Origin of the sequence: Microbacterium psychrotolerans, assembly GCF_031085295.1 — a bacterium.
In the GTDB taxonomy this organism is placed as follows: domain Bacteria; phylum Actinomycetota; class Actinomycetes; order Actinomycetales; family Microbacteriaceae; genus Microbacterium; species Microbacterium psychrotolerans.
The window spans coordinates 113,401-228,743 of the sequence record NZ_JAVFWO010000003.1 but is presented as its reverse complement, the minus strand read 5'-3'; the positions used below and the strand labels follow the sequence as shown (position 1 = coordinate 228,743).

Below are 115,343 nucleotides of genomic sequence, written 5' to 3'. Positions count from 1 at the left end.
ATGCCGTCATCGCCGAGGTGTGCGCTGCCGACAGCGCCTGCGTCTCGGACGGCGGCGCCGTCTTCGCCTATGAGTTCTCGCCCGCCGAGATCTCGTCCATCGACCACTTCCACCCCTCGGTGGCGGGCCAGCAGGTGATCGCCGAGATCGCCTGGAACACCCTCGTGGAGGCCGCATCATGACCACGCTCCTCGTCGCGATCTCAGGCGGCCACCTCACGCAGCTGACCATGCTCGCCCCCCGCGTCGCCGACGGTGACGACGTCGTCTGGCTCACCGACGACACCGCGCAGAGCCGGTCGCTGCTGGAGGGCCAGACGGTCTACCACGTGCCCACCCGGCCGCCGCGCGACTACTCCGGTGTCATGCGCGACACCGGGATCGCGCTGCAGGCGATGCGGGATCATCGCGTCGACCGCGTCATCAGCACAGGCGCCCAGATCGCGCTGTCGGCGCTCGTGCCCGCGTCGGCGCGGCGCGTGCCGTTCACCTACATCGAGAGTGCGACGCGCGTCACCGGGATCTCGGCGACCGGCAAGGTGATGGAGCGGGTGCCGTGGGTCGACCGCTACGTGCAGTACCCGCACGCGGTGAACGCCCGGTGGCGGTACGCGCTGTCGGTGTTCGACGGCTTCCACGTCGAACCCGTCGACGACCCCGCGCCGATCCGCCGCGCCGTGGTCACCGTCGGCGGGAACGGCGACTTCGGCTACCGACGGCTCGTGGACGGCGCCCGCGCCGCTCTCAGCGACCTCGACGGCGACGTCGAGGTGCTGTGGCAGGTCGGCGCCACGGACGTGTCGGACCTTCCGATCACGGCGGTCTCGTCGCTGCCCTCGAGTGAGCTCGGCGCGGCGCTGCGGCGCTCCGACGTGATCATCGGGCACGCCGGCACCGGCACCGCCCTGGCCGCGCTCTCCGCCGGCAAGGTGCCGGTGCTCGCGCCGCGCTCGGTCGAGCACGGCGAGCATGTCGACGCGCACCAGCAGGAGCTCGCGCGGTTCCTGGGCGACCGCGGGCTCGCCATCGTGTGCGAGCCCACCTCGCTGCGTGCTTCCACCCTCGACACCGCGCGGCGCTGGCGCGCCGTGAGCTCGCAAGACCTCGCCCCCGTGCCGCTCTGAGCACCGGCATCCGCCGCGACAGCCGTTTGGAGAACCGCCCGTGCAGACCCCGGCCACCGACGTCACCGTCGTCATCGTGAACTACGAGACCCGCGACGACACGGTCGCGTGCGTCGGCTCGGTGCTCTCGTACCTCGGCGGTGTCGACGCGCAGGTGGTCGTGGTCGACAACGGATCGCGGGACGGCAGTGCGGCCGCGCTGCGGGCGGCGCACCCGGGCATCGATGTGATCGAGGCCGGCGAGAATCTCGGCTTCGCCCGCGCGGTCAACCGTGGAGCCGCCCTCGCCCGCGGCGAGTTCGTCCTGCTGCTCAATCCCGACGCGCTCATGCTCGAGCACTCGCTCCCCCGGCTGATCCGCTTCGCCCGCGAGAATCCGCAGTACCGCATCGTCGGCGGGCGCACGCTGCGCGCCGACCTCACGCTCGAGCCCTCGTCGTGCTGGGGCGCGCCGACGCTCTGGTCGCTCAGCATGTACGCGACGATGCTGTCGACCGTCTTCCGGCGCTCCCGCCTGTTCGACCCCGAGTCGCTGGGCACGTGGTCGCGCGACACGATCCGCGAGGTCCCGATCATCACCGGGTGCCTGCTGCTCATCCGCCGCGACGACTTCATCGCACTGGGTGGCATGGACGAGGACTTCTTCCTCTACGGCGAGGACGCCGAGTTCAGCATGCGGGCGGCCGCACGGGGCATGGCGCGGGTCGTCTATCCGCCGGCGGCGATCATCCACACCGTTGGCGGGTCGTCGGCAGGCAGCTCGAAGGGCTCGATGGTGCTCGCAGGCAAGGTCACGTACCTCGAGAAGACCTGGTCGCCGCGACGAGCTGCCGTCGGCGTGCTGCTGCTCAAGACCGGTGTCGCCGTGCGCGCCACCCTCGAGACCGTGACACGCCGGGCGAACCGGCCGTGGACGACCGTCTGGCGGCGTCGCGCCGACTGGGCGTCGGGCTACCCGCACGCCGAGGCGGCGCTGTTCGGCCGGCCCCTCCCCGAGCCTGCCGCCGCCTGACCCGACCCGGCGCGCTAAGCCGACGCCCGCATCGCGGCGGATCCCATGGACGCCGAACCCGTCCGCGGCCCGGAGGCTGCGGCATCCGTCGCGCCCTCGCCCAGCACCCACGTCCGCACCTCGGCGACGAAGCGCGAGATGTCGAACTCCGCGGCGCGTTCCCGCGCGGCGGCCGGGTCGATGCGGTCCAGGCCCGCCACCGCCGCGGCGAGCTCGACCGGGTCGTCCGGATCGACCGTGAAGCCGGTCACGCCGTCGATCACCGACTCGGCGGCGCCGCCCACGCGATTCACGATGACGGGGCATCCTGCCGCCATCGCTTCGACGGGGATGATGCCGAAGTCCTCGACCGGCGGGAACACGAAGGCGAGCGCGCGCTGGAACAGCGCCCGCATGAGAGCGTCCGACACGAACCCCAGCATGTGCACGGGCACCGACGCCGACGCGGCGAGCACCTTCAGGTGGTCGCGTGCGGGCCCGGTGCCCGCCACGACCACCGGCACGCCCAGCCGATCGCCCATCCGGATCACCGCGTCGTGGCGCTTGTACGGCACCAGTCGCGACGCCGCCATGAGGTAGCCGCGCTCGGGGAGCGCCTCGAGCACCGCCTGCTCCTCGCCGGTGAGCGCGTCGGCCCAGTCCCCGCCCTCGATGATCTCGCGGGCCTTCACCGGCGGGTGGATCACCCGCGCGTCGCGCTCCCACGCGCGGAGGATCCGTCGGCGCACGAACTCGCTGTTCGCCGCCAGATCGCCGGCGCGCGCCGCCGCTGCGCGGTCCACGCGCTTGAGCACGCTCCGCGCGGCGGCGAGCGCCGCGGAGCTTCCGCGCCCGTCGAGCTCGGGCTCCCACAGATAGCGCGCGGGCGAGTGCACGTATGAGAACTTGGGCACACCGTCGCGCCGCGTGCCGAAGTCGCAGTGGTGGGCGAAGACGTAACTGCTCGTGAGCACCCAGTCCGGCAGCGAGCCCACCGTCGCCGCCCGCCACGTCGCCGGCATGAGGGGCAGCCCCATCGCCTTGTGGCGGCGCAGCGGCGTGCGGGCCATCCACGACTCGTGCACCGTGCTGCGGGGGAACCGCTCGCCGTCATCGCTCCACAGCGCGAACATCCGTGAGTCGGGCAACGCCAGCCGGAAGGCGTCCAGCACCTGTTCGGCGCCGCCCGAGCGTTCTATCCACTCCTGGACGATGAGACCTGACATGATTCCTACGACCTCTCGGGTGGTTCAGTAGGCGCCGTCGCGGTGAAGGACGGCTTTGGCGGTCTTCGCGAGGACGACGATGTCGCCGGTGATCGACCAGTTCTCGACGTAGTACAGATCCAGCCGCACGCTGTCCTCCCACGAGAGGTTCGACCGGCCGTTGACCTGCCAGAGTCCGGTGATCCCCGGGCGGGTGAGAAGTCGGCGGCTCACGGGGCCCTCGTACTGCTCCACCTCGCTCGGCAGCGGCGGACGCGGGCCGACCAGGCTCATGTCGCCACGCAGGACGTTCCACAGCTGCGGCAGCTCGTCGAGCGAGTAGGCACGCAGGAATCGGCCGGCGCGGGTGACCCTCGGGTCGTCCTTCAGCTTGAACAGCACGCCGTTGCCCTCGTCGAGCGCGCGCAGCTGCGCCAGACGCGCCTCAGCGTCGACCACCATCGAGCGGAACTTGAGCATTGTGAACCGCGCGCCGTGGGCGCCGACCCGCTCCTGCCGGAAGATCACAGGACCCGGGCTGCCGAGGCGGACGGCCACAGCGATGGCGGCGAACACCGGCGAGAACAGCACGAGCGCGACCGTGACGACCGACACGTCGAACAGCCGTTTGACCGCGTGGCTGTACCCCGAGTACCGCGGCAGGTCGACATGCACCATGGGAAGGCCGTTGATGGGCCGCATATGGATGCGTGGGCCGGCGACGTCGGTGAGCCGCGACATGAGGATCAGCTCGACCTGCGAGTTCTCGAGCTCCCATCCGAGCCGCCGGATCGCATCGTTGCCGCCGGGCAGGCTCCCCGCCACGATGACCGCACGCGCCCGTCGGCTCTTCGAGACCCGTGCGACCTCGTCGAGCGGCACGAACGGCAGCACCTCAGTCGCTTCCTCGACCGGGCCCGCGTGCGGCGAGCCCGGCGTGCTCACGGCGATCGCGCGGTAGCCGATGCGGTAGTGGCTGCGCAGCTGCGACACGACGCGCAGCACGTCGTCCTGCTCGCCGACGACGATGGCGCCCGTCATGCACCGTCCCGCGCGCCGCAGCGCGTGCAGATACGTGCGCCACACGCCGCGCCCCACGATCAGCAGCATGAGCCCCAAGGGCAGCGCGATCGCCAGGTAGCCGCGCGCCGGCTGCAGCTGGAACAGGTAGGCGACGACAGCGAAGGCGCCGAAGGTGAGCAGCGTCGACTGCAGCACGCGCTGGTACTCCACCATGCCGGTGCCCGTGTTGCGCAGCAGCCTGCTGCGTGTCGCGGCGAGCGCGACCAGCCAGACCACGATGAGCGCGATGCTGATGAGCCCGTACGCGACGTCCGCCGTCGAGACGGCACCGGCGCGAACCGGGTCGCCGAACCTCAGGAGCTGCGCGGTGAACACGGCGATCGCGATGGCCGCGGCATCCGTCGCGATCATGCCCCAGGCGAGACGGCGACGCCAGCCCAGCCTGCGCGGCTGCGGAGCGATCTCGGCGACCGTCGAGAACAGCTCGACGGGAGACGCCGGTCGAGCCGTCGAACGAAGATCGAGAAAAGCAGATGACACGGGCGCACCCCCAAAGAACGCAACCGACACGCATAACGAGGCCATCGGCCCCAGTGCCCGTCGATGCGATCCCCGCTCGCGAAGGCCACGCTAGCGGCGCCGCCACGGCGATACCAGCGAGGTCACCACCTGTTTACACAGCCTTCGGGCGCGCGTGACACGCGCGAAACACCGGGGGCGTCAGCAGCCGCGGGCGAGGGCGATGATCCGCTCGTGGCGCGCGGTCCACGAGTTCGCCTCGACGAAGGCGACCCGCGCCGCCTCGTCTGCCGGTCCCGCCTGCAGGGCGTCGTCCACCACGTCGACGAAGTCCGAGACGGCAGGCGTCAGCCATACGCGGTCGCTGATGTCGCGCACGGGCGGCAGATCGATCGACAGCACGGGCAGACCAGCGGCAAGGTACTCATACAGCTTCAGCGGGCTCATCGCCTCGGTCAGCGGCGTCCGCCGGTGCGCGACAAGGGCCAGATCGCAGTTGCGCAGCGTCGCGATCAGCTCCCGGCGGCCGACGCTGCCGTGCACATGCACGTTGGCCAGCGCCCGCAGCGGCGCGATGTACGCCGCGTCGGGCAGCGGACCGAGCAGGACGGTGTGCACGTCAGGCCGGGCACGCGCGAAATCGGCGATCCCCTCCACGTCGAGCCGGCTGTCGAGCGTGCCGACGTACACGGCCCGCGATCGCGGCACGCGGGCGAGCCACTCGGGCTCCGGCGGCGGCACCTGCAGCCATTCCGCGGGCTCGACGCCGTTGGGGACCACCTCGTGGGGCCCGGTCGGCTCGATGCGCTCGAGGATCTGCGCCGAGACGGCGACCACGCCGCGACCCGACGCCGAGATACGACGGTAGGCCTCCCGGAAGGCCGGCCAGTACTCGCTGCGACCCGGCGAGCTCAGCCAGTCGTCGCGCGCGAAGAACGTGGTCTGACGAGTCCACTCGAAGGGCGAGAAGCCGGCGACGAGCGGATTGCAGGTCAGCGCCACCGGTTCGCTGAGCCCGCGCCGCTCCGCCTCGCGACGCAGCGACGCGTCATACTCCGCGTACTCGGCGGCGACCTCCGTCGGATCGAGACGGTCGGCGCGCCGCCGGCGGGCGGGTGAGTGGAGCCAGATCCGATCGGATGCCGGAAACCGGGCGTCCCGGTCGAGCACCGGCGACATCGTCACCCGGGGCAGCCAGCGGAACGGGTTCGCCACCACCATGCGGCCGACGTTCGAGCTGCGCATGAGGCTGGAGACGATGCGATCCGGCGGTCGCATCATGCCGCGACGCACGGCGTCGGCGTAGGTCTCGAAGGAGAAGGTGAAGACGAAGTCGTCGGTGCCTTCGGCTGTGCTTCGGGCGGCCGTGCGGTGGATGCGCGAGTCCGCTTCCGTCACCCGGGCACCAGCTCTCGCACCACGCGTGCCGGCGCGCCGACGGCGACCGTTCGCGGCGGGATGTCGCGGGTGACGACCGCGTTCGCGCCGACGACCACCCCCTCCCCGATCGTGACGCCGGGCATCACCACGACGTTCTGGCCGAGCCACGCGCCGCGGCAGATCCGCACCGGGCGCGCTTCGGTCAGGGGCTGGTCGCGGATCGGCACGTCCACGAGGTCGAAGCCGTGGCTGTGGTCGGAGATGTAGACCCCCGCCGCGATGCCCACGGCCTCCTCGATGACGACGCTGCGCACCGCCGAGATCGATGTTCCCCGCATACGCACCCGGTCGTGGAGCTCGATCACAGGCCCGGGCTCGTCGCGCGAGGGGACCATCAGCCATGAGCCCGCGCCGATGAGCACGCCGGCGCCGACGGAGATCCGGTCGGGGTTCGCGATGCGCGCGGGCAGCATGATGCGCGAGCCCGCACCGAACGACTGGAAGCCGCCTGCGACGAGCCGGCTGTACGCCGAGTCCCGCAGCCGCTGCGCCCCCAGCAGCACCCCATACCCATTGATCCGCCCCACGCCGCTCAGATTAGCCGCCGCGATCGGCACCACGAGGACGGTGCCGGAGAGTTAACGCGCGTGTAACAGCGGCGTCGCCTGCATCGGTCAGTCTGTACCACGAGGGTGCCGCAGTGTCGCCGCTGGATCCGTCGGCTGGTATGGCTGTGGGGAGTGGACGGAACTCGCGGGGTGCGAAGGCGTCAGGACCGAGGGGAGTCCGCGATGACCGAGAGTGAAGTGCACGTGCCACGGGGCGTGGCGCCCGCGAGGGAGGGCGGCGCGGCAGAGATCGGGACCGAGTTCGTGCGCAGGCTGCGCCGGTCGTCGATGGATGCCGCGGGCCGCGGCATCCGCTTCTATCGCTCCCCCGTCGACGTCGCCGAGGTGTCGTACGTCGACCTCGACGCCGATGCGCGGGCCCGCGCCGTCGAGCTCGTCCGAGCCGGACTCGTGCCCGGCGACGTCGTGATCCTCGCATTCGAGCCGGGCCTTCCGTTCGTGCGTGCGCTGCTCGCATGCCTCTACGCGGGCGTCGCGGCAGCCCCGGTGCCGATCACCGCGATGCGGAATGCGGATGCCGTGCACCAGCGCCTGCTCGCGATCCTCGAGGACGCCGGGGCGAAGGCCGTGCTCACCGAGACAGGGGCCCTGGACGGACTCGGCCTCCGCGGCGAGACGTCGATCGCCGACGCCGCCGTGATCGCCGTCGACGGACCTGCCGCAGCCTCTCCGGAGGACTGGAGCATGCCCGACATCGACGAGTCGGCGCTCGCGATCCTGCAGTACACGTCAGGATCGACCGGTCTGCCCAAGGGCGTCATGGTGTCGCACGCGAACCTGTACGCGAACCAGCAGGCGATCGGCGACATCGTCGGCCTGACGGCGGAATCCGTCACCGTCGGCTGGCTGCCGCACTACCACGACATGGGCCTCATCGGACAGATCCTGCAACCCATCTTCGCCGGCGGCACGCTGCACATGACGTCGCCGTCGCAGTTCCTGCGCCGGCCGGTGCTGTGGCTGCGCCTGATCAGCGAGCACAAGGCGACCCACACCGTCGGGCCGGACTTCGCCTTCGCCCTGTGCAGCCGCCTCGTGACGGACGATCAGCTCGCCGAACTCGATCTGTCATCGCTGCAGACGGTGATCACCGGCGCGGAGCCGGTCCGGATGGACACGCTCGACGCGTTCACCGCGCGGTTCGCCCCGGCCGGGTTCCGCGGCGAGGCGTTCGTGCCGGCATTCGGCATGGCCGAGACGACGCTGCTCATCACCGCGCATCGCGACACCGTGCCGCCACGGGCGATCGTCGTCAGCGCCGATGCGCTCGAGCGCGACGAGATCGCGCCGGCGAGCCCCGGCGAGCGCACCGCCGAGCTGGTGCCGTGCGGCCGGCCCGGTGCGGGCATGGACATCGCGATCGTCGATCCCGCCGCGGCGGCGGAGCTCCGCGACGGAAGGATCGGCGAGATCTGGGTGCGCGGCACGAGTGTGACGCAGGGCTACTGGCGCCGGCCAGACGAGACGGCGGCGGAATTCGGCGCGACCCTCGCCGGCGTCGCCGACGAGGTGTACCTGCGTACCGGCGACCTCGGCGCGATGGTCGACGGCGAGCTCGTCATCACCGGCCGCCTCAAAGACCTCATCATCGTCCGCGGGCGCAACATCTATCCCCAGGACCTCGAGCACAGCGCGGCGGAGCTGCTGGGCGCGGGATGCCTCAGCGCGGCGTTCGAACGCCCCGGCGCGGCGCCCGAGGTGGGCATCGTCGCGGAGGTGGATCCCTCGGCGACCGCCGAAGACCTCGATGCGCTCGCTACGGCGCTGCGCGCCCGGGTCGCGACGGAGTTCACGCTGCCCGCCCTGGGCGTGGCGTTGATCCGCAAGGGCACGCTGCCGCGGACCACCAGCGGCAAGGTGCAGCGCGCACTCACGCGCCGGCTTCTCCACCAGCAAAGACTGCAGCTCGTCCACCTCGACGGGTTCGAAACGGTTCCGGCATGACCGCGGTCGCGGTCGGCGCGGACGCCGGCACGCTCGCCCCCGTGCGCGCGTTCGACGCGTTCCTCGGGGACCCCGCCGACGACGAGGCAGTCGTCTCGACGAGACGATCGGTGCTGCTCGACGAGAGGTCGGCTTTTCCGGAGGACGAGATCGCGGCCGTCACCGCGTTCGGGCTGCAGCAGTGGTACGTGCCCGCGGCTCACGGCGGGATGCTCGGCGACGCACTCGTGCCGCTGCTCATGATCCGCCACCTCGCCCGGCGCGACTTCACCGTCGCCGCCGTGCACGGCAAGACGTTCCTCGGGGCGATCAGCGCGTGGGTCGCGGGCGGCGAGATCGCGACCCGCATGGCGGGCCTCGTCGACACCGGGCAGCCGGTGTCGTGGGGGCTCACCGAACGCGGCCGGGGCTCGGACCTCTCGCGATCGGCCACGTCCGTGCGGATCGGCCCCGGAAGCGTACGCGTCGACGGCGGGAAGTGGCCGATCAACAACGCTGTCCGCTGCCGGGCGATGACCGTGCTCGCCCGCTCCGACGAACGGCCCGGGCCGCGCTCGCTGTCGCTCGTGCTGGTCGACAAGGACGAGGCCGACCCTGCCACGATCGGGTACGAAGCCAAGGTCGCCTCGCACGGCCTGCGCGGCGCGAACCTCGCCGGCATCCGGTTCGATGGGTCCGTGGTCGGTGCGGACGCCCTCGTCGGGCCCGCCGGGCACGGACTCGAGATCGTGCTGAAGAGCCTGCAGCTGACCCGCCCGTTCACGACGGGCCTGTCGATGGGAGCCGTCGATCGCGCGCTGCATACGGCGCTGGACGCCGCCGCGCTGCCGGACGGCGCCCGCGGCCGCCTGCTCGACTCGCCCGCGTCCCGGCGTGCGCTGGGCATCGCCGTCGCCGACGCCCTCCTGGTCGAGTGCCTGATGCTGGTCGGCGTGCGTTCGGCGCACGCCGTCCCCGCAGAGATGGCGCTCGTGAGCGCGCTGGTGAAGTTCCTCGGCCCCGACACCGCCGACCTGCTCTTCCGCGACCTCACCCGTCTGCTGGGGCCGAGAGCCATCGTCGTCGGCTCGGAGGGTTCGGACGGCCTGCATCCGTCCGCCTTCGGCGCATTCCAGAAGGCCGCGCGCGACAGCCGCGTCGTCGGGATCTTCGACGGCAACTCGGTGGTCAACCTCAACATGATCATCAACGAGCTGCCCAACCAGCTGCGTCCGGCAACACCGCCGCCGCTGGCGGAGGTGCTCGCGCCGCTCCGCACGGACGTGCCCCACGGCGCGCTCGACACGGCGTCGCTGCGCCTGGTCACCCGGCACGGCTCACGTCTGCTGCGTTCGCTGCCGGCGCTCGTCGACGCGGTGGACGACGGTCGCACCTCCCGTGCCGTGGTGGACGCGGCGCGCTGGATCCGCGACGAATACACCGCGCTGCTCGACGAGGCCCGCGACCTACCCCGGCAGTCGCAGCCCGATCCGCTCGCCTTCCACCTCGCCGAACGATTCGCGCTCGGCTTCGGGGCCGCGTGCGCCTTGGCCGTCCATCTCGCACGGGCGGGCGCGATCCCGGGTCCGCTGGGGGAGAGCGACGCGTGGCTCGCGGCCGTGCTGCAGCGCGTGGCGTACCGGCTCGGGGCGGATCCCGTCGACACCGCGGTCGCGGACGCCCTCCTCGACGCCGCGCTGCGCGCGCATGCCGGCGGAAGCGGCGCGGTCACGCTGCTGCCCGCGTGGACGGAGCGAACGTGAGCATCGCCGAGAGTGTGGAGCACGCGCGTCCCGCCTTCCAGCGCGACGTCTCGGCCGGACTCGACGCGCTCGAGCCGCTCACAGGACGCCTCGCCGTCGGGCATCCCATCTCCGACGGCGACCACGTGGTGACGAGCGCGCTCCGGAACTATCGGTTCGACGCGCCGCACGCCCCGGCATCCGACATCCTCCCGATGGATGGTGTCGCCCGAACCCTGGCCATCCGGGCCGCCGTGCCGGCGGCTGCGCTCGGGGCGCTCGACGCCGCGCTGCGCGAGTCCGTGCACTACGCCCGCAGCCGTCAGCTCTACGGCGGGACCGTACTCGACATCCCGCATGCCCGCTCGCTGCTGGCGGCGGCTCTGGCGGACGCCCTCACCGCCGACGCGCTCAGCAGCGCCGCCGTGTGCCTGGCGGACGCGCACGCGCCGGGCGCCCCCGTCGCGGTCGCGTTGAGCGCGCACCTGTCGTGCCTGCTGCTGACCGAGGCGGCACAGCAGGTGTCGGTGCTTGCCGGCTCGACGTTCTACGCGCGGATCGCCCCGTTCGAGCTCATCGAGCAGCATGTGCGCGACCTCGCCGCACTGCCCACCCTCGTAGCCGAGCTCGCCGACGCGCTGCCGTCGGCATCCGCCGGAGTGGAGGCCTGGGGCGACGACACGGGCGCCACGGCGCCGCGCGCGCTCCTTCGTCCGGATGTTGCCGCAGCGATCGCTTCCGACTTCCCCGGCGCCGCCGAGGTGCACGCCGCGCTGGCAGCCCTGGCGGTCGAGACGCTCACCCGGCCGGCAGCGGGCGGCCGCGCGGGGGCAGACCCGCACCAGACGCTCGAGCTGGCGCATCGAGTCGCGCTGCTCACCGCGGCCGCAGCCGTCATCGACGGCTGGAGGCAGGCGCGCGGCTCAGACGCGATCGCGGCCGACCCCCTCGCGATGGAGGCGTGTCTCCGACGCATCCGGGGACGTGTGGTGCGACGACAGCCTCCGCTTCCCACCGACCTCGTGGCGCGGCTCGTCGCCCACGCCGAAGCCTGCGCCGCACGCGGCGAGGAGATGGCGATCGGTCCCGCACGCGCGACCGTGACGCCCCTGTGACCAGCGAAAGGACGACGCCATGCCCGCACAGCTGACCGCCACCGAGATCGAGCAGTGGCTCGCGGGACGCGTCGTCGCCTATGGCAAGATGCAGGCAGACGACTTCACCGTCGACACGCCGCTCGCCGAACTCGGGCTCGACTCGGTCTACGCCCTCACGCTCTGCGGAGACATCGAGGATGAATTCGAGCTCGAGGTCGACCCGACGATCGTCTGGGATCACCCCACCATCCGCGAACTCGCCGAGGGAATCCGCCAGCGTGTCGACGAGTGACCCCGCGAGCGGTGCACGCCGAAGTCTCGTCTCGGCGCGGGGGGTGCACGTCGTGGTGGGCCGCGTCCCCTCGCGCGACGACCTCGAGCACGACCCCGAGGACGCCGCCCACCTCCTCGGGGCGGATGCCGCAACCCTCGGTTCGCTCGACGAGTCACGAGTCGCCTCCTACCTGACCGCGAGGAGGTGGGTGCGCGACATCGTCACCGGGCGACTGGGGCGCGCCTGGCGCGGGTTCGAGGCGACTCCGCGCGGCGTCAAGCCACGACTCGAGGGCTCGACGCTGGACGTCAGCATCGCCCACGCCGGTGACCGGCTCGTGGTCGGCGTCGTCGAGCACGGCCGCATCGGCGTGGACGTCGAGCTCGTCGCACCGGTATTCGACCAGCCCGCGCTGGTGCGTCGCCTCTGCACGCCGACGGAACGCCGGCACGCCGACGGCCTGGAGTCCACAGGCCGGAGGGCCTGGCTCACCCAGCTGTGGGCGGTGAAGGAGTCCTACGCCAAGGCGGTCGGCGCGGGTCTCGCACTGGATTTCCGGGAGCTCGCGGTCGCCGATCTGCGTCACAACCACGCCGTTCGCGGTGTGCTGACTCCCGCATCGGGCGTCACTCATGCGAGGATCGCTGTCAGCTGGGTCACCGCCGCCCCTTCCCGTTTCCCGTCGTCCGTCCGGACGACGGCCTAGTCCCATCCCTGGAAGGGCACTCCCATGCGTCTGTCTGTCATCGGTTGCGGGTACCTCGGCGCTGTCCACGCGGCGGCAATGGCCTCGATCGGCCACGACGTCGTCGGCATCGACGTCGACCGGCGGAAGGTCGACGCCCTCTCGCGCGGCGAAGCACCCTTCTTCGAGCCAGACCTGCAGGAACTGCTCACCGCCGGAGTCGAGTCGGGCCGCCTGAAGTTCACGACCGACATGGCCGAGGCAGCCGGCGCGAAAGTGCACTTCATCGGCGTCGGCACACCGCAGCAGAAGGACGGCTACGCCGCCGACCTCACCTACGTGAACGCGGCCGTCGACGGCCTGCTCCCCTACCTGTCGCCCGGCGACGTCGTCGCGGGCAAGTCGACGGTGCCCGTCGGCACGGCCGCAGACCTCGCACCGCGCATCGAAGCGACCGGGGCGACGCTGGTCTGGAACCCCGAGTTCCTGCGCGAGGGCTACGCCGTCAAGGACACCATCGATCCCGACCGGCTCGTGGTCGGCGTCGATTCAGGCGATGACGGCCACGCCGCCGCCGACATCCTGCGCGAGGTCTACCACCCGGCCGTCGCCAAGGAGACGCCCTTCATCGTCACAGACCGCGCCACCGCCGAGCTCGTCAAGGTCGCCGCCAACGCGTTCCTCGCGACGAAGATCTCGTTCATCAACGCGATGGCCGAGATCGCCGAGGTCACCGGAGCCGACGTCACACAGCTCGCCGACGCGATCGGACACGACGTGCGCATCGGCCGCCGCTTCCTCGGCGCCGGGATCGGCTTCGGCGGCGGCTGCCTCCCCAAAGACATCCGCGCGTTCTCCGCCCGCGCCGAAGAGCTCGGGCGTGGCGAATCCGTCGCCTTCCTCCGCGAAGTCGACGCGATCAACCTCCGCCGCCGCGACCGCGCCGTCGATCTCGTCATCAACGCGTTCGGCGGCTCGGTGTTCAAGAAGAACGTCACCCTGCTCGGCGCCGCCTTCAAGCCCTACAGCGACGACATCCGCGACTCCCCCGCCCTCGACGTCGCCATCCGCCTGCACGGTCTCGGCGCCTGGGTCACGATCACCGACCCCGCCGCCATCGAGAACGCACAGCGCCTGCACCCGCAGCTGAATTACGTCGCCGATCGCGACGAAGCGCTCCGTGAAGCCGACGCCATCGTGCTCGTCACCGAGTGGGACGAATACCGCCGCGACCTCACCCCCGAACACGCCGCGACTCTCACCAACGGCCGCGTCGTCATCGACGGCCGCAACGGATGGGACGCCGCCGCCTGGCGCGCCGCCGGATGGACCTACTACGGCATGGGCCGCCCGTAGCGCTCAACCCGCGTCGCGATCGCCGTCGAAGCTGACACCTCGGCGGCGGTCGTCGTCGAGAGCGCCTGACGAGAGGCCTATTTTCCTCGGGCGGACTGCGGTATCGTCGCACTGTTCTCGACGGTGTGACAGCTCCCGACAGGTTCACCGAGCCTGGCTGCCGGCGTCGCGGATTCCGTGACTTGTGCGGAGACTGCCGTACGGCCTCCGCGAGTCGCTGGGGGACGGAGTACGACGTGAAGCGTGCACTCATCACCGGTATCACCGGTCAGGACGGCTCTTATCTCGCCGAGCTGCTGCTCGGAAAGGGGTACGAGGTCCACGGTCTCATACGCCGTGCGTCGACCTTCAACACGCATCGCATCGACCATCTCTACGTCGATCCACACGACCCGAGCGCGAGACTGTTCCTTCACTATGGGGATCTCAGCGACGGGGCGGGCCTGGTGACTCTGCTCATGAAGATCCATCCGGACGAGGTCTACAACCTCGCGGCTCAGTCGCACGTGAGGGTGTCGTTCGACGAGCCTGTGCATACCGCCGACACGACGGGCATCGGCACGATCCGACTGCTCGAGGCGGTACGCCTTTCGGGCATCGACACGAAGTTCTACCAGGCCTCTACGTCGGAGCTCTACGGAGCAACGCCTCCACCCCAGAACGAGCAGTCGCCGTTCTATCCGCGCTCTCCCTATGCCGCAGCCAAGCTCTACAGCTTCTGGATCACGAAGAACTACCGCGAGGCGTACGACATGTTCGCGGTGAACGGCATCCTCTTCAATCACGAGTCACCCCGCCGTGGAGAGACCTTCGTCACGCGCAAGATCACCCGCGCGGTCGCCCGGATCAAGGCCGGTGAGCAGAAGGACCTCTATCTCGGCAATCTCGACTCCATCAGAGACTGGGGGTACGCGGCCGAGTACGTCGAAGGGATGTGGCGGATGCTGCAGGTCGAAGAGCCGGAGGACTTCGTGCTCGCCACCGGCATCGGCTACACGATCCGAGACTTCCTCGAGGCGGCATTCGGGCACGTCGGCCTGGACTGGCAGGAGTTCGTCAAGTTCGACGAGCGGTATCTGCGTCCGACAGAGGTGGACGCACTCATCGGCGACCCCACGAAAGCCCACGAGAAGCTCGGCTGGAAGACCACACTCGACGGGACGGCGGTCGCCGAGCTGATGGTCGACGCAGATGTGGAGGCGCTGGACAAGCGTCCGGAGTGGATCGACGCCGTCAACCTGGTCTCCTGGACGTCCGAACCATCACTGGTCGCCAGGTGACGGCCGCGACCGACACCGTGCAGTACGCCCCGGCGCAGCTCGACCGGGACGCCACCTTCTACGTGGCAGGCCATCGCGGGCTCGTGGGATCGGCCATCGTTCGAAAGCTGAAGACCGAGGGCTTCACCGATGTCGTCGGCAAGACCTCCGCAGAGCTGGACCTGAAGGACCGTGAGGCGGTCTTCGCCTACATGTCCGACATCAAGCCGCGGTACCTCGTGCTCGCCGCCGCGAAGGTCGGCGGCATCCTCGCGAACAGCACCTACCCGGTCGACTTCCTCAGCGACAACCTCCGCATCCAGTCGAACGTGCTCGACGCCGCACTCGCAAACGACGTGGAACGAGTCGCCTTCCTCGGGTCGTCGTGCATCTATCCGAAGTTCGCCGAGCAGCCCATCCGCGAGGACTCGTTGCTCACCGGCCATCTCGAACCGACCAACGACGCGTACGCGATCGCGAAGATCGCCGGCATCCTGAACATCCAGGCCGTGCGTCGCCAGTACGGGCTCCCCTGGATCTCGGCGATGCCGACGAACCTGTACGGGCCGAACGACAACTTCTCCCCGAACGGCTCGCACGTGCTGCCCGCGCTGATCCGCCGCTACGACGAGGCGGCGAAGTCCGGCGCGGCGTCGGTGACGAACTGGGGCACCGGAACGCCGCGGCGCGAATTCCTGCACGCGGATGACATGGCGGATGCCGTGCTGCACCTCCTGGAGCACTACGACGGGCCGGAGCAGGTCAACGTCGGCACCGGCTCGGACGTCACCATCCGCGAGATCGCCGAGACGATCGCCGGCGTGGTCGGGTTCGACGGCGAGACGCAGTGGGACACCACCAAGCCCGACGGAACCCCGCAGAAGCTGCTCGACGTCTCGAAACTCGCACACGCCGGCTGGACATCGAAGATCTCGCTCGCAGACGGGCTTGACCGCACCGTCGCCTGGTACCGCGACCACATCGACAGCATCCGAGGGTAGCCGGGGCGGCCTACCGCCACGTCGTCCTCTTGCGGTCCCCGCTGACACGGGGGCGGCCGGATCCGGCACAAGGGCGTCGTTTGGCACGCGCCCAGGCTGTGTCGGCCCGAAGCGGGGCGGCCGCCGCAATGTCGGAGGCCCCCGCCATGATGGATCTAGCGAAGGACACCGGCATCCGGTTCTTCCGCCGAGATCTGACCGCGTTGTGCCCCGCGGTCCGGTCGAATCATCCCGTTCGGGAACGGTCGCGCATGGCGCGGCGGAAGGGCACATCGTGGACGACGCGGAACGCGACGAGGTCGAGGCGCAGCGCGCCGGAGACTTCGCTGCGGAGCTGCCCGCATTCACGCCGAAGAGGCTGCTCTCCACGCCCGCAAGCTGCGTCTCCTGGCCGACGCGTTCGCCCTGGCTGAGACGCAGCAGGCGCGCATCTCGTCGACACGCTCGAAGGAGCGCGACATGCCCCTCCGCGCGCTGGCGGCCGAGCTCGGACTCGCCGTGAAGGTCAACGACCGCACGATGCAGTCGCACATGTGGGACGCTCATCGACTCACGACGTCGTTCGAGGCCACCGTGGCCGCCCTCGAAGACGGGCGCATCTCGCGGGGCCACGTCAGCGCGATCCTCGACTGCGGCGGCGCCATCGACGAGCCGGCGGCACGGGCGGAGTTCGAACAGGCGGTTCTGGAGTATGCCGAGACGACCACGGCCGCACGCACCCGTGCCTACGCCCGGCAGCAGGCAGACATCCGCAACCCGCTCACCCTTCAAGAGCGCCACGATCTCGCGGTGCAGGGCCGCCGCATCTGGGTGACCGACCTCGACGACGGGATGTCGCTCCTGAACCAGCTGCTGCCGACAGCGCTGGCCCACGGCATCATCGACCGCACCACGCAGCAGGCCAAGCTCATCAAACGGGTCGACGCCGCCCGGCGCCACGAGGTGCGAACGACGGGCGAGGCGACGGATGCTGCGACCTCAGGTGCGCCCGGCAGCAGCTGTGAGAGCGAGCCCGACGAAGAAGAAGAAGAAGAAGAAGAAGAAGAGGTCTGGTACGACCAGCGGACGATGGACCAGATCCGCGCCGACCTCGTCGCCGACATGCTCCTCACCGGCGCTCCGGTGATCGACCCGACCCTGGACGCCGCGCCCGGCGGACTCGGGGCGATCCGCGCGACCGTGCAGATCACGGTGCCCGTCACGACGCTGACCGGCGTCACGAGCGGCGGCGCCGAACTCGACGGCATCGCGCCTGTCGACCCCGCCACCGCACGACGCCTCGCCGGCGACGCGCCGGGCTGGGACCGCGTGATGACCGAACCGGTGACCGGCATGGTCCTCGCGGTCGACCGCTACCAACCCTCGGCGGCGCAGCAGCGGTACCTCAGAGCCCGGGATCCGCACTGCCGCTTCCCCGGATGCCGAAGGCCGGCGCGACTGTGCGATGACGATCACACGCACGACCACGCTCGAGGCGGGCCGACCGACATCCGCAACCTCGCCTGCCTGTGTAAACGACATCACACGTTGAAGCACGCGACCGACTGGACGGTGCGCCAGTTGCCCGGCGGCACGCTGGAATGGACCAGTCCGGCCGGCCGGCCTTATCTCGACCATCCTCCGCAGCGCGTCGTCTTCGTGCCGGGCGACGAAACCGTCGCACCATTCTGAACGCAGCAGGCCTCAGCGCGAGCGCGAGTCCGAGTAGGACCCCGAGCGCGAGCGCGCGAGTCCGAGCCCGAGCCCGAGCGCGCGCGCGAGCGCGAGCGCGAGCACGAGCACGAGCACGAGCACGAGACGGAGCGACTCAGCGTGAAACGCGTGCACGACGGCAGACGACCGCTACGTTGGAGCCGTCCGCAGAATTCTGTCTCGCCACGGAGGACTCACCCATGACTCAGCGCCCGCTCGGCGTCACGCTCGTCGCCATCATCGCCTGGATCTCCGGCTTCCTGCAGATCGTCGGGTCGATCTTCGTGATCATCGCCGGTCTCTTCATCACCTGGCCGGCGATCCTCGGCTGGATCAGCCTCATCATCGGCGCCATCACCCTCGCCGTCGGCGTCGGCCTCTGGCGCGGCAACCCCACCGCCCGCACGATCGCGATGATCGTCTTCGCCATCACCATCGTGTTGCAGGTGCTGGGCATCTTCTCCGGCGCCAGCCTGTGGTCCGTGATCGGCGGCTCGCTGCTGTCGCTGATCGGGCTGATCCTCTTGAGCACGCGCGACGCCCGCAGCTACTTCGGCCGCTGACGCCACGCCCCGGCGGGGTGGTGACGGCTGACACGGGGGAGAGAGCTACTCGGTGAGGTGCCCGAGCAGCCGCTTCACGAGCACGACCATCGACTCTTCCTCGGCCTTCTTCTCAGGGGCCGGGTCCGCCTTCTTCGCTGTCATGCCCGCGGGTACCAGAACGGTGCCGCGCACCACCGTCATCTCCGGGTCGACGGGGAACCACTCGCGCAGGCCCTCGCTCAGCGCGGCGACAGGCAGCAGTTCGTTGATCGACTTGGCAAGCGGATCGCCTTTCACCTGGTCCCGCAGCAGCGCGTCGAAGTCCCCGAGCGCGGCCAGGATTCCGTTGTAGGCGGTCGCGACCTCGCGGAGCTTCTCGTCCGTGAGCGCGAAGCCGGCGACCGCGGTCGGAAGCCCGGCTGCGGCATCCCGCACGGCGGCGGCGGTTGACGGCAGTGTCGGATCCGGAACGGGCGTCTGATTCGTGCCGGTGGGGGCTGTCATGGGGTCCTCCCTTGCATGCGGTCCTTCCACAGCTGCGCGCGGTAGCAGGCGACGGAGTATGCGACTCCGGGGTCGTGTGAGTAGTCGCCGCTCGCACTGAGCGCGGCGTCCTCGCACTCGATGAGAACCTCCTCGACGGATGCGCCACTTCCGCTGCGCCTCGCGACCGCGCGCCATGCCCGCAGCTCGTCGCGGAACGCCGGGTGATGGAGCACGTCCGGAGGCTCGAGCGTCACGGGATGCGTCGGCTGATACCGGAACTCGTCGAGAAGCAGCAGCTGGCGTCGACGGATCGCCGTCTTCGGCGGTTCACGCCACGACAGCGGGCCACCGAAGGTGTCGCGGCGCAGCCGCATGTACTCGCGATCGGATACATCCTGCGCAGCTCCGTCGGCGATACCGGCGCCCGCCGCCTTGGCGTTGACCCCGGCGACCACCCGCGTCTGCAGCAGACGAATCAGCAGGCCGTTGTTGCGCATGCGGGAGATCCGTACACGGCGGCGTGCACGCTCGAGCTTCGAGAGATCGCCGTCGCCGTGGCGTCGAATCGCTCGACCCTCGCTGATGCTTTCGTAGACGACGTCCCACGCGTTGCGGCAGCGCGCCAGCTCGTCGAGGATCGCTCTGTCGAGGAACTCGCGGTACTCGACATGCGGACGAGGGTTGTCAGGGCGGTGGATCGTCGGGTCGCGGTACGCGAAGTTCGCGAGTGTCGTCCATGCGGCGCGATTATGCGGATCCAGCTCGACCGCACGCGCGAGGATGGTGATGCCGCGGCCCCGCGCCTCGCGGCTGGCGGTGAGCGCGTTACTGGCGATGTAGTGGAGCGCGATCGACTCGCCGTCGGTCGCCCCCGACAGGTTGGCATCGAACTCCGAACGGTACTTGGATCGCAACGTCGCGATCAGCTCGCCGGCGATGCGCGCCGCGAGCATCTCTGCAGACGTGAGCTCGGTGACGCCCGCGAGGTCGTCGCCGACCTTGATCCGCTTGGCCTTCATCAGAGCGCCGTTCCGGGAGATCGTGACCGACGCTGCCTTCTCCGTTTCGTTCTCGACGGTGACGCGCCACGGCGTCGATCCGAGGATGGCGCTGACACCGACCTGCAACGTCGCGACGAACTTGTTGTCGGAGAGCTCGGTCACGGCGCTGGCCGCGGTGGTGAGATCGGTACCGACCGGGAACTCGAGCCCGCGATTGGTACGCCCCGCCATCCCGTCCATCGCCGCCATCACGTGGGCGGTGTCGAGACTCTTGCCGTCGTCCTTGCCCTCGAGCTTGATGGTGACGCCCTGACGCGTAGCGAACGCGAACGTCAGGGTCGCCACCGTCAACACCAACAGCAGCAGCAGCAGCCACCACGCGCCCGACCGCCACAGCACAGCGTGGATGAACTGCCCGTACGTGAATCCGTCGGCGTCGACGTCCCTTCGACCCGCTGGACCGCCCTGCGCCATCACCCACATGCCACGCAGCGCGATGAGCGCGGGGACGATCACAGCCAGCGAGAGCCCCGCGATCCACGCGAAGATCCGCCAGCCACGCGATGATCGCGGGTTCCGCAGACCCGGTACGAGTGCCAGCAGGCGCCCCAGCGCCAGCAGCACCAGAGCGAACACCCCGACGAAGGCGGCGATCGGCAGGAGCACTTCGACGTTCTCAGTGAACGCCTCCCAGAGGTCTCCGAGACTGATCTCGGTGTACTGCGGCGACGGCGACTTCGCCGGCGCCAGACACGTCGCGATCTGGGCAGCGCTCCACCCCTGGTTCTCGAGCAGTTCAGCGGCGACGCGCAGTGCGTCGTCGCCGCCCCCTTCCGCGAGGGCGACAGCGGCGTCACAGGTGCGGTCGACCGCGGACGCTGCCGTCGTCGGGACGAGCACCACCGAAGCGGCGCCGCCGCCCACGGCGCCCGCAGCCGTCGCAACACGTCCCCGACCAGGCATCACGGCCCCCCACCGATCCCCGGAAAACCCCCGATTAGCGCATATCGTGGCCCTGCCGGACGGGCTCGTCAAGGCCCCTCGTCAACAGCGGTCCCGCGGCATCCGTCATCGCGGAGTCTTGCGCCGTTCGATCAGCATCGCGATCACGAGACCGATGGCCGCGCCGATCACGTTCGCGACGACGTCACGCAGACTCAGCGTGCGTTCGGCGAGGAACAGCGCCTGCCCCGACTCGATCACCAGGGTCGTGGCGAGCGCCAGCGGCACCACCAGTCCACGCTGGAGAGGAAGCGCGAGCGCCAGCAGCACTCCGAACGGCACGAACAGCAGGACGTTCGCGGTCGTCTCGATCACGTCATAGGTCAACCAGGGCACGGCGGTGGAGATCGAACGCAGGAAGCCTGATGCACCCCGATCTACGGGGACGGGCCAGAACGCGATCAGCATCAGCACGACGGCATAAGCGACGAGCAGGCGGATGCCGCGTCTCTGGCCTCGTCTGACATCCACGGCCGCGACGGCCGCGGTCGTCGGGGCCGCGGGCGCGAGCGTAGGCGCATCGGTCATCAGCCGACCACCGCCCACAGCACTCCGACGGCCACGAGGAATGCCGCCGCCAGGCAGATGACCCACATCGGCGCGCCACCGTACTCGCGCAGCAGCCACGGCTCGTGTCCGATGTCGTACCGCCGCCGTCGTCTCGACCGTGCCATCGCGCCCCCTTTCCCCGGCCCCACCATACGCTCGGCATGTTGCCGGCGGTCGACTGGGACGTTTCGCAACGGGTCTCACGCTCAGGATCGCCGCGCGCCGCATCGTATGGTGGATCGGTGACCGACTCGCCTCTGCCCCGCTCCGCGCGCATCGGTGGCACCGTCTTCGCCGTCATCCTCGGCGTGGTGCTGCTGGTCGCGATCCTCGGCGCCGCGTGGGTCGGCATCCGTGGTGCACTCGCGTACAGCCACCTGCGCGACGCTCAGCAGACGGCCGTCGCCGTCCGCGACAGCCTCGCCGACCCCGCGACCGCGAGCGACGCGATCGCCTCGCTCGCCGCCGACACCGGCGCAGCCCACGCCCTCACCTCCGACCCGGTGTGGAGCCTCGCCGAAGGCCTCCCGTGGGTCGGCCCCCAGCTCGCGGCCGTCGCCACCGTCGCCGAATCCCTCGACGGCGTGGCGAGCACCGCGCTGCGACCGCTCTCCGAGGTCGCCGCATCGTTCCAGGTCGACGCCCTTCGCCCGCAGGGCGGGCGCCTCGATCTCGCTCCGCTGCAGCAGATCAGCGGCGCGGCGAAGACCGCGACCGACGGGGTCGGAGCGGCCGCGGCATCCATCTCGGCGATCGACCGCACCGCACTGGTCGCCCCCGTCCGCACCGCCGTCGACGAGGTCGACGGGCTCCTGACCGAGGCAGGGACCGCCACCGACGCGCTCGCTCGGGCCACACAGCTCATCCCGTCGATGCTGGGCGCCGACGGACCCCGCAACTACCTCGTGCTCTTCCAGAACAACGCAGAATGGCGCTCGCTGGCGGGCATCCCCGGCGCCATGGCGCTCATCCACACCGAGGGCGGCACGCTGAGTCTCGCCGCACAGGAATCGTCGAGCGACTACCAGCGCTACGACGACGCCGTGCTGCCGCTCGACGAGGAGATCACCGCCATCTATGGCGATCGCCCCGCGCGATTCATCCAGAACGTGACCCAGGTGCCCGACTTCACGGTGAGCGCCACCCTCGCGCGCGAGATGTGGGCGCGCGAGCACGGCGGACAGCAGGTCGACGGCGTTATGGCGATCGACCCCGTCGCGCTGTCGTACCTACTTCAAGCCACCGGACCGATCACCCTGCCCACCGGCGACGTGCTGTCGCCCGACACCGCCGTGCCGCTGCTGCTCAACGAGGTGTACGCGCGCTACCCGCGACCGGCCGACCAGGACGCCTTCTTCGCCGTCGCCGCCGCGTCGGTGTTCGCGAAGCTGTCGGGCGGCGACGTCGACCCCGCCGCACTCGTGGCCGCGCTCACCCGGGCCGGTGACGAGGACCGCCTGCTGCTGTGGAGCGCGCACGAGGAGGAGCAGAGCATCCTGGCCGGCACCACACTCGCCGGCGGCCTGCCCGAATCGGACGACGAGGCAGCGCGCTTCGGCGTCTACGTCAACGACGGCACCGGCTCGAAGATGGACTTCTACCAGAACGCCTCCGCGACCCTCGCCTGGGACGGCTGCACCCTCGACGCCGCAGGCCGGGCGACGGGCGACGCCGTGCTCACCGTCACAATCGGCAACACCGCGCCGGCCGACGCCGCCAATCTTCCGGCCTACGTCACCGGCAACGGCGCCTTCGGCGTACCCGCCGGGATCACCCGCACGATCGGCTACCTGTACCTGCCCGAGGGCTTCGAGCTGATCGACGCGACGATGTCCGATGGCTCGGGATTCGGCGGCGGAACGCACGACGGACGCCGCGTCCTGAGCTTCGCGATCGACCTCCCGCCCGGCCAGACGGCGACCGCCACGGTCGTCGCGCGGGCCGCCGCACCGGTCGCCTCGACCCTCGAAGCCGCCATGACCCCGACGCTCGCACCGCCCGCCGCGGTTGCCGCAGTGTGCGGAGGTTCGTAGACTGCTCTCGATGCCCCACATCGCCAGTACACCTATGCCCCGGTTCCTCCCCCGAGCTGCCCTCGTCGCGACGCTCGCACTCGGAGCCGTGATCGCGGCGCCCGTGGCGGCGAGCGCGTCGACGATCTATCCGCCGTCGGGCTCGTGCACGACCACCCCGGCGACGGCGCAGGCGGGCGGCACCATCGTCTTCGCATGTGCGTCCGAGACGTTCTCGTCCGATGAGACGGTGACCATCACCGTCACCGGTGAGAACGGCGCCGAAGCGAGCATCGGCATGGTGCGCTTCGCCATCAGCACGGCCAGCGACACGACGACCTCGGCCGAGGACGGCTCGCTCGCCCCCATCGACATCACCCTCCCGTCCAACGCGACGGGAACGTACAACATCGCAGCGGTGTCGGCGACTTCCGCGGGCGGCACCGCGGCCGTCACCATCACCGGCGCCGACGGCCTGCCCTCCACCGGTCTCGACCAGGGCCAGACCATCGGCCTCTGGATCGGCGGCGGCGCGCTCCTGCTCGCCGGCGCCGCGCTCGCGGTCGTCGCGGCCGTGCGCCGCTCACGCGACTCGCGCTGACCTGCGGCTCGCGCTCTCCCGCCGTGTCGACCTCGCTCGAGCGCACCTACCGGTACCTGCGGATCGGCATCGCCGGCACTGTCGTCGCGATCTTCGTCGCGATCGCGCAGGCGGCGACCACCTACGGGTGGCTCACGTCGGTGAGCGACTACTTCTACACGCCCGCCCGCGACGTGTTCGTCGGAGCGCTGATCGCGGTATCCCTCGCGCTCTTCGCACTGTCCGGTCGCGGCGCCGAGCGTGCGCTCCTCGACGCCGCCGCGCTGTTCGCACCCCTCATCGCCCTCGTGCCGACGACCGTGTCACCGGATGCCGTGCCCGGCGTCGTCGTCGACTGCACGCAGCGGTGCTTTCCGCCGCAGTATGAAGCGGATGCCGCGAACGGAGTCTCCGTGTACCTGGTGCTGGGCGCCCTCGTGCTCCTGGTCGCCCTCGTGCTCGCCGCCCTGGGTCAGGTCTCGCTGACCGCCGTGTGGCCTTCGCTGCTGGTCGCCGTGATCGTCCTCGCCGTCACGGGACTCACGTGGGCGTTCGCACGCAGCGCGTTCCTGCAGCAGGCGCACTTCGTCGCGACGACGGCCTTCTTCGCGCTGTTCGCGGCGGTCGCGGTGCGCAACGCCTTCCCCCGCCGGGGTCCGCAGCCGACTCCGGTGTTCCGCGTGCTCTATACGGTCATCGCCGTGGGACTCGTGCTCACGCTGATCGCGTACGTCATCCTGCTGCCGCAGGCCGACGGCTCCGGCATCCCGATCGTCCTCATCGTCGAGGGGATCGCCCTCGCGCTGTTCTTCTCGTTCTGGGTGGTGCAGGGCGTCGAGAAGTGGGACGACCCGGATCCGACGCTCCTCTGACCGACCCGGGCGGTCACCCGGCGGCGGGGAAGAGCCCGGCGCAGCTCGGGTCGATCGTGACGGGCGTCGCGGTAGCCGTGGGGCTGTAGCGCAGTCGCAGCGGACCGAGGTCTCCGGACGGCAGGGCGACCGTGAAGGAGGTGGTCACGGTCTGTCCCTTGCCGACGAACACCGTCTTGCTCACTGCGGAGTTGCCCTTCTCGACGCCGCTGCGCTCCCACCGCGCGACGTCCCCCTTCGCCGGGACGGTGTGCGTGATCTGCCCACCGGGAGGCGCGAAGAACAGCACGTCGAGGATCATCGTGGTGCGCGGCAGGCCGAACTGCCAGTTACGGAGCCCGAGCGTGTACGGGCTTCGGATGTCGTCGCCGATGCCGTTGGCCAGCGTCATCGTGGTCGTGATCGTCCGCGCCGCGGCGTCGCACGTCGCGATGATCGACGTCGTCAGGTGGTACTCGAGCTTGCTGACGGAGGAGTCGTTCAGGTAGATCCCCACCTGCGTCTGCGTCGTGGTGTCGCCTGCCAGCGCGCCGTCCACACCGAGTTCGACTGCGAGCGCCTGCGCCGCAGGGTCGACGAAAGCCAGGTTGACCCGCTGCTCTGCGGCACCCCTCTTCAGCGCTTCGAGCATCTGCAGCGGGTCCCAGGCCGAGGTGGTCAGGTGCACGAACACCTGCTTGGCGGCATCCGCGAAGAAACGGTCGGAGTCGCGGCTCTCGGGATAGCGCTCGTACGCGTCACGCAGCAGCACCGAGACCGCGTTGTCGGCGGTGAGTTGGTCTCCCGTGCCGAGCGTCACGGGTCCGGCGACGGCGAGCATGTAGGAGAGCACGACGGGGTCGATCGAAACCACGCCGTCGAACGTCGCGCCGGTCGTGTGTATCCACAGGGCTTGGAAAAGCTGCGCCGTCGTCGGGAAGTCGGGCGTGAAGGTGTAGTCCTGCGAGTGCTTCGCCAACGTGGGCAGATACAGTCCGGTGGTCTCGGCGGGCAGCGCCACGTACACGTCGTCCTGCGTTCCGGCGTCGTAGAACGTCTGCGAACTCGCCTGATCCACGTACCCGAGCTTGCCGTCCGTGAGCGTCACGATCATGCTCGCCGCGGGGTTGCCGCCCGTGGCCCGGATCTCGGCGTTGTTCTGGAAGATCAGGAGGTAGGTCCTGGTCCCGCCCGACCCCGCCATGTCCAGAAGCGTCGGCAGGTACTTCTCGGCCACCCCGAGCGCCGGAGTCGCAAGGTCGATGAAGGTGAGGATGTCGGAGATCGACTCGCTCACCTCGGGAAGCAGCGTCGCCGTGTCGATCGGCGCGACGATGGCCTGCGCGTCCGCGAAGGCGGCGGCGATCTCGGGGATCGAGCTCTGCACCTGCCGGAACGGCTCGAGGTCGATCCCGCCGCCGTCGAGTGCGAGCTCGTCGAAGTCGGTGACCGACAGGAACTGCAGTCCCGGCGTCAGGGCGCGCTCGACGAGGACGTCGACCGCATGCGTCACGCGCCGCACCGCATCGACGTTCTGCCCGATGAACGGCACGCGAGAGGCGAGGTCCCACAACGGGCCGTCCACCGTCCGGACGGCGAGCGTGACGTTCGCCTGGATCGCGTCGGTCGCCGCGAGGAGCTGCGCCTCATCGGCCGTCTCCAGGCTGCCGCGGAGTTCTGCGATGCCGGATGCCGCTCGCCCGACGGCGGCGCGGGCCCGCTGCGCTTCCGACCAGAACTGCATCGTGAGCGCGCCGGCGACCACCGCGGTCGCGAGCAGCAGGGCGAGGACTCCGAACAGGATCCAGGGCCACACCCGCCGGCGGCGCGCCGGAACAGGCATTGCCCCGGCATCGTAAGCAACCCCAGTTCGCACACCCTCGGATACGGCGTGCGTGACGGTCCCCCTCGCCACGCTCCCCATGGTACGCGCGGCCTGTCAGGAAAACAGGGGGCTCCTGAAACGGCGGGGTGGGACTGCGACTCAGGCGGCGCCGGTCTCGGCGTCGAGCACTTCCACGACACGTCGCACGCCCGCCGCGGCGTGCGCGGTCACGAGGATGGGCAGGTGATCGCTGAGCCCCTGGGGAAGGGTGCGCACCCGGTCGATCTCGAACCCGACCGACGTCGCGAAGTCGTAGTGACCGCGGAAGAACCGATACCGGGTGTACGTGCGCGAGTCCGACAGGTTGAGCTCGTAGCCCTGCTCTCGGATGTGCTGCCCCAGCCGTTCCTTGAACACGGGGTAGTTGTAGTCGCCGACCATGAGCGCCGGCAGCCCGTCGCCCAGCTGCTGCAGCTCGCCCAGCGCAGTGCGGATCTGGTGGCGCCGCAGCGAGTTCAGCGCGGTGAGCGGGGCAGCGTGGAACGAGGCGACGATGATGTCGATGTTCTCGTCGATGTCGTGCAGCCTGACACCCAGCATCCGCTCCTCCGCCGGCTTCAGCACCCGGTCGTGGAGCGACTTCTTGAGCGCGAGCGCCCGCACGTCGACGGCGCGATAGGTGTTCTCGCGGTAGTACAGCGCGAGGCCCAGCCGGTTGCGCTGCGTCGAGTCGGCCAGCCGCAGACCTGAGATCTCATCGGGGATGTCGGTGGTGTCCGCCTCCTGCAGGCAGAGCACGTCCGCACCGTATCGCTCCACCAGGTGGGCGAGTTCGCCCGCCGCCCGGTGCTTGCGCAGGTTGTACGAGATGACCTTCATGTCGGAGCCAGCCTATGCCGCCGGGGTTGCGTGCGCGTGACCTTGACAAGTCCACATCACGACCTCACAGGGACCGTGGATCCTCCGATGTACGAAAACCGGATGCCGCCCCTCTGGAGTGGTGTGCCGACAACCCGGGAGGACCCCATGGCCGCAGCATCCACATCCGCCGTCCGCGCCGAACTCGCCGACGCCCTCACCGCGAGCCGCGCCGCCCGCGAGCAGGCCGAGCGCGAGCTGCACCGCAGCGTCGCCCTCCGCGCCCGCGCCGGAGAGGCGCTGGAGCGGACTGCACGACGCCCCGGCCTCGACGAGACCGAGCGCGCGCGCCTGCGCGCCGAGTACGCCGCCGCCGACCGCGTGGTCGCCCAGCGGCGCACGGCGCTCGACGAGGCGAAGAAGTTCGAGCATGCCGCATCCGTCATCGCGGGCGCGTACGAAGCCGAAGCCGCTTCGGCGAGCCCCCTCGCCGCGGCCCTCCTCCAGCTCGTCGGACCGCAGCGCGGCGGCACCGCCCGCCGCGGCGCACGAGCGTCGTCGGCACGCACGGCACCGGCCGCACGCGTGCGCAGCCCGCGCGCCCGAACCGCCTGAAGCGACACGCCGGGGTCCGCGCGGCCCGGCGTGATTCTCGTAGGCTCGCCTTCGTGCCCACGTCGCGACGGACCGTCTCCATCTTCGCGGTCACGGGCGCCGTCGCCGTCGTCGCGGTCGTCACCGCGGTCGTCCTCCTGGGAGGGCGGCCTCCCGAGCCTCCCGGGCGCGACACGAAGATCGTCGCCTCCGCCTCTTCGAAGGCTGCGGATGCCGCCTCGCGCGCCCCCGCGGGAAGCGCCGAGCACGACGCCGCGCACTATCTGAGCGATCAGCCCACGGCTGTCTGGCTCACCCCCGAGGCCGATCCCGTCGACGTCGTCGGCGAGCGCATCGCCCAGCTGGCGACTGAGGCGCGCGCGCAGTCGGCGCGGATAGCAGTCGTCGTCTACGGTCTGCCGGAGCGCGACTGCGGCGGACAGTCCGCCGGCGGGCTCGACGCCGACGCGTACGTCGAGTGGACGCAGGCCATCGGGCAGGCGCTGCGCGACGCCACCGACACGTCGCCCATCGTGATCCTCGAGCCCGACAGCCTCGCGCTGGCGCCGGAGTGCGGCAACGTGCCGGAGCGCGTCGCGCAGCTCGGCGCGGCGGTCGACGCGATCGGCGCCGAGAGCACGTGGATCTACGTCGACGGCGGCCACTCCGACTGGCTCCCCGCCGACGAGATGGCCGACCTCATCGAGCAGGTCGACCGGGCGGCCCACTACGGCCGCGGCATCCGCGGGTTCGCGACGAACGTGTCGAACTTCATGCCGACCTCGGACGAGGTCGCTTACGCCCACGACGTCGCCGCGCGGCTCGACGGGCTGCACGCCGTCATCGACACCTCGCGCAACGGCGCCGGCTCGAACGGCGAGTGGTGCAACCCGCCCGGCCGCCTCGTCGGCGAGCCCGGCGGCACGATCGGCGACAGCGTCGTCGACACCAACCTGTGGATCAAACCGCCCGGCGAGAGCGACGGCGAGTGCAACGGCGGCCCGGCGGCCGGTCGATGGTGGGACGAAGCGGCGATCGAGCTCACGCAGGACGTGGTCGTCTCGGATTGAGGCCGGACCAGGCATTACCCGGGGTTGTGTAGCATCGGGGGTACTGTGCACGCGTCGGGGGCCGCGGCTGGGGTCGGTCATCGGCGCAGGTTGGACCAACCGTCCGAGAGAGGACGACGCTGCATGAGCACCCCTTCCGACGAGCTGAAGACCGCCGTCATCATCGAGGACGACGCCGAGATCCGACACGTCCTGGCCGAGGTGCTCGAGTCGTCGGGCTTCTCGACGGTCTCGGTCGGAAACGGCATCGACGGGGTGCGCGCGGTGCTGACCTACAAACCGGTGCTCACCACCATCGACGTCCACATGCCGGGTATCGACGGCATCGAGGCGGCCAAGCGCATCCGCGCGCAGTCCGACACCTTCATCATCATGCTGACCGGCCTGACCGACGAGGCCGACGTGATCGCCGGGCTCGGTGCCGGCGCCGACGACTACCTCGTCAAGCCGTTCCGCCCCCGCGAGCTGCGGGCGCGCGTCGAGGCTCTGATGCGCCGTGCACGCGCGAGCGCCGAGGGGAACGCAGCGCCGGCGGCGCTGCCGTCGCAGGGCAGCGTGGGTCCGTCGTTCCCGAACGCCCGTCCGGCGACCACGTCCATCCCTACCAACACCCCGGCCGTCGAGGAGCCCAGCGCCATCACCGCGGTGCCTGCCGTGGCGGCATCCGTTCCCGCCCTCGTCGGCGACGGCGAATGGCTCGTGCACCGTGACCTCCGCCTGCACCCCGAGAACCGCATCGTGCTGATCGGCGACGAGGAGCTCGACCTCACGCGCACCGAGTTCGACCTGCTCGCGACGCTGCTCGAGTCGAAGCGGCGCGTCCGCAGCAAGGCCGATCTGACGCTGGTGCTGCGCGGCGAGTCCTACGTCACGAGCTACTTCGTGGGGGATGCCGACAAGCGCGCCGTCGAGGCGCACATGACGAATCTGCGACGCAAGCTCGGCGACAGCGCCGCGAACCCCAGCTACATCGAGACGGTGCGCGGCGTGGGCTACCGGCTCACCTCCGAAGCGGTCTGATCCGGCGAACGCCGAAGCGGAGGCATCCGCTGCGCCCCAGACGAGCAGATGCCTCCGCAGGCTTCGGAGAGGGCGCCCGCCTCTCCCCCCAGGCGGGCTCCCTCACCTCCTCCCCCGCGCCGTGCTCCCCAGCCGCGGCGCTTTCCCCAGTTCCGACCCGTTTCGGGTACGGGTCAGACCTTGTATCCGTGCTGACGACGGATGAGCTTGAAGAACATCGACAGTGTCTGCAGCACCGTGACGACGCCGACGATCGGCCAGCCGATCCATAGGATGGTGGACTGCACCATCGGGCCGAGCATCGACCAGATGACGGCCATGGCGATGATGACCGCGACCACGACGACCAGCGGCGTCCAGTGGCCGAGGCCTGCACCGCGCTCGGCCTTGGCCTGCATCGCCCAGTTGTCGACCTTCTTGCGCGACAGGAAGCGCGTCCACGAACGGGCGAAGTAGCTGAGTCGCAGCCACATGTACACCTCGGCCGGAACGAGGGTCACGGCGAACACGATGTCGCGCGCGCTGCGATTGCCCATGGTGAGCGCCATGCGGGTGTTCAGGGCGATCGCGACGGCGGGTGCGAGCAGCCACCACGGCGAGAACACGAACGCGCCGATCGACAGCGATCCGGCAAGGAGTGCGACGAACGCGACGCGCACGAAGAGGTTCGTCAGCATGCCGAAGTTCTCGAGCCACCGCACCCGCAGGTTCGGGTGGAACGGCTGACCCTTGGTGTCGCCGCGCTGACCCGGCCACATGAGCTCGATGGCGCCGTAGGTCCACTTCACCTGCTGCGCGTCGAGGGCGCGCAGGGTCGTCATCCCGCCGACGTCGGCGCGGGCGAAGGGGCTGATCTTGGTGAGGTAGCCGGCGCTCTTGATCTGCAGCGACAGCAGCGAGTCCTCGACCTCGGAGTCCTTGACCCACGGAGTGGACTGGTGGTTCTCCTTCATGACCTCTCGGAGGGCCTGCGTCGAGAAGATCGAGAACTGCCCGCCGAGCACGGCCATGTTGCGACCGCGCAGCAGGTTGTGCAGGTTGAAGGCGGCGAACTGCGCGCGCTGCCCGGTGATGAGGAACTTGGCGATGCCGCCCTTGATCGGCTTCTCGTCGATCGAGTAGATCGCCGAGATGCCGCCGATGCGGGTGTCGGAGGTCGCCTCCGACTCGAGGTACTCGACCGCCTTCGCGTCGGCGACCGTGTCGCCGTCGACGCCGAGGAGGTAGTCGTAGCCCTCGACCAGTGTGTAGCCGTAGTTCAGTGCGCCGACCTTCTTGTCGGGGTTCTTGCCGATGTCATGGACGAACACCTCGGTGAACTGCTCGCCCAGCTCGGTGACGATCTCGTGGGGTCCGGCGAAGGTCGAGGCGATGCTCACGGTGCGGTCGGACGTGTTGTTGACGACGACGTGGATCACGTCGGGCACGCGGGTCTGGCGGAGCAGCGATTCGATCACCTGTGCGATCGACTCCTCCTCGTTGTACGCCGGGATGACGCAGCCGATGGTCGAACGGTGCACCGAGGTGTCGTCGAGCACCGCCTCGAAGTCATCGGCGAAGCCGTGGGAAGAGACGGTCGTGACATCCTCCAGCGCGGCGGTCGCCTCGCTGTGGTGCGTCCGCGTGGTGCGGGTGAGCGGGACCAGTTGTGTCACGTTCGTCCCTTTCGAGATCGGGGCGCCGGGGTCTCCGGCACGAGAACAGCTTCCCCCGCCGACCGCAACGCACCTCCGAGAGACCGCGAGCGCTTCCGCAAGGTTTGCGCAAGGCATCCGCAAGGGACCTTCTGCCGACTCTCGCGGCGCGGCCCGAAATGCCGGGTGGCCGGGCCAATAGAATCGCGGCATGGCTACCGGGGCTGCACGACCGATGCTCGTCGTGGGCACGCCCGACGCCCGCACGCGGTCGATCTGGCTCACGCAGCTCGTCCTCGCGGCGAGCGTGCTGATCACGGCGGTCCTGGTGATGGTGCTGCAGCCCGAGCTGTTCGGTCACTGGAACTTCCTGCTCGGCACCGTCCTGGTCATCACCCTGACGCTCGCGACGCTGGCGGTGCCGTGGTCGCAGATTCCGGCATCCGCCGTGCTCGCGGTCCCGTTCGCGGACGCTCTTGCGATCGGCCTCATGTCGACCGGCACCGAACTGCGCCTGGGCTACCTCTGGGCGTTTCCGGTGATGTGGGTGGCCATGCATTTCCGGGCGACGGCGCTGGCAGCGATGCTCGCGGTGATCGGCCTCATCCTGCTGCTGGACTCGGCGAGCACCCCGGCGCCCTGGGCGGCGCTCCGTGTCTTCGTGGTGCTCCTCACCCTGACCTTCATCGGCATCACCTCGCACATCGCCCTGCGCAGGACGCGCTCGCTGCGGCGGCTCCTGCGGCGTCAGGCCGGCCGTCTCACCGCGACCCTCTCCCGTCGGTCCGACCAGGAGCGGCGGACGATGGAGATCCTCAACGGCATCGACACCGGCATCGCGCGGATCTCGGAGGACGGCACCCTGCTGGCCGTCAACGATGCGTATTCGCGGCTCTACGGCCTCGACCCGCTCGACCCGATGCGTCCCGCCCAATCCGTCGAATACACAGGCCTCCGAGGGATGCCGGTGCCCTTCTCGGAGCGCCCGTTCTCGCGCGCCGCCCGCGGTGAGACCTTCACGGACGCCTCGGTGTGGCTGTTCACCGCGCAAGGAGAATGGCGCGCGCTGTCGGTCACGGCGAAACGGCTGGCCGCCCGCGGCGACGAGGACTCCAGCATCCTGCTCCTCGTGCACGATGTGACGGCGCTCACCTACGCACAGCGGGAGCGGGAGCGCTTCACCGCGATGGCCTCCCACGAGCTGAAGCATCCGCTCACGGTCATGATCGGCAACGCCGAGCTGGCCCTCGAGCTCGACGAGCTCACTCCTCGAACGCGCGAGCGCTTCGAGTCCATCGTCGCCGCGAGCGACCGCATGCTCACGATGACCGAGAGCCTGGTCACGACCTCACGGCGCGGCTTCTCGGGCCGCGACGAGGTCGATGACATCGACCTGCAGCAGATCCTCCTCGAATCGGTCGCCTCGTTCCGCCCCACCGCGGTCGCCGACGACATCTCGGTCGACGTGCGCGCCGACGAGCCGCTGCCGATCACCGCCGACGGCTTCCGGCTGCGCCAGGTGGTCGACAACGTCGTCAGCAACGCCCTCAAGTACACCCCGCGAGAGGGACGGGTGCGCATCACCGGCGCCGTCGAGGGCGACACCGTCGTGCTGACCGTGGCCGACAGCGGCATCGGCATCGGCGCCGACGACCTCCCCCACATCCTGACGCCCTACTTCCGCACCAGCGAGGCGAAGAAGAAGTCCGGCGGCACCGGGCTCGGGCTCGGCATCAGCAACGACATCGTGCTCGCGCACGGCGGCACCCTGGAGATCGACAGCGAGGTGGGCGCGGGCACGACCGTCACCATCCGCCTGCCCTTGGCGGCGACCATCACGGAAGGACCCGCATGACCGACCTCATCGCCGGCTCGGGCGTCGATCTCGGCATCGCGCAGGCGGTGATCACGACGCTCGCCACGGCGCTGACCATCGGCATCGCGTTCCTCGTGCGGCCGGGACTGCCGACGCTGTACTGGAGCATCGCGTTCACCCTCTCGATGCTCGCGACCTACGGCGTGGTCGCCGGCGAGATCACCGACACTGAGGCGCTCCGCCGCGCCTCCCTGGGAGCTCTCATGGGCGCTCCCGCCTTCCTCTGGTCGGGGTTCCGGGCGGCCTGGGGGCTGCGTCCGCATCTCTGGGCGGGTGCGCTCCTCGCCGGCGGCTCGGCCCTGGCGCTCGCGACCGTCAACGACATGTCATGGTTCACCGTGACGTATCGCACCGTCTTCTTCGCGGCGTCCGTCTTCGCCGGCCTGTTCGTGCTCGACTGGGCGCGCTCGGCGAGCCGGCGCAGCGACAGGCTGCTGCTGCCCCTGGTGATCGTGTCCGTCGCCTTCTTCGTCACCGGTGTCGCCACGTTCGTCGCGGGTTTCGTCTTCCCGCCGTCGGGCGGCGACGACTTCACGCTGGTGCGCCTCGTCTCATCGATCGGGATGCTGGTCTACGTCGCCTGCGCGCTGATCGCGGTCGTCGGGCCCACCGCGCGCGACAGCGGCCTGGGGCGGCCCGCAACGGTGTCGACCGCCTGGCAGCAGTTCGAGCGCACCGCGAGCGACCGGCTGATGCGGGCCCAGAAGACGTCGGAGCCCTGGTCCGTCGTCTACCTGGGACTCGACGATGCCGCCGACATCCGCCAGACAGCCGGCGCGGCGGCTTTCGCGCGGCTGTCCGAGCGGCTCGAGGACGAGGCGAGCACCGTGTTCCCCGCCGAGTCCGACGTCGGCTCGCCCTCGGCGGGTGCCGTGGTCGTCCTGGTGCCCCGAGGAGACGCCGCCGTGCGCGACCTGCTGCGCATCATCCTGGAGCGGGTCACCCTCCTGGACCTGCACGGCGCCATCCCGATCCGGCCGACCGCGAGCGCCGGCTGGGCACCGGTCTCGGTGCTCGGCTACGACCTCGACACGCTGGTATACACCGGCCGCGAGGCTGCGCGGGTGGCCAGCGGCAAGGGCGGTGACCGGTGGGAGCGCGTCGGCGCGACGATCGTGAAGCGCCTGATCAGCCAGTCAGAGCTACCGTGATCGTGTCGGTCGCCGTCTGCTTGGCGTACTCGCTCGACGTCGGGGTCGTCTGCACCAGGAAGTCGTAGCTGAACTGCAGCGTGACGAACGTCGCCTCCGGCGGCACCGGACCGACGTTGAACGTCTGCGAGTAGCTGTACGGATCGAGCACCAGGTAGCCGGGGCTCACGGTGGAGGCGTCGACCTGGGGCGCCAGAGCCTCGAGCGCTCCGGTGGGCGTCGAGGGGACGGCGGTCATCGAAGCGCGCTGCAGGTACACCTTCTGCCCGTCGTCGGGCTGGACGGTCGTGATCAGCGAGATGCTGACGGGCTTGACGGCCTCCGCGGTCCACTGGTCCATCGACAGCGTCGACCAGTAGTCGACGGTGGCGGTCACGGCGCCCGCCGCGAGCTGCCGCTGGGTCGCCCCGCCCGAGAGGTCGTTGGGCACCGGTGTGGGCACGGCGGTGGACGTCGCGGTCGGCGTGCTGCCGCCGGCCGGATCCCACGGCGCCGGCCCGCAGGCCGCGAGAGTCGAGACACCGAGCGCACCCATCACGACGACGCCGGCGAACCGGTTCCACTTGCGCATACGACCCCCGAAGTCGACCCCGCCCGAAACGTCCGGTCAGTCTAGCGGGGAGCCCTCACTCGCGGTCGCGCCGCGCGCGCGTCTGCTCGGCGCGCTGGGCCAGCAGCTCGTCCGCGGGGTAGCCGACCGCGGTCAGCGTGAGCCCGCGCGCGGCGAGCACCTTGACCTCGGGCACGCGCTCCTGCGCGTCACGGATGTCGACCACGTCGTCGACGTCGAGCCTGCCGTCGCCGACGGCGACGCAGGCGCCGACCAGCGCGCGCACCATGCTGTGGCAGAACGCGTCCGCCTTGATGTTGGCGACCAGCACCCCGGCCTCGTCGCGGTGCCAGTCGAACTCGAGCAGCGTGCGGATCGTGGTCGCCTCTTCGCGCGGTTTGCAGTAGGCGGCGAAGTCGTGCAGGCCGATGAGTGCGCGGGCCGCGGCATCCATGGCATCCGTGTCGAGGGATGCCCGCACGGTGGTGGTCCGATGGCGCTCGAGCGGGTCGTACCCGGTGACGCTGTCGCCGATCCGGTACTCGTAGCGACGCCACACGGCGGAGAAACGGGCGTCGAAGCCCGCGGGCGCGATGCGCGAGCCGAGCACCGCCACATCCGAGTACGAGCCGACGACACCGGTCATGCGTGCCGCGAGGGCGGCGGCGCGGTCGTCGAGCGTGGGCATCCGGGTTCCGGCGCGCACCTGCCGCGCGAGCAGGCGCTGCACCTGGCCGTCGTCGAGGTCGACGTGCGCGACCTGGCCGGTGGCATGGACTCCGGCGTCGGTGCGACCGGCGACCACCAGCCGCGGCTCGCCGCCGAGCACCCGGGCGAGCGCCGACTCGAGCGTCTCCTGCACCGTGCGGAGCCCGGGCTGGCGCGCCCATCCGCGGAAGTGCGTACCGTCGTAGGCGATGTCGAGGCGGATGCGCACCTGCCCAGCCTAGTGAGCCGCAGCTGTCGCCCTTCAGGGTCCCCACGTAGGATTACCGTTCCCCACCTTCGTTCACGAGAAGCCATGACGTCGACTGCGCCCACCGCTGCCCCGCCCGCCGCCCGTTTCGCCGGGCTCGACGGCATGCGCGCGATCGCGGTGACGCTCGTCGTGTTCTACCACCTGTTCCCGCTCCACCTCCTGCCCGGCGGCTTCCTGGGCGTCGACGTGTTCTTCGTCATCAGCGGGTTCCTCATCACGAGCCTCCTGCTGCGCGAGCGCACGGCGACCGGCCGCATCGCCCTCGGACGGTTCTGGCAGCGCCGCGCCCGGCGCCTGCTGCCGGCCCTCGCGGTCGTCGTCGCCGTGTGCTCTGCGCTGGCGTGGGTCGTCGGCGGCGACGTGCTCGTCGATCTCGACGCCCAAGTGCTCGGCGCCGCCACCTTCAGCTACAACTGGGTTTCCATCGCCGGCGGCGGCGGGTATTTCGCGGCCGCGACACCGGAGCTGTTCCGCAACTTCTGGTCGCTTGCGGTCGAAGAGCAGTTCTACCTTCTCTGGCCGCTCCTCTTCCCGTTGTTCCTGCTGCTGCCCCGCGCCTGGGGGCGCACGGCGACGGCGTTCGCGCTGGCCGCCGGCTCGGCGGTGTGGATGGGCGTGGTCGCCGGCGGCGGCGGTGATCTCACGCGCGCCTACTTCGGCACCGACACGCACGCGTTCGGGCTGCTGCTGGGCGTCGGCCTGGCCTTCCTGCTCGCCCCGCTGTCACGTGCGCGCTGGGCGGACTCCCCCGCCGCACGCCGCGTCACCGGTGGGGCCGGGGTCGTCGCGATCGCGGCGCTCGTCGCCCTCACGGCGCTGCCGCTCGGCGGCGCGGTGACGGCGTTCCCGGGTGCGCTCCTCGCGGCGAGCCTGCTCAGCGCCGTCGCGATCGTGGCCGGCGTCTGGCCCGGCTCCTGGTTCGGACGCACGCTCGACGTCCGGGCGCTGCGCTGGATCGGCGACCGCTCGTACGGCATCTACCTGTGGCACTGGCCGCTGCTGGTGCTGGCGGTGGCCGCGTTCGCGCCCGGCCACACCGTCGCGGCGGCGCCGGTGTGGATCGGCGTGAGTGTCCTCGCGGCGACGGCCGCGGCATCCGCTCTGTCGTTCCGCTTCCTCGAGACGCCGGTGCGACGACTGGGCTTCCGCAGGTCGGCGCGCGCCCTCGCCGCCCGGTTGCGCGGCGGACCCCGCGCCCGCCTGCGTGTGCTCGGCGTCGCGCTGGCCGGCGCGGTCGTGCTCGCCGGCACGGGCGCGGCGCTTGCGGCAGCGCCCGACGAGTCCAGCGCCGAAGCCGCTGTCCGCGCCGGCCGCGAGGCCCTCGCGGAGGCCATGCGCGACGCTCCCCCGGCGCCCATCGCGCCGACGCCGTCGGATGCCGCGCCCGCCGCGCCCGCGGACGTCCCCGGCGACCAGATCACCGCCGTCGGCGACTCCGTCATGCTGGCCTCGGCGGGCGGGCTCGTCGAGCGCCTGCCGGGAGTCGACGTCGATGCGGAGGTGTCACGGTCGATGTGGGCGGGCCCGCGCATCGTCGACGATCTCGCGGCCGCCGGCAGACTGCGTCCCTACGTCGTCGTCGCGCTCGGCACGAACGGGCCCGTCGACCACGGGGCGCTCGAGCAGCTGGCCGACTCCGTCGGCCCCCAGCGGGGCCTCGTGCTCGTGAACGCGTATGCGCCGCGCGACTGGATCCCGGGCGTCAACGCCGAGCTCGCCGCGTTCGCCGAGGAGCGCCGCAATGTGGTCGTCGCGGACTGGTCGGGCGCTATCGCGCCGCACGAGGACATGCTCGCCGACGACCGGATCCACCCCGACGCGTCGGGCGGGCGCATCTTCGCCGACACCGTCGCCGCCGCCGTCGATGGACTGGCGGAGAAGCGCCGCACCGAAGCGGCCGATCGCGCCGAGCGCCTCGCCCAGATCTTCAGCGCCGACCTCATGCCGTAGATGCAGCGAGACCCGCCACCCAGTGGGTGGCGGGTCTCGCGATGCGAAGGGTGACCGATTACTCGGACTTCTCCTCGGCGGGAGCCTCGACGGCGTCCTCGGCAGCAGCCTCGGCGGCGGCGCCCTCCTCCTGCGACTCGGCGCCGGCTTCGGCGGCCTCGTCGGTGGCGGGGGTCTCCTCGGCGGCGTCCTCGACGGGAGCCTCCTCGGCGACCGGAGCGGCCTTGGCGGCAGCCGCCTTCTTCGCGGACGGCTTCTTCGTCACGGGCTCGAGGACGAGCTCGATGACGGCCATGGGCGCGTTGTCGCCCTTGCGGTTGCCGACCTTCGTGATGCGGGTGTAGCCGCCCTCACGGTCCGCGACCAGCGGCGCGATCTCGGTGAAGAGCTCGTGCACGACCGACTTGTCACCGATGACCGACAGCACGCGACGACGCGCGTGCAGGTCGCCGCGCTTCGCGAACGTGATGAGGCGCTCGGCGAGCGGACGCAGGCGCTTGGCCTTGGTCTCGGTCGTCTTGATCGACTTGTGGGTGAACAGCGCAGCGGCCAGGTTCGCAAGCAGCAGACGCTCGTGGGCGGGGCCGCCTCCGAGGCGGGGACCCTTCGTGGGCTTGGGCATTCTTTGTTACTCCAGGATCAGATTCGGGGGGTCCGGAACTCAGACGGTCTCGTCGTCGTAGCCGCCGTAGAAGTGCGCGCCGTCGAACCCGGGAACCGAGTCCTTCAGCGACAGGCCGAGCGAGACGAGCTTGTCGCGCACCTCGTCGACCGACTTCTGACCGAAGTTGCGGATGTTCATGAGCTGCGTCTCCGAGAGGGCGACAAGCTCCGACACGGTGTTGATGCCCTCGCGCTTGAGGCAGTTGTACGAACGCACCGACAGGTCGAGATCCTCGATCGGCATCGACAGCTCGTTCGAGAGGACGGTCTCGACCGGCGCCGGGCCGATCTCGATGCCCTCGGCTTCGACGTTGAGCTCGCGGGCCAGGCCGAAGAGCTCCGTCAGCGTGCGACCGGCCGAGGCGACGGCGTCGCGCGGGGCGATCGAGGACTTGGTCTCGACATCCAGCACGAGCTTGTCGAAGTCGGTGCGCTCACCGGCACGCGTCGCGTCGACGCGGTACGAGACCTTCAGCACCGGCGAGTAGATCGAGTCGACCGGGATCTGGCCGGCCTCGGCGTACTCGTTGCGGTTCTGCGTCGCCGAGACGTAGCCGCGGCCACGCTCGATGGTGAGCTCGAGCTCGAACTTGGCGGTGTCGTTGAGCGTCGCGATGACGAGCTCGGGGTTGTGCACCTCGACACCGGCCGGCGCGGAGATGTCGGCGGCGGTGACCTCACCGGCGCCGGTCTTGCGCAGGTACGCGGTGATGGGCTCGTCGCGCTCGCTGGAGACGACCAGCTGCTTGATGTTGAGGATGATCTCGGTGACATCCTCCTTGACACCCGGGATGGTGCTGAACTCGTGGAGGACGCCGTCGATGCGGATCGACGTCACTGCGGCACCAGGGATGGACGACAGGAGGCTGCGACGCAGCGCGTTGCCGATCGTGTAACCGAAGCCGGGCTCCAGCGGCTCGATGACGAAACGGCTGCGGAACTCCCCGATCTTCTCCTCGGTCAGAGTGGGACGCTGTGCGATGAGCACTATGTGTTCCTTTCGATCACGTGCCCGCTATATGACACGTGCGGTGGGTGAGGTGTTGAGTTTTACTCGTGGGATGCCGGAGCCGCCCGCGCTGGCGGGGGCTCCGGCATCCGTGAAAAGAGATGTCAGACGCGGCGGCGCTTCGGCGGACGGCAGCCGTTGTGGGCCTGCGGCGTCACGTCCTGGATCGAGCCGACCTCGAGGCCTGCGGCCGTGAGCGAGCGGATCGCGGTCTCGCGACCCGAGCCCGGGCCCTTCACGAAGACGTCGACCTTCTTGACGCCGTGCTCCTGCGCCTGGCGGGCAGCGGACTCCGCGGCCATGCCGGCGGCGTACGGCGTGGACTTGCGCGAGCCCTTGAAGCCCACGCCACCCGACGACGCCCAGCTGATGACGGCGCCCGACGGGTCGGTGATCGAGACGATCGTGTTGTTGAACGTCGACTTGATGTGGGCCTGGCCCAGCGCGATGTTCTTCTTCTCCTTGCGGCGCGGCTTGCGCGCGGCGGACTTGGCCTGTGCCATGTGCGTTTTCTCCCTGAATCCTTGGGGCGCCGGCGGAGGCCTAGCGCGCCTTCTTCTTGCCGGCGACGGTGCGCTTCGGGCCCTTGCGGGTACGAGCGTTCGTCTTCGTGCGCTGACCGCGCACCGGGAGGCCGCGGCGGTGGCGCAGGCCCTCGTAGGAGCCGATCTCGACCTTGCGGCGGATGTCGGCGGCAACCTCGCGGCGAAGATCGCCCTCGACCTTGTAGTTGCCTTCGATGTAGTCGCGGAGTGCGATGAGCTGGTCGTCGCTGAGGTCCTTGACGCGGATGTTCTCGTCGATCTCCGTCGCTGCGAGGATCTCGTTCGAGCGGGTACGACCGACGCCGTAGATGTACGTGAGGGCGATCACCACGCGCTTGTCGCGCGGGATGTCAACGCCGGCAAGACGTGCCATGCGGTTTCTCCTGTGGAGTGAGTGGAGGTGTGGAGCAGGATCGGTGCCCGGGCCTCCGCCCGAGGTGTCCCCTCCGGAGAGGTTCTGATCCTGCCTGTGATGTGTTCAGTTGTGAGTCATCGGGCTGCGCCGGGCGCAGCATCCGATCAGCCCTGGCGCTGCTTGTGACGCGGGTTGCTCTTGCAGATCACCATGACGCGACCGTGGCGGCGGATGACCTTGCAGTGGTCGCAGATGGGCTTGACGGAGGGGTTGACCTTCATGTTCTTTCCTGTTTCGCTGTCTTCGCCGGGCAGGTGTGACCTTCCGGACACGCCTGGGGCGTTACTTCTCGACCGGTCTAGCGGTAGCGGTAGACGATGCGCCCGCGGGTGAGGTCGTAGGGCGACAGCTCCACGACGACACGGTCCTCGGGGATGATGCGGATGTAGTTCTGCCGCATCTTGCCTGAGATCGTGGCAAGAACCTTGTGTCCGTTCGACAGCTCAACGCGGAACATCGCGTTGGGCAGCGCCTCGGACACGACGCCCTCGATCTCGATGACACCGTCTTTCTTCGCCATACGCTCGCTAACACTTGTGCAGACCGGTCGGTCTGCGGTGGATGGGGTTCGGTGCTACGACACGCCAATGAAGGCGCAACGCACCAAAGATCAAGCATACGTGATAGTGGATGCCGCGGCAAATTGGCGCCGCCGCTCTCACTGTCAGCCGAAGAGCGTCGCGAGCTGACCCGGCTCGGGCAGCGACGAGTTCGCGATGACCTCGCCGTTGACGACGATGGTCGGCGTGCCGATGCCCTGCGAGCCGGGCTGGATCGGCGTCTGCTCGGTCATCGCGGTCACGAAACCGGCGTAGGTGCCGTCGTTGACGCACGAGTCGATGCCTGTCACCCCGACGCCGGCCGCGATGTCGAGGATCTCGCTGTTCTTCAGCCCCGAGGATCCTTCGGCGGGCTGGTTCTCGAACATCGCCTGCAGGAACGGCAGCGACGCTTCGGGGTCTGCGGCCGCGACGCAGTACGCGGCGTTCGCCGCGCGCGTGGAGTACTGGGTGCCGTTCGACTGCCTGTCGAGGATCGAGATCGGATGGATGCCGAGCGTGATGCTGCCGTCGTCGACCATCCCCTCGATCTCCGCGCCGTACACCTGCTCGAACTGGTTGCAGACGGGGCACATGAAGTCGATGTAGGTGTCGAGGCGGTCCTCGCCGTCGCCGACGAGGATGGCTCCGGTCTCGCTGTCGATGCCCGATGCCGACGGCGGGTTGACGTCGGTGGGCAGCGGCTTGGGCGTCGCCGCGTTGTTCAGCGTCACCACGAGGACGACGACGAGCACGAGGGCGACCACGACGCCCGCCGTCACCCAGATCGCGAACCAGTTGGTCTTGCGTGCTGCCTGTGCCATCTCGCGCCTCCTAGGCGATCTCGCGCGGGGTCACGCCGAAGGGCGCAAGACCCGCGGCACCGCCGTCGGGTGCCGTGAGCACCCAGATTCCGTCTTCGTGCACGGCCACGCTGTGCTCCCAGTGGGAGCCCGCCGTGCCGTCGAGCGTCGAGACCGTCCAGCCGTCGTCCTCGACGAACGTGGCCTGGTCGCCGATCACGACCATCGGCTCGATCGCGAGCACGAGTCCCGGGCGCACCTCCGGCCCCGGATCCGGGACCCGGTAGTTGAAGACCGAGGGCGACTCGTGCATCTTGCGGCCGATGCCGTGCCCCACGTACTCGCGCAGGATGCCGTAGGTCCCGGACTCCGGCGAGTTCGCCTCGATGTACTGCTGCACGGCCGTGCCGATCTCGCCGATGTGCTTCGCCGACGCCAGCGCGGCGATGCCGGCCCACAGCGATCCCTCGGTCACGTCGGAGAGCTGCCGGCGCTCCGCCACGACCTCGGGTCGGGAGTCGTCGGGCAGTACGAAGGTGAACGCCGAATCGCCGTTCCAGCCCTTGTACTCAGCTCCCGCGTCGATCGACACGATGTCGCCGGGGGCGAGAACCCGCTCGCCCGGGATGCCGTGCACGACCTCTTCGTTGACCGAGGCGCAGATGGTGTGGCGGTACCCGCGCACCATCTGGAAGTTCGACTTCGCCCCGCGGGAGGTGATGAGAGCGGATGCCGCGGCATCCAGTTCCGCCGTCGTCACGCCCGGGGCGATCAGGCTGCGTGCGGCATCGAGCGCCGCGGCCGTGATGAGTCCGGGCTCGACCATCGCCCGCAGCTGGGCGGGCGACTTGTAGATCGAACGGCGCAGCGACACGGGATCAGGCGGCGGCGGCGCGGTTGAGGCCGCGCGCTTCCAGCGCCGCGATGATGCGGTCGGTGATCTCGTCGAGCGAGCCGACGCCGTCGATGCGGTCGACGATGCCACGCGTGCGGTACACGTCGAGGATCGGCGCCGTCTCGCGCTCGTAGATCGCGAGACGGTTGGCGATGACCTCTTCGGTGTCGTCGCTGCGGCCCTGCTCGGCGGCGCGCAGCGAGATGCGGGAGATGCTCACGTCGCGCGGCACGTCCAGCTCGATGACGGCGTCGAGCTGCTCATCGCGGCCCTCGAGGAACTCGTCGAGGTGCATGACCTGGGCGACGTTGCGGGGATAGCCGTCGAGGAGGAACCCGTCAGCGGCATCCTGCTGCGAGAGGCGGTCGCGCACGACCGCGCTCGTCAGCTCGTCGGGGACGAGGTCCCCGGCCTCGATGATGGCCTTCACCTGCTGGCCGAGCTCGGTGCCCGCCGACACGGCGCCGCGGAAGACGTCGCCGGTCGAGACGGTCAGGATCCCGAACGCCTCCGCGATGCGGGTGCCCTGGGTGCCCTTGCCGGAGCCCTGCGGTCCGACGATGAGGAGACGGGTCATCGGAGAAGCCCTTCGTAGTGACGCTGCTGGAGCTGTGCGTCGATCTGCTTCACCGTCTCGAGGCCGACGCCGACGATGATGAGGATCGAGGCGCCGCCGAACGGGAAGTTCTGGTTGGCGCCGACCGTGGCGAGGGCGATCAGCGGCAGCAGTGCGATCAGACCCAGGTAGATCGAGCCCGGGAGCGTGATGCGCGTCAGCACGTAGTCGAGGTACTCGGCCGTCGGACGGCCCGCACGGATGCCGGGGATGAAGCCGCCGTACTTCTTCATGTTGTCGGCGACCTCGACCGGGTTGAACGTGATCGCGACGTAGAAGTAGGTGAACCCGACGATGAGCAGGAAGTAGAGCGCCATGTACAGCGGGTGGTCGCCGCGCACGAGGTACAGCTGGATCCAGGCGACCCAGGCCGGCACCTCTTCGCCCGCCTGCGGCTGGTTGAACTGCGCGATGAGGGCGGGGATGTACAGCAGCGACGACGCGAAGATGACGGGCACGACGCCGGCCATGTTCACCTTGATCGGGATGTACGTGTTCGTTCCGCCGTACGTGCGGCGACCCACCATGCGCTTCGCGTACTGAACCGGGATGCGGCGCTGGGACTGCTCGACGTAGACCACGAGCGCGACCACGACGATGCCGACCGCGAGGACGAGCAGGAAGACCTCGAAGCCCTTGGACTGCCAGATCGCCCACATCGAGGCGGGGAACGCCGCGGCGATCGAGGTGAAGATCAGCAGCGACATGCCGTTGCCGATGCCGCGCTCGGTGACGAGCTCGGCGAACCACATGATGAGGCCGGTGCCGGCGGTCATCGTGATGATCATCAGGAGCTGGGCCCACCACACGTCATTGGTGAGGAGCTGCTCGCACTCGGGAACACCGGTGGTCCCGAAGAGCTGGCCGCTGCGGGCCACGGTGACGAGCGTCGTCGACTGCAGGAGCGCCAGCGCGATCGTGAGGTAACGGGTGTACTGCGTCAGGCGCGCCTGGCCCGACTGACCCTCCTTGTAAAGGGTCTCGAAGTGCGGGATGACCACGCGCAGCAGCTGCACGATGATCGTGGCCGTGATGTACGGCATGACGCCCAGCGCGAAGATGGACAGCTGCAGCAGTGCGCCGCCCGAGAAGAGGTTGACCAGCGACAGCAGTCCCTCGGTGCCCGCGGACGCCCGCAGACAGGTCTGCACGTTCGGGAAGTCGACGAACGGCGCCGGGATGTGCGCACCGAAGCGGTACAGGGCGATGATCGCCAGGGTGAATGCGATCTTCCGCCGCAGGTCGGGTGTGCGGAAGATCCGCGCGATGGCGCTGAACAAGAGGATTCCTCCAGAGGGGGCGTCGGCACGCAGACGTGCCGACGTCCAGGGTAACCCAGTGGGGGCCGGAGCAAGCTCCGACCCCCACTGTGCGCGTATTACTTGACGGTGCCGCCCGCGGCGACGATCTTCTGCTCGGCGGAACCCGAGACCTTGTCGACCGACACGGTGAGCTTCACCGAGATGTCGCCGGTGCCGAGCACCTTGACCTTCTCGTTCTTGCGCACTGCACCCTTGGCGACCAGGTCGCCGACGGTGACGTCGCCACCGGCCGGGTACAGCTCCGCGAGCTTGTCCAGGTTCACGACCTGGTACTCCACGCGGAACGGGTTCTTGAAGCCGCGGAGCTTCGGGGTGCGCATGTGCAGCGGCATCTGCCCACCCTCGAAGCCGACCTTGACCTGGTAGCGGGCCTTCGTACCCTTGGTACCGCGACCCGCGGTCTTGCCCTTCGAGCCCTCACCGCGACCGACACGGGTCTTCGCAGTGTTGGAGCCGGGGACCGGACGAAGGTGGTGCACCTTCAGCACGCCCGGGCGCGCAGCCGGGGCGTCCTTCTTGGGAGCAGCCTTCTTCGAGGCGGCAGCCTTGGGGGCTGCATCCTTCTTGGCGGCATCCTTCTTGGCGGGGGCCTTCTTGGCGGGAGCCTTCTTGGGCGCCTCAGCCGCGACGGCTTCGTTCTTCTCGGCCTTTTCAGCCATCAGTCGATCTCCTCAACCTTCACGAGGTGGGCGACGGTCCGCACGTAACCGCGCGTCTGCGCGTCGTCGGGACGGACGACCGAGTCGCCGATCCGCTTCAGACCGAGCGAACGCAGCGTGTCGCGCTGGTTCTGCTTCTCGCTCACCTTGGACTTGACCTGCGTGACCTTCAGACGCGCAGCCATCAGACACCTGCCTTCGCAGCGGCCGCGGCCTCAGCCTCGGCACGGACGAGACGGGCGGGGGCGACCTGATCGAAGTCGAGACCGCGACGCGCGGCGACCGCACGGGGCTCCTCGAGCTGCTTCAGGGCCTCCACCGTCGCGTGGACGATGTTGATCGTGTTCGACGAGCCGAGCGACTTCGACAGCACGTCGTGGATGCCGGCGCACTCGAGCACGGCACGCACCGGACCACCGGCGATGACACCGGTACCGGCGGCGGCCGGACGCAGGAGCACCACACCGGCAGCGGCCTCACCCTGCACCGGGTGCGGGATGGTCGAGCCGACGCGCGGCACGCGGAAGAAGTTCCGCTTGGCCTCTTCGACGCCCTTCGAGATCGCCAGGGGCACCTCGCGGGCCTTGCCGTAGCCGACGCCGACCACACCATTGCCGTCGCCGACGACGACGAGCGCGGTGAAGCTGAAGCGACGACCACCCTTGACGACCTTCGAGACGCGGTTGATGGTGACGACGCGCTCGAGGAACTGGCTCTCGTTGCGGTCGCGGCCACCGCGGTCACCGCGGGTCTGGTTGCGCTCGCGTCCACCGCGGCGCGGCTCGCGCTCGCGCTCGGCGGGCGCCGTCGCGGCGGCCTCGGCCGGAGCCTCGGCAGCTGCCTGCTCGGTCACGATGTTCTCCTTGTTGTCACTCACAGGTTCAGACCTCCCTCGCGGGCGCCGTCGGCGATCGCCGCGACACGGCCCGCATAGCGGTTGCCGCCACGGTCGAACACGACATCCGAGACACCGGCGGCCTTGGCGCGCTCCGCGAGGAGCTCGCCGACCTTGCGTGCCTTGGCGGTCTTGTCAGCGTCGGACGTGCGCAGGTCGGTCTCGAGCGTCGACGCCGAGGCCAGGGTGTGGCCCTTGCTGTCGTCGACGATCTGCACGAAGACGTGGCGTGCCGAGCGCGTGACGACCAGGCGCGGACGCTCGGGGGTGCCGACGACCTTCTTGCGAAGGCGGGCGTGACGACGCGCGCGCGCGTCGGACTTCGACTTCACAGCCATGGTTACTTACCAGCCTTTCCGGCCTTGCGCCGAACGACCTCGCCGGCGTAACGCACACCCTTGCCCTTGTACGGCTCGGGCTTGCGGATCTTGCGGATGTTGGCCGCGGCCTCGCCGACGGCCTGCTTGTCGATGCCGCTGACCGTGAGCTTGTTGTTGCCCTCGACGGTCAGGGTGATGCCAGCGGGGGGCTCGACGAGAACGGGGTGCGAGAAGCCGAGAGCGAACTCGACCGCCGTGCCCTTCTGCGCGACACGGTAGCCCGTGCCGACGACCTCAAGACCCTTGGTGTAGCCCTGGGTGACACCGATGATGTTGTTGTTGATGAGCGTGCGGGTCAGGCCGTGCAGCGAACGCGAGGCGCGCTCGTCGTCGGGACGGGTCACGATGACCTGGCCCTCTTCGACCTTGACTTCGATGGGACGGGCCACGGTGAGCGCGAGCTCGCCCTTGGGGCCCTTGACGGCGACATCCTGGCCCTCGACCGAAATGGTCACGCCGGCGGGGATGTCGATCGGAAGACGACCGATTCGCGACATGTCAGATCACCACACGTAGGCGAGGACTTCCCCACCCACGCCCTTCTGCTCTGCCTGACGGTCGGTGAGAAGACCGGAGGAGGTGGACAGGATCGCGACGCCGAGGCCGCCGAGGACGCGGGGGATCTCGGTGGACTTCGCGTACACGCGGAGACCGGGCTTCGAGACGCGCTTGATGCCGGCGATCGACCGCTCGCGGTTCGGGCCGTACTTGAGCGTCAGCGTGAGGGTCTGGCCGACGCGGGCGTCGCTGATCTCCCACGCGGAGATGTAGCCCTCCTGCTTGAGGATCTCGGCGATGTGGGTCTTGAGCTTGGAGCTCGGCAGCGACACAGAGTCGTGGTGCGCCGAGTTCGCGTTGCGCAGACGGGTCAGCATGTCTGCGACCGGGTCTGTCATTGTCATTTGTTGATTCCTTTGTTCACGAGGTTTCGGCTGGCGTTACACGCCAGACGACCTTCCATGATTGCCGTATTCAGTTGTGTGATCGGATGCCGCGGCCGCCGCCTGCGCGCCGGCCGCGGCATCCGTCGAGCTCACGCCTGCGCGTCGTCCGACTTGAACGGGAAGCCCAGGTGGCGCAGAAGCGCGCGGCCCTCGGCATCCGTCTTCGCCGACGTCACGATGGTGATGTCGAAGCCGCGGACGCGGTCGATCTTGTCCTGGTTGATCTCGTGGAACACGGACTGCTCCTGGAGACCGAAGGTGTAGTTGCCGTGACCGTCGAACTGCGCGGCCGACAGGCCACGGAAGTCGCGGATGCGCGGCAGCGCCAGGTTGACGAGGCGGTCGATGAACTCCCACGCGCGGTCACCGCGGAGGGTGACGTGCGCGCCGATGGCCTGACCCTCGCGCAGCTTGAACTGTGCGATGGACTTGCGGGCCTTGGTCACGACCGGCTTCTGACCGGTGATCTTGGTGAGGTCGTCGACCGCGCCATCGATCACCTTGCTGTCGCGAGCCGCCTCGCCGACACCGGTGTTCACGACGACCTTGACCAGGCCGGGCGTCTGCATGACGTTGGCGTAGCCGAACTCGTCCTGCAGAGCCTTCTTGATCTCGCCGTTGTACTTCTGCTTCAGGCGGGGCTGGATCTTGCCAGCCTCCACGGCAGTGGTGGTGCTCATGTTCAGAGGTCCTTGCCTGACTTCTTCGCGTAGCGCACGCGGACGGTGCGCTTCACGCCGTCCTTCGTCTGCTCCTCGACACGGTGGCCGACACGGGTCGGCTTCTTGCTCGAGGGGTCGACGAGCGCGACGTTGGAGATGTGGATCGGGGCTTCCATCGTCTCGATGCCGCCCGTCTTGGTGCCGCGCTGCGACTGGCCGACGCGGTTGTGCTTGGTGACGAAGTTCACGCCCTCGACGATGACGCGGTTCTGCTCGGCGAGGACCTCGAGGACCTTGCCCTGCTTGCCGCGGTCGCCGCCCTTGTCCTGCTTCTTGCCAGTGAGGACCTGAACCAGGTCACCCTTCTTGATCTTGGCCATGGGGTCAGATCACCTCCGGTGCGAGCGAGACGATCTTCATGAACTTCTTGTCGCGAAGCTCACGGCCGACCGGGCCGAAGATGCGGGTGCCGCGGGGCTCCCCGTCGCTCTTCAGGATCACGGCGGCGTTCTCGTCGAACTTGATGTACGAACCGTCTGCACGACGGGTCTGCTTGACGGTGCGGACGACGACGGCCTTGACCACGTCGCCCTTCTTGACGTTGCCGCCGGGGATCGCGTCCTTGACAGTCGCCACGATGATGTCACCGACACCCGCGTAACGGCGGTTCGAGCCACCGAGAACGCGGATGGTGAGCAGCTCCTTGGCGCCTGTGTTGTCGGCGACCTTGAGGCGGGACTCGTTCTGAATCACTTGGCCTTCTCCAGGATCTCGACCAGACGCCAGCGCTTCGTGGCGCTCAGCGGGCGGGTCTCGTTGATGAGCACGAGGTCGCCGATGCCGGCCGTGTTGCCCTCGTCGTGCGCCTTCACCTTGGAGGTGCGGCGGATGACCTTGCCGTAGAGCGGGTGCTTCACGCGGTCCTCGACCTCGACGACGATGGTCTTGTCCATCTTGTCGCTGACGACGTAGCCGCGGCGGGCCTTGCGGTAGCCGCGGGCGTCGACGTCGCGCACATCGTGCTCGGACGACTCGTGACCCTTGGTCTCGACCGCGTCGGCGGCCTTCTTCGTGTCAGCCATTACTCGGCCTCTTCCTTCGCGGCCTCGTCAGCGGCATCCGCCTTCTTGGCCTTCGTCTTCTTCGCCTTCGTCGCCGTCTCCAGCGGAGCGGGCGTGGCACGGATGCCGAGCTCGCGCTCACGGATCACGGTGTAGAGCCGCGCGATGTCGCGCTTGACCGCACGGATGCGGCCGTGGCTCTCGAGCTGGCCGGTGGCCGACTGGAAGCGCAGGTTGAACAGCTCTTCCTTGGCCTTGCGCAGCTCCTCGACGAGGCGCTGGTCTTCGAACGTGTCGAGCTCGCTCGGAGCGAGCGTCTTGGTGCCGATCGCCATTACGCGTCGCCCTCCTCGCGCTTGATGATGCGTGCCTTGAGAGGCAGCTTGTGGATAGCGCGGGTCAGGGCCTCACGAGCGAGTTCCTCGTTGACGCCGGCGACCTCGAAGAGGACGCGACCCGGCTTGACGTTTGCGACCCACCACTCGGGCGAACCCTTACCGGAACCCATGCGGGTCTCGGCCGGCTTCTTGGTGAGCGGACGGTCGGGGTAGATGTTGATCCACACCTTGCCGCCACGCTTGATGTGACGGGTCATCGCGATACGAGCGGACTCGATCTGACGGTTCGTCACATACGCGGGCGTGAGGGCCTGGATGCCGAACTCGCCGAAGGAGACCTTCGTGCCGCCGGTGGCCTGGCCGGAGCGACCCGGGTGGTGCTGCTTGCGGTACTTGACCTTGCGGGGAATAAGCATTACGCCGATGCTCCTTCTGCGACGGGGGCCTCGTTGCGACGGTCACCACGGTCACCGCGGTCGCTACGGGGGCCACGGCGGTCGCCGCGCTCGCGCGCCGGCTTCTGGTTCGCCTGCTCGCGAGCGAGCTCCTTGTTGGTGAGGTCGCCCTTGTAGATCCAGACCTTCACGCCGATGCGGCCGAAGGTGGTCTTCGCCTCGTAGAAGCCGTAGTCGATGTTCGCGCGCAGCGTGTGCAGCGGCACACGACCCTCGCGGTAGAACTCCGAACGGCTCATCTCGGCGCCGCCGAGGCGGCCGGAGACCTGGATGCGGACGCCCTTGGCGCCGGCGCGCTGTGCGCCCTGCAGGCCCTTGCGCATCGCGCGGCGGAACGCCACGCGAGCGGTGAGCTGCTCGGCGATGCCCTGCGCGACGAGCTGAGCGTCGGCCTCGGGGTTCTTGACCTCGAGGATGTTCAGCTGGATCTGCTTGCCGGTGAGCTTCTCGAGGTCGGCGCGGATGCGCTCGGCCTCGGCGCCGCGACGACCGATCACGATGCCCGGGCGGGCGGTGTGGATGTCGACGCGGACGCGGTCACGGGTGCGCTCGATCTCGATGTTGCTCACGCCGGCCCGGTCGAGCTGGGTCTGCAGGAGCTTGCGGATCTTGATGTCCTCGGCGACGTAGTCGGCGTAACGCTGACCCGGCTTCGTCGAGTCCGAGAACCAGCGCGACACGTGGTCGGTCGTGATGCCGAGGCGGAAGCCGTAGGGGTGGACTTTCTGTCCCATTACTTGCTCGCCTTCTTGCTCTTGGCAGCCGGCGCCGTCTCCGCGACCTCAGGGGTCGAGAGCACGACGGTGATGTGGCTGGTGCGCTTCTTGATCTGGAAGGCACGACCCTGCGCGCGGGGCTGGAAACGCTTGAGCGTCGTGCCCTCGTCGACGTACGCGTTCTTCACGTACAGGTCCTGCTCGTCCAGGTACTCGCCGTCCTTGTCCGCCTTGACGCGAGCGTTCGCGATCGCGGCGGCGACGAGCTTGTAGATCGGCTCGCTCGCACCCTGCGGTGCGAACTTGAGGATGGCCAGGGCCTCCTCAGCCTGCTTGCCCTTGATGAGCGCAACGACACGACGAGCCTTCTGAGGGGTCACGCGGATGTGTCGCACGCGTGCGATGGACTCCACCATTTCTCTCTCCTCTGCCCCCGCGTCAGCGGCGGCGGCCCTTCTTGTCGTCCTTCACGTGGCCGCGGAAGGTGCGGGTGGGCGCGAACTCGCCCAGCTTGTGGCCGACCATGGTCTCGGACACGAACACGGGGATGTGCTTGCGTCCGTCGTGCACGGCGATGGTGTGACCCAGCATGGCCGGGATGATCATCGAACGGCGCGACCAGGTCTTGATGACGTTCTTGGTGCCGGCTTCGTTCTGGACGACGACCTTGCGAAGCAGGTGCTCGTCGACGAAGGGGCCCTTCTTAAGGCTGCGAGGCATCTTCCTCTACTCCTACTTCCGCTTCTTGCCGGCGTTGCGACGACGGACGATGTACTTGTCGCTTTCCTTGTTCGCGTGACGGGTGCGGCCCTCGGCCTGACCCCACGGCGAAACCGGGTGACGACCACCGGAGGTCTTACCCTCACCACCACCGTGCGGGTGGTCGACGGGGTTCATCGCGACACCGCGGACGGTCGGGCGGATGCCCTTCCAGCGGTTGCGGCCGGCCTTGCCCCAGTTGATGTTCGACTGCTCGGCGTTGCCGACCTCGCCGACGGTCGCGCGGCAGCGCGCGTCGACGTTGCGGATCTCGCCCGAGGGCAGACGCAGCTGGGCGTAGGGGCCGTCCTTCGCCACGAGGCGAACCGACGTACCGGCCGAACGCGCCAGCTTCGCGCCGCCGCCGGGGCGGAGCTCGATGGCGTGGATCACGGTACCGGTGGGGATGTTCTTCAGCGGCAGGTTGTTGCCCGGCTTGATGTCAGCCGACGCGCCCGACTCGACGATGTCGCCCTGCGCCAGCTTGTTCGGCGCGAGGATGTAGCGCTTCTCGCCGTCGAAGTAGTGCAGGAGCGCGATGCGCGCGGTGCGGTTGGGGTCGTACTCGATGTGAGCGACCTTGGCGTTCACGCCGTCCTTGTCGTTGCGACGGAAGTCGATGACGCGGTACTGACGCTTGTGGCCACCACCGATGTGACGGGTGGTGATGCGGCCCTGGTTGTTGCGGCCACCGGTCTTGCTGAGCGGGCGGAGGAGCGACTTCTCAGGCGTCGATCGGGTGATCTCGGCGAAGTCGGCCACCGACGAGCCACGGCGACCCGGGGTCGTGGGCTTGTACTTGCGAATAGCCATATCTCTAGTCCTCTATCCCGACCGTCAGCCGACTGCCGTGAAGATGTCGATCGTGCCCGACTTCAGGGTCACGATGGCGCGCTTGGTGTCCTTGCGCTTGCCGGTGCCGAAGCGGGTGCGACGGGCCTTGCCCGTGCGGTTGAGCGTGTTGACCGCTGCGACCTTGACGCCGAAGATCTTCTCGATGGCGAGCTTGATCTCGGTCTTCGAAGCGCGGGGGTCGACGAGGAAGGTGTACTTGCCCTCGTCGATGAGCCCGTAGCTCTTCTCCGAAACGACCGGCTTCAGGATGATGTCGCGCGGGTCCTTGTTGACGGCGGTCATGCCGAGGCCTCCTCGGTGACGGCGGTCTTCGACGAGACGAACGCGTCGAAGGCGGCCTTGGTGAAGACGATGTCGTCCGAGACGAGCACGTCGTAGGCGTTCAGCTGGTCGAACGGCAGCACGTGGGCGTACGCGATGTTGCGGACGCTCAGCACCGCGAGGTCGTCGTCGCGGTCCACGACGACGAGCACGTTCTTGGTCGCTCCCAGTGCGTTGAAGACCGTCGTAGCGGCCTTCGTCGACGGGGCGCCCTCGATGCCGAAGGTGTCGATGACGTGCAGACGGTCGCCACGAGCACGGTCGCTCAGCGCGCCCAGCAGGGCGGCGGCGATCATCTTCTTGGGCGTGCGCTGCGAGTAGTCGCGCGGCTTCGGGCCGTGCACGATGCCACCGCCGGTCATGTGCGGCGCGCGGATCGAGCCCTGGCGGGCGTTACCCGTGCCCTTCTGCTTGAAGGGCTTGCGGCCGGCGCCCGAGACCTCACCGCGACGCTTGGTCGAGTGGGTGCCCTGGCGAGCCGCCGCGAGCTGCGCGACGACGACCTGGTGGATGAGCGGGATGTTCGTCTTGACGTCGAAGATCGAGGCGGGGAGCTGGACCGAGCCAGCAGCCGAGCCGTCTGCCTTCACGACGTCGAGCGCGAGAGTCGAGTCAGCCATGAGATCAGGCACCCTTCACTGCGTTGCGGACGTAGACGATGCGGCCACGTGCACCGGGGACGGCGCCCTTGACGAGCAGCAGACCCTTCTCGGCGTCGACGGCGTGCACCTTGAGGTTGAGGACGGTCACGCGCTCGCCACCCATACGGCCGGCCATGCGCATGCCCTTGAAGACGCGGCTCGGGGTCGACGAGGCGCCGATCGAACCGGGCTTGCGGTGGTTGCGGTGCGCACCGTGCGAAGCGGAGACGCCCTTGAAGTTGTGGCGCTTCATGACACCCGCGGTGCCCTTGCCCTTGCTGGTGCCGACGACGTCGACCAGCTGGCCGGCCTCGAACGTGCCGTCCACCGTGAGCTCCTGACCGAGTGAGTAGTCAGCAGCGTCCGCGGTGCGGACCTCGGTGAGGTGACGGCGCGGGGTGACACCCGCGGCCTCGAAGTGGGCCGTCAGGGGCTGGTTCACCTTGCGGGGGTCGATCTGGCCGTACGCGATCTGAACGGCCTTGTAGCCGTCCTTCTCGGGCGTGCGGACCTGGGTGACCACGTTCGGCGCGATCTCGATGACGGTGACGGGAACGAGCTTGCCGTTCTCGTCCCACACCTGGGTCATGCCGAGCTTGGTGCCCAGCAGGCCCTTGGAAACCTTGTTGTTGATGTCAGCCATGTCGAACCTCAGAGCTTGATCTCGATGTTGACATCGGCCGGGAGGTCGAGACGCATGAGCGAGTCGACAGCCTTCGGCGTCGGGTCGACGATGTCGATCAGACGCTTGTGGGTGCGCATCTCGAAGTGCTCGCGGCTGTCCTTGTACTTGTGGGGAGAACGGATCACAGCGATCACGTTCTTCTCCGTGGGAAGGGGCACGGGGCCCACGACCGTCGCGCCCGCACGGGTCACGGTGTCGACGATCTTGCGTGCCGACGAGTCGATGACCTCGTGGTCGTACGACTTCAGGCGAATGCGGATCTTCTGTCCCGCCATTGTCTGCTCACTCTCTTTCTCGCGTCATACCCCTGTGGCATTGGACGCACGTGGCGCTGGGCGCCATGGCACTTTCTCCTCGCGGCCGCTCGGTTCCCGAGCTCGTCGAGGGATGCTGCACCGCTGTTCTGCTGTCAATCCGGGTGTCGCGCCGAAACGCTGCTCCCGGCATCCGTTCTCCGCCCGCGCGCGAAGCATGGCTCCGCAGTGGGTGGATTCGAGATGTGGTGGTTCTGCTGCCCGCGGCCTAGGACCCAGCGCGTTGCGCCTGCCTATGCACTGCCCTGGCAGTGATCCGACGCACGCCAAGAGGGGCGTCGGAATGTGGAACCTCACTAGTCTACGTGCAGCCCGGGCGTGTCGCAAACTCGGGCGTGTCGCGCCGCGAGTATGCTCGGCCGTTTCCCAGACGGCGGCGCGAGGTGCACGCCGCAACCGCAGCAGAAAGGGCGGCCGCGCTGTGCGCGACCGCCCATTCTCTACTTATACGTCGGCGTTACTGGACGCTCGCGTGACGGCGGCGGTAGGCCGCGATCGCCACGACGGCGATGCCGGCGAGCAGCGCTGCGCCGCCCGCTGCGACGATGACGGGGCTGACGCCGCCACCGGTCACGGCCAGCGCCTCAGCGTCGGTCGATGCCGGGGTTCCCCCGCCGATGGGCGGGTTCGCGCACTCCGCGGATGCCTCCGGGTACTGGACCTCGGTCGAGTACGAAGGGTTCACCTCGAAGCGGACGGTGACGCCGGCGCGGGTCCATGCGTAGTTGCCGTCGGTCTCGACGTACTCGCCGTTCACGAGCTCCCAGCCCGGCCACATCTTGGGCGCGGTCGCCGAGGCGCCCGGCCACAGCAGCTCGCCGCTCAGCGGCTGGTTCTCGACGACGTAATCCTCGCCGTCCGGGTTCACGAACGTGATCGTGACGGGGGTCTCGCTGTCCGCCACGAAGCCCTCGGGCAGCGTCAGCTCGTAGCCGAGGTACGGCACGTCGCCCACGCAGACGGAGTCGATGTCGCCGGGGACCAGCGGGCAGTTGGCGCCGATCTCGGCCTCAGTGAGGGGCCGCTCAGTCACGACGTCGGACGACGTCGGCTCGCCGAGCACCCAGGTCTTGGTCTCCGCGTTCCAGACGTACGCCGTGGTCGTGGTGGTCGTGGTGATCGTCGCCGTCGTGGTGGCGCAGTCGAAGGTCGTCTTGCTCGACTCGCTCTCGAGCGGGTCCGGCTGCTCCGGCTCGTTGGATCCACAGCCCTGGACCAGCTTGGAGAGATCCGGAACGGTCCACTGTGTGGTCACACCCGCGGGGAACGCCTTGCCAGGTGCGGGTGTCGCCGTCCAGATGGTGGAGCCGTTCTCGCCAGGGGTCGACACCCACTTCACACCGTCGCCCTGGAACAGTTCGCCGGCGGCTTCGCACGTCGGCAGAGTCCAGGTGAGCGTCGGCGTCACGAGCTCGGGCACGGTTGTCTTGCCCTTACAGACGATCCAATGCGACACACTCGCCTGCTGGCCGCTGTTGTTGGGCGGCGACGCGTACGCGACCCCTGCATCAGGGTTCTCGATCACGCTGTTCCACAGGTTGCCCGCCTTGATGACGAGTACCTCCCAGTGGTCGCCCGGCCATGACGGGCTGTACTCGTTGAGCGTCACGGTCTTGCCGCCGCCGGTGATCCGGCCGTGATCCGTGTCACCATCGCTCGAGTAGCACGAGACGGCGTCCGGGTACTTCTGCTTCCAGTAGTCGGTGTGGTTCGTGTCCTCGTTCCAAGGGACGAGTTCGCCCTTCACGCCGACGGTATCCGCGGGCCACACGGCCGAGGCATCCTCGGCGGACGCGCCGGCGGTGACCAGCGGCGCCACGACGAGTGCCGCAGCGACCAGCGCCCCAGCGAAAGCCTTCAAAGTTCTCTTGCGCACTGCAGACACAGTGTTCCTCCCCTAATCGGCGCCGAGCGCCGTCCCAGCGGTGCGCAGAGCGCACCGTACATCCCAGCGACGCACCGGAGCACGCCGTACTTCCCAGCGGCGCGCGGGGGCACGCCGTACTTCACTCCGACGCGCGGGGGCACGTCGTACTCGTCCGGCACGGGGGTGCCGATCTTCTTCATGCGGTGCGCGGGGGCACACCTTTCCGGACCGTGAGGGCCGGTTCCCGGATCACCTGGTTCTGGCCACGTGAGACCGGATTTCCGCCGCCTTCCCGAAGGCTGCGGAAACGACGGAGAACCGCCGCTCGTGCAGGCTATCGGTCCCGGGCCGAATGCGCGAATCCGACGCGCGGAACGGATGGCTGCAGACGCGCTCGAGCCCCTCGCGTTCGGGGTGCGAGGGGCTCGGGCCTCCGACCCGTCAGAGCAGGCCGGAAGTGGGTGGGAGAGAGCGGGCCTTGGGGCGGTCCCGCCCTCTCTCACGTCAGACGGTCGCCTTGACCTCTCCACGTCGGCGGCGGGCGACGATCAGCATCGTCGTGCCTCCGAGCAGAGCGAACAGGCCCATGATGACCAGCAGCGGCGGCAGTTCCCCACCCGTCGCCGGGAGCGCCGACAGCAGCACGGTGGCGTCGTCGGAGTCGCGGCCCGGGTCGTCCGGGTCACCGAAGGTGTGGTAGTCGACGACTGCCACGTTGGTGATCGAGCTGCTCTTGGATGCCGGGTTCACCGTCGCCGCCAGGGTGATGGTCGGAGCCGCCGAAGCGCCTTCGTTCGCACCCTGAGGCTGGAGCGGCCCGAAGAGCACGCACTCGAGCGATCCGCCGTAGCCCGCACTGTCCTGACCGGTGACCTCACAGGTCTGCCAGTTCGGGAACACCGTGGCGTCACCCTTGCCGGCCCAGGTCACGTCCGTGATCTTAATGTCGGCGGGGATGGCGTCCGTGACCACGACCGATTCGGCGGCCGAGTCGTCGCTCACGTTGGCCACCGCGAGGGTGTACGTGAAGGAAGCGCCCGGGTCCGTCTTCTCGACGCTGGCCGTCTTCTCGATCTGGACGTCCGAGTGGCGGGCCACGAAGCACTCCGGAGTCGCCTCCGGGTACTCGACGGCGAACTCCAGGGTCGGGTTGACGCTGAACGTCACCGTCGACGGGAGGCGCCACGAGTAGTCCAGCTCGCTCGGGTCGAGGATGAGGCCGTTGAACACGAACTCCGCCTGCTCCTCCGGCGTCATCACGTCGGTCGTCCCCGGCACGTAGTACTGCGCAGGATTCGATCCGGGCACGATGTCGCTCGCCACGATCGGCCGCCATCCGGGGTAGTCGATCGAGACTCCGGAGGGCGTGAACGCCGTTCCAGGCCATTCGATCTCGTCGCTCCACGTCGTGTCGCCACCCGGGTGGGTGATCGCCACTTCCTGGGGCTCGGTGGTCGGCTCGAGGCTGTCGGGCGTCCACAGGAAGTCGATCGGGGAGTCCAGCAGCGTGCCGGACTTCGAGATCGTCCAGCCGAGCAGCGGGGCGTCGCCGATGCAGCTCGTGTAGACCACTGCCGTGATCTCGCGGACCGGGATCTCCACCTCGTCGCAGTCGTTCGTCGCGTCCTCGTCGTAGAGGGCTGCGACACAGGCCTCGTTGACGAGCTCGTCGATCGGTGTGGGCGGCTCTTCAGCTCCCTCCGGGTAGTCCGGTGCGAGGAACTCGACCGTGATGGTGATGTCGACCGACTGGCCCGCTCCCAGTGTCGGGATGCTGAGGCTCACGACGTTGTCGCCGTCGACCAGCTCAGGCGCGTTGTCGTTCGTCCAGCCCGCCGGCAGGTCGATGTTCGTGACCTCGAGGCGCTCGGGCACCGGGTCGGTCACCACGACGTCCTCCGCATCGCGGGTGCCATTGTTCGTGACGGTGAGGACGTAGTCGAACGTGTCTCCGACCTCGACCCACGGCTCCTCGCCTTCCGGGGCCTCCGGCAGGTTCGTCGCCGTCTTATCGATGGAGACGTCGTCGAAGTGCACGGTGCCGCAGGCGTCGTCCACGACCGGCTCGCCCTCGCCCACCGTGAGTTCGGCGGTGTTGACGATGCCGATGCCGTCCTCGCCCTCACCACACGTGGTGGGGTCGGCTGGTACGGATTCGACCTCGACATCGACCTCGACGGTGTAGACCGCATCGTTCTCGGTCTCTGCGTCGTAGGGCGCGAGCTCCTCCCCGATGGCGAGATCCGCCGTCAGGCTCTCCTCGAGGTCGAACGATCCAGAGGTCGGGCCCGTCCACGATGCGCCCGTGTAGGTCACTCCGTCGGCCGGCTCGTCGAGCGTGTCGGACAGGTCGTACGTGATCGGCACCAGCACGCTGTTGTTGTGCACCGTGATCTCGTAGGTCACGGTCCAGCTGCCGTCGTCGTTCTGCACCGAGCTGACCAGCGTCTTGTCGAGCGTGTAGCCCTGATCCACGTGAGTGTTCACGATGGTGCAGACGACATGCTCGCCCTTGTCGAGACCGGACAGCGTCGCCGTGCCCGCCCCGACGTCGGTCAGCACGATCGTGCCCTCGTCGTCAGAGACGCACGACCAGTCCTCGGGCTCGAACTCGTCGAGTCCAGGCCCATCGCCGATCACCGTCTCCGAGAGATCGAAGTTCACACCGGGCAGCACCGCGGTCGGGGCGACATCGCCGCCCGCCGGGTTGGTGACGGGGTCACCCTCCGCCGGCGTCCCGAACAGCTGCCAGTTGGCGTCGGACACGTCCGCACCGCTCACGACCTTCACGAGCGACAGGGTCGGACGCTCGGCAGTGTTGGTGAACTCGCACCACACGCTGTAGTCCGGCATCTTGAACGTGCCCGTCCTCGCGTCGACGCTGAGGACGACCTCCTCATCGGCCCCGAGGCAGACCAGCGAGCTGGTGTAGTCGGATGCATCGCCCGCGACCACGTCGAGAACCTCGCTCACCGTGACATCGCTGCCGATCAGCGCCTGCTTGTCGATGGCGTTGGCGCTGTCCGTCCACGAGCCGACGTCACCGTTCGACACCGAGGTGTCCTCGGTCACCGGGAGGCCGGAGATCGACAGATCGGCGGAGTCACCCTCCTGGCCGTTGACCCACGTCTTCACGAGGTGGACGGTGGCCGTGCGCGCCTGGTTGACGAAGTAGCACAGGGCGCCTGGACCGGTGACCGTCACCGTGAAGGTCCGGCCGATACCGGTGCCCGAAGCCTGCGCACCGCCGACACAGTTGTAGGTGGAGTCGTACTGGCCGAGCGCGGAGAGCGAGATCGTCTCCTTCATCGGCAGTACCGCGCCGATGCGCGCCTGGACGACCACCGTGTTGACGTTGTCGACGAACGTCCCGGTGCCGATGACCTCCGACAGCTTGGTCAGGATCGGACCGGACTCCGGCGTCACCTCGAGCGTCGTCTCATCGCCGAGCACGGCGCCGATCCACTGCTTGTGCAGCACCACGGCCACCCGGATGGCGGTGTTCGTGAACGTGCACTGCACGCCCGCGGCGGACGCCGGGTAAGCCGGGACGGTGATGGACCCCCCGGTACCGGTGTTGTCCGAGACAGTCGCCCCCACACACGAGAGGGTCGACGAATACTCGCCGGTGTTGGCGTCGGGAAGGACCTCGGCGAGCGTCAGCTCGGAGCCCGGGGCGACCGCGACCTGGACCGCCTGACCGTTGGTCGGTGCGGTCGAAGTGCCGTTCGCGGTCGCCGCGCCTCCGATCGAGAGCTCCGCCTTGTCACCGGCGAAGGAGTCCACCCAGGTCTTGCTCAGCGTCACGGTCGCGAACGGGATGTTCACGAACGGAACAGAGATCGTGCCGTTCGGCGCCGCCTGGGTGACGGCGAAGGTCTTCGACGACGAGTCGAGCACGTAGCCCGCGGGCGCCGCCGTCTCGGTCACCGAGTAGTTGCCGATCGGGAGGTTCACGACCTTGATCTGGCCGGCTACGGGGTCGGCGTCGTTGAGGCCGTTGTCCACGACCGTCTTCGGGAAGGTCGCCGCCCAGGGAGCCGCAGCCGCGGGGCCACCGGTCGCGGCGAGCGAGAAGGTCGCGCCGCCGAGCAGCGCGCCGTTCGCGTCACCCGCACGCTTGATCCAGGCGCCCGAGCCGAGCGGATCGACGAACGTCAGCGTCTTCGACTCCGCCTGGTCCCCGAAGGTGACCACCTGCGGCGTCGAGTCGAGCAGGTAGCCCGGGGGCGCCTTCGTCTCCGTGATGGTGTAGCTGCCGGGCTGCACGTTGCCGTTGAAGACGATCTTGCCGCTCGCGTCGGTGGTTCCCGTCGTCGAGCCGGTGCCCGTGGTGGGGTTCGGCGAGATCGAGAACTCGGCTCCGGCCAGCGGGTTCCCGCTGGTGTCGGTCTTCAGGATCGTCAGCGTCGAGCACGTCGACGGGACGTTGACGGCGATCGGTGCGATCCAGTCCGCGAGTGAGGACGTGTCCTCGGGCGAGGCGCTGGACCGGACGTTCAGCACACCGTAGTTGCCGCTGCAGCCGGCGTTGCCGAACAGCATGGTCAGGTTGACCGCCACCTCGGCGAACAGGCCCGCCTCCAGCTCAGCGCCTGCGAGGTTGTTGATCGGTCCCTGGTTCACCTGGCCGACGAAGCCGGAGAGGTTGCCCAGCGAGACCCAGCTGTCGCCGTCCCAGAGGTCGGCGCCGACGAGGGCGATGGTGTTGTTGCCACCCTGTTCGATCGTGAGCCGCAGGTCGCCGACGGTGCGATCGGGAGTCGGTCCGAGCAGGTTCGCCTTCTGGTTCAGCTCCACGTGGTACGAGACCGAGCCGTTGTTCTCCTGACGCTCGAACCCGAGGTAGGCGTAGACGTCGCCCGAGACCGTCTGGGTATACGCGTACACGTTGCCGATGTCGGTCTTGCCGGGCGCGACCCCGACGCCGCCGATCTGGCCCGCGCTCCACGGCCAGTTGCTCTCCTTCGAACCCTGCGTGAACTGCGTCGAGTCGTCGAAGCCGTCCTGCCCGACCGGCTGACCGCCGACGGTCGCCCAGTCGTTGGATCCGTCGCCGTCGAGACACAGGTTGCCGTCGATCTCGAACCCGGCGAGCGGTGAGCCGGCGACCGGCCATCCGTCACACGCGAGTGCGGCGGCGGCCACGATCTCCTCTGCGGGTGCGGCGAGAGCTGCCACCGGGGCGTCGCCCTCCGGCACGCTCGCCTCGGGAGCAGCCGGCTCCTCGGCCGGCGGCGCCGCAGGTTCCTCGGCCGCGGGTTCTTCAGCGGCCGGCTCTTCCGCGGGCGGCGGGGCCTCGGCATCCGTTGCTGCGGTGTCGGTGGTCGTCGCCTCGCTGGTGGCGGCGGGATCGGTGGGAGTCACCTCCTCGGCGTTCGCCGGGGACATCCCCGAGAACACGAGCGAACTCGCGACGACAGCCGCGAGCCCTCCCACATACCAGCGCCTCTGAAGCGCGATCTTGCGCTCCTGAGTCCGCTCTTGACGCATGCGGCGGCGCAGTCCCTCATTCGAGGCGCGCGCAAAAGTACGACTGAACATCACTCTTCACCCTTGGTCGTCACGACACAAGGCGCCCCAGAAAGAGGCCCCTCCCAGCACGCAACGGCCAGTGGATTAAAGCGACGTTCCCCAAGTTCCCCAAGAGGTTCGGCGTTTCCCCAAACACGAGCCGAAACGTGTTCCCGCCGTCAACGTATGCCCCGGAGCTGCCGGCGTCAAGTACCTGATGAAAAAAGAAAACGGCCCGGGTTCCCCCGGGCCGTTCCCTCACAGCTGAGTCCTACTGGTTGCCGACTGCCCCGTCGACGTTGCCCCGGATGTCGTCCACGGTGTCGTGGTGCTCCTCCGGCACGACCTTCTTCGCGATGCCCGAGGCGCCGTCGAGCACCTTGTCGCTGATGTCCTCGGCCTGTTCGGACTTCAGGAACTCCCGGATCCCGTCCTTGTTCTGCGCGTACAGATCCTTGCCCTGGTTGACGAGGTCGTCGAAACCGCCCATGCTCACTCCTTCAACCGCCCCCGGCGAGGCGTCAGGCCAATTGTGGCGGGAGCGGATGCCGCAGCGGAACCCCTCCCCTCCACGGCGCGATACGGGGCTCACAGCCGCCCCGGTACGCCGAAAAGCCCCCGGGATCACTCCCGGGGGCTTCTCGTCACAGCAGTCGATGCGGTCGCAGGGCGACCTCGTCGAGAACCGTCTTACTTGATGATCTTCGTGACCGTGCCGGCGCCGACGGTGCGGCCACCCTCACGGATCGCGTAGCCGAGGCCCTCCTCCATGGCGATCGGCTGGATCAGCTCGACCGTCATGTCGGTGGTGTCGCCGGGCATGACCATCTCGGTGCCCTCGGGCAGCGTGATGACGCCGGTGACGTCGGTGGTGCGGAAGTAGAACTGCGGACGGTAGTTCGTGAAGAACGGGTTGTGACGGCCGCCCTCCTCCTTGGACAGGATGTACGCCGTGCCCTCGAAGTTGGTGTGCGGGGTGACCGAACCGGGCTTCACGACGACCTGGCCGCGCTCGACGTCGTCACGCTTGGTGCCGCGGAGGAGCAGACCACAGTTCTCGCCGGCCCATGCCTCGTCGAGCTGCTTGTGGAACATCTCGATACCGGTGACGATCGTCTTCTGCGTCGGACGCAGGCCGACGATCTCGACCTCGGAGTTGATCGCGAGGGTACCGCGCTCGGCGCGGCCCGTGACGACCGTGCCACGACCGGTGATCGTGAAGACGTCCTCGATCGGCATCAGGAACGGCTTGTCCTTGTCGCGCACCGGGTCGGGGATCGACTCGTCGACCGCCTCCATGAGCTCGAGGATCTTGGCGGTCCACTCGGCGTCGCCCTCGAGAGCCTTGAGGCCCGAGACGCGCACGACCGGAGCGTTGTCACCGTCGAAGTCCTGCGACGACAGCAGCTCGCGAACCTCGAGCTCGACGAGCTCCAGGATCTCCTCGTCGTCGACCATGTCCGACTTGTTCAGCGCGACGAGCAGGTACGGGACGCCGACCTGCTTGGCGAGCAGCACGTGCTCGCGCGTCTGCGCCATCGGGCCGTCGGTGGCGGCGACCACGAGGATCGCGCCGTCCATCTGAGCAGCACCGGTGATCATGTTCTTGATGTAGTCGGCGTGACCCGGGGCGTCGACGTGAGCGTAGTGACGCTTCGGGGTCTCGTACTCGACGTGCGAGATGTTGATCGTGATACCGCGCTGGCGCTCCTCGGGAGCGGAGTCGATCGACGCGAAGTCGCGCTGCACGTTGGTGGCCGACGGGTAGGTGTCGGCGAGCACCTTCGAGATCGCTGCGGTGAGCGTGGTCTTGCCGTGGTCGACGTGACCGATCGTTCCGATGTTCACGTGCGGCTTGGTCCGCTCGAACTTGGCCTTAGCCACTGGGTCCTCCTCAGGACGGTCGTGTAGAACTTCCGGGCACTGGTTTGCGACCGGTCGTCTACGGGGATATCTCCACCTTAGTGGAGACGGTTCTGTTGATTCTGTGTGAAGTTGTGCCCCCGGGATGCCTCGTCACCGAGGCATCCCGGAGGAAAAGGGTTACTCGCCCTTGACCTTCTGGATGATCTCGTCGGCCACGGCGCGGGGAACCTCGGCGTAGCTGTCGAACTCCATCGAGTACACGGCGCGGCCCGAGGTCTTCGAGCGCAGGTCGCCGATGTAGCCGAACATCTCGGACAGCGGGACCAGCGCGCGGACGACCTTGACGCCCTGTGCGTCCTCCATGGACTGGATCTGGCCACGACGCGAGTTCAGGTCGCCGATGACGTCGCCCATGTACTCCTCGGGAGTACGCACCTCGACCGCCATGAGCGGCTCGAGGATGACGGGGTTCGCCTTGCGCACGGCCTCCTTGAAGCCCATCGAGCCGGCGATCTTGAACGCCATCTCGGACGAGTCGACGTCGTGCGACGCGCCGTCCGTGAGGATCGCCTTCACGCCCACCATGGGGTAGCCGGCGAGCACGCCGACGTTCATGGCGTCCTGGAAGCCCTGGTTGGTCGGCTCGATGTACTCGCGCGGGATGCGGCCACCGGTGACCTTGTTCTCGAACTCGTACGTCTTGTCGGCCGTGACCTCGAGCGGCTCGAGCGCGAACTGGATCTTCGCGAACTGACCCGAACCACCGGTCTGCTTCTTGTGCGTGTAGTCGTGACGCTCGACGACCTTGCGGATCGTCTCGCGGTACGCCACCTGGGGCTTGCCGACGTTGGCCTCGACCTTGAACTCCCGCTTCATGCGGTCGACCAGGATGTCGAGGTGCAGCTCGCCCATGCCCTTGATGACGGTCTGACCGGTCTCGGAGTTCTGCTCGACGCGGAACGTCGGGTCCTCCTCGGCGAGCTTCTGGATCGCGAGACCCAGCTTCTCCTGGTCGGCCTTCGTCTTGGGCTCGATCGCGACCTCGATGACCGGCTCGGGGAACGTCATCGACTCGAGGACGACCTGGTTGGCGCTGTCGGACAGCGTGTCACCCGTGGTGGTGTCCTTGAGGCCGATGACGGCGTAGATGTGACCGGCGGTGACCGAGTCGACCGGCATCTCCTTGTTGGCGTGCATCTGGAAGATCTTCCCGATGCGCTCCTTCTTGCCCTTGGTCGCGTTGACGACCTGGGCGCCGGAGTCGAGGTGACCCGAGTACACGCGGATGTAGGTGAGGCGACCGAAGAACGGGTGCGTCACGATCTTGAACGCGAGCGCCGCGAACGGCTCGTCACGGTCGGCGTGACGCTCGATGATGACCTCTTCGTTCTTCGGGTCCTTCGCCTCGATGGCGGGGACGTCGAGGGGCGAGGGGAGGTAGTCCACGACCGCGTCGAGCATCGGCTGCACGCCGCGGTTCTTGAACGCCGAGCCGCAGAGCACGGGGTAGAGCTCCGAGGCGATGGTGAGCTTGCGGATCGCGCCCTTGATCTCGGCGACCGTGAGGCCCTCGCCGCCGAAGTACTTCTCGAGCAGGTGCTCGTCGGACTCGGCGACCGTCTCGAGCAGCTTCTCGCGGTACTCGGCAGCCTTGTCGGCGAGCTCGGCCGGGATCTCCTGGATCTCGTACTTGGCACCCATGGTCACGTCGCCCTTGGCGTCGCCGGGCCAGACCAGCGCGCGCATCTCGACGAGGTCGATGACGCCCACGAAGTCGTTCTCCGCGCCGATGGGCAGCTGGATCACGAGCGGCTTGGCCTTCAGGCGGTTGACGATGGTGTCGACCGTGAAGTAGAAGTCGGCGCCCAGCTTGTCCATCTTGTTGACGAAGCAGATGCGCGGCACGTCGTACTTGTCGGCCTGACGCCACACCGTCTCGGACTGGGGCTCGACGCCCTCCTTGCCGTCGAAGACGGCGACGGCGCCGTCGAGGACGCGCAGCGACCGCTCGACCTCGACCGTGAAGTCGACGTGGCCGGGCGTGTCGATGATGTTGATCTGGTTCTTGTCCCAGAAGCAGGTGACGGCGGCCGACGTGATCGTGATGCCGCGCTCCTGCTCCTGCTCCATCCAGTCGGTGGTGGCAGCGCCGTCGTGCGTCTCGCCGATCTTGTGGTTGACGCCCGTGTAGAACAGGATGCGCTCGGTCGTCGTCGTCTTGCCGGCATCGATGTGCGCCATGATGCCGATGTTGCGGACCTTGTTGAGGTCGGTGAGCACTTCTTGTGCCACGGGGGTCTGTCCTTACTTGTGGTGACGGATGTCGCGGTCCCGCCGCTCCCGTGGGTGACACGGGAGCGGCAGGAAGCGGCTTACCAGCGGTAGTGCGCGAAGGCGCGGTTCGACTCGGCCATCTTGTGGGTGTCCTCGCGGCGCTTGACCGCGGCTCCCAGGCCGTTCGACGCGTCCAGGATCTCGTTCTGGAGGCGCTCGGTCATCGTCTTCTCACGACGACCCTTCGCGTAGCTCACGAGCCAGCGGAGCGCGAGCGTGTTGGCGCGGTGAGGCTTGACCTCGACCGGCACCTGGTAGGTCGAGCCGCCGACGCGGCGGCTCTTGACCTCGAGGGTGGGGCGCACGTTGTCGAGCGCCTTCTTGAGCGTGGCGACGGCATCCTGGCCGTTCTTCGCCTCGACACCCTTGAGGGCGGTGTACACGATCGACTCGGCGATCGACTTCTTGCCGTCGACGAGGATCTTGTTCACCAGCTGGCTGACGATCGGTGCGCCGTATACCGGGTCGTTGACGACGGGGCGCTTCGGGGCGGGTCCCTTACGAGGCATCTTGCTTAGCCCTTCTTCGCGCCGTAGCGGCTGCGAGCCTGCTTACGGTTCTTGACTGCCTGGGTGTCGAGTGCACCGCGGACGATCTTGTAGCGGACACCGGGGAGGTCCTTCACACGGCCGCCGCGAACGAGCACGAGCGAGTGCTCCTGCAGGTTGTGGCCCTCACCGGGGATGTACGCGGTGACCTCGGTGCCGTTGCGGAGCTTCACACGGGCGACCTTGCGCATCGCCGAGTTCGGCTTCTTGGGGGTGGTGGTGTACACACGGGTGCAGACACCGGCCTGCTGCGGGTTCGCCTTGAGCGCCGGCGCCTTGGTCTTCGAGACCTTGGGCGAGCGCCCCTTGCGAACCAACTGCTGAATGGTTGGCACGTTCTCTCCTTGTTGTGCTGCACGGTGACAGCGTCGTGGTCTCCCCCGCCGCATCCGGATCTTGCGATACATGACGCTGCGGGCTCACGCGGACCCACCGACGCGGCAGAATGACTGACGCGCTTTGCTTGGTGGGTATGCCGTGGGGGTGGCCTGTTCGCAGGCCGTTCCCTGAGATGCGGCGCCCACACCGTTCGCCGCACCGAGGCACGGTTGACGGCGCGCGTGAGCGCACACCCGATCCATGATACGTGGCTTTCGGGGACCGGGCAAACGCGCAAGCACGTCCCGGGTGGATCGGGGCTGCGACACGCCGTGGCGGAGCCGAGATCGGGCCGCGTGTCGCCGGTCAGCCGGCGGTGAGCAGAGCCGCGAGAGACACCGCGACGACGACCACGAGAACGGATGCCGCCACCGCCGCGACGATGACGCGGCGCCGTCGGCGGCGCCTTCCGGCGGCCTGCGCCGCTGCGGTGTCCACGTACGCCTGCGGGGCGCTGCGGGCGGGCTCGGCGCGCGTGGCCATCGTCGGAGGGATGGGCCGCGCACGGTAGGAGGTCGCATCCGCCCGGGGCGCGGATGCGACCCGAGCCCTGGGCTCCGGGGTCCCTGCCGGCGCGGTGGGGCTCGCCGGCGCACCCGCCGCTCCGGTCGGCCTGCGCAGGACGGTCGCCGTCAGCTCGTCGATGTCGGCCGCACCGTGGCCGCTCCGGCGAGGACCGGCCGGTGCCGACATGGTCGCCGCCTGCGTGGTCAGGTCGGAGTCCGGGGGGATCAGCGAGCGCGCCGAGACGGCGGTGACGTCGAGGTCACCGTCGGCTGGCGTGGCGGCATCCGGCGTTCCGGCTCGGCGCCGTCGTGCGGGAAGGGTGCGATCGTCGGGGACATCGTCCGCGGGCTTCGGCACCGCGCGCCGGGAGAGCGCGGTGCGCTCGTCGTCGGGGTCGATCACCCGTCGCTCCGCCGCAGCCGGACCTCCGCGTCGCCCAGCAGGAACCGGTCTCCGGCCTCGACCTCTTCACCGGCGGGCGCTTCGACCTCGGTGCCCATCACCGTTGCGAACAGCACGCCGTTCGTCGAGTTCAGATCGGTCACGTACCAGCGGTCGTCGCGCAGCGTCAGCCTCGCGTGGGTCTTGGAGACCGTCCCGTCGTGGATCGACACCAGCTGCGCACCGGGGAAGTCGGGGTCACCGGCGGGCCGCCTGCCGAGGATGACGACCTCCGCCGACAGGGCGACGGGGTCGCCGGTGGGCGGGACCAGGGTCCAGTCGGTGCGCTTGCGGCGCGCGATGATCGTCTCGTCGAAGACGTCCTGCTCGTCGGGGATCTCGGGCTTGGCGTGGAAGGCCGACACCGACGACCGCGCCGAGAGCGGGATGCCGGCGTCGGGAGCACCGGCGATCGCCGAGACGGGACCGGAGGCCTCGGGGAAGGCGTCGGCGTCGCTCATCGGCGAGCGCGCGGGAGCCCACGGCTCCGCCTCGGAACGCGGGGCGTCGGAGACCGGCACGCGCATCACGGGCGGGCGCGTGAGGTGCTCTCCGGTGTTGCCCTCCGGTGCGGCGAACGGGTCGGATGCCGCCACCGGAGCAGCGGTGGACGAGACCGGCGCGGGCGAGACGAACGCCTGCGGAACGATCGGAACGGCCGAGATCGGCGCGGGAGCGCCGGGCACGGCGCCGGTGACCTCGGAACTCAGGTCGGCGGCATCCTGGCCGAAGCCCTGCCACAGATCGGCGGACGCCGGCTCGGCGTCGTGCGCGTCGTCTTCGGACCGCCCCGCGGCGACGGGAGCGGCGATCGGGCGACCGGGAAGCGGTGGGGGCGTCCAGCCGCCCGCGGGCGGTGCGACCTCACGCGCGTCGACGGCCGGCGCGGCGGGGACGGAGGGGGCGGGGTTCGGAGGCGGCGCGAATCCGCTGACTCCGGTCGCCGCCGGGAACGCGTCGGTCTCGCCGGCGGGCGAAGCCGGCGTCGGGAACGGCGGCAGCGCCGGAAGGCCGGCGGTCGCCGCCGACCCGCGACGGACGCCGCCGGCGTGAGCGCCGCGGGACACGGGAGAGTCCTCGCGTCCGACCCAGCGGGCGCTCCCCCAGCCGACGATCGAGGCCCAGACCGGGAAGAGCAGGACGCCGACCACCGTCATGCCCGCACCGAACCCGAACGCGACGTTGAGGCGGTACAGCGCGATCGCGAGGACCACGAGGAAAGCGATGTTCACGAACGGGATGAACGCAAGGATCACGAGCCACGGCGACAGCCCCGCGAGCTGCAGGACCACGACGATGTTGAGGATCGGCACCCAGGCCTTGAAGGACTCCTCGCCGGACTTGCGGAACACCGCCGACAGCGCGAGGGCTGTCCAGACGTAGAGGGCGGCGAAGAGGAGCAGACCGGTCAGCGTCCCGAAGACGGCCGCGGTGGCATCGGTGGCGTTCATGGCATGGGACGCACAGGCTGAGCCCGTCGTCTCCCCCTCTCGGCGAATCTGCTGCGGACGCCCGTTTCGGGCGCCAGTGGTCGGAGCAACGATCTCAACGATACGGTCGCGAGGGCTCCGCGCCAGAACCCTTTTTCGCGGCGCAGTATCCGCCGTTCGGCGTCGACGGCGGCCCAGTAGCGCCGGGCCTCATCGGCGGAGAGCTCGGCACGGGAGAACACCGCACGGTCTGCGGCGCGCGCGAGGTCCGGTCCGGCGGGGGTCGCGAAGGCGGCGGCGAGCTCGCTGCGCGTGAGCGTACGGGGTGCCGTGCGGCCCGCGTCGAGCGCGGCGTCGACGTACTCGTCCCAGCCGCCGGCGATGCGCGACGCGGGGGTGCCGGTGCGTCGCCGGGTCCGGCGGCGAGCGGCTTTCGTCCCGACGATGATCAGCAGCGGACCGAACGCCAGGACGAGCACCAGCAGCACGATGCCGCCGATGCGCAGCGCGGGCCAGAGCCACGCGAGGTCGACGGCGGAGTCGTCCTCGGGGGTGCGCTCCTCCCCCGAGTCCTCCTGTGCGGGATCCGGCGGCACGACCTCCTCGACCGAGTCCGGGCGCACCTCGGTGACGTTCTCGGGGTCACGCTGCTCGGTGACGTCCAGGCTCGGCGACACGGCGTACTGCGGCGTCACGTCGACGGCCACCCATTCGCCGGCGGCGGACTGCACCTCGGTCCACGCCGTGAGGTCCTGGGCACGGCATGCGCCGTCGTCGCAGGTGGCGAGCCCCGGCTCGGCCGAGGTGAGCCGCGCGCCGAGGACGACGCGCGACGGGAATCCGAGCTCGCGGGCCATGAGGGCGACCGCCACCGCGAACTGCTCGTCGTCGCCGATCGCCGCGACGTAGTTGTCGGATGCCGCGGCCCGCTGATCCGTCTCGCGCTCGAGCAGGCGTGCGAACATCGTGTCGACACGGGCCAGCGAGTGACCCGAGGCGCTCGGCTGGAACGTGTAGTCGGGGAGCGCCGTCGCCCACGCGGGCGGCTCCTCACCCCGGGAGAGCCCGTGGCTGAGGTAGCCGCGCTCCCGCAGCAGCGACACCAGTCCGGCGAGCGCCGCGCCGCCGGAGCCTGTCGCGTGCTCGTCCATCCAGGTGCGCAGGCTGTCGGGCGCCGACACGCCGCCGGGGCTTCCCGGAGCCTCGAGTTCCGCCAGATCTGCGGTCGGCGGCTCGATCCCGCGCACGACGTAGCTGTCGCCGGACGAGAGCCCGCCGCCGGCGGTCTGCACGCCCGCCGCGGCGGCAGCGTTGTAGTAGAAGCGGTCCGCCAGCGTCGCCGACCTGTCGCCCTCGAACTCGACAGTCGAGAGGCGCCCGGCGGTCGGCATCCAGATCCCGTCCCAGGCATCGATCTCGACACGCGCCTCGACCGGCGATCCCTCACCCGCGTCGAGGGTCGAGGGGACGCGCACGAACCGCCCGGCGTCGACGGCGCCCTCGCCGCCCGAGCGGAAGACCTCGCCGTCGTACGCGTCAAGGGTCGCGATGCGCACGCGCTCGGGGAGCGCGCCACCCGAGTCGTCGGCCGCCTTCACCGTGAAGAGCACGTCGTCGGCGCGGTCGTCGCCGAACAGGGCGCGGTACTCCGCCAGCGGGCTCACCTCGGCCGAGAGGTCGATGTCGGGGCCGACCGCCGAGCGCAGCACCTCGCGCTCCGCGCCGCGGGCGGCGAAGGGCACGACGACCACGACGAGCACGAGCGCGCCGGCCACCATCGCGGCGCCGAGCGCCGTCCGGCGGCGGTCGGCACCCGTCGGCCGGCGGGAGATGCGCACCCCGCTGGCCGCTGCGGCCCGCTGCAGCGCGCGGACGCGCTCGTCGTGGGTGCGCCACGCCAGCCACAGCAGACAGGTCACGAGGCCGGCGATGCCCACGGCCGTCTCGACCGGGGCGTAGAGCGCGACCGGTCCGAGCCGCCACGGGGCGCTCACGGTGGTGCGCCCGAAGAACAGCCCGAACGTCACCATCCCGAGCGCCACCGGAACGGCGGCGTACGCGGCGCTGTCTTCCCGCCAGGCCAGCATCAGCACCACGCAGGTGCCGACGAGGAACACCACGAGCGCCGGCACGAGCAGGTTGCGGTACGAGCCGACGGGCAGCTCGACCGTGACGAGGTCCTTCCACCCCAGCACAAGACCGCCGGCCAGCTCGCCGAGCCCCCGCAGCAGGTCCTCCGGTGATCCGAGCCGCGAGGGGACGGCCAGCGGGATGCCGAGCAGCAGCACCGCGGCGGCGAGGAGACCCGCGACCGACCAGCCGTTCCAGCGCCGCCACCACGCCAGCGCGGCGATGCCGCCGCCCACGAGGGTTCCCGTGACGACCAGGAGAGTGAAGGATCCGGAGCGATAGATGGGCCAGGCGGCCACGGCGGCGATCGTGGCGATCACCAGTGCGAACGCCACGCCCACGGCGATGCGCGGCACTGCGGCACCCGCGGAGGCGGCATCCGTCCTCGCCGGCACGGGGATGGGCGCGCTCACGACGTGGCTCCCCGCAGGAGCAGGCCTGACAGGTCGTCGAGGGTGCCCACCGTGAGCACGGTCATGCTCGACAGCGGCTGCATGCGCGGGTGGGCGCGCTCGTCGCACATGATCCCGACGACGGCCGTGTCGGCCGGGAAGGCGAGCGCCGCCTGCTGCAGCCGCGTGAGCGGCACACCCGAGCCCACGACTACGAACGCGATCGAGAGGCGCTCGCCCGACTCGGCCGCGAGGCGGCACACCTCGCCAACCGGCATCGTGCTCTCGAGCAGGTCGACGCCGCTGAACCCGTCGAGCATCGGGCGGGGCGCCGCGGCGGGGATGCGGCGGATCGCGCGCAGGCGACCGCGGACCACGCGCGGGATCTCGGAGCCGGTCACGATCTGCACGTCGCGGGCGTCGTGCACGGCGCGCAGGCCGAGCGACGCGGCGCACGACACCGCCAGCTCGAACTCATCGGCGTCCGCGTACTCGGCTTCGGCCACCGCCAGCACGACGGCCATGCGAGAGCGCCGCGACTCCTCGTACTGACGCACCATGAGGCGCCCGGTCTTCGCCGTCGAGCGCCAGTGGATCTGCCGGCGGGAATCGCCGGGCACGTACTCGCGGATCGCGTGGAAGGACATGTCGGCGTCGACGAGCCGCCGTGTCGGAGAGCCCTCGAGGTCGCGGATGAGCCCCGCGCTCGTCGACGGCAGACCGGTGGTGCGGGGATGCACGTAGAGGTCGTGTACGTCGGGGAAGGAGTGCTCCCGGCGCAGCAGCCCGATGGGGTCGCTGCGCACGGTCGTCGCCGGCCCCACCGTGACGATGCCGCGGGCGAGGCCGGGGATGTCCAGCGGCTGCTCGATGGCGTGCCCGGGACGCAGCAGCGGCACACCGAACTCCACCAGCCCGGCACCCACCGCGACGTCGATGCGGCCCGGCAGAGCGACCCGGTGGCCGTCGTTGCGCACGACGATGCGCCCGTCGACGCCGTCACCCGCGACGACCCGCTCGTGCGTGAGTGTGAGATCGACGTCGTAGGAGCGCGCGCCGAACAGGAAGGGCACGGCGGTGACCAGCAGGAGGAGGGACGCCGCCCCGGCGACCATGAACTCGACCCAGCCGAACGCGACGCCGAGCACCAGCCCGGCCGTCGCCGCCACCGCCGCCAGGACGCCGGCGGGCCGGACGGTGCGTGCGGACCATGCGGCGGCGGTCGAGATCGCTCCGGCCGTCGCCCGCCACGCCGCCGTCCACCAGACCGCCGCGCGCACGAGGGCGCGGCCCCGGCGCGGCGCCACGCTGGTCGCGGTGCCGCTCAACGTCGACGTCAGGTGCGTGCGGCCCTCGGTCCCGGTCGACGACACCGCGCGGGTGATGCGCGGCTCGAGGGTGCCGAGGGCCGCGCTCGGACGCTGGGGGCTGCTCATACCGCTTCGCGTCTCGCGGGCGGCGCCACGTCGAGCAGCACCTGGCCGACGACGGTCTCCTGGGTGACCCCGTCGAACTCGGCCTCGGGGTGGAGGATCAGCCGGTGCGAGAGCACCGGCACCGCGAGCGTCTTGACGTCGTCGGGCGTCGCATAGGTGCGGCCCTGCGAGGCGGCACGGGTGCGCGCCGCCCGCGTGAGGGCCAGGGCGCCGCGGATGCTGACGCCCAGGCGCACCTCGTCGGCCGTGCGCGTGCCGTCCACCAGCCGGGCGATGTAGTCGAGCACCAGTGCGTCGACGTAGACCCGGGCCGCCAGGTCCGCCATGCCCACCAGGGCCTGCGGGGTGATGATCGGCGAGAGGTCGGCGGTCGCGATCGCCGCGCCGTCGAGGATGCGGACGGTCGCGGCGTGGTCGGGGTACCCCAGCGACGTGCGCATCATGAAGCGGTCGAGCTGCGCCTCGGGCAGGCGATACGTGCCGGCCTGCTCCACGGGGTTCTGGGTGGCGAGCACGAGGAACGGCACACCGGCCTCGCGCGAGACGCCGTCGATGGTGACGCGCCCCTCCTCCATGACCTCGAGCAGCGCGGACTGCGTCTTGGGACTCGCACGGTTGATCTCGTCGGCGAGGACGATGTTGGCGAAGATCGGGCCGGCGTGGAACTCGAACACGCCTTCTTTCTGGTCGTAGACGCTGAGCCCGGTGATGTCGCTCGGCAGCAGGTCGGGCGTGAACTGGATGCGTGTGTTGGTGCCCTGCACCGACTGCCCCATCGCCCGGGCGAGGGAGGTCTTCCCGGTACCCGGCACGTCCTCCAGCAGCACGTGGCCGTCGCTCAGCATCGCCGTGAGGACGAGCTCGACGACATGGCGCTTGCCGAGCACGGCGCGCTCGACGTTGTCGGCGATCTGCCCGAACGTCTGGGCGAACCAGTCGGCCTGCTCCTGGGTGATCGTCATGTGCTGTCCTCTGTCGTGTGCGGGTGCGGGGCTCGCGGGGAGCGGATGGATGCCGGTGGTCAGGGACCGGGGTTGCCGTTGTTCGGCTGGCAGTCGGCGCCGAAGGTCTTGGTCACGGGAGCGAGCCCCCAGCCCTGGGCGTCCCAGTTCACCGCCACCGTGATGCCTTCGACACGCGCCGCCTTGAGGGGGACGTCCCATGTGTCGGCGGTGTGGGGAAGCAGCGCGCCCTGCTCGTCGAAGTAGCGCAGCCCGGCGTTGCCGAACGTGAATGCCGCCGAGGACCCGTTCGGGGCGTTGGACGACTGCCCGCGAGTGCCGAGCGTGCCGCCGCCCACGCAGGAGGTGACCTCCCACGTGGCCTGAACCTGGTACGGGGCGCTGCCCGCGCGCGCGGTCACCGTGGACCATCCCGTGGCTGTGCCCCACCAGTCGTGGACGTAGCGGACCTGGATGCCGGGGCTCTGGCCGACCACCGACGTCGAGCCATTCCAGCCCGAGAACTCGGCGTGGTTGTGGTTGGGGATCTTCTCCGTGGTGGTGGGCTCCGCCCTGATGATCCAGTCGGCGCGCTGTCCGTTCACGTTCGGCGTGGCGTCGACGGCGAACGTCCACCCCTGCGGCGCCCGTCCGGACTGGTGCGCCCGCACGCTCGCCGTGGTCTCGGCTCGGCCGAACGACCTGTCGTCCCACCAGGATTCGACGCACATCCGGAAGGCGTACTCCTCGCCGTCAGCGAGGCCGGGGAACGTCGCCGTGGGACCGTCTTCGCTCACCGTGCAGCGCTGGCCGTCCGGGACGATGCCGTAGCGCAGGCGCGAGCCGTCGCCGTTGCTCACAGCGGACGCCGTCGCCGTGATGGTCGCCGTGCCGTCGCCGTTCGAGACGGAGCTGAGCGTCAGCTGCGGCGACAGCGGCCTGCCGATGCCGTTGGCCTGCACGGTGGCCGCGGCGCCGGAGGCACTGCCGCCCAGCCCGGGCGGCAGGTCGAAGCGCGAGTAGGGCGTCACGGTGATCAGCGAGCCGGTGTTGCTGCCGACGCGGTACCAGGGCACGTCGACGCGCGTGTCGTTGCGGCCCACCCCCACGCGCACCACCTCGCCGGCGGGGCTCGAGATCTCGAGGCTCCCCGTCTCGCCGGTCTCGATGCCGTCGATGACGAGCGACACGATGCCACCGGCACCGTCACCGGTGACGACCGGCGCGGCCGTCACCTTCGTCGGCGCCACGGGCGCGTCGTACGCCCACGCCAGCGTGCGGACGCTCCCCTTCGACTCGCCCACCCCATTGACTGCCCACGCCTCGTAGGTGCGCTGCTCCCCGTTCGGGGCGGCGACGGGCGGGCAGACGCCGTCGGCGGAGCACCGCGCGACCTCCTGGCCGCCCGAGCGGACGACGAATCCGGAGAGCGCCGGGTAGGCCAGACGCGCCTGTCCCGGGTCGACCCGCAGTGTTACGGTGCCGTCGGCGTAGGCCGCCTGGCTGATGCTCGCGGGCGGCTTGGGGTAGCCCAGCAGGTCCAGCAGCACCCGCCCGTCCCGCTCCGCGTTCGTCACCCGGCCCTGGGCGTCGCGCACCGAGAACGTGGCGGTGCACGTCGCCCCCGGGGCATCCGTCGTCCACGTCGCCGTGATCGACGTGGCCGATGCGACCTGGAATCCGACTCCGGCGCACGACCCCGTCGGCCGGACGCCGACGACTTCGAGCGGGGTGCGCGGGAGCGGGTTGACCTCGCCGCCCGCGCCGATGACCGGGATGGTGCACGACGATCCGGACGCCTGCGAGCACTGCTGCACGACGGACCCACCCTGCGGCAGGGTCGACGGCGCGGCGCCCACGCGGAGGATGAGGCGGGCGGGCGTCACCGAGGGGTGGCTCGTGACCGACACCAGCACGGCTTCCTCTGACCCCGGCACGGCGCGATCGGCGCCGGTCACGGTCACGGTGGAGCCCTCCTGCGTGACGTGGAACGCGGTGCCCGCGTGCTCGATCGCGTAGACGATGCCTGCCCAGTCCTCGCGGAGCTGCCACGTCGTCATGTTCTTCAGGTCGAACGAGGCGGTCTCGCCCGGACCGACGGTGATGGAGCCGGGACGCAACTCGGGCTGCGGATCCCGGGGGTGCACAACGATCGGCACCGAGAGGAACGTCCACTCCTCGTCGCCCGACAGCCGCACCGGCACCTGGCACGCATCCACCCAGGGGGCGCCCGCTCCCGCGTCGTAGCGGATGACCGTGCCGGACTCGATGGCGCACGCCGCCTCCGCACGGGCTCCCGAAGCCCGGACGTCGTCGCCGATCTCGATGACCGCGCCGCGTGGGCGTGCGACGAGGCTCGCCATGTCGAACGTCCCCGACTCGAGCTCGGTGACCTCGGGGGATGCCGCACCCGCGCGGAGCGTCAGCGCCAGGTCGTCGTCACCGGGCACGCGGAGGAACCCGTACGAGGTGACCTCACCGGCAGCGCTCTCGCCGGTCACGGCGAACGGGATGAGCTGTGTGGTCTCGGGGAGCGCGCCGCGCAGGCGCGAGCCCTGCACCGACACCCCCTCCGGGTCGCCCCAGAGCGAGAGCTCGAGGTCGCCGACGTCGCCGCCCGACCATGTCACCTTGCCGGCCAGCACGTCGACACCGCGCGGGAAGTCCTCACGGCTCTCGACGGTGAGGCTGGTGTCGGCGACGACCGGGTAGTCCGGCACGCTCTCGCGCACCACCCGCACGACGATGAGGCCGCGCCCGGTGTTGCCCGACGAGGACTCCACGTCGTAGAGGAACGACATCGTCGCCGGTTCGTCGCCCGCGGCGATGCGGACCGTCGCGTCGTCGACGGCGACGATCTGGTCGCCGAGCCGCTCGTACTCCGGGTTGTCGCTGCCGTCGACGAGGGTGGCCGGCACGTCGGGACGGATGTCGGTCACCCGTAGCTCGCCCATCGTCGGATCGACGTCGTTCGAGAGCGGGCTCACGCGGATCGTGTTGCCGTCGCCCGCCTGCACCTGCACGTAGTCGGTGAAGGTCACCGGACTCGGGTTGGCCTCGCTGTCGAGCACGCCCACCCGGACGGTGCCCTCGGCGGTCTCGCCGAACGCGTCGACGACGCGGTAGCGGAACGACACCTGCCCGCTGTCGCCCGGGACGCTGGTGTACATGATCGACGCCCCGTCGGCCGTGATCGTGGCGGCCCCGCGCTCCGGCTGGGCGACGATGCGGTCGAGGGTCACGACGTCGCCGTCGGGATCCATGCCGAACCCGTCGAATTCGATCAGCGCGGACTGGCCGCTCAGCACGCGGCCCTCCAGGGTGTCGGCCGTCGGCGCGCGGTTGGCATCGGCGTCGATGACCCGGACCCGCACGGTCGCGGTGTCGGCGAGCGTCGGGGCACCGGTGGTGAACACCGAGTACTCGATGCCGTACTCGCCGGGCTCGCCGGGCGCCAGGTAGCGGAGCAGGTCGCCCGACGCGAACGCCAGCGCGGCATCCGACGACGACCGCACGGACGCGGGGTTGAGGGTCGGCAGGCCGCCCGAGGGCGAGATGTCGTTCTCGAGCACCGGGATGTCGATCTGCGCGCCGGCGCGCACCACGACGGTGTCGTCGACGGCGATCGGCGCGAGCTCGGGCGCCGGAGGCAGCAGGTACACCGTCGCCTCGCCCTGGACGCTCGCGCCGGTGTCCTCGGTGCCGTCGCTCACGACGTATGAGACCGTGCCGAGCCGGCCGGCGGCGCCGTCCGCGGTCGTCCCCGACACCCGCAGGTGGTTCTGGCCGACTCCATCGACCGACAGCGTCGCCCCGTCGTCCGCTCGCGCGGTGACGTCGCTCAGCAGCAGCACGCGACGGGTCGGATTGGAGACCGCGTCGAAGACCTCGAGCGTGGCGTCCTGCTGGGGGTGCACGAACGCCACCACGGGCGAGGTCGACAGCTGTGCGGGCGCGTCGGCGGGCAGCAGGGTGATCCGTGCCGTGCCCGCCGCCTCGGTGACGCCGTCGGTCACCGTGAAGTCAACGCGGAACGTGCCGGGGTTCTGAGCCGTGAAGTCGAACGATGTCGAGCCGCCCACCACGGTGGCGGTGGCCGCCGCGTCGTCGAGCACGCGCACCGACTCGAGCGAGAGCGTGCCCGCCGTGCCGGTGACATGGTCGGCGACGTCCACGGTCATGCCCGATGCCACCGTGTCGGTGACGGCGAACGACTGCGCGGCCAGCTGCGGCTGCGGCGACACCTTCACGATGAGCGACTTCACGGCCGTCTGCCCCTGCGTGTCGGCCACGGTGACCGCGAGCTCGATGAGCTGCTCACCGCCGTCGCCGGTGTCGCTGTGCTGGTAGACGACATCGCCGCCCGGGGTCGCCGCGACGCTTCCGGTCCCCGTCGCGTTCTCTACCGAGAGCAGCAGGAGCGGGTCACCCTCGGGGTCCACCCAGCCGGGGAGCACGGGCACGGTCACCGTGCCGCCGCGCGCGACCTCCGGCTGCGGCCACTCGACGAGGCAGCGCTCGACGCCGCACCACTCCGGCGCCGATTCGGCTGCGGCATCCGCCACGGTGAGGGTGACCGTCGTGGTCTCCGACAGCAGGCCGTTCTCGGTCGTACCGTCGGTGACGGCGTACGAGAAGGTGGTGGAGCCCGTCGCGCCGGGTTCCACGCGCACCGCGAGGCGCTGGTCGTCGTCGGTCACGGTCACGGTGCCGAAGGCGGGATCGAGGCCGGCGACCGATGCGGGATCGATCGTGAGCACGTCCTCGTTCGGGTCGTGATCGTTCATCAGCACCGGCAGCGAGGCGAGCGCCCCGGCGCGCACCCCGAAGGCGTCCGGCTCGGCGATCGGGGGCTTCGGGTCGAGCACGACCTGCAGCTGCTCGCCGCTCGGCACCGCGTCCGGATCGGTGCGGTCGTCGAGGCTCCAGTCCTGGCTCGAGGCGATGAGGGCGCCGTCGGGCACAGACCACGCCCATCCCGACCGCGTGTCGTTGAGGATGACGGAGGAGTCGCTCGCGACGAAGACCGGGCGGACCTGGTCGCCCATCGCCTCGGCGCCGTAGTCGAGCACGACCGTCGCGCCGTTCGAGCGCCACAGCAGCCCGCCCGCGTCGCCCGTGCCGAGCCAGGCGGCGTACGTCTCGCCGTCGTGCGTGACCGGCTGTGCCGGGGTGCCGAGCACCGGGCCGGCGCCGCCGCCGACCTCGGTCGTCATGCTGGAGCCATCAGCCGGCATACGCACGAGCGCAGTGTCGTCGGCGAGGTACACGTCGGTGCCGGTCGCGTCAGGCGCACCGACCACCACGGTGCCTGTCGTCGGCGTCCGGACCGGGCCGTCCTGCCCCCGCAGCCAGACGTCGCCGTCCTCGGTGTCGACGACGGCCCACGTGTCACGCGCGGCGGTGATCGCCGGCACGGCGAGCCCGTCGGCGTCGAAAGCGTCGCGTCCCCGCACCTGGCCGTCGGGGATGTCGTAGCGCAGCACCGAGCCGTCGGCGCGCGAGTACGCGAACAGCACCCCCCGGGCGTCGACGGCGATCGCCTCGGCGGTGTACTGCGGCGTGTCTTCGTCGTCGGTGCGGAACGGATCGAGCTGGGATGCCGAGCCGCTGGAGAGCCTCCCCGCGAACACCGCCCCCGAGTCGGTGAGATACGCCACGTAATCGCCCGCGGTCACGACCTCGGTGGTGCCGGGCGGCGTCTTCTGCGACGCCTGCAGCGCCTCTTCGTCGAGATCCGCGGGCATCGCTGCATCGATGCGGGTGAGCGTGCTGTAGCTGTCGCTGAACAGGTACGCGGCGTCCCCCGTCTGCACGACCTGATCGGGATTGCTGATGCTGCGGACGGTGTCGAGCTCGCCGACCGAGGTGTTCACCCGCGCGTAGCGCCTGCCTTCGCCGGTCTGCAGCGCCCACACCGCCGTGTCGACCTCGGGCGTCTCCTGCGCGTCCAGGCCCGGCCACACGATGCTGACCCCGATCACGGCGGCGACGACCGAGCCGGCGGCGACGAGGCCGGTGATCGTGCCGCGGCGCATCACAGCACCCCCGCGGCCAGCAGCGCCACGACGACCGCGCCGGCGCCGGCGACCACTCCCGCACCGATGCCGACGACCCACGGCAGCGTGCCGCCGCCCCGTCGCCTGCGCGCGGCGGAGATCTCGGTGTCCTCGTCACGAGCGAGGGCGGCGACCCCGGTGCCGGCCCGGGACTTGCGGGTGAGGTCGCGTTCGATGTGGGAGCGGGCCGGTCCGCGCAGCGCCGAGTCGCCGAAGTCGACCGGACCGGATGCCGGTGACCATTCCGCGTCGGGGATCTCGAGCGGCGTCGGCGAGAGACCGAGCCCGGCCTGCACCTCGCGCAGCGCCTCGCCGAACGCCCGCGCCGAGTCGTAGCGGCGACCCGGGTCGCGGCTCATCGCCGTGGCGAGCACAGTCTGCAGCGATGCCGGGACATCGGCGCGCGGGATCTCGACATACGTGGCACGCGCGATGCGCCGCCGCAGCAGCTCCTTGGTGTTCTGGCCGCGCTCACGCCGCTCGAACGGGCTGTGACCCGCGAGCAGCGAGTACACGGTCGCGCCGATGCTCCACACCTCGCTCGAAACGGTGCCACTGGTCTGCTCGGCCACGACCTCGGGCGAGCTCCACGGGATCGACATCGCCAGCACCTCGCCGCCGCTCTTGCGCTGCAGCGAGGCGGAGATGCCGAAGTCGGCGAGCACGGGGGTGCCGAACGTCGTGATGAGGATGTTGCTGGGCTTGACGTCGCGGTGGATGAGCCCGGCGCGGTGCGCCGACTCCAGCGCGCTCGCCATGCGCACGCCGATCGCGAGCACCTCTTCGACGGGGATGCGCTCCACCCGGTAGCGCTGCGCGAGCGAGCCGGGGCAGTACTCCATGACGATGTACGGACGCCCGTCGGCCGAGATGCTGGCCTGGTAGACCGTCACGATCGAGGGATGGGCGGACAGGTGCGCCAGCACGTCGGCCTCGGCGTTGAACATGCGCCGCAGCTCGGGGTCGCGCACGTCGCTGGGCATGACCTTGACCGCGACGTTGCGGCGGGGCATGTCCTGCTCGTACAGGAAGACGTCGGCGAATCCGCCGGAGCCGAGAGGGCGGATGTAGGCCAGCCCGGGGAGTATCGGGGGCGCCGAGGGAAGCCGTGTGGCCACCACACCTCCCCCGCAGTCCGCTACCTTGACACGACCCGTGCCGTCGTGACGGCAACAAACCTGGCCATGCTAACAAAACCACCTGCGGGAGTCAGTCCAGACGGGGGGCGTCGCCGGAGTCGTGCGGGTCGAACGGCGCGTCGAGCGACTTCGTCAGATCCGCGAGCATCGCCTCGATCTGGGGCTCGACGAACTCGCCGACCGCGGCCTGGATGCGCAGGCGGTGGTGCAGCAGGATGGTGCAGACCTCGCGTCCGACCATGTTGGCGTAGTCGTCCGCGAGGCCGACCTCCTGGCGGAGCGCGGCCTTGGCCTCCTCGGTCAGCGGCGGCAGGTCCGGAACGTGCGCGTCGGCCTCCTCGGCGAGACCGGCGATCGTGAACAGGAACGGCGCACCGGGCACCGGTTCAGGATCCAGCGGCAGCCCCTCGAACTCGGGATCCAGCCCCTCGCCGGGACGATAGCTGCGCGCCCGGTTGCGGGCCGCCTGCTGGTCGAGCTCGGTCTGCAGCATCGGGAGGTTCAGCGCCGTGTACTCGGCCACCGAGCGGTCGACGATCGTCTTGATCCGGGTGGAGAGCCCATGCTGCACACCGTGCGGGACATCGGCTCCGAGCCCCGCCGCCGACAGCACCGGCGACCCGAAGCAGCGCCGGCACGGGGCGGTGCGGCCGCGGTGCGTCGCCGGCTCCCATCGCGGCAGCCAGGCGAGCCAGGCGTCCACCGCCTGGCTGACCTGGGTCTCGAGCGACCGCTCCACCCGGTCAACGCTAGTACCCGACATCTGTTTTCGCCCGGATTCCCGCGGTTTCCGGCGGCGCGAACATCCGGATCACTCGTCGTAGTCGTCCTCCCAGGGCCAGCGGGGACGATGCGCGCGCGTGCGCACGAGTGCGATGCCCGCCCACGCCGATACGAACGCGGCGGCCGCCACCGACACCCCGAACCACGACGTCGCCAGGCGGCCGGCGACGGCCGTCGCCACCCCCAGGTCCGCCCCGGTGAACAGTGCCGCGAACCACACGCCCCCGACGTAGGCGAGGAACGCCGCTGCGGTGGTCCACGCGGCACCCCAGTAGGACGGATGCCGCGCCGCGGCGCTCCCGCCCGGCGGACCGCTGCCGGCGCGCGCGATCGCCGCCCACAGCCCGCCCGCGAACGCGAGCGTCGCGCACACGACCCCCGCCGCCCCGGGAATCTGCCCGAGACCGGGCGTCGCGATCACGTCCTCGGCGAGGATGAGGCTCGTCATGCCGAGCCCGAAGATGGTCAGCGCGACGAAGCCGATCGTCGCGAACGCGAGGGCGATCGGCGGCCGCACGGGACCCGCCGACGCTGCGCCTTCCCCGCCACCGGCCATGCCGCCAGCCTACGTCGGCGGCCTCCGGGGCGGGCGGGATGCGGCTACGCGCGGACGAGCTGCGGCCCCGCCTCGAGCGTGCGCTCGTACTCGCGCTGCGCCTCGATGTTGAGCTCGGTGACGCGCTTCGCGCGCGATGCCGCCCACGCCCCGAACCAGATGGTCAGCTCGCGCCCGATGACGAACGCGGCGATCGCCAGGGGCGTGAGCAGCTCGGCCTCTGCGAGGTCGCCGCCCTCGGTCGCGGTGAGCTCCCAGAACGGCGCCTGGAAGAGCGCGCCGAGGATGTGCCCGCCGTATGCGGCGACGCCGACCAGGATGCCGAAGACCACCCATGCGCCCCACCGCCCGCGGTTGATGATCGCACCCAGCAGCCAGAACGCGAAGAAGAAGACCACGACCGGCACCCACAGCGACCAGGTGCCCAGGGCGCCGACGACCGTCGTGCCGACGTTCTCGCCGGTCAGGTCGCCCTCGATCGCGTCGATGCCGAGCCAGACCGCGAGGTAGAGCACGGCGAACGCGAGGGCGGCGAGGAGGCCGATGGCGCCGGCTGCCGCACGGTTGCCGCGCGGGCGCGGCGCTTCCGGCGCCTGGACGAAGATGGGCTGCGGCGCAGCAGCGGCGGCGGCGACGACCGTCGGCTCGGCGACGACGGGCTCGCTCGGGGTGACGACGGGCGCGGCGACGACGGTCGGTGCGTCGTCGGCGACGGGTGCCCCTGTCGACGTGTAATCGAGGGATGCCGCCTCCGGCGATGCCCACGGGTCGGGCTCCGCGTCGGCCGGGGTGTCGGTGGCCGGGGCCGCGGCCTCGTCGGCCGGGACGACGGCGGGCTCGTCGGCGACGGCCGGAGCGCTCGCGTCGTACGCATCCGCAGGGGTCGATGCGGGTGCGGTGGAGCTGTCGGCGTCGACCGCGTCACGGCGGGCGGCCTCTGCATCGGCGAGGCCTTCGTTCGCACGACCGACGACGTCGTCGACGCCGTTGGGCTCTTCGACGGGCTCGCCGTAAGACGACTTGGGGTCACTCATCGCAGGCACTCCTCACGCAGGGCCAATCCCTGCAGTGGCAGAGTAGCCCGCGGGCCCACGCAAGCCGCGGAGGCGTGCCGGAGGAATACGCGCCCGAGTCGCAGCGTCCGCCGGCGGACGGCGCCACTACCCTGGGCCCATGGCAACACCTGCGCGAGCGCCTCGCGGCGGCCGGCGCGCGGCGGCAGCGGCATCCGTCCTCCTCGCGCTCGCCGTGCTGACGGCGTGCGCACCCGACGACGCGCCCTCCGGCGACGGCTTCACGTACTCCCCCACCCCCACGACGGACGCCCCCGCGACGCCGACCCCGACACCGTCGGCGACCCCGCTGGCCGATATCCCCGACGACTGCCGCGCGATCCTCACCGCCGACGTGCTCGCACAGCTCGAAGGCATCCCGCTCAACGACCCCGCCTTCGGGTCGTCGGGGCCGCAGCCCGACGGCGGCCTCGTGTGCGTGTGGCGCGACCCGGCCACCGACACCACGGGTCTGGTCACGACCATCACCTACATGTCGCGCGGCCCCGCCCTCGACATGCTGAACAAGCTGGTGACCGATGATGGCTATACCTGCTACACGCCGGACGGCGGCACCCGCTGCGAGAAGACCTGGCAGAACGAGACCTATCCGGTGACCGACGGGCGCACCCTCTTCTGGCGCGACGACATCCTCATCGACACGACCTATTCGAACCTCGCACCCAGCGGCTACACGGGCGCGGTCGTCGCGAGCATCTTCGGCTGATCCGGCCTGATCAGCCCCACACGGTGCGATCGAGCCGGGAGCCGTAGTCGTCGGGGTGCCACTGCGTCTCGACGCTCACGAGCCACAGCCCGTCGCGCAGCGTGTGCTCCTCCCGCACCGAGCCCTGCGTGCGCGCGCAGACCGTCGCCAACCCGGCGGCATGGCATGAGAAGCCGTCGCCCGAGAGCGCGGCCTCGGCGATGGAGGCGGCATCCGGGTCGACCTTCGACAGCGTCGTGACGATGCCGCCCGTGTCGAACCGCCAGGTGCAGGTGACCAGCACGTCGGGAGCCGCCGCGTCGGCGAACGAGGTCGCCGTGGTCGCCGGCGGGCCGAGGGACTGGCCGAGGAGCGAGCCCGGCCGCCATGTCAGTTCGTTCCACAGATCGTCGGAGTAGAGCGTCCGGCAGTCGATCGCGCCGCCGTCCGCCGCCGTCTGAGCCGGAGTCCGCTGGGGTGTGGCGCTCGGCTGCGGCGCTGTCGCGTTCCGCAGCGTGTCACCGACCCACGCCGCCGTCACCGGCAGCATCGGCAGGGACAGCCATACGAGCGCCCCGACGACCGCCCCGCACAGGATCCCCGCGGGCACGGCGATCCACGCATTGCGACCGCCGATCCGTGCCATGGGGCCCCCACCTCCGCCTCCACGGTAAGCCGGAGGGACTGCGGCATCGCCGCGGCGCGCGCGCGAGGGCGCGAGGAGGTTGCGAGACCGGTCGCACCGCCTCCTCGCGGCGTCGGGCTGTGAAGGATACTCCGCCGGTGCTCCAAGTGCCACCCTCTCTTCACATCGGGGTTCATGACCGACGGTTGTGGGCACGGCGGATCTTCGAAGCCCGGCACATCGCCGGCCCGACACCGCACGTGAGATGGAGGAGGAGCATGTCGACTTACGACACCGATCCGTATGCGAACCAGAGCACGGGTTCAGGCCAGAGCACAGGCTCAGGCGACGTCAAGGAGCGCGCGGTCGAGACCGTCGCAGAGGTGGACGCGGGTGCCAAGTACGTGGCCGGCGTCGCCGGCGAAGAGGCCAAGGGCGTGGCGCACGACGCGAAGGATGCCGCTCGCGGGTTCCTTCACGAGACCCGCACGCAGCTGACGGACCAGGCATCGACCCAGCAGCGCCGCGCCGCGGGAGCACTGCGGAGCACGAGCGACGAGCTCGCGGGGCTGGCCGACGGCACGGCAACAGGCTCGGGAGCGGCGACGAATGCCGTGCGCGCCGTCGGTGAGCAGACCCGACGCGTCGCCGACTGGCTGGAGCAGAGAGAACCTGCCGACGTGGTCTACGAGGTCCGGACCTTCGCGCGCCGGCACACGGGAGCCTTCCTGGCCATCGCGGTCGGAGTGGGCCTCGTCGCCGGTCGCCTCACCCGGGCGCTCGTCTCCGACGCCCGCGACAACGATCGGGCCACGGGCGGAACGGTCCGCGCACCGGGCGGCGCACAGTCCCGTCTCGTCACCGGCTCGCCGACGGTCGCAGGCGGCACCACCGCCGGTGCCGCCGGGACGGCTGCCGGTGCGGGCACGGTGGGAGCGACGGGTTACGAGGGGGACACCCCCATCGGCGACGCCCTCTCGGGCGACCCGCTGACCACGAGCGCCAACCCCGATGTGACCGGCGGAGCAGGAGACGAGTGGTCCGCCGCGGGAGAGGTACGACGATGACGGACATGCCCACGCCGTCTCAGCAGAAGGCGGCCGAGACATCGCTGGGAGAGCTGGTCGGCGAGGTCTCGCGTGACCTGTCCGACCTCATGCGCAAGGAGCTCGAGCTCGCGAAGGCCGAGCTCTCCGAGTCGGCCAAGCGCGCCGGTGCCGGCGCAGGGCTCCTCGGCGGCGCGGGATACGCCGGCGCGATGGCCGTCTTCTTCCTGTCCGTCGCCTTGTGGTGGGGTCTCGGCGACCTCATCGACAGCCTCGGCTGGTCGGCCGTCATCGTGGCGGTCCTCTGGGCCATCGTCGCCGCCATCCTTTACGCCGTCGGGCGCAAGCGGCTGAAGACCGTGCAAGGGGCGCCGAAGACGGTCGAGACCGTCAAGGAGATCCCCGACGCGCTCAAGAGAAATCAGGAGAACCGATAATGAGCAACGCAGATCAGATCCGCGCCGATATCGAGGTGTCGCGCGACGAGCTGGGCCGGGATGTGGACGCACTCGCCGACAAGGTCTCGCCCCCGAAGATCATGGAACGTCAGAAGACGCGGGTCCGGCAGGTGCTCGGCGACGTCAAGGGCCGCGTCATGGGGGTCGCCGACGACATCGGCGACTCCGCATCGTCGGCCGGCCACACGGTGGGCGACAAGCTCGGCGCGGCGGGTGACGCGGTGAAGGACCTGCCGAACAAGGCCAGGCAGACCACGCAGGGCACGCCGCTGGTGGTCGGCCTCCTCGCCGCCGGCGTCGGCTTCCTCGTCGCGAGCCTCATCCCCGCGACGGACGCTGAGAAGCGCTGGAGCACCCAGCTCCGCGACCAGGCGCAGCCGCTCGTCGACAAGGCCGTGGACAAGGCGAAGGACGCCGCGCAGGAGGTGGCGGGGAACCTCAAGGAGCCGGCGAAGGATGCCGTCAACCAGGTGAAGGATTCTGCCGCCGCATCCGCCGAGACCGTGAAGGAGGAGGCGCAGAGCACCGCCGAGCGGGTCAAGGAGAACGTCGCCCCGAGCAGCGGTTCGACGGGCGCGACCGGCACCACCGGCACCACCGGCGACACGGGGCTGCCGACGCAGTACTGAGTCGCGGCATCCGCCCGCAGTGAACGGCGAAGGGCCCCGGCGTCATGCCGGGGCCCTTCGTGGTGCTGCGTCTCGGCCCGGTCGCTCGGCGACCGGACTCAGGACTCAGTTGTAGTCGGTCGTGAAACCGTCCGTCGAGAAGCTGTCGAAGTCGACGTAGCTCAGGTCGGCGTCGGTGTACGCGCCGTCCGAGGCGAAGATGCGGTTGGGGTACCGCTCGCTCTTGGCCTCCTCCGTCGCCTCGACCGTGACATCGCGGTACTTCGCGAGGCCCGTTCCGGCGGGGATGAGCTTTCCGATGATGACGTTCTCCTTGAGGCCGACGAGCGGGTCGCTCTTGCCCTCCATGGCCGCCTGCGTCAGGACGCGGGTGGTCTCCTGGAACGACGCGGCCGACAGCCACGACTCGGTCGCGAGCGACGCCTTCGTGATACCCATCAGCTCGGGACGACCCGACGCGGGGCGCTTGCCCTCGGCCACGGTCTCGCGGTTGATGTTCTGGTACTTCTTGAAGTCGACCAGCTCGCCCGGCAGCAGCGTCGTGTCGCCGTGGTCGACCACGGTGACCTTCCGCAGCATCTGACGGACGATGACCTCGATGTGCTTGTCGTGGATCGGCACGCCCTGCGAGCGGTACACGCCCTGGACGCCGTTGACGAGGTACTTCTGGACCTCGCGGGCGCCCTGCACGCGCATGACCTCCTTGGGGTCGAGCGTGCCGACCTGGAGAGGCTGACCGACCGTGACGCGCTGCCCGTCCTCGACCAGGAGCGTCGCGCGCTTCAGGACCGGGTAGACGTGCGGCTCGTCGCCGTTGTCGGGCGTGAGGATGACCTTCTTCGACTTCTCGGTCTCGTCGATCGTGATGCGGCCATCGGCCTCGGCGATCGGCGACGCACCCTTGGGGGTACGGGCCTCGAACAGCTCCTGCACGCGGGGCAGACCCTGCGTGATGTCGTCGGCCGACGCGGAACCACCGGTGTGGAAGGTACGCATCGTCAGCTGCGTGCCGGGCTCACCGATCGACTGGGCCGCGATGATGCCGACGGCCTCGCCGATGTCGACGATCTTGCCGGTCGCGAGCGAGCGGCCGTAGCACTTCGCGCAGACGCCGACCGCCGAGTCGCAGGTGAGGACCGAGCGGACCTTGATCGACTCGACACCCGCACCGACGAGCTTGTCGATGAGCACGTCGCCGACGTCCTCACCGGCGGAGGCGACGACCTCGCCCTTCGGGTCGACGGCGTCGGCCGCGAGCGTGCGGGCGAACACCGAGTTCTCGACGTTCGCGTCGCGCACCAGCGCACCGTCGGCGCCGGGGGCGGCGATGGTGAACTCGAGGCCCTTGGTCGTGCCGCAGTCCTCCTCGCGGATGATGACATCCTGCGAGACGTCCACGAGACGACGGGTCAGGTAACCCGAGTCGGCCGTACGCAGAGCCGTGTCGGCCAGACCCTTGCGGGCACCGTGCGTCGCGATGAAGTACTCCGCCACCGACAGACCCTCGCGGTACGACGAGATGATCGGACGCGGGATGATCTCACCCTTGGGGTTGTTCACCAGGCCTCGCATACCCGCGATGTTGCGGATCTGCAGCCAGTTACCACGAGCGCCCGACGAGACCATCCGGTTGATGGTGTTGTCGGCCGGGAAGTTGTCCCGCATCGCCTTCTGGACCTCGTCGGTCGCCTCGGTCCAGATCTTGATGAGCTCCTGACGACGCTCGGCGTCGGTGGTGAGACCCTTCTCGAACTGCGCCTGGACCTTCGCGGCCTGCTTCTCGTAGCCCGCGACGATCTCGCCCTTGTTCGGGGGCGTGAGGATGTCGCTCAGCGCCACCGTGACACCCGAACGGGTGGCCCAGTAGAAGCCGGCGTCCTTGATGCGGTCGAGCGAAGCCGCGACCTCCACCTTCGGGTACTCCTCGGCGAGCTTGTTCACGATCTGCGACAGCTTGCCCTTGTCGGCCTGCTCGCGAACGAACGGGTAGCCCTTGGGGAGCGTGTCGTTGAAGATCGCCTGGCCGAGCGACGCGTCCACGAGGCCGTGGCGCTCGTAGCCCTCGGGAGCCTCGCCCTCGAGGAAGGCGAGACCGGGGATGCGGATGCGGACCTTGGCCTGCAGGTCGAGGGTGCCCTCGTCCTTGGCCAGGATCGCCTCGCCGACCGAGCCGAACACGCGACCCTCACCGGCGGCGCCCTCCTTGACCGTGGTCAGGTGGTGCAGACCGATGATCATGTCCTGCGAGGGCAGGGTGACCGGGCGGCCGTCCGACGGCTTCAGGATGTTGTTCGACGCCAGCATCAGGATGCGGGCCTCGGCCTGAGCCTCGACCGACAGCGGCAGGTGCACGGCCATCTGGTCGCCGTCGAAGTCCGCGTTGAAGGCGGCGCAGACGAGCGGGTGCAGCTGGATGGCCTTGCCCTCGACGAGCTGAGGCTCGAAGGCCTGGATGCCGAGACGGTGCAGCGTGGGCGCACGGTTGAGCAGCACGGGGCGCTCGCGGATGATCTCCTCGAGCACGTCCCAGACCTCGGGACGCGTGCGCTCGACGGCGCGCTTGGCCGCCTTGATGTTCTGCGAGTGACCGAGGTCGATCAGGCGCTTGATCACGAACGGCTTGAACAGCTCGAGAGCCATCTGCTTGGGCAGACCGCACTGGTGGAGCTTGAGCTGCGGGCCGACGATGATGACCGAACGGCCCGAGTAGTCCACGCGCTTGCCGAGCAGGTTCTGACGGAACCGGCCCTGCTTGCCCTTGAGCATGTCGGACAGCGACTTCAGCGCACGGTTGCCCGTGCCCGTCACGGGGCGACCACGGCGGCCGTTGTCGAACAGCGCGTCGACGGCCTCCTGCAGCATCCGCTTCTCGTTGTTGACGATGATCTCGGGGGCACCGAGGTCGATCAGGCGACGGAGGCGGTTGTTGCGGTTGATCACGCGACGGTAGAGGTCGTTCAGGTCGGAGGTCGCGAAGCGGCCACCGTCCAGCTGCACCATCGGGCGCAGCTCCGGCGGGATCACCGGGACGACGTCGAGCACCATCGAGGCCGGGCTCATGCCGGTCTGCAGGAACGAGTTGACGACCTTGAGGCGCTTGATCGCGCGGATCTTGCGCTGGCCCTTGCCCTCCGAGATCTGCAGGTGCAGGTTCTCGGACTCGGCCTTCAGGTCGAACGCCTCCAGGCGACGCTTGATCGACTCCGCGCCCATGTGGGCCTCGAAGTACTGACCGAAGCGGTCCTGCAGCTCGTGGAAGATCTCGTCTTCACCCTTGAGCTGGCCGACCTCGAGCGTGCGGAAGTCCTCCCACACCTTTTCGAGGCGCGTGATCTGGTCGTCGGTACCCTTGCGGATGCCGGCCATCTCCTTCTCGGCGGCGTCCTTGACCTTCTTCTTCTGGTCGGCCTTGGCACCCTCCTCCTCGAGCGCGGCGAGCTCCTCCTCCAGCTTCTGGAGGCGAGCGGCGACACGCGCGTCGCGGCGGTCTGCGAGCGTCTTCAGCTCGAGACGGATGTTGTTCTCCTGCGTCGAGAGGTCGCGGTGGCGCGCCTCCTCGTCCACCGAGATCACCATGTAGGCGGCGAAGTAGATGACCTTCTCGAGGTCCTTCGGCGCCATGTCGAGCAGGTACCCGAGGCGCGACGGGACGCCCTTGAAGTACCAGATGTGCGTGACGGGCGCGGCGAGCTCGATGTGGCCCATGCGCTCACGGCGCACCGAGGACTTGGTGACCTCGACGCCGCAGCGCTCGCAGACGATGCCCTTGAAGCGGACGCGCTTGTACTTGCCGCACGCGCACTCCCAGTCGCGCGAGGGTCCGAAGATCTGCTCGCCGAACAGACCGTCCTTCTCGGGCTTCAGGGTGCGGTAGTTGATGGTCTCGGGCTTCTTGACCTCGCCGTAGGACCAACGACGGATGTCGTCAGCGGTGGCCAGGCCGATGCGAAGCTGATCGAAAGTGGTTGATTCGAGCACTGGTTCTCCTGTGTCGGAAATTCGTTCGTTACCTGGCGCGCTTAGATCTCGTCGATCGACGACGACTCGAAGCGGCTGGAGATGTTGATGCCGAGCTCCTCCGCGGCACGGAAGGCGTCGTCGTCGGTGTCGCGGAGGTTGACCGCCGTGCCGTCGGCCGAGAGGACCTCGACGTTCAGGCAGAGCGACTGCATCTCCTTCATGAGCACCTTGAACGACTCGGGGATGCCGGGCTCCTGGATGTTCTCGCCCTTGACGATCGCCTCGTACACCTTGACGCGGCCGAGGATGTCGTCGGACTTGATCGTGAGGAGCTCCTGCAGCGCGTACGCGGCGCCGTAGGCCTCGAGGGCCCACACCTCCATCTCACCGAAGCGCTGACCGCCGAACTGCGCCTTACCACCGAGCGGCTGCTGGGTGATCATCGAGTACGGGCCCGTCGAGCGCGCGTGGATCTTGTCGTCCACGAGGTGGTGCAGCTTCAGGATGTACATGTAGCCGACCGAGATCGGAGCCGGGAACGGCTCGCCGGAGCGGCCGTCGAACAGCTGCGTCTTGCCCGAGGAGTCGATCAGGCGCTCGCCGTCGCGCGTGGGGAGCGTCGAGTCGAGCAGACCAGCGATCTCCGCCTCGAACGCACCGTCGAACACCGGCGTGGCGACCTTGGTGCCGGCCGGCGCCTCGAAGGCCTGCTCCGGCAGCTGGGCGGCCCACTCCGGGATGCCCTCCACCTTCCAGCCCTGCTTGGCGATCCAGCCGAGGTGCAGCTCGAGGACCTGGCCGAAGTTCATTCGACCGGGGATGCCGAGCGGGTTCAGGATGACCTGGACCGGCGTGCCGTCCGCGAGGAACGGCATGTCCTCGACGGGCAGGATCTTCGCGATGACGCCCTTGTTGCCGTGACGACCGGCGAGCTTGTCACCCTCGGTGATCTTGCGCTTCTGGGCGATGTAGACCACGACGCGGCGGTTGACGCCCGAGCCGAGCTCGTCGTCGCCGTCCTCGGCGTTGAACTCCTTGACCGCGATGATCGTGCCCTGCTCACCGTGGGGCACCTTCAGCGACGTGTCGCGGACCTCGCGGCTCTTCTCGTTGAAGATCGCACGCAGCAGGCGCTCCTCGGCCGACAGCTCGGTCTCGCCCTTCGGCGTGACCTTGCCGACGAGGATGTCGCCGGGACGGACCTCGGCGCCGATGCGGATGATGCCGCGCTCGTCGAGGTCCTTCAGCAGGTCGGGGCTCACGTTGGGGAGATCACGGGTGATCTCCTCCTTGCCGAGCTTCGTGTCGCGGGCGTCGACCTCGTACTCCTCGATGTGGATCGAGGAGAGGGTGTCGTCCTTCACCAGGTCCTGGCTGAGGATGATCGCGTCCTCGAAGTTGTGACCCTCCCAGGTCATGAACGCGACGAGGAGGTTCTTGCCGAGGGCGAGCTCGCCGTTCTCGGTCGCGGGACCGTCGGCGATGACCTCGCCGGCCTCGACGCGCTCGCCGGCCGAAACCACGACGCGCTGGTTGTAGCTCGTGCCCTGGTTGGAGCGGTCGAACTTGCGCAGGAAGTAGTCCTGGGTGCCGCCCTCGTCGAGCTGCACCGTGACGACGTCCGCCGAGACCTCGACGACGACACCGGGCTTGTCGGCGGTGACGACGTCACCGGCGTCGATCGCGGCGAAGCCCTCCATGCCCGTGCCGACCACCGGCGACTCCGAGCGCAGCAGCGGAACCGCCTGACGCTGCATGTTCGCACCCATGAGGGCGCGGTTCGCGTCGTCGTGCTCGAGGAACGGGATGAGCGAGGTCGCGACCGAAACCATCTGGCGCGGCGAGACGTCCATGTAGCCGATCTCCTCCGAGTGGAAGAGGTCGACCTCGCCGCCGTTGCCGCGACGGGCGAGGACGCGGTCCTGTGCGAAGCGGCCGTCGGCCTTCAGCTCGACACCGGCCTGCGCGACGATGTAGTCGCTCTCCTCGGAGGCGGTCAGGTAGTCGATCTGGTCGGTGACCTTGCCCTCGACAACGCGGCGGTACGGCGTCTCGATGAAGCCGAAGGCGTTGATGCGCGCGAACGAGGCGAGCGAACCGATCAGGCCGATGTTCGGGCCTTCCGGAGTCTCGATGGGGCACATGCGGCCGTAGTGCGACGGGTGGACGTCGCGGACCTCGACGCCTGCGCGCTCACGCGACAGACCGCCGGGGCCGAGTGCCGAGAGCCGGCGCTTGTGCGTCAGACCCGCGAGCGGGTTGTTCTGGTCCATGAACTGCGACAGCTGCGACGTTCCGAAGAACTCCTTGATCGCGGCCACGACGGGGCGCACGTTGATCAGGGTCTGCGGCGTGATCGCCTCGATGTCCTGCGTGGTCATGCGCTCGCGGACGACGCGCTCCATGCGCGACAGACCGGTGCGGACCTGGTTCTGGATGAGCTCGCCGACCGCGCGGATGCGACGGTTGCCGAAGTTGTCGATGTCGTCGACGTCCAGGCGGATCTCGGCGGGCTTGCCGCCGCGCACGCCGTCGAACGTGACGTCGCCGCGGTGCAGGCGGACCAGGTACTTGATCGTGGCGACGATGTCGTCGACGGTCAGCACGGAGTCGCTGAGCGGCTTGTCGAGACCGAGCTTGTGGTTGATCTTGTACCGGCCGACCTTGGCGAGGTCGTAGCGCTTCGGGTTGAAGTAGAAGTTGTCCAGGAGCGCGCGGGCGGCCTCGGCGGCGACCTGCTCGCCCGGACGGAGCTTGCGATAGATGTCGCGGAGCGCGTCTTCCTTGCTGAGGATGGTGTCCTTCGACAGCGTCTCCTCGATGGAGTCGAAGCCGGCGAACTCGGCGAGGATGTCCTCGCTGGTGAGGCCGAGCGCCTTCAGGAAGACGGTGACCGACTGCTTGCGCTTGCGGTCGATGCGGACGCCGACCTGGTCGCGCTTGTCGATCTCGAACTCGAGCCACGCACCGCGCGACGGGATGACGCGCGCCGACACGATGTCCTTGTCGGACGTCTTGTCGGGGGTCTTGTCGAAGTAGACGCCGGGCGAACGGACGAGCTGCGACACGACGACGCGCTCGGTGCCGTTGATGATGAACGTGCCCTTGCCGGTCTGGAGCGGGAAGTCGCCCATGAAGACCGTCTGCGTCTTGATCTCACCGGTCTGGTGGTTCATGAACTCGGCCTCGACGTAGAGCGGGGCGGCATACGTCTTGCCGCGCTCCTTGCACTCCTCGATGGAGTACTTCTCGGGCTCGAGGTACGGGTTGGTGAACGAGAGCTGCATGGTCTCGCTCAGATCCTCGATCGGCGAGATCTCCTCGAAGATCTCCTCGAGACCGCTGATCTCGGGCACGTCGGTGCGACCGTCGGCCTTCGCCTGGGCGACGCGGGCCTTCCAGGCCTCGTTGCCCACGAGCCAGTCGAACGACTCGGTCTGCAGCGCGAGAAGGTCGGGGACCGTCAGCGTGTCGGAGATCTTGGCGAACGAGAGGCGGGATGCTCCGCGTCCGTTCTTAGGGGTGGTGGTGGGGTTGGATGCGTTGCGCGCAGCAGCCAAGGGGATTACCTCCGTGGGCCCGTAGGGCTCGTTTCCTTGTCGTCAGGTGGAGTGCTCTCTTCCCCGAAACCCGCGCGGCACTCCTCGCGTGAACGCGGGGGGGCGCAGGCACAGCCGACCACCATATGAGGGCAGGGGGAATCCAAGAGCGCAAAGACCCACTATACGTCGAACGACGCGCCGTGTCCAGTCGGATCCTTGACGACTTTTGGATGCTGCGGTATAACCCCGCGCAACGCAGCGCCCGCGCACCAGGCCAGTGGCCGGAGCGCGCGGGCGCGACGTGCTGCTGCCTACTTCTTGCCCAGGTTTCCCTTGCAGGCCATGCCCGGGTTCACGCCCACGTCGATGCCCGCGCTCACGAACATGCCGTAGCTCTGGATGCCTTTGTAGCCGTTCTTCTGGTTGCCCCGCATCGCGAGCATGTCGTCGTCGAAGCCTTCGGGGTTGCCCTCGACGCTGTCGATCGTGTCCTGCCCCGAGAACGCGCACTCCGATGCGGAGTTGTTGGCGCCCTGCGCCTCACCGCCGTTCCCGGTCGCCTCTCCTGCCATCGCGGCTCCGCCGCTTCCGAGCACCAGCCCGATCGTCACCACCGCGCACGCCAAGCTCTTCTTCATCGCATTCCCTTCCCCATGGTGACGCCCGAAGCCCCGGATCGGACGAACGGCGTCCCCTTCGGCGCCGTCACCGCCGCACGATACTCCTGCGAAAGGGTGAGCGGAAGGAGTCTCCGCACGCCGCCGATCGGCTGGTGCCGATACATCAATGCACGGAGACCATGGCGGGAACACGCCTCCCGGGTCCATGATGTGGTCATGACTGGGGGACGATCCCCCGTGATCCGCACGCCCGACCAGCGGATCCGGGTGTTCGTGAGCTCGACCCTGCGCGAGCTCGCTGACGAACGTGAAGCAGTGCGGTCGGCCATCGAGCGGCTCCGGCTCGCGCCCGTGATGTTCGAACTCGGCGCCCGCCCGCACCCGCCCCGCGACCTCTACCGGTCCTACCTCGCCCAGAGCGACGTGTTCATCGGCATCTACGGCGCCAGCTACGGCTGGGTCGCCCCCGAAGAAGAAGTCTCCGGACTCGAAGACGAGTACAACCTCGCCCCCGCCGAGATGCCCAAACTCATCTACGTCAAAGACACCGACACCCGCGACGAACGCCTCACCCAGCTCATCGCCCGCATCCAAGCCGACGACACCGCCGCCTACCTCCACTTCCACACCGCCGCCGACCTCGAAGAACACGTCGCCGGCGACCTCGCCATGCTCCTCGCCGAACGCTTCGACCAGTCCCGCCACGACGGTGCCCCCGCCGACGCGGCAGACATCGGACTCGCCGCGCGGGTGCCGGCGCCGTACACCGAGACGATCGGTCGCGAGGGCGAACTCGCCGAGATCCGTGCGCTGCTGGCCGGAGGACTGCACCGGGTCGTGAGCCTCATCGGCCCGGGCGGCATCGGGAAGAGCCGACTCGCCATCGAGGCCGCTCACGCCGACGCCGATCTCTTCCCCGACGGCGTCTTCTTCGTACCGTTGGAGGGGGTGCTGGAGCGGGGGCTGCTGCTGCCGACGATCGCCTACGTCCTCGGGGTGCGCGACACCGGCGCAGCGACCCTCGAGGAGCGCATCGCGCAGGCGATCGGCGACCGCCACGTGCTCATCGTGCTCGACAACTTCGAGCAGATCATCGACGAGGCCCCCGTCATCGTCGGCCTGTACACACTGGCTCCGCGTGCGTGCTTCCTGGTGACCAGCCGAAACGTGCTGCGCATCCGCGGTGAGCGCGTGTTCGAGGTCGAAGCGCTCGAGACGCCCGCCCCTGATGCTCCCGCGACACTCGCCCAGGCGCAGACTTCCTCGGCGTGCCGGCTGTTCGCCGAGCGCGCCGCCGCCGCGCTGCCGGGCTTCGAGCTGACGGCGCAGAACGCGGCGGACGTCATCGAGATCTGCCGGCGGCTCGACGGACTGCCACTGGCCATCGAGCTCGCCGCGGCGAAGATCCGGCTGCTCTCGCCCCGCGACGTCGCCGAGAGGCTCGGGGACACCCTCCCGCTGCTGTCGACGTCCGCGCGAGACCTGCCCGACCGTCACCGCACGATGCGGGCGACGATCGACTGGAGCGTGGGTCTGCTGACCGAGGACCAGCGCGCCATGCTCGAGGACCTCGGCGTCTTCGCCGCGCGATTCAGCCTCGAGGCGGTCGAGGCGGTCGGCGCCGGGCGTCCGTGGGGCGACCAGGCGATCGAGACGCTCGCCGCGCTCATCGATGCGTCGCTGGTCCAACGCCTCGACTCCGGCGGCCGCTCCGTCTTCTCACTCCTCGCCATCGTGCGCGAATACGCCCTCGGGACGCTCGAGTCCCGCGGCGCTGCCGAAGAGATGCGCATCGCGCACGCCGACTACTACCTGGCGCTGGTGCGGAGGATCGCGCCGCGGCTGCGAGGCGCCGCGCAGATCGACGCCGTCGCCGAGCTCGGCCTCGAGGTTCCCAACCTCCGCGCGGCGGCGCGGCACCTGGTTCAGGAGAACCGGCTGGACGACGCCGGCGACTTCGCGTGGACCCTGCTCGCCTACTGGTGGATCTCGGGCTACTTCGCCGACGTCCGCGTCTGGATGCTGGAGCTCCTCGACAAACAGCTGCCGATCACCGCCCGCACCCGCGCGATCGCGACGTTCTTCCCGCTGTGGGCGGAGCTCTGGCAGCGCCCGAGCGATCAGGTGGTCGCAGGCCTCGGCGAGGCCGTGCGCCTCTTCACCGAGAGCGGCGACGAGCAGGCCGCGGCGATGGCGCTCGCGGCGCGGGCGTCGACCCGACTGCAGTTCCCCGACCTCGATCCCGCGACGGCACGATCCGAGTTCGAGAGCGCGATCGCGAAGCTCCACTCGCTCGGCGACAGCTGGGCGGAATCGCTCGCCGAAGTGGCGCTGGGGCAGCTGGGCGTGGTGTGCCGGGACATCCCCGCGGCGCTCGCCCACTTCGACCGCGCGGTCGAGATCGCCGATGCCGCGGACGACGCGTTCACCCGCGTCGTCGCCGGCAACAACCGCGCTCGCCTGAGGTTCATGCTCGGCGACCACGACGTCGCGGAAGAGGAGTTCCTCCTCACGCTGACGCTGTCGATACGTCTGCACTTCGTCGACGGGGCGACCTACGGGATCGAAGGGGTCTGCGCGGTCGCCGCGTCGCGGGGCGACGGCTGGCGAGCCGGCGCCCTCGCCGCGGTCGCTGCGAAGATCCGTGAGACGACGGGCGTGTACGACATCGCCGGGTTCGCCGTGCACCTCGAGCCGCTCGCGGCGCTGCGCGCCGCCGACCCCGACAGTGTCGAGGCGGGCACCCGGGCGGGGGCCGAGATGGGTCTCGCCGACGCCATCGCGATCGCGCTGCCCGAATCGGAGGCCGATCTTCCCGAGAAGGTGCCCGCATGGTGATCCGCCCCGAACGAGCTCACGTGATCCGCACGCCCGACCAGCGGATCCGGGTGTTCGTGAGCTCGACCCTGCGCGAGCTCGCTGACGAACGTGAAGCAGTGCGGTCGGCCATCGAGCGGCTCCGGCTCGCGCCCGTGATGTTCGAACTCGGCGCCCGCCCGCACCCGCCCCGCGACCTCTACCGGTCCTACCTCGCCCAGAGCGACGTGTTCATCGGCATCTACGGCGCCAGCTACGGCTGGGTCGCCCCCGAAGAAGAAGTCTCCGGACTCGAAGACGAGTACAACCTCGCCCCCGCCGAGATGCCCAAACTCATCTACGTCAAAGACACCGACACCCGCGACGAACGCCTCACCCAGCTCATCGCCCGCATCCAAGCCGACGACACCGCCGCCTACCTCCACTTCCACACCGCCGCCGACCTCGAAGAACACGTCGCCGGCGACCTCGCCATGCTCCTCGCCGAACGCTTCGACGAATCACGGGGGTCCACTGCCGCCGAGCCGGAGCCCGAGGCCCCCACCCTCATCGGACGCGTCCCCGTCCCCTACACGCCGACGATCGGCCGCGAGGCCGACATCGACGCGGTGCGCACGCTCCTCTCCCGGGGCACCGACCGCGTCGTGAGCCTGGTCGGCCCCGGTGGCATCGGCAAGAGCCGGCTGGCGATCGAGACCGCTCTGGCGTGCGCCGACATGTTCCCCGACGGCGTGTACTTCGTGCTCCTCGAGGGCGTGCTCGAGCCGGGGCTGCTGCTGCCGACGATCGCCTACTACCTCGGCATCCGCGACAACGGCGAAGCCGCGCTCGAGGAGCGCATCGCGCACGCACTCGCCGACCGCCGCGTTCTCATCGTGCTCGACAACTTCGAGCAGATCGTGGATGCCGCCCCCGTCCTGGTGCGGCTGTACACGGTCGCGCCGACGGCGACGTTCCTGGTGACGAGCCGCATCGTGCTGCGCATCCGCGGCGAGCGCGTCTTCGAGGTCGCGCCGCTGACGACGCCGGCCGGCGATGGTCCGGCGAGCCTGGATCGCGCGACGCGGTCCGCCGCCGTGACGCTGTTCGTGGACCGGGCGCGCGCGATCGACGCCGATTTCGACGTGACCGCCGACAACGCCGGCGACCTGGCCGACATCTGCCGTCGGCTGGAAGGGCTGCCGCTGGCGATCGAGCTCGCCGCGGCGAAGGTGCGCATCCTGAGCCCGTCCGGCATCGCGGAGCGTCTCGAGCGCAGCCTGCCGCTGCTGACGGCGGCCGTCCGCGACCTTCCGGAGCGGCACCGCACGATGCGGGCGACGATCGACTGGAGCGTGAGCCTGCTCCCCGACACGCAGCGGGAGCTGCTCGAGGACCTCGGGGTCTTCGCGACCCGGTTCACCCTCGATGCGGTCGAGGCGCTGGGAGACGGACGCTCCTGGGGCGACGAGGCGATCGACGCCCTCACCGCCCTCATCGACGGGTCGCTCGTGAAGCAGAGCGAGGTCGGCGGGCGGCGTGTGTTCTCACTGCTCGCGATGGTGCGCGAGTACGCGCTCGGGCGCCTGAAGGAGCGTGGCGACGCCGTGCGGGTGCGCCGCGCCCACGCCGACTACTACCGCGCCCTCGTGCAGCGGATCGCACCGGGCCTCGGCGGCAGCGGGCAGGCCGACGCGGTCGTGCGCCTGGGGCTCGAGCTTCCGAACCTGCGCGCCGCGGTACGCCACCTCATCTATACGAACCGGCTGGACGACGCCGGCGACTTCGCATGGAGCCTGCTCATCTACTGGTGGATCTCGGGCTTCTTCGCCGAGGTGCGGGTGTGGATGCTCGAACTGCTCGAGAAGCAGCACGACCAGCCGATCACGCAGCACACCCGGGCCATCGCGTGGTTCTTCGCCCTCTGGGGCGAGATGTGGCAGCGACCGAGCGAGCAGGTGATCGCCGGGCTCGGCGAATGCGTGCGGCTGTTCACCGAGAGCGGTGACGAGGATGCCGCGGCGATGGCCCTCGCCGCGCGCGCGACCGCGCGCGTGCAGTTCTCCCACCTCGACACCGACAAGGCCGAGGCCGAGCTGCGCGAGGCGGTCGTGACGCTGAGCGAGCGGGGCAACACCTGGGCGGAGGCGATCACCGAGGTATCGCTCGGCAGGCTCGCGTGGGTCCGCGGCGCCACCGATGACGCCCTCGCCCACTTCGATCGCGCCACCTCGGTCGCCGAGGCGCGCGGGGACCTGTTCACGACGTCCGTCGCAGGCAATCTGCGGGCACGTCTGAACTTCCAGCTGGGACGCATCGAGGATGCCGAGCGCGAGTTCGTGCACACCCTGCTGCTGTCGATCCGGCTGCACTATGAGGAGGGAGTCGCGTATGGGCTCGAGGGCGTCTGCGCCGTCGCCGCCGCGCACAGCGAGGCGTGGCGGGCGGCGGCCCTGGCGGTCGCGGCCGGCGAGATCCGGCGACGCATCGGCATCTTCGACGTCGAGGCGTTCACGGTGCACACCCCGTACCTCGAGATCCTCCGCGGGCACGACGCGCAGAGCGTGGACGCCGGCCAGGCCGCGGGCGCCGAGCTCACGGTCGCGGAGGCGGTGCAGCTCGCGCTCCCCGAACACGAGTGGGAGACCGTCGCCGACACCTTGCGCACCTGGTAGCCGACGGCGGTATCAGCGCCGCACACGCGGTGCTCTGGTGCGGTGAGGAGCGTGCTTCTATGCTGTGCACCGGACTGCGCTCCTCGAATCCGAAGGTGACTGGGCACCACTGCGAGGGGGGTCGAGATGGCTCTGGTTCCGGACGTGCCACGCGGCACAGTCGACGTCGAAGGCGACGGAGACTCCCTCGAGGTGCGCATCGACCGCGCGCCGCCGGACGTCGTGCCCGATGAGCACGGCGTCACCCTGCTCGCGGATGTCGTGCTCCACGCTCGCGCGGGCGCGGGCGCGGTCGCGACCGTGCTCGTCCGCGGCGGCGACGACGTCCACTACGCCGCGCTCACGGTGCGCGACGGGATCGCGGAGCTCATCCCTCTCGAGCGGCAGGGTCGCCACCTCTACGGGGCGCGGATCGAGCTCGCCTCCGGTGAGACGCTGCATCTGACCGTGGTGGCCAGCGACTCCGAGACGGGCATCGCCTGGCTCGAGGAGCAGGTCGCCGTCGGCGGCATGGGCATGGGCGGCGGGCCCGAGTCGGCCACGGAAGCTGCGCCGCCCCCCGCGGCGCCCGACTTCGAGACCGGCGAGGCGTTCGAGCCCGGGCCCGTGATCGGCGGCATCGGCGGCGGGCTCGGCGGCCGATCCCCCGGGCTCGCACCTGCCGCCCCCCCACCGCCCGCTCCCGCTCCGGCACCGCCCGTCTCGGCCGCGCCCGCTCCGGCGCCGGGGTCACCGACCACGAGCCTGGACGGCGCGACACCGGTCCCGGCGGTCGTCGATGCGGAGGTTCCCTCGCGCGTCGTCGCGGGCGTCGCTTTCGACGCCGTCGTCCGGCTCTCGCTGGAGGACCTCGTGCCGACGGCCGGCACCGCGCACAAGAAGACGCGAGCCCGGTTCGACCCGTCGCGCGACATCGACGTCGGCGTGCAGCTGCGCGGCCTCGCCTTCGCCGACGGCACCCCGTCCGTCGTGACGACCTCGCTGCCCGCGAAGGGGGACGATCCCCGGCGGCTCGTCTTCCGGCTGGTGCCCGACGCACCCGGTCGCGGCCACATCACCGTCACCTTCACCCAGCCGCCCGTGGTGACACCGCTGGCCGTCCTCGCGCTCAGCACACCGATCCTCTCCGACGACGCCGACGACGACCTCGCCGGCGGCACGCGGCTGGTGGCAGCATCCGTCGCCGCGCCGCCGCGCAGCATCGCGGACCTCCCGACCCTCGTGATCGACGAGTCGATCTCACGCGGCCGTTCCGAGCTGCTCATCACGGCGATGATCGGCAGGACGGTCGTGAAGAACTCCGTGCGGCTCGACGACAAGAGCGCGTACGTCGAGGGCATCTACGCCGAGCTCGCCGCGATCAGATCGGCGTACCGGCAGACTGTCGAGGTCGATCCCGACGAGGCCGAGGAGGCCGCCGACACCGTCCGCCGCGAGGTGCGCGGTCTGGGCGCCCGCATCGCGGCGGACCTCCTCGGCGACGACGTCAACGCCCTGCTGTGGAGCCGGCGCCGGAGGATCTCGCAATTGGTGCTGCAGACGTCGGGCGAACTCGACATCCCATGGGAAATCCTGCACCTCGTTCCCGTCGGCACGCAGCGACCCGACCCGGAGCGCTACTTCCTCGGCGACCTCGGGCTGACGCGGTGGATGTACGGGACGACGCGCCCCACCGTCCTGCCCGTCGACACGAGCCGTGTCGTCGCGGTCGCGCCGGACTACCTCGACCGCAACCTGACGCTGCCCCGCGCCCGCGAGGAGATCGAGACGCTCGGCGACCTGCTGGCGCTCAGCCCGCGCTCTGCCGACGACCCGACCGCCTTCCGCCAGGCGATCGCGGACGGCTTCGACCTCCTCCACTTCGCGGGGCACGGCCGGTGGCGCGACGCCGCACCGCGCGGGCAGGAGATCGCGTTCGCCGCGTTCTCGGAGGACCACGACGACGGGACCGCCTCGTACACCGACTCCGACGCGCGCCGCGACCTGCCCGAACTCGACGAGCCGCAGGCCGCGGCATCCGCCCCGTTCGTGTTCCTGAGCGCATGCGACGTGGGCCGGCTCCGTTCGGGCGCCACCGGGCTGGGCGGGTTCGCGGAGGTGTTCCTGCGCGGCGGCGCCGGCGTGTTCATCGGCTGCTCGTGGGCGGTGCGCGACGACGTCACCGCGCTGTTCGTCCGCACCTTCTACGCGCAGACGCTCGGCGAGGGCGCGACCGTCGGCGAGGCGGTGCTCGCCGCACGCCGGGCGGCCCGGGAGGCGGGCGACCTCACCTCGCTCGCGTTCACGGTCTTCGCCGACCCTCGGGCGAAGCTCGTCCGCAGCGGCGCCGCAGGTGGCGACCAGCCCTGACTTCACCCATCCACCACCACCAGACAGGACGTGACATCATGCCCGACACCACCGCGACCGCCCGTGGCGCGACGCTCAGCGCCGCGGAGCTCACGGCGCTGCGCAAGCACGTCGTCCACACCGAGGACGGCAGGCTCGCCACGGCGGCGAGCGCCAAGCCGCGCACCGTCGACGACTTCAAGACGACGGCCGAGGACGTCAGGCGGATGATCGACGTCGACCTCGGCGCGTTCGTCGACCAGCAGGCGAAGAAGACGCCGGCAGGCGAGGCGCCTGCGCCCGTTCCGGTGCTCATCTGGGCGCACGGCGGCCTCACCGACAAGGCCGCGGGCTTGCAGACCGCCGAGCGCCAGGTCGGGTGGTGGAAGAAGAACGGCGTCTACCCCATCCATCTCGTCTGGGAGAGCGGGTTCAAGACCACACTCGAAGACGTCGTTCGCGGCAAGGCCGGCAAGCGCGGTTTCACCGACCTCACGGATCTCGCCGTGGAAGCCGCCGCACGGGTGCTCGGCGGGCGGAAGTTCTGGGACGACATGAAGCTCGACTCCGCCGGCGCCTGCCTTCCGGCCGTCGACGGCGGCGCACCCGGCGGCGCGTACGTGCTCGCGGCGGCGCTGCGGGAGTACATGGCCGCGAACGCAGGCGCCATCGAGCTGCACATCGCCGGGCACAGCGCCGGGTCGATCTACCACTCGCACTTCGTGCCGCGGCTGTTCGAGGGCGACGACAAGGTCGAGAGTGTGAAGAGCGTGACCTTCCTCGCGCCGGCGGTGCGCGTCGACACCTTCGAGGCGACGCTGCTGCCCCTCGCCGAGACGGGCAAGATCGAGAACCTGTCGATCTTCACCATGAACGAGAACCAGGAGAAGCGCGACAACACGGCGGGGGTCTATCGCAAATCGCTCCTGTATCTCGTCTCACGGGCATTCGAGGGGGAGAAGGATGCCGAGATCCTCGGTCTCGAGGAGCACCTGCGTCGCTCCGGACGGACGATGGCCTACCTCGGCGACACCTCGGAGCGTCTCGTCCTGGGTCCGGCCGCCCGCGGCCGGCGCAGCAGCACGCAGGCGACCTCGCACGGCGCCTTCGACAACGACGAAGAGACGATGATGAGTCTCGCGCGGCGCGTCGTCGGCGTGCCCGACAGCGACGAGACCGACCACGTGGCCGTCTTCCCCCGCCGGACGCGCGAGGTCACCGAGTTCACGCCTGCGCCGCGCCCGGAGCCGACCGGCGCCCGCGGCGCCGCCCCGCGCAAGCTCGCGCTGTGCATCGGAATCGACGCGTACCCGAGGGACCCGCTGAGCGGCTGCGTGGCGGACGCGGAGGCGTGGGCCGACGCGCTCACCGACGCCGGCTTCAAGGTGGAGTCGATCCACAACGCGGACGCCACCCGCGACGCGATCCTGCGGGCGATGCTCGACAAGGTCTCGTCGGCGCGTGACGGCGACATCGTCGCGATCCAGTTCGCGGGCCACGGTACGTTCGTCCCCGACCTCGACGGCGACGAGACCGACACGTTCGGGCCGAAGGACGAGGCGCTGTGCCCGGTCGACTTCCGCGACGGCCAGCTCATCGTCGACGACGACCTCGGCGCGATCTGGGACGCGATCCCCGACGGGGTCTCGGTCACGCTCTTCTTCGACTCGTGCCACTCCGGCTCGGTGAACCGAGAGATCACGCCGACCGAGTTCGAATCGCGCAAGATCCCCGCGGGCGCCACACCGCGCATGACGGTTCTGAGCGCAGACGAGGAGGCCGCGTTCCGCGAGGAGCGCGCGGCGTCGCCGGCGGATGCCTTCCGCATGGCCGCGTGGAAGCGTGTCGTCGAGGTGGAGACCGACCGCGCCGCGGTGCCCCGCGCGCAGCGGGCCGACGGCCGGGAGGTGCTGATCAGCGCCTGCCAGCCCGACCAGGTCGCGCTCGAGACGAACGGGCACGGCGTGTTCACGTCGGCCGCCCTCAGCGTGTTCGCCAAGACGCCGGCGCTCACCAACAGCGAGTTCGTCGCCGCGGTGTTCGACATCCTCGACGACACCTACGAGCAGCGCCCCATGCTGTCGGCGGCGGGTTCCCTGAATGCGCGAAGGCTGCTGTCCTCGGTGCGCGACGCGCTTCCGGCTGCCGCATCCGTCGCGCTCGAGACGAACGGCAACCGCGCGCCGGCCGAGATGCGCACCGCCGCGATCGTGGCGATCCTGCGCGCGACCGCCGATCTGCTCGAGGCCGGTGGCGAGTGAGGCGGCTTCGGCAGTCCCGTCACACGGGCGGGCGCGCGTGCCGGAACCGGATGCGGGTGCCCGGCCGGGCCTGCGCGACGAGGTCGAGGAAGGCCGCCGTCACCACCGCGATCACCGGGTAGCCTCCCGTCACGGGCCCGTCGGCGAGCAGGATGGTGGGCCGGCCGCTGGGCGGCACCTGCAGCGCTCCCGGCACCATGCCCTCGCTCGGCAGCTCACCGGTGCGCACGCGGGCGAGCTCGGGGCCGTCGAGGCGTGCGCCGACGCGGTCGGCGTGGTTCGAGACCGTCCACACGGCGTCGTACAGCGTCGTCAGCGCCTCCGCCGCGAACCAGTCGGCTCGCGGCCCCGGCGCCAGTTCGAGCTCGAGCTCGTCGTCATGCGGCGCGCCCCAGGCCGCTGGCGGCGCGACCGGGATCGGCAGGCGGGCGTCGTCGCGGGTCCGCACGACGTCACCGGCGCGCAGCGCGGCGGGTCCGAGCCCCGCGAGCAGATCGGTCGAGCGCGAGCCGAGGGCGGTGCGACCGTCGAGCCCGCCCCGTACCGCGACGTAGGCGCGCGCGCCGTGCGAGAACCAGTCGAGGTGCAGCTCGGCGCCCGCCGGCCACGGATGCGCCGCGTAGGGATCGGCCTCCCGCCCGTCGATGCGGACGTCACCCCAGGCGCCGGTCACCGCGACCCACAGGTCCGCCTCCGCGACGGCGCGCAGCCCGCCCATCGTGACCTCGATCGCGGCCGCGCCCTCGGGGTTGCCGAGCAGCCGGTTGGCGGTGCGCAGAGCGCCACGGTCGAGTGCGCCCGACACGGCCACGCCGACGGATGCGGCCCCCTCCCGCCCCAGGTCCTGCAGCGTCGCCAACAGCCCGGGTTCGAGGATCCGGATGCCGGAGCCGGGCGCCTCCGCCGCGGCGCGAGGGGGCGTGGGTGCCGTACCTTCGCCCGAATCACCTGTTCCGGCATCCACAGGCCGGAACCGGACGCGGGTCCCCGGCGCGAGAAGGGCGGGAGAGGCGGCATCCGGATCGAACAGCGCAGCGGAGGTCGTGCCGATGAGACGCCAGCCGCCCGGGGTGTCGCGCGGGTAGGCGCCGGAGAATCCGCCGGCCAGCGCCACCGCCCCCGCGGGGACGCGGGTGCGCGGCGACTCGAGGCGCGGCACGTCGAAGGGCCAGTCGTCGCTCGCGAGGTACCCGAAGCCCGGCGCGAAGCCCGTGAATGCGACGCGCCACTGCGCGGCGGAGTGACGTCGCACGAGCTCGTCGGCGCCGATGCCGAGCAGGCGCGCGGTGTCGTCGAGATCGGCCCCGTCGTACACGATGTCGAGGTCGACGAGCGGTCCGCTCGCCTCGGCGTCCGGCGTGGCGTCTGCGGCGGCGGCGAGGGCCCACGCACGTGCGGCCGTCAGGGGCAGCAGCGCCGGATCCACGCGGACCAGGAGGGTGCGCGCGGCGGGGACGAGGTCGACGACACCCTCCGGTCGCGACGCGGCGAGCGCGGCATGCAGCGGGAGCACTTCGTCGAGCGCATCGACCTCGAGGAGGAACGCGCGCTCCCCGAAGGGTCGTAGGCGCGGCCTCAGCACGGCGCCCACCTGCGCCTCACCATGGTGTCCGCACCTCGACACCGGCATCGTCGAGGGCGGCTCGCACCGCACGAGCCATGTCCACGGCGGCCGGCGAGTCGCCGTGCACGCACAGGGAGGCGGCGCCGGCCGTCACGAGCGCCCCGTCGATCGCCTCGACCACGCCCTCGCGCGCGAGCCGAACGGCCCGCGCGGCCACCTGTTCCGGGTCGTCGAGGAGGGCGCCCGGCAGGGAGCGGGGGACGAGCGAGCCGTCGGGCAGGTAGCCGCGGTCGAGGAAGCCCTCGTGCATGAACGGAAGACCGACGGATGCCGCAGCCGCCGTGATCTCGCCCGGGAGGCCCAGCAGCGGGAGCGGCCGGCCGACGACGGCGGCGAAATCGGCCACGACGCGGGCGACGGCATCGGCCTGAGCCCGATCGCGGATGACGGCGTGATAGAGCGCGCCGTGCGGCTTGACGTACCGGAGGTCGGCACCGGCGAGGCGCAGGGCCTCGAGCTGCTCGGCGACCGCGGCCGCGAGGTCGGCGGGATCGATCGCGACGGCGATGCGCCCGAAGTTCTCGCGGTCGGGGTACGAGGGATGCGCTCCGACCGCCACGCCGAACCGCTCCGCTCGCGCGACGGCGTCCCGCATCGACACGGCGTCGCCCGCGTGCCCGCCGCACGCGATGCTCGCACTCGAGATCACCGCGAACATCGCCTCGTCGTCCGCGGTCGGCATCCCGCCGACGGTCTCGCCGAGGTCCGCGTTGAGGTCGATCGCCGCCATGGCTCCACGGTACTGCGGCGGGGCCGGAGCGGGCCGGGGACCCCTCGCGTTACGGATCCGTAAAGGCTGGCGCCGCACCGGTGCGCGAAACCACGCCGCCAGGCAGGATGGAGCGCATGGCCCGATCCACTGAACGTGTCGCGGCCGGGGCGCCGCTGCTCCAGGTCCGCGACGTCGCCGTCGAGTTCCAGACCATCGACGGCCCGGTGCACGCCGTCGAAGGCATCGACCTCGATCTCGCGGCCGGTGAGACCCTCGCGATCGTCGGCGAGTCGGGCTCGGGCAAGTCGACGACCGCGATGGCGGTCATCGGTCTGCTGCCCGGCAACGGAAAGGTCACCCGGGGCAGCATCATGTTCGAGGGCGAAGACCTCGTCGGCGCCTCCGAGGGCGTGATGCGCACGATCCGCGGCCGCTCGATCGGGCTCGTGCCGCAGGACCCGATGTCCAACCTCAACCCGGTGGCCAAGATCGGCAGCCAGATCGCCGAGACGCTCCTCGCGCACGGCCTCGCCACCCGCCGGGACGTCGACCGCAAGGTGGTCGAGACGCTCGCCGCGGCGGGTCTTCCCGACGCCGCCGCCCGCGCCAAGCAGTACCCGCACGAGTTCTCAGGCGGCATGCGTCAGCGCGCGCTCATCGCGATAGGGCTGGCGTGCGACCCGAAGCTGCTCATCGCGGACGAGCCGACGAGCGCCCTCGACGTCACCGTCCAGAAGACGATCCTCGATCAGCTCGACCGCATGACGTCCGAGCGCGGCACGTCGGTCATGCTCATCACACACGACCTGGGTCTCGCCGCCGAGCGCGCGGCACGCGTGGTCGTCATGAACCGCGGACGCATCGTCGAGCAGGGTCCGGCGCGGCAGATCCTCGAGGACCCGCAGCACCCGTACACCCAGGCGCTCGTGAAGGCCGCTCCCTCCGTCGCCGCAGTGCGACTGCGGCCCGACGTGTTCCGTGCGAGCGCGTCCTCCGCCCCCGAGCCCGATATCGCCCCGGCCGAAGAGGCGACGGATGCCGAGGCCGCGGTCGTGGCAGGGCCCACCGCGCCGGCGCCTGTCGTCGGGGCTGCCGCAGCGGAGGGTGATGCGAGCGCCCCGGACTACATCATCGAAGTCGAAGGGCTCACCAAGGTCTACAGCGTGCGAGGCTCCAAGGAGGAGTTCGCCGCGGTGCAGGACGTGTCGTTCGCCATCCCCCGCGGAGAGACGGTGGCCATCGTGGGCGAGTCGGGGTCGGGCAAGACGACCACGGCGCGCATGGTGCTGCGCGTCTTCGAGCCGACCAGCGGGTCCATCCGCTTCGACGGGCAGGACGTCGCGAAGCTCAAGGGCGGCGATCTCAAGCAGTTCCGCCAGCGCGTCCAGCCGATCTTCCAGGACCCGTACTCGTCGCTGAACCCGATGTTCTCGATCGAGCGCATCATCTCCGAGCCACTGGACTTCTACAAGCGGGGATCGTCCAAGGAGCGCGCAGCGCGCGTGCGGCAGCTGCTCGACGACGTCGCGCTGCCGCAGACGATGCTGCGCCGCTACCCGTCCGAGCTGTCGGGCGGTCAACGCCAGCGCGTGGCGATCGCACGCGCCCTCGCGCTCTCGCCCGACCTCATCGTGTGCGACGAGCCGGTCTCGGCGCTCGACGTGCTCGTGCAGGACCAGGTGCTGACGCTCCTGCGCGACCTGCAGCGCGAGTACGGGTTGAGCTACCTCTTCATCTCGCACGACCTCGCCGTCGTGCGGCTGATCAGCGACTACGTGTGCGTCATGAAGGAGGGCCGGCTCGTCGAGGCGGCATCCTCGGAGGAGATCTTCACCAACCCCCGCGACCCGTACACGCGCCGCCTGCTCGCCTCGATCCCCGGCAACGAGCTCGACATCGCGGTCTGACTGCCGCTCGCCGGAAGGCTCAGCGGGCGCGGGTGCGCGGGTCCATGGCCTCGCGCAGCGCCTCGCCGATCAGCGTGAAGCCCAGCGCCGTGACGGTGATGCAGATGCCGGGCAGGATCGCGATCCACGGGTTCACGGCCAGCTCGAGCTGCGCGTAGGTGAGCATGCGGCCCCACTCGGCGGTCTGCGGCACGCCGCCGCCGAGGCCGAGGTACGACAGACCCGCGGCTTCGATGACCGCCGTGGCGAGCGTGAGCGTCGCCTGCACGATGACCGGTCCGACCGCGTTGGGCAGCACGTGGCTCATCGTGATGCGGCCGCGGCCGAGGCCGAGGGTGGCGGCCGACAGCACGTAGTCGCTCGAGCGCTGCTGCAGCATCGAGGCCCGGAGCAGGCGCGCGAAGATCGGCACCTGAGCGGCGCCGATCGCGATCATGATCGCGAGGGGCGTCTGGCCCATCAGCGCCGCGATCGAGACCGCGAGCAGCAGTGAGGGCACCGACAGCAGGATGTCGACGAAGCGCATGATCGCCGTGTCGACCCAGCCGCCGAAGGTGGCGGCGACGAGGCCGAGGATCATGCCGCCGACGAGGCCGAGCAGCGTCGACACGATGCCGATCACGAGCGACGCCCGCGCACCCCAGATGAGCTTCGACAGCATGTCACCGCCGAAGCGGTCGAGGCCCAGCGGGAAGCCCTCGATCTCGCCGGGGCCGGGGATGTGACCGGGGGTGATGTACTGCTGCCCCGGCAGCTCCTCGGGACCGTACGGCGCCAGCAGCGGGGCGAAGATCGCCACGAGCACGAAGATCGCGATGATGACGGCGCCCACCCACGCGCTCGGGTTGCGGCGCAGGCGCCGGAAGACGTCGCGCCAGAAGCCGCCGCCGCGGGTCTTCGCGGCGAGCAGCTCCTTGTCGTCGACCGCGGTGTCGTCGACGGGTCCGCCGCTGGGGGCGGGGGGAAGCATCGCGGACGTCATGCCGCACCTCCGATGGGGTTTCTGATCAACTGAGCGCGCGTCATCACTGCACCCGCACTCTCGGATCGATGAAGCTGTACGACACGTCCACCGCCAGGTTGATGAGCGCGTAGATGACGGCGATGAAGAGGATGAATCCCTGGAGCACCGGGTAGTCGCGCGTGAAGATGGCGCGCGACAGGAAGGAGCCGATGCCGGGGTAGGCGAACACCGACTCGGTGAGGATCGCGCCCGACAGCAGCAGGCCGAACTGGAGGCCGATCGTGGTCACGACCGGCAGCAGCGAGTTGCGCAGGATGAAGCGGCCGCGGATCGTGCCGCGGGAGATGCCCTTCGCCATGCCGGTACGGACGTAGTCCGAGTTCTGCACTTCGAGCACCGAGGCGCGGGTGATGCGCGTGATGATCGCGAGCGGGATGGTCGCGAGGGCGATGCCCGGGAGGATCAGGTGCAGGAACGCGTCCCACGCGGCATCCCACTCCCCTGTGATGATGCCGTCGAAGACGTAGAAGTTCGTGTAGTGGGTCGCGTCCAGTCTCGGGTCCTGACGACCGTCCGACGGGAGCCAGCCCAGCTGCACCGCGAAGATCCATTTGAGGATCACGCCGAGGAAGAACACCGGGATCGTGATGCCGATGAGGCTCGCGAAGACGGCGAAGTGGTCGGCGGGCTTGCCCTGCCTGCGCGCCGCCCAGTAGCCGATCGTGATGCCGACGCCCACGGCGAGGATGATCGCGAACATCGTCAGCTCGAGGGTCGCCGGGAACCGGCGTGCGAACTCCTCGGTGACGGGACGCTGGGTCTGGATCGAGACGCCGAAGTTGCCCTGCAGCAGCTGGCCCAGCCAGGTGAAGTACTGGGCGATCAGCGGCTCGTTGAAGCCGTAGAGCTCATTGATCTCGGCGATGCGCTCCGGTGTCGCCCGTTCGCCGAGGAGGGCGACGGCCGGCCCGCCGGGGAGGGCACGAACCCAGAAGAACAAGAGGATGGTCAACCCGAACAGGGTCGGGATGAGCAGAAGGAGGCGCCTGCCGATGGTGCGTAGCACGTGGGATTCTCCGGGGACGGCGACCGGCGGTCGCGGGCGAGCGGACGGCGGGAACCGGATGCCCCGCCCCGGCGCGGGCCGGGGCGGGGCATCCGGTCACGGCGTCACTCGCTGAGCTCGACCATGTTGTAGACCTCGTCCTGCACCGGGCTGGCCGGGTAGGACGTGACGCGCGCGTCGAACGCCAGCGTCGGCACCGGGTGCGCGAGCGGCACACCGGGCAGGAACTCCATGATCTGCTCGTTGATTCCGGCGTAGGCGGCCTCCTGCTCCTCCTCGGTCGCGAGACCACGCGCCTCGGTCAGCGCCTGGAACAGCTCGGGGTTGTCGAAGCCCCACTCGTTGGTCGGCAGACCGAAGAACGTGCCCACGAAGTTGTCGGGGTCGTTGTAGTCGCCGGTCCAGCCGAGCAGGTGGATGCCGTGCTCCGTGCCACCCTGGATCAGGTCGAGGTACTCGACCCACTCGTTCGTCACGGGGTTGATCACGATGCCGACGGCCTCGAGCTGGCTCTGCAGGTTGGTGAAGATCTGCTCGGGGTTCGGCATGTACGGCCGCGAGATGTTCACCGGGTAGTTGAACGTCACCGTCAGCGGGTTCGCCTCGGTGTAGCCGGCCTCGGCGAGGAGGGCCTTGGCGGCCTCCGGGTCGTAGGCGTAGTCCGTGACGTCCTCGTTCCAGCCGATGACCGCCTCGGGCATGAACTGGCTCGCCGCCACCGTGCCCTCCGGGAGCACCTGCGTGATGAGCGCGTCCTTGTCGATCGCCTGCGCGATCGCCTGGCGCACCTTCGGGTCGGACAGCCCAGGAGCGGCCTGGTTCATGCCGAGGTACAGGACGTTGAACGGATCCCGGTTCACGAGCGAGAACCCGGCGTCCTCGAGCGCCTGCAGGTCAGCGGGCGCGACGAGGTCGTAGCCGTCGATGCTGCCGGCCTCGAGCGCCTGACGGCGGGCCGTCGTGTCGCCGATGACGCGGAAGATGACCTCCTGGACATCTCCCTGCTCGCCCCAGTAGTCGGGGTTGGCCTTGAGGACCGTCTGCTCGCCGAGCGAGATCGAGTCGAACATGAACGGACCGGTGCCGGTCGGGTGCTCCTGGCCGTACTCGCTCTGGATCGGCGCCTCCTCGGTGCCGCCCACCTCGTCGGCCCCGTACTCCTCGAGCGCGGCCGGGCTCTGGATCGAGAACGACGGCAGCGACAGCGCGGGGATGAACCCGGCGAACGGCTGCTTCAGCTTGATGGTCGCCTGCGTCTCGCTGTCGGCGGTGCAGCTGTCGTAGATGGAGTCCGCACCGAAGCCGCGCATGATGACGCCCCAGTAGTACGCCATGCTCTGCGACGCCGCGACACCGGTGAAGGCGTTCTGGCGGTCGAAGTTGAAGCAGACCGCCTCGGCGTTGAAGTCCGTGCCGTCGTGGAAGGTCACGCCCTCTTCGAGGGTGAAGACGTAAGTCGTGTCGTCCGGCTGCTCCCAGCTCTTGGCGAGGAGCGGGGCGGGGTCGGCGGTGCCGGGCACCGTGCCGACGAGGCCCTCGAACATCTGGCGCGCGACGCGGAACGTCTCGCCGTCGCTCGCGAACGCGGGGTCGAGGCTGGCCGGGTCTCCCGACGCGCCGAAGACGAACGTCGAGTCGACGTCGCTGCCCTCGTCCTCTCCGCCGCCTTCGTCGCGCTGACTCGCGCAGGCGGTGAGGACGATCGTGCCGACGGCGACCGCGGCAACGCCGGCGAGCCAGCGCCTTCTCGCAGTGTGGAGCATGTGCTGTGCACCTTCCATGTCGTGTGGGCTCCGCTGCACGTCATCGTGGAGCAGAGGTGCGCGCAAGCCCTCAGCGGGGTGTGATGCTCCGACGCTACCCGCGCGCAGCACCCCCGTCGGTTACACCTGTGTCTCGATTCGGTTTCGGCGGCGACGGATGCCGTCATCTCAGCGTTCTGCGCAGGGCTCCGTGGCGATGAAGGGCAGAAGTGTCAACGACACCCGGCTCGCTGCGGCGTTGCGGCTAACGTGGAGGCATGGCACGCGCACGGGAAGAGGCCGCCGTCCCGGCCGTCCGCCTCTCCGACGGCACACTCGCCCGCGTGGTGCGGTCGCCCTTCGCCGGCGGCTGGGAGCTCGACGTCGACGGCACGCCGCAGTCGCACGTCGACCTCGACGACCCGACGCACCTGCACTTCGAGTACGTCGCCCGCATGGGCGCCGTGATCGACCGGCTGCGGATGCCGGGTCAGCCGCTGACCGCGATCCACCTGGGGGCCGGTGCCCTCACGATCCCCCGCTACGTCGAGGCGACGCGGCCCGGATCGCGGCAGCAGGTCGTGGAGCTGGAGCCCGCGCTCTGGGACCTGGTGCGAGAGAACCTGCCGCTGCCCCGCGGCGCCTCGATCCGGGTGCGGATCGGCGACGCCCGCGAGGCGCTCGGGCGGCTTCCCGCCGGGCTGGTCGGCGCGGCCGATCTCGTCGTGTCGGACGTGTACTCGGGGGCGCAGACCCCGGCGCACCTCACGACCGTGGAGTTCTTCACTGAGGCCTCCCGCTTCCTCGCGCCCGGCGGCGTGCTGCTGGTCAACGTCGCCGACGGCTCCGGCCTCGCCTTCGCGCGGCGCGAGGTCGCGACGGTGCAGGCGGTGCTCGAGCACGTCATCGTGCTCGCGGAGGTGCAGACACTCAAGGGCCGCCGCTTCGGCAACCTCGTGATCGCCGCCTCGCGCGCCCCGCTGCCGACCGAGTGGCTGCCCCGGCTCATGGCGGCCGGCCCGCATCCGGCCAAGGTGGCTGAGGGCCGCGAGCTGCAGGAGTTCGCGCGCGGCGCCCGGGTCGCCACCGACGCCGACGCGACGCCGTCGCCGAAGCCCTCGGCATCCGTGTTCACCCGCTGACCGCCACGACTCGGCGTGGCACGCCCGCGAGAATCGGGGCGGCAGGCAGACTGGGATGTGCCACCGGCGCGGCGAAGGGAGTCAGACGTGAGCTACATCAGCGGGTACGATCCCGACACTCTCCGCGAACAGGTGAATCCGAGCCAGTGCAAGGAGCGGCTCGAAGAGATCGGCGAGCAGCGCAGCCTCCCGGCGCTCCTCGAGCGCGTGTGGCTCCTCAAGGTGCTCGACCGCGCCGAGGAC

General features: G+C 70.0%; 103 protein-coding genes (2 of these 103 only partly in view). 33 read left to right on the top strand and 70 right to left on the bottom strand.

All coding sequences use genetic code 11. The annotated features are described in order from the left end of the window. The 3 genes in view from Q9R08_RS10195 to Q9R08_RS10185 are tightly spaced (at most 40 nt apart) and all read left to right on the top strand, a layout consistent with a single transcriptional unit that may run on beyond the window. Window positions 1-182, top strand: partial view of an SGNH/GDSL hydrolase family protein gene (locus Q9R08_RS10195; protein WP_308867891.1) — the 3' portion only. The gene continues 682 nt to the left of window position 1, outside the view; the window shows 182 of its 864 coding nt (coding positions 683-864); its start codon lies beyond the left edge, outside the window; it ends in the stop codon at window positions 180-182. Next, window positions 179-1,123, top strand: coding sequence for a glycosyltransferase (locus tag Q9R08_RS10190; RefSeq protein WP_308867890.1), 945 nt, complete (start codon window positions 179-181; stop codon window positions 1,121-1,123). The genes Q9R08_RS10195 and Q9R08_RS10190 overlap by 4 nt, the downstream gene beginning before the upstream one ends. 40 nt (window positions 1,124-1,163) lie before the next feature. Next, window positions 1,164-2,135, top strand: a complete 972-nt coding sequence (locus Q9R08_RS10185; RefSeq protein ID WP_308867889.1) for a glycosyltransferase family 2 protein — start codon at window positions 1,164-1,166, stop codon at window positions 2,133-2,135. Between the two features lie 14 nt (window positions 2,136-2,149). Here Q9R08_RS10185 and Q9R08_RS10180 read toward each other — a convergent pair whose 3' ends face one another. The 4 genes from Q9R08_RS10180 to Q9R08_RS10165 form a co-directional block, all read right to left on the bottom strand. Then, a complete protein-coding gene (locus Q9R08_RS10180) occupies window positions 2,150-3,340 on the bottom strand; it encodes a glycosyltransferase (protein WP_308867888.1) in 1,191 nt (396 codons plus the stop codon). 24 nt (window positions 3,341-3,364) lie between these two features. Further along, window positions 3,365-4,882: a sugar transferase gene (locus tag Q9R08_RS10175; protein WP_308867887.1), complete on the bottom strand. Its 1,518-nt coding sequence runs from the start codon at window positions 4,880-4,882 to the stop codon at window positions 3,365-3,367. Between the two features lie 180 nt (window positions 4,883-5,062). Further along, on the bottom strand, window positions 5,063-6,259 hold the full coding sequence (locus Q9R08_RS10170; protein ID WP_308867886.1) for a glycosyltransferase: 1,197 nt from the start codon (window positions 6,257-6,259) through the stop codon (window positions 5,063-5,065). Further along, window positions 6,256-6,828: an acyltransferase gene (locus Q9R08_RS10165; RefSeq protein WP_308867885.1), complete on the bottom strand. Its 573-nt coding sequence runs from the start codon at window positions 6,826-6,828 to the stop codon at window positions 6,256-6,258. The genes Q9R08_RS10170 and Q9R08_RS10165 overlap by 4 nt, the downstream gene beginning before the upstream one ends. A 204-nt stretch (window positions 6,829-7,032) precedes the next feature. On the opposite strand from Q9R08_RS10165, the gene Q9R08_RS10160 reads away from it, so the two are divergent. From Q9R08_RS10160 to Q9R08_RS10120, 9 genes are all read left to right on the top strand, one after another. Continuing rightward, a complete protein-coding gene (locus Q9R08_RS10160; RefSeq protein ID WP_308867884.1) occupies window positions 7,033-8,814 on the top strand; it encodes a fatty acyl-AMP ligase in 1,782 nt (593 codons plus the stop codon). Continuing rightward, on the top strand, window positions 8,811-10,556 hold the full coding sequence (locus tag Q9R08_RS10155) for an acyl-CoA dehydrogenase family protein (protein ID WP_308867883.1): 1,746 nt from the start codon (window positions 8,811-8,813) through the stop codon (window positions 10,554-10,556). Before Q9R08_RS10160 ends, Q9R08_RS10155 begins: the two co-directional genes overlap by 4 nt. Beyond that, complete coding sequence (locus tag Q9R08_RS10150) at window positions 10,553-11,650, top strand: acyl-CoA dehydrogenase family protein (protein ID WP_308867882.1); 1,098 nt, start codon at window positions 10,553-10,555, stop codon at window positions 11,648-11,650. The genes Q9R08_RS10155 and Q9R08_RS10150 overlap by 4 nt, the downstream gene beginning before the upstream one ends. A gap of 19 nt (window positions 11,651-11,669) precedes the next feature. Continuing rightward, window positions 11,670-11,924, top strand: a complete 255-nt coding sequence (locus Q9R08_RS10145; protein ID WP_308867881.1) for an acyl carrier protein — start codon at window positions 11,670-11,672, stop codon at window positions 11,922-11,924. Next, complete coding sequence (locus tag Q9R08_RS10140) at window positions 11,911-12,612, top strand: 4'-phosphopantetheinyl transferase family protein (RefSeq protein WP_308867880.1); 702 nt, start codon at window positions 11,911-11,913, stop codon at window positions 12,610-12,612. The genes Q9R08_RS10145 and Q9R08_RS10140 overlap by 14 nt, the downstream gene beginning before the upstream one ends. Before the next feature lie 24 nt (window positions 12,613-12,636). After that, window positions 12,637-13,947 (top strand): UDP-glucose dehydrogenase family protein, encoded by a 1,311-nt coding sequence (locus Q9R08_RS10135; RefSeq protein ID WP_308867879.1) that lies wholly within the window; start codon window positions 12,637-12,639, stop codon window positions 13,945-13,947. A 236-nt stretch (window positions 13,948-14,183) separates the two neighbouring features. Further along, entirely contained in the window at window positions 14,184-15,227 is a 1,044-nt protein-coding gene (gmd, locus tag Q9R08_RS10130) for a GDP-mannose 4,6-dehydratase (protein ID WP_308867878.1), read from the top strand. Further along, window positions 15,224-16,207: a GDP-L-fucose synthase family protein gene (locus Q9R08_RS10125; protein WP_308867877.1), complete on the top strand. Its 984-nt coding sequence runs from the start codon at window positions 15,224-15,226 to the stop codon at window positions 16,205-16,207. Before gmd ends, Q9R08_RS10125 begins: the two co-directional genes overlap by 4 nt. Before the next feature lie 225 nt (window positions 16,208-16,432). Beyond that, window positions 16,433-17,878, top strand: a complete 1,446-nt coding sequence (locus Q9R08_RS10120) for an HNH endonuclease signature motif containing protein (RefSeq protein WP_308868475.1) — start codon at window positions 16,433-16,435, stop codon at window positions 17,876-17,878. Between the two features lie 12 nt (window positions 17,879-17,890). Here the strand turns inward: Q9R08_RS10120 and Q9R08_RS10115 are convergent, their stop codons facing one another. Further along, a complete protein-coding gene (locus tag Q9R08_RS10115; RefSeq protein ID WP_308867876.1) occupies window positions 17,891-18,034 on the bottom strand; it encodes a hypothetical protein in 144 nt (47 codons plus the stop codon). A gap of 65 nt (window positions 18,035-18,099) precedes the next feature. Here Q9R08_RS10115 and Q9R08_RS10110 point away from each other — a divergent pair, with 65 nt between their 5' ends. Then, window positions 18,100-18,462: a hypothetical protein gene (locus Q9R08_RS10110; protein ID WP_308867875.1), complete on the top strand. Its 363-nt coding sequence runs from the start codon at window positions 18,100-18,102 to the stop codon at window positions 18,460-18,462. A gap of 45 nt (window positions 18,463-18,507) precedes the next feature. On the opposite strand, the gene Q9R08_RS10105 is transcribed toward Q9R08_RS10110, so the two are convergent. The 4 genes from Q9R08_RS10105 to Q9R08_RS10090 form a co-directional block, all read right to left on the bottom strand. Then, on the bottom strand, window positions 18,508-18,948 hold the full coding sequence (locus Q9R08_RS10105) for a hypothetical protein (RefSeq protein ID WP_308867874.1): 441 nt from the start codon (window positions 18,946-18,948) through the stop codon (window positions 18,508-18,510). Continuing rightward, a complete protein-coding gene (locus tag Q9R08_RS10100) occupies window positions 18,945-20,894 on the bottom strand; it encodes a hypothetical protein (protein ID WP_308867873.1) in 1,950 nt (649 codons plus the stop codon). The genes Q9R08_RS10105 and Q9R08_RS10100 overlap by 4 nt, the downstream gene beginning before the upstream one ends. A 105-nt stretch (window positions 20,895-20,999) precedes the next feature. Then, entirely contained in the window at window positions 21,000-21,461 is a 462-nt protein-coding gene (locus tag Q9R08_RS10095; RefSeq protein WP_308867871.1) for a VanZ family protein, read from the bottom strand. Continuing rightward, the gene (locus Q9R08_RS10090; RefSeq protein ID WP_308867870.1) at window positions 21,461-21,607 is read right to left on the bottom strand and encodes a hypothetical protein; all 147 of its coding nucleotides are present in this window, start codon (window positions 21,605-21,607) and stop codon (window positions 21,461-21,463) included. The genes Q9R08_RS10095 and Q9R08_RS10090 overlap by 1 nt, the downstream gene beginning before the upstream one ends. A 117-nt stretch (window positions 21,608-21,724) precedes the next feature. Here Q9R08_RS10090 and Q9R08_RS10085 point away from each other — a divergent pair, with 117 nt between their 5' ends. From Q9R08_RS10085 to Q9R08_RS10075, 3 genes are read left to right on the top strand one after another with little or no spacing between them, the layout of a single operon-like run. Continuing rightward, window positions 21,725-23,515 (top strand): DUF4012 domain-containing protein, encoded by a 1,791-nt coding sequence (locus Q9R08_RS10085; protein WP_308867869.1) that lies wholly within the window; start codon window positions 21,725-21,727, stop codon window positions 23,513-23,515. A gap of 10 nt (window positions 23,516-23,525) precedes the next feature. Further along, on the top strand, window positions 23,526-24,095 hold the full coding sequence (locus Q9R08_RS10080) for an LPXTG cell wall anchor domain-containing protein (protein WP_308867868.1): 570 nt from the start codon (window positions 23,526-23,528) through the stop codon (window positions 24,093-24,095). Window positions 24,096-24,118: 23 nt separating this feature from the next. After that, window positions 24,119-24,946 (top strand): hypothetical protein, encoded by an 828-nt coding sequence (locus tag Q9R08_RS10075; protein WP_308867867.1) that lies wholly within the window; start codon window positions 24,119-24,121, stop codon window positions 24,944-24,946. Between the two features lie 13 nt (window positions 24,947-24,959). Here the strand turns inward: Q9R08_RS10075 and Q9R08_RS10070 are convergent, their stop codons facing one another. Both Q9R08_RS10070 and Q9R08_RS10065 read right to left on the bottom strand, forming a co-directional pair. Beyond that, window positions 24,960-26,768: a DUF4012 domain-containing protein gene (locus tag Q9R08_RS10070; protein ID WP_308867866.1), complete on the bottom strand. Its 1,809-nt coding sequence runs from the start codon at window positions 26,766-26,768 to the stop codon at window positions 24,960-24,962. A gap of 141 nt (window positions 26,769-26,909) precedes the next feature. After that, window positions 26,910-27,629, bottom strand: coding sequence for an endonuclease/exonuclease/phosphatase family protein (locus Q9R08_RS10065; RefSeq protein ID WP_308867865.1), 720 nt, complete (start codon window positions 27,627-27,629; stop codon window positions 26,910-26,912). A 147-nt stretch (window positions 27,630-27,776) separates the two neighbouring features. Here Q9R08_RS10065 and Q9R08_RS10060 point away from each other — a divergent pair, with 147 nt between their 5' ends. The 3 genes from Q9R08_RS10060 to Q9R08_RS10050 all read left to right on the top strand — a co-directional run bounded on the left by Q9R08_RS10060 (window position 27,777) and on the right by Q9R08_RS10050 (window position 30,292). Next, a complete protein-coding gene (locus Q9R08_RS10060; RefSeq protein WP_308867864.1) occupies window positions 27,777-28,223 on the top strand; it encodes a hypothetical protein in 447 nt (148 codons plus the stop codon). Window positions 28,224-28,276: 53 nt separating this feature from the next. Then, window positions 28,277-29,272, top strand: coding sequence for a glycoside hydrolase family 6 protein (locus Q9R08_RS10055; RefSeq protein WP_308867863.1), 996 nt, complete (start codon window positions 28,277-28,279; stop codon window positions 29,270-29,272). Between the two features lie 123 nt (window positions 29,273-29,395). Continuing rightward, window positions 29,396-30,292, top strand: a complete 897-nt coding sequence (locus Q9R08_RS10050; RefSeq protein ID WP_308867862.1) for a response regulator transcription factor — start codon at window positions 29,396-29,398, stop codon at window positions 30,290-30,292. 173 nt (window positions 30,293-30,465) lie between these two features. Here Q9R08_RS10050 and Q9R08_RS10045 read toward each other — a convergent pair whose 3' ends face one another. After that, window positions 30,466-31,947 (bottom strand): glycosyltransferase family 2 protein, encoded by a 1,482-nt coding sequence (locus tag Q9R08_RS10045; protein WP_418001341.1) that lies wholly within the window; start codon window positions 31,945-31,947, stop codon window positions 30,466-30,468. A gap of 190 nt (window positions 31,948-32,137) precedes the next feature. Here Q9R08_RS10045 and Q9R08_RS10040 point away from each other — a divergent pair, with 190 nt between their 5' ends. Together Q9R08_RS10040 and Q9R08_RS10035 are read left to right on the top strand one after the other, a co-directional pair. After that, window positions 32,138-33,781 (top strand): sensor histidine kinase, encoded by a 1,644-nt coding sequence (locus Q9R08_RS10040; RefSeq protein WP_308867861.1) that lies wholly within the window; start codon window positions 32,138-32,140, stop codon window positions 33,779-33,781. Further along, window positions 33,778-34,953, top strand: coding sequence for a hypothetical protein (locus Q9R08_RS10035; protein ID WP_308867860.1), 1,176 nt, complete (start codon window positions 33,778-33,780; stop codon window positions 34,951-34,953). The genes Q9R08_RS10040 and Q9R08_RS10035 overlap by 4 nt, the downstream gene beginning before the upstream one ends. On the opposite strand, the gene Q9R08_RS10030 is transcribed toward Q9R08_RS10035, so the two are convergent. Both Q9R08_RS10030 and truA read right to left on the bottom strand, forming a co-directional pair. Beyond that, a complete protein-coding gene (locus tag Q9R08_RS10030; protein WP_308867859.1) occupies window positions 34,931-35,524 on the bottom strand; it encodes a hypothetical protein in 594 nt (197 codons plus the stop codon). The two genes, Q9R08_RS10035 and Q9R08_RS10030, sit on opposite strands and share 23 nt — an antisense overlap. 55 nt (window positions 35,525-35,579) lie before the next feature. Further along, the gene (truA, locus tag Q9R08_RS10025; protein WP_308867858.1) at window positions 35,580-36,440 is read right to left on the bottom strand and encodes a tRNA pseudouridine(38-40) synthase TruA; all 861 of its coding nucleotides are present in this window, start codon (window positions 36,438-36,440) and stop codon (window positions 35,580-35,582) included. 84 nt (window positions 36,441-36,524) lie between these two features. Here truA and Q9R08_RS10020 point away from each other — a divergent pair, with 84 nt between their 5' ends. Beyond that, the gene (locus Q9R08_RS10020) at window positions 36,525-38,432 is read left to right on the top strand and encodes an acyltransferase family protein (RefSeq protein ID WP_308867857.1); all 1,908 of its coding nucleotides are present in this window, start codon (window positions 36,525-36,527) and stop codon (window positions 38,430-38,432) included. Window positions 38,433-38,490: 58 nt separating this feature from the next. Here Q9R08_RS10020 and rplQ read toward each other — a convergent pair whose 3' ends face one another. The 47 genes from rplQ to Q9R08_RS09785 all read right to left on the bottom strand — a co-directional run bounded on the left by rplQ (window position 38,491) and on the right by Q9R08_RS09785 (window position 84,279). After that, a complete protein-coding gene (rplQ, locus tag Q9R08_RS10015; protein WP_308867856.1) occupies window positions 38,491-39,054 on the bottom strand; it encodes a 50S ribosomal protein L17 in 564 nt (187 codons plus the stop codon). A gap of 39 nt (window positions 39,055-39,093) precedes the next feature. Then, a complete protein-coding gene (locus Q9R08_RS10010; protein WP_116194480.1) occupies window positions 39,094-40,083 on the bottom strand; it encodes a DNA-directed RNA polymerase subunit alpha in 990 nt (329 codons plus the stop codon). Between the two features lie 125 nt (window positions 40,084-40,208). Next, a complete protein-coding gene (gene rpsK / locus Q9R08_RS10005; RefSeq protein ID WP_018171470.1) occupies window positions 40,209-40,607 on the bottom strand; it encodes a 30S ribosomal protein S11 in 399 nt (132 codons plus the stop codon). 40 nt (window positions 40,608-40,647) lie between these two features. Then, a complete protein-coding gene (rpsM, locus tag Q9R08_RS10000) occupies window positions 40,648-41,022 on the bottom strand; it encodes a 30S ribosomal protein S13 (protein WP_045301516.1) in 375 nt (124 codons plus the stop codon). Between the two features lie 146 nt (window positions 41,023-41,168). Beyond that, window positions 41,169-41,285 carry a 50S ribosomal protein L36 gene (gene rpmJ / locus Q9R08_RS09995; RefSeq protein WP_005050492.1) on the bottom strand — a complete coding sequence of 39 codons (117 nt, stop codon included), beginning with the start codon at window positions 41,283-41,285 and terminating at the stop codon, window positions 41,169-41,171. Between the two features lie 77 nt (window positions 41,286-41,362). Then, window positions 41,363-41,584 carry a translation initiation factor IF-1 gene (gene infA, locus Q9R08_RS09990; protein WP_018171468.1) on the bottom strand — a complete coding sequence of 74 codons (222 nt, stop codon included), beginning with the start codon at window positions 41,582-41,584 and terminating at the stop codon, window positions 41,363-41,365. 144 nt (window positions 41,585-41,728) lie between these two features. Continuing rightward, complete coding sequence (locus Q9R08_RS09985) at window positions 41,729-42,427, bottom strand: DsbA family protein (RefSeq protein WP_308867855.1); 699 nt, start codon at window positions 42,425-42,427, stop codon at window positions 41,729-41,731. A gap of 10 nt (window positions 42,428-42,437) precedes the next feature. Then, window positions 42,438-43,280 (bottom strand): type I methionyl aminopeptidase, encoded by an 843-nt coding sequence (gene map / locus Q9R08_RS09980; RefSeq protein ID WP_308867854.1) that lies wholly within the window; start codon window positions 43,278-43,280, stop codon window positions 42,438-42,440. Between the two features lie 4 nt (window positions 43,281-43,284). Further along, on the bottom strand, window positions 43,285-43,878 hold the full coding sequence (locus Q9R08_RS09975) for an adenylate kinase (RefSeq protein ID WP_308867853.1): 594 nt from the start codon (window positions 43,876-43,878) through the stop codon (window positions 43,285-43,287). Further along, on the bottom strand, window positions 43,875-45,197 hold the full coding sequence (secY, locus tag Q9R08_RS09970) for a preprotein translocase subunit SecY (protein ID WP_308867852.1): 1,323 nt from the start codon (window positions 45,195-45,197) through the stop codon (window positions 43,875-43,877). Before secY ends, Q9R08_RS09975 begins: the two co-directional genes overlap by 4 nt. Window positions 45,198-45,295: 98 nt before the next feature. After that, complete coding sequence (gene rplO, locus Q9R08_RS09965) at window positions 45,296-45,898, bottom strand: 50S ribosomal protein L15 (RefSeq protein ID WP_308867851.1); 603 nt, start codon at window positions 45,896-45,898, stop codon at window positions 45,296-45,298. Further along, window positions 45,898-46,083, bottom strand: coding sequence for a 50S ribosomal protein L30 (rpmD, locus tag Q9R08_RS09960; RefSeq protein ID WP_018171461.1), 186 nt, complete (start codon window positions 46,081-46,083; stop codon window positions 45,898-45,900). Before rpmD ends, rplO begins: the two co-directional genes overlap by 1 nt. Further along, entirely contained in the window at window positions 46,083-46,775 is a 693-nt protein-coding gene (gene rpsE / locus Q9R08_RS09955; RefSeq protein WP_194414495.1) for a 30S ribosomal protein S5, read from the bottom strand. The genes rpmD and rpsE overlap by 1 nt, the downstream gene beginning before the upstream one ends. Then, on the bottom strand, window positions 46,772-47,131 hold the full coding sequence (gene rplR / locus Q9R08_RS09950) for a 50S ribosomal protein L18 (RefSeq protein ID WP_018171459.1): 360 nt from the start codon (window positions 47,129-47,131) through the stop codon (window positions 46,772-46,774). The genes rpsE and rplR overlap by 4 nt, the downstream gene beginning before the upstream one ends. Window positions 47,132-47,133: 2 nt before the next feature. Further along, entirely contained in the window at window positions 47,134-47,670 is a 537-nt protein-coding gene (rplF, locus tag Q9R08_RS09945) for a 50S ribosomal protein L6 (RefSeq protein WP_308867850.1), read from the bottom strand. 6 nt (window positions 47,671-47,676) lie between these two features. After that, the gene (gene rpsH / locus Q9R08_RS09940) at window positions 47,677-48,075 is read right to left on the bottom strand and encodes a 30S ribosomal protein S8 (RefSeq protein ID WP_308867849.1); all 399 of its coding nucleotides are present in this window, start codon (window positions 48,073-48,075) and stop codon (window positions 47,677-47,679) included. A 131-nt stretch (window positions 48,076-48,206) separates the two neighbouring features. Then, window positions 48,207-48,797, bottom strand: coding sequence for a 50S ribosomal protein L5 (gene rplE / locus Q9R08_RS09935; protein ID WP_308867848.1), 591 nt, complete (start codon window positions 48,795-48,797; stop codon window positions 48,207-48,209). Between the two features lie 2 nt (window positions 48,798-48,799). After that, window positions 48,800-49,159: a 50S ribosomal protein L24 gene (rplX, locus tag Q9R08_RS09930; protein WP_308867847.1), complete on the bottom strand. Its 360-nt coding sequence runs from the start codon at window positions 49,157-49,159 to the stop codon at window positions 48,800-48,802. Between the two features lie 4 nt (window positions 49,160-49,163). Continuing rightward, on the bottom strand, window positions 49,164-49,532 hold the full coding sequence (rplN, locus tag Q9R08_RS09925; protein ID WP_308867846.1) for a 50S ribosomal protein L14: 369 nt from the start codon (window positions 49,530-49,532) through the stop codon (window positions 49,164-49,166). Further along, window positions 49,529-49,861, bottom strand: a complete 333-nt coding sequence (gene rpsQ / locus Q9R08_RS09920) for a 30S ribosomal protein S17 (RefSeq protein WP_163618853.1) — start codon at window positions 49,859-49,861, stop codon at window positions 49,529-49,531. Before rpsQ ends, rplN begins: the two co-directional genes overlap by 4 nt. Further along, the gene (gene rpmC / locus Q9R08_RS09915; RefSeq protein WP_045301493.1) at window positions 49,861-50,175 is read right to left on the bottom strand and encodes a 50S ribosomal protein L29; all 315 of its coding nucleotides are present in this window, start codon (window positions 50,173-50,175) and stop codon (window positions 49,861-49,863) included. Before rpmC ends, rpsQ begins: the two co-directional genes overlap by 1 nt. Continuing rightward, complete coding sequence (rplP, locus tag Q9R08_RS09910; RefSeq protein ID WP_018171451.1) at window positions 50,175-50,594, bottom strand: 50S ribosomal protein L16; 420 nt, start codon at window positions 50,592-50,594, stop codon at window positions 50,175-50,177. The genes rpmC and rplP overlap by 1 nt, the downstream gene beginning before the upstream one ends. Further along, complete coding sequence (rpsC, locus tag Q9R08_RS09905; RefSeq protein WP_308867844.1) at window positions 50,594-51,367, bottom strand: 30S ribosomal protein S3; 774 nt, start codon at window positions 51,365-51,367, stop codon at window positions 50,594-50,596. Before rpsC ends, rplP begins: the two co-directional genes overlap by 1 nt. Then, window positions 51,367-51,765: a 50S ribosomal protein L22 gene (gene rplV, locus Q9R08_RS09900; RefSeq protein ID WP_045301488.1), complete on the bottom strand. Its 399-nt coding sequence runs from the start codon at window positions 51,763-51,765 to the stop codon at window positions 51,367-51,369. The genes rpsC and rplV overlap by 1 nt, the downstream gene beginning before the upstream one ends. A gap of 22 nt (window positions 51,766-51,787) precedes the next feature. Next, window positions 51,788-52,069 (bottom strand): 30S ribosomal protein S19, encoded by a 282-nt coding sequence (gene rpsS / locus Q9R08_RS09895; RefSeq protein WP_045275479.1) that lies wholly within the window; start codon window positions 52,067-52,069, stop codon window positions 51,788-51,790. A 12-nt stretch (window positions 52,070-52,081) separates the two neighbouring features. Continuing rightward, window positions 52,082-52,921: a 50S ribosomal protein L2 gene (rplB, locus tag Q9R08_RS09890; protein WP_194414505.1), complete on the bottom strand. Its 840-nt coding sequence runs from the start codon at window positions 52,919-52,921 to the stop codon at window positions 52,082-52,084. 24 nt (window positions 52,922-52,945) lie between these two features. Next, window positions 52,946-53,245: a 50S ribosomal protein L23 gene (gene rplW / locus Q9R08_RS09885; protein ID WP_045301485.1), complete on the bottom strand. Its 300-nt coding sequence runs from the start codon at window positions 53,243-53,245 to the stop codon at window positions 52,946-52,948. After that, entirely contained in the window at window positions 53,242-53,904 is a 663-nt protein-coding gene (gene rplD, locus Q9R08_RS09880; protein WP_308867842.1) for a 50S ribosomal protein L4, read from the bottom strand. Before rplD ends, rplW begins: the two co-directional genes overlap by 4 nt. A gap of 4 nt (window positions 53,905-53,908) precedes the next feature. Further along, on the bottom strand, window positions 53,909-54,568 hold the full coding sequence (gene rplC, locus Q9R08_RS09875; RefSeq protein ID WP_194414507.1) for a 50S ribosomal protein L3: 660 nt from the start codon (window positions 54,566-54,568) through the stop codon (window positions 53,909-53,911). A gap of 8 nt (window positions 54,569-54,576) precedes the next feature. Next, window positions 54,577-54,885, bottom strand: coding sequence for a 30S ribosomal protein S10 (rpsJ, locus tag Q9R08_RS09870; protein WP_106816553.1), 309 nt, complete (start codon window positions 54,883-54,885; stop codon window positions 54,577-54,579). Window positions 54,886-55,381: 496 nt separating this feature from the next. Beyond that, window positions 55,382-56,800 (bottom strand): hypothetical protein, encoded by a 1,419-nt coding sequence (locus Q9R08_RS09865; protein ID WP_308867841.1) that lies wholly within the window; start codon window positions 56,798-56,800, stop codon window positions 55,382-55,384. A gap of 495 nt (window positions 56,801-57,295) precedes the next feature. After that, complete coding sequence (locus tag Q9R08_RS09860) at window positions 57,296-62,230, bottom strand: SpaA isopeptide-forming pilin-related protein (protein ID WP_308867840.1); 4,935 nt, start codon at window positions 62,228-62,230, stop codon at window positions 57,296-57,298. A gap of 346 nt (window positions 62,231-62,576) precedes the next feature. Further along, window positions 62,577-62,795 carry a hypothetical protein gene (locus Q9R08_RS09855; protein ID WP_308867839.1) on the bottom strand — a complete coding sequence of 73 codons (219 nt, stop codon included), beginning with the start codon at window positions 62,793-62,795 and terminating at the stop codon, window positions 62,577-62,579. Between the two features lie 200 nt (window positions 62,796-62,995). After that, a complete protein-coding gene (tuf, locus tag Q9R08_RS09850; RefSeq protein WP_308867838.1) occupies window positions 62,996-64,189 on the bottom strand; it encodes an elongation factor Tu in 1,194 nt (397 codons plus the stop codon). 159 nt (window positions 64,190-64,348) lie between these two features. After that, window positions 64,349-66,463, bottom strand: coding sequence for an elongation factor G (fusA, locus tag Q9R08_RS09845; RefSeq protein ID WP_308867837.1), 2,115 nt, complete (start codon window positions 66,461-66,463; stop codon window positions 64,349-64,351). Between the two features lie 80 nt (window positions 66,464-66,543). After that, window positions 66,544-67,014: a 30S ribosomal protein S7 gene (gene rpsG, locus Q9R08_RS09840; RefSeq protein ID WP_055962856.1), complete on the bottom strand. Its 471-nt coding sequence runs from the start codon at window positions 67,012-67,014 to the stop codon at window positions 66,544-66,546. 5 nt (window positions 67,015-67,019) lie between these two features. Then, on the bottom strand, window positions 67,020-67,388 hold the full coding sequence (gene rpsL, locus Q9R08_RS09835; protein WP_018171438.1) for a 30S ribosomal protein S12: 369 nt from the start codon (window positions 67,386-67,388) through the stop codon (window positions 67,020-67,022). A 349-nt stretch (window positions 67,389-67,737) separates the two neighbouring features. Continuing rightward, a complete protein-coding gene (locus tag Q9R08_RS09830; RefSeq protein WP_308867836.1) occupies window positions 67,738-68,340 on the bottom strand; it encodes a hypothetical protein in 603 nt (200 codons plus the stop codon). Then, entirely contained in the window at window positions 68,337-69,830 is a 1,494-nt protein-coding gene (locus tag Q9R08_RS09825; RefSeq protein ID WP_308867835.1) for a DUF5684 domain-containing protein, read from the bottom strand. Before Q9R08_RS09825 ends, Q9R08_RS09830 begins: the two co-directional genes overlap by 4 nt. Beyond that, window positions 69,827-72,352: a transglutaminaseTgpA domain-containing protein gene (locus Q9R08_RS09820; RefSeq protein ID WP_308867834.1), complete on the bottom strand. Its 2,526-nt coding sequence runs from the start codon at window positions 72,350-72,352 to the stop codon at window positions 69,827-69,829. The genes Q9R08_RS09825 and Q9R08_RS09820 overlap by 4 nt, the downstream gene beginning before the upstream one ends. Further along, a complete protein-coding gene (locus tag Q9R08_RS09815; protein ID WP_308867833.1) occupies window positions 72,349-73,767 on the bottom strand; it encodes a DUF58 domain-containing protein in 1,419 nt (472 codons plus the stop codon). Before Q9R08_RS09815 ends, Q9R08_RS09820 begins: the two co-directional genes overlap by 4 nt. Continuing rightward, a complete protein-coding gene (locus Q9R08_RS09810; RefSeq protein WP_308867832.1) occupies window positions 73,764-74,729 on the bottom strand; it encodes an AAA family ATPase in 966 nt (321 codons plus the stop codon). Before Q9R08_RS09810 ends, Q9R08_RS09815 begins: the two co-directional genes overlap by 4 nt. Before the next feature lie 59 nt (window positions 74,730-74,788). After that, window positions 74,789-80,746 carry an Ig-like domain-containing protein gene (locus Q9R08_RS09805; protein ID WP_308867831.1) on the bottom strand — a complete coding sequence of 1,986 codons (5,958 nt, stop codon included), beginning with the start codon at window positions 80,744-80,746 and terminating at the stop codon, window positions 74,789-74,791. Continuing rightward, the gene (locus Q9R08_RS09800; protein ID WP_308867830.1) at window positions 80,746-81,885 is read right to left on the bottom strand and encodes a serine/threonine-protein kinase; all 1,140 of its coding nucleotides are present in this window, start codon (window positions 81,883-81,885) and stop codon (window positions 80,746-80,748) included. Before Q9R08_RS09800 ends, Q9R08_RS09805 begins: the two co-directional genes overlap by 1 nt. Before the next feature lie 91 nt (window positions 81,886-81,976). Next, window positions 81,977-82,645: a spermidine/putrescine ABC transporter substrate-binding protein gene (locus Q9R08_RS09795; protein ID WP_308867829.1), complete on the bottom strand. Its 669-nt coding sequence runs from the start codon at window positions 82,643-82,645 to the stop codon at window positions 81,977-81,979. Window positions 82,646-82,717: 72 nt separating this feature from the next. Then, a complete protein-coding gene (locus tag Q9R08_RS09790) occupies window positions 82,718-83,245 on the bottom strand; it encodes a hypothetical protein (RefSeq protein WP_308867828.1) in 528 nt (175 codons plus the stop codon). A gap of 44 nt (window positions 83,246-83,289) precedes the next feature. Then, window positions 83,290-84,279, bottom strand: a complete 990-nt coding sequence (locus Q9R08_RS09785) for an ABC transporter (RefSeq protein ID WP_308867827.1) — start codon at window positions 84,277-84,279, stop codon at window positions 83,290-83,292. Between the two features lie 139 nt (window positions 84,280-84,418). Here Q9R08_RS09785 and Q9R08_RS09780 point away from each other — a divergent pair, with 139 nt between their 5' ends. Then, window positions 84,419-85,024 (top strand): hypothetical protein, encoded by a 606-nt coding sequence (locus Q9R08_RS09780; protein ID WP_308867826.1) that lies wholly within the window; start codon window positions 84,419-84,421, stop codon window positions 85,022-85,024. Between the two features lie 10 nt (window positions 85,025-85,034). Here the strand turns inward: Q9R08_RS09780 and Q9R08_RS09775 are convergent, their stop codons facing one another. After that, window positions 85,035-85,649, bottom strand: a complete 615-nt coding sequence (locus Q9R08_RS09775; protein WP_308867825.1) for a hypothetical protein — start codon at window positions 85,647-85,649, stop codon at window positions 85,035-85,037. Window positions 85,650-85,906: 257 nt separating this feature from the next. Between Q9R08_RS09775 and Q9R08_RS09770 the strand changes: the two genes are divergently transcribed. From Q9R08_RS09770 to Q9R08_RS09760, 3 genes are read left to right on the top strand one after another with little or no spacing between them, the layout of a single operon-like run. After that, window positions 85,907-86,695: a hypothetical protein gene (locus Q9R08_RS09770; RefSeq protein ID WP_308867824.1), complete on the top strand. Its 789-nt coding sequence runs from the start codon at window positions 85,907-85,909 to the stop codon at window positions 86,693-86,695. Then, window positions 86,692-87,111, top strand: coding sequence for a phage holin family protein (locus Q9R08_RS09765; RefSeq protein WP_308867823.1), 420 nt, complete (start codon window positions 86,692-86,694; stop codon window positions 87,109-87,111). The genes Q9R08_RS09770 and Q9R08_RS09765 overlap by 4 nt, the downstream gene beginning before the upstream one ends. After that, the gene (locus Q9R08_RS09760) at window positions 87,111-87,761 is read left to right on the top strand and encodes a DUF3618 domain-containing protein (protein WP_308867822.1); all 651 of its coding nucleotides are present in this window, start codon (window positions 87,111-87,113) and stop codon (window positions 87,759-87,761) included. Before Q9R08_RS09765 ends, Q9R08_RS09760 begins: the two co-directional genes overlap by 1 nt. Before the next feature lie 105 nt (window positions 87,762-87,866). Here Q9R08_RS09760 and rpoC read toward each other — a convergent pair whose 3' ends face one another. The 3 genes from rpoC to Q9R08_RS09745 form a co-directional block, all read right to left on the bottom strand. After that, window positions 87,867-91,739 (bottom strand): DNA-directed RNA polymerase subunit beta', encoded by a 3,873-nt coding sequence (gene rpoC, locus Q9R08_RS09755; protein WP_308867821.1) that lies wholly within the window; start codon window positions 91,737-91,739, stop codon window positions 87,867-87,869. 41 nt (window positions 91,740-91,780) lie between these two features. Beyond that, window positions 91,781-95,281 carry a DNA-directed RNA polymerase subunit beta gene (gene rpoB / locus Q9R08_RS09750; RefSeq protein ID WP_308867820.1) on the bottom strand — a complete coding sequence of 1,167 codons (3,501 nt, stop codon included), beginning with the start codon at window positions 95,279-95,281 and terminating at the stop codon, window positions 91,781-91,783. Window positions 95,282-95,574: 293 nt separating this feature from the next. Then, on the bottom strand, window positions 95,575-95,901 hold the full coding sequence (locus Q9R08_RS09745; protein ID WP_308867819.1) for a hypothetical protein: 327 nt from the start codon (window positions 95,899-95,901) through the stop codon (window positions 95,575-95,577). Window positions 95,902-96,099: 198 nt separating this feature from the next. Between Q9R08_RS09745 and Q9R08_RS09740 the strand changes: the two genes are divergently transcribed. The 4 genes from Q9R08_RS09740 to Q9R08_RS09725 all read left to right on the top strand — a co-directional run bounded on the left by Q9R08_RS09740 (window position 96,100) and on the right by Q9R08_RS09725 (window position 105,943). Continuing rightward, entirely contained in the window at window positions 96,100-98,721 is a 2,622-nt protein-coding gene (locus Q9R08_RS09740; RefSeq protein WP_308867818.1) for a DUF4062 domain-containing protein, read from the top strand. A 20-nt stretch (window positions 98,722-98,741) separates the two neighbouring features. Further along, window positions 98,742-101,354, top strand: coding sequence for an ATP-binding protein (locus Q9R08_RS09735; protein ID WP_308867817.1), 2,613 nt, complete (start codon window positions 98,742-98,744; stop codon window positions 101,352-101,354). A gap of 126 nt (window positions 101,355-101,480) precedes the next feature. Next, entirely contained in the window at window positions 101,481-103,703 is a 2,223-nt protein-coding gene (locus Q9R08_RS09730; protein ID WP_308867816.1) for a CHAT domain-containing protein, read from the top strand. A gap of 38 nt (window positions 103,704-103,741) precedes the next feature. After that, entirely contained in the window at window positions 103,742-105,943 is a 2,202-nt protein-coding gene (locus Q9R08_RS09725; RefSeq protein WP_308867815.1) for a caspase family protein, read from the top strand. A 19-nt stretch (window positions 105,944-105,962) separates the two neighbouring features. Here Q9R08_RS09725 and Q9R08_RS09720 read toward each other — a convergent pair whose 3' ends face one another. Next, complete coding sequence (locus Q9R08_RS09720; protein ID WP_308867814.1) at window positions 105,963-107,525, bottom strand: 5-oxoprolinase subunit B/C family protein; 1,563 nt, start codon at window positions 107,523-107,525, stop codon at window positions 105,963-105,965. A 16-nt stretch (window positions 107,526-107,541) separates the two neighbouring features. After that, window positions 107,542-108,297 (bottom strand): 5-oxoprolinase subunit PxpA, encoded by a 756-nt coding sequence (locus Q9R08_RS09715; RefSeq protein ID WP_308867813.1) that lies wholly within the window; start codon window positions 108,295-108,297, stop codon window positions 107,542-107,544. 116 nt (window positions 108,298-108,413) lie between these two features. On the opposite strand from Q9R08_RS09715, the gene Q9R08_RS09710 reads away from it, so the two are divergent. Further along, the gene (locus Q9R08_RS09710) at window positions 108,414-110,186 is read left to right on the top strand and encodes an ABC transporter ATP-binding protein (RefSeq protein WP_308867812.1); all 1,773 of its coding nucleotides are present in this window, start codon (window positions 108,414-108,416) and stop codon (window positions 110,184-110,186) included. 19 nt (window positions 110,187-110,205) lie between these two features. On the opposite strand, the gene Q9R08_RS09705 is transcribed toward Q9R08_RS09710, so the two are convergent. From Q9R08_RS09705 to Q9R08_RS09695, 3 genes are all read right to left on the bottom strand, one after another. After that, a complete protein-coding gene (locus tag Q9R08_RS09705; RefSeq protein ID WP_308867811.1) occupies window positions 110,206-111,168 on the bottom strand; it encodes an ABC transporter permease in 963 nt (320 codons plus the stop codon). 43 nt (window positions 111,169-111,211) lie between these two features. Next, entirely contained in the window at window positions 111,212-112,216 is a 1,005-nt protein-coding gene (locus Q9R08_RS09700; RefSeq protein ID WP_308867810.1) for an ABC transporter permease, read from the bottom strand. A gap of 104 nt (window positions 112,217-112,320) precedes the next feature. Then, window positions 112,321-113,979: an ABC transporter substrate-binding protein gene (locus Q9R08_RS09695; RefSeq protein WP_308867809.1), complete on the bottom strand. Its 1,659-nt coding sequence runs from the start codon at window positions 113,977-113,979 to the stop codon at window positions 112,321-112,323. 257 nt (window positions 113,980-114,236) lie between these two features. Here Q9R08_RS09695 and Q9R08_RS09690 point away from each other — a divergent pair, with 257 nt between their 5' ends. Then, entirely contained in the window at window positions 114,237-115,100 is an 864-nt protein-coding gene (locus Q9R08_RS09690; RefSeq protein WP_308867808.1) for a spermidine synthase, read from the top strand. Window positions 115,101-115,187: 87 nt separating this feature from the next. After that, on the top strand, window positions 115,188-115,343 hold the beginning of the coding sequence (locus Q9R08_RS09685) for a hypothetical protein (protein WP_308867807.1). It continues 372 nt past the right edge of the window; 156 of the gene's 528 nt are visible here — the first part of the coding sequence; its start codon is at window positions 115,188-115,190; its stop codon lies beyond the right edge, outside the window.

Excerpts from the sequence above, each read along its gene's own strand:
- rpsH (WP_308867849.1), bottom strand. The coding sequence starts at position 48,075 with ATGACAATGACAGACCCGGTCGCAGACATGCTGACCCGTCTGCGCAAC.
- rpmJ (WP_005050492.1), bottom strand. The coding sequence starts at position 41,285 with ATGAAGGTCAACCCCTCCGTCAAGCCCATCTGCGACCACTGCAAGGTC.
- Q9R08_RS10040 (WP_308867861.1), top strand. The coding sequence starts at position 32,138 with ATGGCTACCGGGGCTGCACGACCGATGCTCGTCGTGGGCACGCCCGAC.
- Q9R08_RS09985 (WP_308867855.1), bottom strand. The coding sequence starts at position 42,427 with ATGGCACAGGCAGCACGCAAGACCAACTGGTTCGCGATCTGGGTGACG.
- Q9R08_RS09790 (WP_308867828.1), bottom strand. The coding sequence starts at position 83,245 with ATGGCCGGTGGCGGGGAAGGCGCAGCGTCGGCGGGTCCCGTGCGGCCG.
- Q9R08_RS10105 (WP_308867874.1), bottom strand. The coding sequence starts at position 18,948 with ATGACAGCCCCCACCGGCACGAATCAGACGCCCGTTCCGGATCCGACA.
- Q9R08_RS10180 (WP_308867888.1), bottom strand. The coding sequence starts at position 3,340 with ATGTCAGGTCTCATCGTCCAGGAGTGGATAGAACGCTCGGGCGGCGCC.
- Q9R08_RS10145 (WP_308867881.1), top strand. The coding sequence starts at position 11,670 with ATGCCCGCACAGCTGACCGCCACCGAGATCGAGCAGTGGCTCGCGGGA.
- rpsQ (WP_163618853.1), bottom strand. The coding sequence starts at position 49,861 with ATGGCTGACACGAAGAAGGCCGCCGACGCGGTCGAGACCAAGGGTCAC.
- Q9R08_RS09975 (WP_308867853.1), bottom strand. The coding sequence starts at position 43,878 with ATGACCCGTCTCCTCATCGTCGGACCGCAGGGCTCCGGCAAGGGCACC.
- Q9R08_RS09730 (WP_308867816.1), top strand. The coding sequence starts at position 101,481 with ATGGCTCTGGTTCCGGACGTGCCACGCGGCACAGTCGACGTCGAAGGC.
- Q9R08_RS09705 (WP_308867811.1), bottom strand. The coding sequence starts at position 111,168 with ATGACGTCCGCGATGCTTCCCCCCGCCCCCAGCGGCGGACCCGTCGAC.
- rplX (WP_308867847.1), bottom strand. The coding sequence starts at position 49,159 with ATGGCCAAGATCAAGAAGGGTGACCTGGTTCAGGTCCTCACTGGCAAG.
- Q9R08_RS09775 (WP_308867825.1), bottom strand. The coding sequence starts at position 85,649 with ATGGCACGGATCGGCGGTCGCAATGCGTGGATCGCCGTGCCCGCGGGG.
- rplV (WP_045301488.1), bottom strand. The coding sequence starts at position 51,765 with ATGGTGGAGTCCATCGCACGCGTGCGACACATCCGCGTGACCCCTCAG.
- Q9R08_RS10095 (WP_308867871.1), bottom strand. The coding sequence starts at position 21,461 with ATGACCGATGCGCCTACGCTCGCGCCCGCGGCCCCGACGACCGCGGCC.
- Q9R08_RS10030 (WP_308867859.1), bottom strand. The coding sequence starts at position 35,524 with ATGCGCAAGTGGAACCGGTTCGCCGGCGTCGTCGTGATGGGTGCGCTC.
- rpmC (WP_045301493.1), bottom strand. The coding sequence starts at position 50,175 with ATGGCGATCGGCACCAAGACGCTCGCTCCGAGCGAGCTCGACACGTTC.
- Q9R08_RS09725 (WP_308867815.1), top strand. The coding sequence starts at position 103,742 with ATGCCCGACACCACCGCGACCGCCCGTGGCGCGACGCTCAGCGCCGCG.
- Q9R08_RS10020 (WP_308867857.1), top strand. The coding sequence starts at position 36,525 with ATGACGTCGACTGCGCCCACCGCTGCCCCGCCCGCCGCCCGTTTCGCC.
- Q9R08_RS09695 (WP_308867809.1), bottom strand. The coding sequence starts at position 113,979 with ATGCTCCACACTGCGAGAAGGCGCTGGCTCGCCGGCGTTGCCGCGGTC.
- Q9R08_RS09770 (WP_308867824.1), top strand. The coding sequence starts at position 85,907 with ATGTCGACTTACGACACCGATCCGTATGCGAACCAGAGCACGGGTTCA.
- rpmD (WP_018171461.1), bottom strand. The coding sequence starts at position 46,083 with ATGGCTGCGCGTCTGAAGGTCACGCAGGTCAAGTCCAAGGTGAGCGAG.
- Q9R08_RS10070 (WP_308867866.1), bottom strand. The coding sequence starts at position 26,768 with ATGCCTGTTCCGGCGCGCCGCCGGCGGGTGTGGCCCTGGATCCTGTTC.
- Q9R08_RS09690 (WP_308867808.1), top strand. The coding sequence starts at position 114,237 with ATGGCACGCGCACGGGAAGAGGCCGCCGTCCCGGCCGTCCGCCTCTCC.
- rpsG (WP_055962856.1), bottom strand. The coding sequence starts at position 67,014 with ATGCCTCGTAAGGGACCCGCCCCGAAGCGCCCCGTCGTCAACGACCCG.
- rpsM (WP_045301516.1), bottom strand. The coding sequence starts at position 41,022 with ATGGCACGTCTTGCCGGCGTTGACATCCCGCGCGACAAGCGCGTGGTG.
- rpsJ (WP_106816553.1), bottom strand. The coding sequence starts at position 54,885 with ATGGCGGGACAGAAGATCCGCATTCGCCTGAAGTCGTACGACCACGAG.
- Q9R08_RS09785 (WP_308867827.1), bottom strand. The coding sequence starts at position 84,279 with ATGAGTGACCCCAAGTCGTCTTACGGCGAGCCCGTCGAAGAGCCCAAC.
- Q9R08_RS09780 (WP_308867826.1), top strand. The coding sequence starts at position 84,419 with ATGGCAACACCTGCGCGAGCGCCTCGCGGCGGCCGGCGCGCGGCGGCA.
- rplC (WP_194414507.1), bottom strand. The coding sequence starts at position 54,568 with ATGGCTGACATCAACAACAAGGTTTCCAAGGGCCTGCTGGGCACCAAG.
- rplW (WP_045301485.1), bottom strand. The coding sequence starts at position 53,245 with ATGACCGCCGTCAACAAGGACCCGCGCGACATCATCCTGAAGCCGGTC.
- Q9R08_RS09760 (WP_308867822.1), top strand. The coding sequence starts at position 87,111 with ATGAGCAACGCAGATCAGATCCGCGCCGATATCGAGGTGTCGCGCGAC.
- rplD (WP_308867842.1), bottom strand. The coding sequence starts at position 53,904 with ATGGCTGACTCGACTCTCGCGCTCGACGTCGTGAAGGCAGACGGCTCG.
- rpsK (WP_018171470.1), bottom strand. The coding sequence starts at position 40,607 with ATGGCACAGGCCAAGTCCGCCGCGCGCAAGCCGCGCCGCAAGGAGAAG.
- Q9R08_RS10035 (WP_308867860.1), top strand. The coding sequence starts at position 33,778 with ATGACCGACCTCATCGCCGGCTCGGGCGTCGATCTCGGCATCGCGCAG.
- Q9R08_RS09855 (WP_308867839.1), bottom strand. The coding sequence starts at position 62,795 with ATGGGCGGTTTCGACGACCTCGTCAACCAGGGCAAGGATCTGTACGCG.
- Q9R08_RS10080 (WP_308867868.1), top strand. The coding sequence starts at position 23,526 with ATGCCCCACATCGCCAGTACACCTATGCCCCGGTTCCTCCCCCGAGCT.
- Q9R08_RS10110 (WP_308867875.1), top strand. The coding sequence starts at position 18,100 with ATGACTCAGCGCCCGCTCGGCGTCACGCTCGTCGCCATCATCGCCTGG.
- Q9R08_RS09815 (WP_308867833.1), bottom strand. The coding sequence starts at position 73,767 with ATGAGCAGCCCCCAGCGTCCGAGCGCGGCCCTCGGCACCCTCGAGCCG.
- rpsC (WP_308867844.1), bottom strand. The coding sequence starts at position 51,367 with ATGGGACAGAAAGTCCACCCCTACGGCTTCCGCCTCGGCATCACGACC.
- infA (WP_018171468.1), bottom strand. The coding sequence starts at position 41,584 with ATGGCGAAGAAAGACGGTGTCATCGAGATCGAGGGCGTCGTGTCCGAG.
- Q9R08_RS10160 (WP_308867884.1), top strand. The coding sequence starts at position 7,033 with ATGACCGAGAGTGAAGTGCACGTGCCACGGGGCGTGGCGCCCGCGAGG.
- rplO (WP_308867851.1), bottom strand. The coding sequence starts at position 45,898 with ATGGCTGAAAAGGCCGAGAAGAACGAAGCCGTCGCGGCTGAGGCGCCC.
- Q9R08_RS09805 (WP_308867831.1), bottom strand. The coding sequence starts at position 80,746 with ATGCGCCGCGGCACGATCACCGGCCTCGTCGCCGCCGGCTCGGTCGTC.
- Q9R08_RS09765 (WP_308867823.1), top strand. The coding sequence starts at position 86,692 with ATGACGGACATGCCCACGCCGTCTCAGCAGAAGGCGGCCGAGACATCG.
- Q9R08_RS09715 (WP_308867813.1), bottom strand. The coding sequence starts at position 108,297 with ATGGCGGCGATCGACCTCAACGCGGACCTCGGCGAGACCGTCGGCGGG.
- rplQ (WP_308867856.1), bottom strand. The coding sequence starts at position 39,054 with ATGCCCAAGCCCACGAAGGGTCCCCGCCTCGGAGGCGGCCCCGCCCAC.
- Q9R08_RS10190 (WP_308867890.1), top strand. The coding sequence starts at position 179 with ATGACCACGCTCCTCGTCGCGATCTCAGGCGGCCACCTCACGCAGCTG.
- rplB (WP_194414505.1), bottom strand. The coding sequence starts at position 52,921 with ATGGCTATTCGCAAGTACAAGCCCACGACCCCGGGTCGCCGTGGCTCG.
- rpsS (WP_045275479.1), bottom strand. The coding sequence starts at position 52,069 with ATGCCTCGCAGCCTTAAGAAGGGCCCCTTCGTCGACGAGCACCTGCTT.
- rplE (WP_308867848.1), bottom strand. The coding sequence starts at position 48,797 with ATGAGCACCACCACTGCCGTGGAGGCTGGCAAGATCCAGCCCCGCCTG.
- Q9R08_RS10100 (WP_308867873.1), bottom strand. The coding sequence starts at position 20,894 with ATGCCTGGTCGGGGACGTGTTGCGACGGCTGCGGGCGCCGTGGGCGGC.
- Q9R08_RS09740 (WP_308867818.1), top strand. The coding sequence starts at position 96,100 with ATGACTGGGGGACGATCCCCCGTGATCCGCACGCCCGACCAGCGGATC.
- Q9R08_RS10065 (WP_308867865.1), bottom strand. The coding sequence starts at position 27,629 with ATGAAGGTCATCTCGTACAACCTGCGCAAGCACCGGGCGGCGGGCGAA.
- Q9R08_RS09710 (WP_308867812.1), top strand. The coding sequence starts at position 108,414 with ATGGCCCGATCCACTGAACGTGTCGCGGCCGGGGCGCCGCTGCTCCAG.
- Q9R08_RS09745 (WP_308867819.1), bottom strand. The coding sequence starts at position 95,901 with ATGAAGAAGAGCTTGGCGTGCGCGGTGGTGACGATCGGGCTGGTGCTC.
- Q9R08_RS10135 (WP_308867879.1), top strand. The coding sequence starts at position 12,637 with ATGCGTCTGTCTGTCATCGGTTGCGGGTACCTCGGCGCTGTCCACGCG.
- Q9R08_RS09825 (WP_308867835.1), bottom strand. The coding sequence starts at position 69,830 with ATGAACGCCACCGATGCCACCGCGGCCGTCTTCGGGACGCTGACCGGT.
- Q9R08_RS10155 (WP_308867883.1), top strand. The coding sequence starts at position 8,811 with ATGACCGCGGTCGCGGTCGGCGCGGACGCCGGCACGCTCGCCCCCGTG.
- rplP (WP_018171451.1), bottom strand. The coding sequence starts at position 50,594 with ATGCTTATTCCCCGCAAGGTCAAGTACCGCAAGCAGCACCACCCGGGT.
- Q9R08_RS10060 (WP_308867864.1), top strand. The coding sequence starts at position 27,777 with ATGGCCGCAGCATCCACATCCGCCGTCCGCGCCGAACTCGCCGACGCC.
- Q9R08_RS10050 (WP_308867862.1), top strand. The coding sequence starts at position 29,396 with ATGAGCACCCCTTCCGACGAGCTGAAGACCGCCGTCATCATCGAGGAC.
- rplF (WP_308867850.1), bottom strand. The coding sequence starts at position 47,670 with ATGTCGCGAATCGGTCGTCTTCCGATCGACATCCCCGCCGGCGTGACC.
- Q9R08_RS09810 (WP_308867832.1), bottom strand. The coding sequence starts at position 74,729 with ATGACGATCACCCAGGAGCAGGCCGACTGGTTCGCCCAGACGTTCGGG.
- Q9R08_RS10090 (WP_308867870.1), bottom strand. The coding sequence starts at position 21,607 with ATGGCACGGTCGAGACGACGGCGGCGGTACGACATCGGACACGAGCCG.
- rplR (WP_018171459.1), bottom strand. The coding sequence starts at position 47,131 with ATGGCTGTGAAGTCGAAGTCCGACGCGCGCGCGCGTCGTCACGCCCGC.